This is a genomic window from Allobosea sp. UNC402CLCol (genome assembly GCF_000745475.1).
Taxonomy (GTDB): Bacteria; Pseudomonadota; Alphaproteobacteria; order Rhizobiales; family Beijerinckiaceae; genus Allobosea; species Allobosea spartocytisi.
In genome coordinates, this window is record NZ_JQJJ01000009.1 from 280,660 (window position 1) to 392,998 (window position 112,339).

A 112,339-nucleotide genomic window follows, 5' to 3' on the forward strand; every position below is an offset into this window, starting at 1 on the left:
AAGTTCCAGGAAGATTACATCGCTCATATCGCGGAGGGCCTGGACAAGGCTGGGTTCGCGGTGACCGATACTCGCATCGATCCTTGAAAGAGCCGGAAAGCCGCGAAGCTTTCCGCGCCCGACGCGCGGCTTAAAATACGCATCCCGTCAAGAGGCATCAGGAGCAGATACTGTCGCTGCTCTGGTCAGGTATCCAAAACCCGGTCAGTTCCGTCGAGGATCGCGGCTTGGCTGCTGCGACCAGTGGAGACGGAACATGCTCGATCACGGCATCAAGGGTAAGACGGTTCTCATTGCTGGGGGAGCGAAGAACCTCGGCGGGCTGCTTGCCCGCGATCTTGCTGCGCACGGTGCGAAGGCCGTGGCCATCCACTACAACACGAGTGCGACCAAACCCGCGGCGGATGAGACGGTTGCAGCCATCAAGGCCGCCGGTGCAAAGGCCGTCGCCCTTCAGTCCGACCTGACCACGGCCGGCGCGGTCGAGAAGCTGTTCGCCGACACCGTCGCCGCCATCGGTAAACCGGACATCGCCATCAATACGGTCGGCAAGGTTCTGAAGAAGCCCTTCGTCGAGATCACCGAGGCCGAGTACGACGAAATGACTGCGGTGAATTCGAAATCCGCCTTCTTCTTCCTCAAGGAGGCCGGCAAGCACGTCAACGACAACGGCAAGATCTGCACGCTCGTGACCTCGCTGCTCGGCGCCTACACACCGTTCTATGCCGCCTATGCCGGCACGAAGGCGCCGGTCGAGCACTTCACCCGCGCAGCTTCGAAAGAGTTTGGCGAGCGCGGCATCTCGGTGACCGCCATCGGCCCGGGCCCGATGGACACACCGTTCTTCTATCCGGCGGAAGCCGCCGACGCTCAAGCCTATCACAAGGCGGCGGCAGCTCTGTCGAAGTTTACCAAGACAGGCCTGACCGACATCGAGGACATCGTGCCCTTCATCCGCTTTCTGGTTTCGGATGGCTGGTGGATGACCGGGCAGACGATTCTCGTCAACGGTGGCTATACCACCAAGTGAGGTCGTTCGGTTGCTCTCTGGAACTGAAAACCGTCCCGGAGAGGCAGCGTCCTACCACTATGATTAACCATTGAATGCTAGCCTTTTGCAACCGGCGGTAGCGATTCGCTCTCGGCATGATTCTCCGCGTGAACACGTGCCTGTGCGGGGAATCTCGACGAATAGGGCGACATCATCGGGTGGGGGCTGAACATTGACGAGACGAGCGATGAAGAGCGTGGCTGCCGCTCGCGATTGTCGCCAGGCCCTGCTGCTGTCGACAGCGCTCGTCGCACTGGTCTGCGCCACCGGCCTTCCGGCACGCGCACAAATGGTCACGGGCAACAATGATCTGAATCCTAACCTTGGCCCGTCACCGAGCTGGACAATCACTGGCGACCTCGTCGTCGGCCAATCCAGTGTCGGCTCCCTGAGCATCATGAATGGCGGCGCCGTGACCAATGATTACGGCACCATCGGCGATGGCGCGGGCGGCGACGGCTCGGTGACTGTCTCGGGTGTCGGCAGCAACGGCACGGCCTCGACATGGACCAACGCCTTTGATCTCTATGTCGGATATGACGGCGCCGGAACGCTGAGCATCCTGAATGGTGGCATGGTCAGCAGCTCGGGCGGCTACATCGGTTACAGTTCCGGCAGCCAAGGCACGGTCACGGTTTCGGGCGTCGGCAGCAACGGCACGGCCTCGACATGGACCAATGCCAGCGATCTTTATGTCGGATACTTCGGTTCCGGAACGTTGAATATTCTGGCTGGCGGCCGGGTTTCAAACGCCGCCGGCAACGTCGGTGGCGGCAGCAGCGCCTTGATTAGCGGGCTTGGCTCGTCCTGGCAGAACACTGGCCGGCTGGCCGTCGGCCAGTACGGCACAGTAGGTTCGACAGGAACTTTGCGCGCCGAGGGCGGTGCGACCATTTCGAGCGCGGACGGCGTCATCGGCAGTGATACACGCGGCGACGCTGTATTGACCGGCGTGGGCACGACCTGGACCACCATCGGACAGTTCACCGTCGGCAGCTTCGGCCCAGGCACCTTGCGCATCGAAGACGGCGCGAGTGTCATCAGCAATCAGGGCTATATCGGCGCCAACGACACCGGCACGGTCACAGTGACAGGCGCGGGGTCGAAATGGGTGATGTCGCCATTCAACCTCACCATCGGCAATTTCGGAGCCGGTTCGCTGACGGTCGAGAACGGCGGGCTGGTTCGCGCCGAAGGCGGTGTTCTGCTCGGCGTTAACGCGGGAGTCAGCGGGACGCTGCTTGTGCAGGGCTTGGCGAGCAATCGCGGCGTTCTGGAAACCGGCGGCATTCGGGGCGGCTCAGGGATCGCGAGCGTCACCTTCGATGGCGGCCTCCTACGCGCGACGCGAAGCAATTCCACCTTCTTCAACAATTTCGACGCCCGCACCATCGCCATCGGCGCGAATGGCCTCGTCATCGACACGGATGGCCATGATATCGGCATCTCCCCGACCTTCACCGGCGCGGGCGCGCTGATCAAGGATGGCGCAGGCAAGCTGGAGCTGACCGGCAACAGCGGCGCGACCTACACCGGCGCCGGCAGCGTCTTGGCGGGCACGCTCGCCGTGAACGGCGTCCTCGGCGGGACGATGGAGGTCATCGGCGGCCGCCTGCAGGGCATCGGCACGGTCGGCTCCACGATCAACCAGCCGGGTGGCAGGATCGCGCCGGGCAATTCGATCGGCACGCTGACGATCAACGGCAATTACGTGGGCAATGGCGGCCGGCTCGAGATCGAAACCGTGCTCGGCGGCGACGCCTCGCCGTCCGACCGCCTCGTCATCACCGGCAGCACGGCAGGCTCGACCCTCGTCACGGTGCTGAACCAGGGTGGTGCCGGCGCACAGACCATCGAGGGCATCAAGGTCGTCGATGTCGGCGGGGCCTCGAACGGCGTCTTCACGCTCCAGGGCAACTATGTCTTCCAGGGGCAGCCGGCCGTCGTCGCCGGCGCCTACGCCTACACCCTGCAGAAGAACGGCATCAGCACGCCGAACGACGGCGATTGGTATTTGCGCTCCGCCTATATGACGCCACCTCCCACCTCACCGTCGACCGGCCCGACCGTCATCAGCCCGATCTACCAGCCCGGCGCGCCCGTCTACGAAGCCTATGGCCAGGTTCTGCAGAGCCTGAACGAGCTGCAGACGCTGCGCCAGCGCGTCGGCGAGCGCTTCGACGGCCGGCCTGACGACACGGCGAATGCGGCAGGCCGCGCGATCTGGGCCCGCATCGATGCAGCCCACAGCCGCGTCACGCCGGGCTTTTCGACCACCGGCACGAGCTACACGATCGATAGCTGGCGCCTGCAGGCCGGCGCCGACGGGCAGGTTTACGCTGGCGATGCCGGCACGCTCGTCGGAGGCGCGACGCTGCATCATGGCGAAGCGCTGGCCGATATCTCGTCGGTCTTCGGGCGCGGCAAGATCAAGGCCTCCGGCACCGGGTTCGGCGGGGCGCTGACCTGGTACGGCGCGTCAGGCTTCTATGCCGATGCGCAGACCAAGCTGAACTGGTTCGATAGCGACCTGTCCTCCACGACGGCCGGGCGTCAGCTCGCCAAGGGCAAGGGCGGCTTCGGCTATGCGCTGGGGCTGGAAATTGGGCAGCGCATCGCGCTGTCAGGTGCCTGGTCGCTGACGCCACAGGCGCAACTGACTTACTCACATGTCGATGCGGACAGCTTCGTCGATCCGTTCGGCGCCCGCGTCGCGCTCGGCGACGGCGACAGCCTGCGCGGGCGGCTCGGCATCTCCGCGGATTACCGGCAGAGCTGGCGCGACAGCGCTGGGCGGCAGGTCAATGCCTCGCTCTACGGCATCGCCAACCTGCATTACGAATTCCTCGACGGGACGACGGTAACGGTCGCCGGCACGCCGTTGACCAGCCGGGGGCAGCGGCTCTGGGGAGGGCTTGGCCTCGGCGCCAAATACGAAACGGGCCGCTATGCGCTCTATGGCGAGGTCGAGGCCCAGACCAGCCTGGCCCATTTCGCCGACAGCCACAGCATCACCGGGCGGGCCGGCCTGCGCGTCAGTTGGTAGGAAATCCATCAATGTCCCGTTCGGCCCAAAGTGGCCGTTCGAGACCGAGAACGTTCACAGGTCGCGAGGTGTCGAGAACGGAGGTTCGCAAGCCCTGGGGCGGACCCGCGTCTCCGTGGCCGTCCTTTATGCGACGAAGCCGAAGCCAACATTCCGCCTTCGCGATGATCACTGTTTGGCTGCGACGGCGTCGAAAGCGTCGCGGGCGCTCTGCACGACATTGAGAAACGCCTTGATGATCCGGCTGGATTCACGCTGTTTCAGCACGACCACATGCGCGTAAGTATAGACTTCGGCACCTTCGATCCGGATCAGTTTGAGGTTCTCGTCCGGCACGAATTCGGCTTCGGAAACATAGCTGATGCCGAGGCCATGGATCACCGCCTCGCGAATGGCTTCGCGGCTGCCGATCTCCATCATCAAGCGCGGCTTCGTGCCGGTTCTTGAAAGCGCGTCCTCGAAGGCGCGTCGCGTTGTCGAACCCTGTTCGCGCACGATCATCGGCTCTCCCTCCAGCTCCGTCAGCCGGATGGTGTCGCGTTCGGCGAAGCGATGGTCGCGGCGCACGAACACGGCGACGGGGTGACGCCTGTAGGGCATGGTCAGAAGGCGGTCGTCTTCGTCGATATAGGCGAGGACGGCGACGTCGCATCGGTAACTGGCGAGATCGTCGAGGACCTCGGCGGAGTTCCCCAGCTTCACGGCGAGCTCGATCTCCGGGTAGGCCTGGTTGAAGGCGGCCAGCATCTCCGTGACGTGGAACGGCCCGACGGCGCTGATCGACAGGCGCCCGGTCCGCAGCTCGCGCGTTTCCGTCAGGAAGGCGAGCACCTCGGCTTCCTCGGCGAAAAGCCGGGTGGTGATGGCCAGAAGCTGCCGGCCGGTATCGCTGAGCTCGCGCCGCCGGCCGCGCTTGACGAAGAGCTCGACGCCGAACTCCTCCTCCAGCGCACCGACCTGCGCCGTCAGGGTCGGCTGGCTGATATGGAAGGCGTCGGCGGCGGCGTTGAAGCCGCCCGAGCCTGCCACGAGATGGAATGATCTGAGCTGAGTGTAACGCATAGCAAAAATCTATCTAATCTGATCAAAAAATCAATTTGTCATAAGGTCTGGCTTCGGAGAGCATCCTCGCAACAAAGCCGGCAAGGCGCATCGCGAGGATGGAAACGCATGACCTGGGCGTATTGGAACCCCGTGAAGATCCGGTCCGGCAACGGCCTGCTCGATGAGGTCGCAAGCCTGATCGGTAACCGGCGCTGGGCCCTCGTCACCTATGATCAGCCCATCTTCCGCGAACTCTCCGCCCGCCTGACGGCGGTCGCCGGCGCACCTGTCGTGTCGATCACCAATATCGAGACCAACCCGGACTGCGCCGACCTCGCGCTGTCTTGCCAGCAGTTCGGCGCGGCCGAGCCGGCCGAGGTGATCGTTGCTCTCGGCGGCGGCTCGATGATCGACGCCGCGAAAGTGCTGGCGGCCAGCGGCGGCGATTTCGGGACGGTGCGCCGCCATCTCGTCGAGAAGAAGCCGCTCGACGAGAGCGCGATCCTTCCGATCATCGCCGTGCCGACGACGGCGGGCACCGGCAGCGAGGTCACGTCCTGGGCGACGGTCTGGGACGCCGCCAATGGCAGCAAGTACTCGCTCGCCCATCCCCGGCTTTATCCGGAGACGGCGGTTCTCGACCCCACCCTGACGGTCGGCGCGCCGCGCGGCCTCACGCTCGCGACCGGGCTCGATGCGCTCTCGCATGCTTTGGAAAGCATCTGGAACGTCAATGGCAATCCGGTCTCCGCCAATTATGCGGTCGAGGCTGCCAGAGAGATCATCGACACCTTGCCGCGCCTGCTGGAGCGCCTCGACGATGTCGAGCTCCGGACGCGGCAGATGCGGGCGAGCCTGCTGGCGGGGCTGGCCTTCTCGAACACCAAGACCGCGCTCGCTCACAATATCTCCTACGACATCACGCTGAAGAGCGGCACGATCCATGGCATCGCCTGCTCCTTCTCGCTGCCGATCGTGATGCGCTGGGCGATGGGCGCTGAGCCGCAATGCGACGCCGCGCTGCGCCGCGTCTTCGGCCCGGACCTCGAAGCGGGCGCCGAGCGGCTCGGCGCCTTCCTGCGCAATCTCGGCGTCTCGACCGACCCTACCGCCTACGGCGTCTCGCCGCCCGAGTGGAACCGCCTCGTCGGCAAGGCGCTCGAAGGCGAGCGTGGTCGCAACTTCATCGGAAGGCAGGCGGCCATGGCCGCCTGAGATCAAGCAAGGGGCAACGGCGCCCGCAACGGTTCACCGGCAGATCAAAAGATCGCCGGATCATCTTGGGAGGATGACATGACCATCACGCGTCGGACGATTTTGAAGAGCTCGCTGGCCGGGGGCACGCTGCTGGCGATGCCGGCTCTGGTTCGAGCAGAGACGAAACAGGTCCGCGTCGGGCTGATACCGTCCGAGGATTCGCGGGCGATGCTGGAATCCAGCCAGCAGCTCCTTGACGCCCTCCAGAAGAACCTCGGCATCCCCGTCCAGGGCTTCGTCGCCTCGGACTATAACGGCGTGATCGAAGCGATGCGCTCGAACCATGTCGACGTCGCCTATCTCGGCCCGTTCTCCTATGTGCTCGGCACCACGGTCGCCGCGATCGAGGCCTTCGCGACCGCCGAGACGGCCAAATCCAGCCGCAGCTACTATCGCAGCCTGATCATCACGCGGAAGGATAGCGGCATCAAGGAGGTCAAGGACCTCAAGGGCCGCACCTTCGCCTTCGTCGATCCCTCCTCGACCTCGGGGCATCTCTTCCCGAAGGCCGGATTGATGAAGCTCGGCTTCGATCCCGAGAAGGATTTCGGCCGTGTCCTCTTCACCGGTTCGCACGACGCCAACGCGCTCGCCGTCGCCAACAAGCGCGTGGATGCGGCGACGATCGCCGACCGCATCTTCGATACGGCCGTGCAGAAGAAGCTGGTCGATCCGGCCGACATCCAGGTCGTCTGGCAGTCCGACCCGATCCCGGAATCGCCGACCTGCTGGCGCAAGAACCTGCCCGAGGATCTGAAGGCGCAGATCAAATCCGCCTTCCTGAACATCCGAGACATCACCTGGGCCGACCAGGGCAAGCTCAACCGCTTCGTCGAGACCAACGATCAGGCCTACGACATCATTCGCGAGACGGCGAAGGTGCTGAAGCTCGATCTCACCAAGATGAAGTAGTCGCGGACGCGACCGGCGGAGAACGCGACATGATCAAGATCGAAGGCCTGAAGAAGTCCTATGCCGGCCGCCCGGTCCTGCAGGGCATCGACCTCAGCGTCAAAGCCGGCGAGTTCCTCGTCGTGCTCGGCCCCAGCGGTGCCGGCAAGTCGACCCTGCTGCGCTGCATCAACGGGCTGGCGCAGCCCGATGCCGGGCGGACCGTCATCGACGGCAAGGTGCTCGACCTGAAGCGCGGAGCAGCCGGCAAGCGCCGGGTGGCGATGATCTTCCAGCACCATAATCTGGTGAAGCGCCTGTCGGTGCTGAAGAACGTGCTGGTCGGCCGCATGGCCGGCCTGTCCTCCTTCCTGAGCATGCTGCAGCTCTTCCCACGGCAGGACGTCGCGATCGCGATGGAGTGCCTGGCGCGGGTCGAGCTCGCCCACAAGGCGAATGCGCGCGGCGACCAGCTCTCCGGCGGCGAGCAGCAGCGCGTCGGCATCGCCCGCGCGCTGGCGCAGCAGCCGGCGGTGATCCTCTGCGACGAACCGGTGGCGAGCCTCGATCCCAAGACCTCGCGCATCGTGCTCGGCTACCTCAAGGCGATCTGCAAGGCAGAGGGGATCGCCGTGATCTGCAACCTCCACCAGGTCGATTACGCCGTCGAGTTCGGCGAGCGCATCGTCGGCTTGAGTGGAGGTCGGGTGATCTTCGACGATACGCCCGACCACCTCACCTCCGAGATCGTCCACCAGATCTATCCCGGCCTCGAAGATCCCGGCATCAGCCGCGTGCTCAAGCCGCGTCCGGTGAGCCAGCCCGTGCTGGCGCCGATCATCGCCCCTGCTATCGCCTGACGGGAGGCTAGACCCATGTCCTTCGGAACGCTGCAACTCGTCATCCGCCCGCCGCAGGGTCGCTTCGGCTGGTGGGGCGTCGGCGCGATCGCGCTCGCCATCCTCGTCTTCCTGTGGTGGGCGGCGGTCGGCTCCCAGATCAACGCCAGCAACCTCTGGAACGGCATCCCCTATATGTGGGATTTCCTCGTCCGGATGGTGCCGCCCAACCCGGAATTCCTCGAACGCTTGTGGAAACCGGCGCTGGAGAGCCTGCAGGTCGCGGTCTGGGGCACGCTGCTCGGCGTGGTCATCTCCCTGCCGATCTGCTTCTTCGCCGCGCGAAACCTGAGCCCGAGCCCGGCGATCTTCCACGCGACGCGGCAACTGCTGAATTGCCTGCGTGGCATCAACGAGATCATCCTGGCGCTGATCTTCGTCGCCGCCATCGGTCTCGGCCCCTTCGCCGGCGTCCTGGCGCTCGCCATCCACGGCGCCGGCATGCTCGGCAAGTTCTTCGCCGAGGCGATGGAGGATATCGACGAGGGGCCGCTGGAGGCCTTCCGTTCGGCCGGCGTCGGCCCGTTCAAGACCTTCTTCTTCGGCGTGCTGCCGCAGGTCATGCCGACCTGGCTCGGGACGATCTTCTACCGGCTGGAGACCAATGTCCGGCAGTCGACGGTGCTCGGCATGGTCGGCGCGGGCGGCATCGGCTTCGAGCTCGTCTCCTCGATGAAGCTGTTCAAGTACCAGGACACCGCGACCTGCATCCTTGTCATCCTGGCGATGGTGCTGGTGGCGGACCTTGTTTCGTCCCGCGTCAGGGCGCTGATCCGCTGATCGGCGCCCGCACGAGGAAAGCATCATGACGCTTCACACGAAGATTGGTTCTGGCGTCATTGCGAACGGTCGCAATTATGCGCGCCCGCAGCGTCCGACGGTGGTGATCTGCATGGACGGTGCAGAACCGGCCCATATCGAGGCTGCCAGCGCCAAGGGCCTGATGCCGAACCTCGACCGGATCATGAAGATGTCCCCTTCGGCGGCATCAAGGATTCCGGCCTCGGCTACAAGGAGGGCGTCGTCGAGGCCATGAAGTCCCTCACCAACGTCAAGACATGGTCCATGCCCTGGTTCGCGTGACCTAAGCAGAACGGCGCTGAAACGCCCGGAGCCCTCATGAGGACTCCGGGCGTTTCAGCGTGAGGATTTTGCGACGGGCTGGACCTCGTTCAATCGGTCGAGGTCGAGTGCCAATCGGCGAGCCAAGCCGCCGACTCCGGATGTGATCTCCCACAAGAATGAGGGAGCCATTCACCGGAAATCCAAAGCCATTCAGGACGGCGGCCGGCAGGACCATTGATCCACCGAGCCCGCCAATAGTCGAAGCGGGGCCAGCAAGGCGCACGCTCGCAATACGTCGTCCATATGAATGAAGCGGCACCGGGCTGCGTCGGCCATTCTTGCCTGCGCGGCGCGGGGCGCCGGAATGACGCCGTTCCGTAAAATGGCTGCAACATTCTGAACGAAGGAGCTGCATATGCCGCATTTTGTCGGTATTCCGGCGACCGCGAACAGCCCCGGTTTAAGCAGCCTGGCCCTGAAAGATCCTTCAGGAAACGCCGCCATCGCAGTTTGGGCCGCCGGTATGGATTGGAGGATCCGGCTGTGTGCGCCAGGCAACGCTTTCGTGTCGATGTCCAGCAGCCGTTTTCAATCGCCGCCGCCGTACAAAAAAGACGCCAATCTGCACGTCTACTTCATGCTGCGCGGATTGAAGGCCGGAGACAATATTGCTGCATATGACGCGTCCGGCAGGCCGCAAACGGCAGCTCTGCCGATAACGTTTGCTTCCACCGACCGTCCATCGAACAACTTGCCGCCTCGGCCAAGCGTATCTTCTGCCAAGTTGATCCTAAATCCTGCAGGCGCAGAACAAGCGGATCTTAAAACCACGGGCCAAGATTGGGTCAACGGCATCGAAAAGGTAATAAAATATATCCTTGCCAATCAGATGGGTCGTCTGATTGTTAATTTCTTGCCGGGGAACGTTAATATATTCCCGTTCTTGTCTGGGGAGCAAAACGCCAATTCAACCGTTCAGTTTTCGCCGAAAAATTTTTCTGGCAGTTTGGCGCCCGGCGCTCAGCCGAACGAGATCCTCTTCCATGAATTCTGCCACATCGCGGATGGCGTATTACGAAGTTACGATCCTTTGACAGATCCTGAAACGGGAATAGTTTTCAACTATAGTGGAACTGATTTCTTCTCTGTCAATGCGACAAACGTGTACGCATCTATGAGAGGTCGGCCATTAAGAAAGGATCATGTCGGCTTCCAAGCCATGCCAGCGAAATTCAAAGACTTCGACAAATTTTGGGATTTGGCGAAGCCTAACCTGGACAAGCTCAGAGCGGCCAAACCCATTTTATACGGACAGGTGAGCGCCATCGACGCGCCTTGGAACCCGTTCTGATTGGAAGGCGGGTAGGGGCCGAAAGCCGAGCTGTTTGAGAGGCGCTGGCCCTGCCGGGGCGGTCGCCGTCGAAAACTTATCCCCGCCCTTGCAGGCCGCGCCTATCCTCGGCCCACCTCATCCCGAGGGGCAGCCATCCGGAGGTGTGCCGTTGGTGGGGATGGGGTCGGCGCCTGCGGGTGGAGTCACGATCCACTCCCGGGAGGCTTCGGGGCACCGCCCTGGGGGTACTACGGCCCCTGTGCGAGGAGCTCGCTGGAAGGCTCGGCGGCAACGGACGGCGCGAGCAACGACGCGACAACCCGATGAGGGGAACTGGCGTCCGAGTTCGCCTCTCCCGACCCGCAAAGCCATATAAGCGCGGCCCGGAGACTTAAGAACGCCGGAAGCGGAGCGCCACGGGGCGTGCGGAAGGTGGCTCAATCCTTCCGCGCCGCATCCTGGCTCAATGGAAGCGGCTTTATATCCACCGCGCCTCGCGGCGCTCCGCTGCCTCTCATCTGTCAACGCCCACGCGAGAGCGCGGGCGGTGAAGGTGCGTGCGCGGGGTGCCTGTGGCTTTTGCCTCAGCGCCAGCCGAGCGGCGGCGCGACATGCTTCAGGATCGCCTCGATCACATGGGCGTTGTAATCGACGCCGAGCTGGTTCGGCACGGTGAGCAGCAGCGTGTCGGCCTCGGCGATCGCCTCGTCCCGTGCCAGCTCCTTGACGAGCTTGTCCGGCTCCGCCGCATAGCTGCGGCCGAAGATGGCGCGGGTGGTGTCGTCGATGAAGCCGATGGAATCGTCGCCCTCATTGCCGCGGCCGAAATAGGCGCGGTCGCGGTCATCGACCAGGGCGAAGATACTGCGGCTCACCGAGACGCGCGGCGTGCGGCTGTGCCCGGCCTCCTTCCAGGCTTCGCGATAGGCGCGGATCTGCTTCGCCTGCTGGATGTGGAAGGGCTCGCCGGTCTCGTCGTTCTTCAGCGTCGAGCTCTGCAGGTTCATGCCGAGCTTGGCGGCCCAGATGGCGGTGGCGTTCGAGCCGGCGCCCCACCAGATGCGCCCGCGCAAGCCCTCGGAATGCGGCTCGAGCCTGAGCAGCCCCGGCGGGTTCGGGAACATCGGGCGCGGATTGGGCTTAGCGAAGCCTTCGCCGCGCAGCACGTCGAGGAAGACCTCGGCATGGCGGCGGCCCATATCGGCGTCGCTCTGGCCTTCCGCGGGCTGGTAGCCGAAATGGCGGAAGCCATCGATCACCTGCTCCGGCGAGCCGCGGCTGATGCCGAGCTGCAGCCGCCCGCCGGCGATGAGATCGGCGGCGCCTGCATCCTCGGCCATGTAGAGCGGGTTCTCGTAGCGCATGTCGATCACGGCGGTGCCGAGCTCTATGCGGCTCGTCTTCGCCCCGGCCGCCGCCAGCAGCGGGAAGGGCGAGGCGAGCTGCCGGGCGAAATGATGCACGCGGAAATAGGCACCGTCCGCGCCGAGTTCCTCCGCTGCGACGGCGAGATCGATCGATTGCAGCAGCGTGTCGCCGGCCGAGCGCGTCTGCGACTGGGGCGAGGGGGTCCAGTGGCCGAAGGACAGGAAGCCGATCTTCTTCATGACGTCACGCCTCTGAGGGAGCGCGGGCGATGCCGCGTTCGGGGAGCGGATTGACCGACGACACGCTACGCAACGCGCCGCAGGAAAGCATGCCCCTCATATAGGCGAGCGGTGGAAGATCGGGATTGCGCCGGCGCAAATATGGCTCTGCGTCGGCGCAGTCGAAATGCTCGCGCCTGCAAGCGGCGGCGTCGCTCAGCCGAGCGGCTGCCGGTAGACGATGAACCCCGATTTGTCGGCGACCTTGTTGTAGAGCTCCTGCGCCTGGAGATTGGTTTCATGCGTCTGCCAGTAGACGCGGAAGCAGTTCTTCTCGCGGGCCATCTGGTTCACGGCCTCGATCAGCTTGCGGCCGACGCCGGTTCCGCGCGCCTCGGGAACGGTGAACAGGTCCTGCAGATAGCAGATGTTCCGTTCGCTCCAGGTCGAGCGGTGGATGACCCAATGGGTGATGCCCAGCGCCTTGTCGCCCTGGAAGGCGATGAAGCCGCCCATCGGCTCCGTGCCGCCGGTCAATCGCCCGAAGGTGACGTCGTCGAGCTCGGCGGGAAGCGTCGATTTGTAGAAGGTCAGATAGCCATGCCAGAGCGGGGTCCAGGCGGCGCGGTCGGCGGCAGCAAGCGGGCGGATCGTGATCTCAGGCATCGGCATCTTCCTCCAAGGAGAAAGCTAGCGCCTGCCTGGTGCCTTGTCTCATGACAAGCCGAGATCGGAAGGATCAACGGAAGGGTGTGCGGCTGTGGGAAAGCGAGGCGCAGACTTGGCGGCACTGGATTCGGCACCATCTATCCCTGCGACCAAATTCGCGGCGATCGCTGCTATAGATGGCGCGAATGCCGAAGATGTCCCGGCAGAGCAGGAGCAGATTGTGACCGAGCGATTTGAACGGCATCGCCAACCCTGGACACATGAGGAACTTGAGAAGCTAAAGTTGCTCGCCAAGAAGGGCATGGCACTGAAGGCGATTTCGAAAGCGATGACCCGTAGCGAGGAATCCATCAAGGACCGCGCCAAACTCGATGGAATTGGGATCGCCAAGCTCCGTTAGCCGGGTTTACGGCAAGGCCTTGGGCCCAAAGCCGAGGTCCGTTTCTGGTGCGATGGCGATATCCCGAGCGGCGCTCCATGAAACCCGGCCATCCATCCCGCTCCAGGCATTCGCCTTGCCGAACGGCTTGACCTCCGACGCCCAACAAAAAGCCCGCACGATTGCATCGCGCGGGCTCGATAATTTTCGGTCGTAAAACCGCTCAGAGCTGGCCGAGCATCGTCTCGGCGCCGGAGGCCTCGGCCTTGCCGGCGGCTTCCTCGACATTGAGCGCCTTCACCACGCCGTCCTCGACGATCATCGAGTAGCGCTGCGAGCGGGTGCCGAGGCCGAAGCCCGAGCCGTCCATCGACAGGCCGATCTCCTTGGCGAAATCGGCGTTGCCGTCCGCGAGGAACTCGATCACGCCGGCGCCGCCGGTGGCCTTCGACCAGGCGTCCATCACGAAGACGTCGTTGGTCGAGGTCACCATGATGGCGTCGACGCCCTTCTCCTTGATTTCGGCCGCCTTGCCGACATAGCCGGGCAGATGGTTGCGATGGCAGGTCGGGGTGAAGGCGCCGGGCACGGCGAAGAGAACGACCTTCTTGCCCTTGAACAGCTCGTCCGTCGTCCTGGCCGCGGGGCCGTCTGCGGTCATGATCCGGAACGTCGCCTGCGGAAGCTTGTCACCCACCTTGATGGTCATGCGCCTGTTCTCCAGAAAGCCCGCGGCATCGACGCCGCCCGGTTCAGGGCTTACGGCTTGGCGGCGGGGATGTCGAGGTCGAGCCGCGTCTCCACCGGCTTGGGCGAGCCGCGCACGGTGAAGATCAGCGGGATCGGCCCGGCGACGCCCTTGGGCCGGTCGTTGATCCTGATCTTGGCCGTGACGGTGCCGTCGGCCTCCGGCGTCAGATGGGTTTTGCCGAAGGACCACATGCCGGGACCTTCGACGAAGATGTCCTCGACCTTGCCGCCGGGCGGCGTCTGCAGCACGAGCTTGAGGCCGGGATCGACGACGGTGTCGTCAAGCCCGACGTCGAGGAGGGCGAGCTTGCCGTTATGCGGCCCCGGCTTCACCGGAACGGGAACGCGCGCCTCGTAGCTCTCCAGGCGCGGCGAGGTCACGGTCGTCACGCCCGGTTCGAGCCACAGGCTGGCCTCGCCCCTGGCGGGGATGCAGATCTTCTCGCAGACCGCATAATCGAGCTTGAGCACGACCATGACCGGCCGCGACGGATCGACCGGCTGGACCGATATCGGGATCACCACCTCGCCGACATAGCCGATCGAATAGCCGGCCGAGTCCTGGAAGCGCTCCGGCACCGGCCAGCGCACGTCGAGCCCGCCGATATTGGTCGATCCGCTCCAGTCGAAGGCGGGCGGCACGCCGAACTCGCCGGGGGTGCGCCAATAGGTCTTGAACCCCGGCGACATCACGATCTCGACGCCGACGCGCTGCTTGCCAGTCGGCGTGGTCGGGCCGGCGATCAGACGCAACCTCGCATGCTCGCCGGTCGACCAGGGCGACGTGGCGGCTTCGGTCGTGGCGTCCTGCGCCTGGGCGACCGTGCCGAAGGCGAGAAGGGCGAGGGCCAGCAGGGGAAGGATCCGGATCACAGCTTTGCCTTAACCAGTGCCAAGCCGAAAAGCGAACAAAACCTCTGCCTCTCACATGATTGCGACGACACGCCGGGGCCGGATCTTCGTCGAAGAATGGGGCGCAATCGCGATGCCGGCTTTTTATGCCCGATCGGCGTTTCCCGTGCGCGGGAAGTGATCTAGCATGGCGGCATGAAGATCGGCCCACAAACGCGCCTCGGCAGCCGCAGCTATCTCGACGGGCAGTGCCTGATCGCGATGCCCGGCATGACGGACACGCGCTTCAGCCGCAGCGTCGTCTATGTCTGCGCCCATTCCGAGGACGGGGCGATGGGCATCATCGTCAACAAGCCGGCTGCGGACACGAAATTCCCGGACCTTCTCGTCCAGCTCGACGTGATTCCGTCGGAGGAAATCATCCGCCTGCCGAGCCGGGCGGAGAAGATGCAGGTGCTGCGCGGCGGCCCGGTCGAGACCAAGCGCGGCTTCGTCCTGCATACCGCCGATTTCTTCCTGGAATCGGCGACCTTGCCGATCGACGACGGCATCTGCCTCACCGCGACGCTCGACATCCTCAGAGCCATCGCCGTCGGCACCGGGCCGGAGAACGCGGTGCTCGCCCTGGGCTATGCCGGCTGGGCGGCCGGGCAGCTCGAGGCCGAGATCCAGTCGAATGGCTGGCTGCATTGCGAGGCCGATCCCGCGCTGCTCTTCGACGAGAGCGTCGAGACGAAATACCAGCGCGCGCTGGGCAAGATCGGTATCGATCCGGCTTTCCTGTCGCGCGAGGCCGGGCACGCGTGAAGGTCCGGCGTCATGCTAGCGCTTGACCGTCTCCTGGCAGTCCACGGAACCACGGAGTCATCCCGGGCTTGACCCGGGATCCCTGCCGGAGCTCTTCCGGTTGGTGCTCCGGCATGGGTCCCGGATCTCCGCTTCGCTGCGTCCGGGATGACCTGCTTCTTCGTCGTCTCTTCCGAAGGGCGTCAGCTTCAGCGTTACGCCGCCTCGGTCGCCGCGGCCGTCGCGCCCATCAGGCGGCGGGCTTCCGCCGCCGTCATCGGCTGGCCGAAGATGTAGCCCTGCGCATACTGGCAGCCGAGCTGGTAGAGCTCGATCGCGTCGGACTCGCTCTCGGCTCCTTCCGCGACGACATCCATGTTGAGGTCGGAGGCGAGCTGCACGATCGAGCGCAGGATCACGGGCGGGCGGCCATTGCCCATCTGCCGCACGAAGCTCTGGTCGATCTTGATCGTGTCGAAGGGGAAGCGCTGGAGATAGGACAGTGAGGAATAGCCCGTTCCGAAATCGTCGAGCGAGAGTCCGGCGCCGAGATCGCGGATGCGCTGCAGCATTTGCGCCGCATATTCCGGGTTCTCCATGACGAGGCTCTCGGTGATCTCGAGCTTGAGCGTGCCGGGCAGCACGCGCCGGCGCCCGAGCACGGTCTTCACGTCATGCAGCAGGTCGTGCCGCAGGAGCTGGCGGCTCGACACGTTGACGCTGGCGAAGATCGGCGGGTCGACCTCGAGCGCGGCCTGCCAGGCCTCGAGCTCGCGCGCGGTCTTGTCCATGACATAGATGCCGAGATCGACGATGAGCCCGGTCTCCTCGGCGATGGCGAGGAAGTCCTGCGGCATCAGCCGGCCTTCGCGCGGATGGTCCCAGCGCACCAGCGCCTCGAAGCCGGCGATGGTCCGGTCCTCCAGCCTGACGATCGGCTGGTACATCACCTGGATCTCATTGCGCTCGATCGCCTTGCGCAAATCGCTTTCGAGCGCGAGCCGGTCGTTGCGGTCTGTCCGCATCGCCGGGACGAAGATCTCGATCCGGTTGCCGCCCTGGCGCTTGGCGTGGGCCATGGCGAGCTCGGCGTTCTTCAGCGCGTCGTCCTTGCGCGCGGCGGACGGGGCGTCGAACAGGGCGAGCCCGATCGAGGGCGTCAGCACGATCTCGCGCTCGGCATAGGTGATCGGCGTCGAGACGGCGCGGCGCACGAGTTCGGCCAGCGCCAGGATGCGCTCGGGATCGCGCTCCGAGACGAGGATCATCGCGAAGGTGTCGCCGCCGATGCGGGCCAGCGTGTCCTGCGCCCGGAGCAGCCGGCCGAGCCGGCGCGCCAGCGTCAGCAGGATCGAGTCGCCGGCCGAGAAGCCGACCGATTCGTTGACCTGCTTGAAGCGATCGACATCGATGACCAGCACGGTCGGGCGGATATTGTCGTCGGCGCGGGTGAAGCCGAAGATCGCCCCGAGCCGGTCCTGGAACAGCTTGCGGTTGGGCAGGCCGGTCAGGTTGTCGTGCACGGCGTCGTGCAGCATCCGTTCCTGCGCCGTGCGCTGGTCCGTGACATCCGCCAGCGTGCCGATGACGCGGATGACCTCGCCATCCGAGCCGAGCACCGGACGGGCCTTGATGTTGACCCAGTGATAGGTGCCGTTCGCGGCGCGCAGGCGCACGTCGAGATTGAGCTTGCCGCGCCGCTGTTCCAGCACCGCGTCGAGCGTGACGCGGTAGCGGTCGCGGTCGGCGACATGCATGTGTTCCAGCCAGCGGGCGGCCGAGCCTTCGAGCGAGCCCTTGGCCAGGCCGAGCAGGGCCTCGATCTGCGGCGAGACGAAGATCTTGTCGCCGCTGACGTCCCAGTCGAAGACGAGATCGCCCGAGCCCGAGAGCGCCAGTGCCCGCCGCTCGGTGTCGGAGACCAGACCGTGCGAGATCGCGCCGCCGGCGAAGGCGTGCTGGATCACGGTGAAGCCGATCAGCAGCACGATCAGGACGAGGCCGCCGAGCAAGGCGGGCGCGACGAGATCGCGTTGAAACTGCCCGGTCACGGTGAAGCCGGCCGCCGTCACCCAGACGGCGAGCAGGAACCAGGTCGGGATCAGCATCACCGCCCGCTCATAGCCATGGGTCGCCAGATGCACCACGAGCACAAAGCCGACGGCAGCCACGGCCGCGATCGAGATGCGGGCGATGCCGGCCGCCATCGGCGCGTCGAAGACGGCAAGCCCGACGAGGCCGGCGAGGCCGAGGATCCAGACGATGGTGACGTGGCCGTAGCGCACATGCCAGCGCGACAGGTTGAGATAGGCGAAGAGGAAGACGAGCAGCGTCGCCGCCAGCACCACCTCGGCGCCGGCGCGATAGATTCGCTCGATGGCCGGTGTGAGTGGGAAGAGCCGCTGGAAGAAGCCGAAATCGAGCCCGGCATAAGCCAGCACCGCCCAGGCCAGCGCCGCCGCAGCCGGGAAGATCACCGCGCCCTTGACCACGAAGATGATGGTCAGGAACAGCGCCAGCAGGCCGGCGATGCCGATGATGATGCCCTTGTAGAGCGTCAGCCCGTTGGTCTTCTGGCGATAGGCGTCCGGCTCGTAGAGATAGAGCTGCGGCAGGTTGGGCGATTTCAGCTCGGCCACGAAGGTCACGGTCGTTCCCGGATCGAGCGTGATCAGGAAGACATCGGCATCGGGGCTGGCCTCGCGGTCAGGCGAGAGGCCCTGGCTCGCCGTCACCGCTTCGATGCGCCGGTCGCCGAGATCGGGCCAGACCACGCCCGATCCGATCAGCCGGTGGAAGGGCGCGACCAGCAGCCGGTCGATCTGCTCGTCGGAATCATTGGTCAGCGCGAAGACGATCCAGTCCGGCCTGGCGCCGGATTCGCGCGCCTTCACCGCGATGCGGCGCACGATGCCGTCCGGCCCCGGCGCGGTCGAGATCTGGATGACGTCGCCGTCGGATTTGTTGCGCTCGACGATGTGGGTGAGGTCGATGACCGGCGCGTCGACCGGCACGCGAACCGCGTCGACGGCGTTTGCCGGCCCGATGCCGGCGCAGCAGAACCACAAGGCCAGACCGGCGACGGCGAGGCCGATCCGGAGAATTCGCTCGGAGATGGACAAGCTGCGCTCGGCTACCAGGCGGGATATGATCGTTCGATATTGAAGCAAAAGTCCTATCGGCCGCTCGTGGCGAGGGCAAGGCAGGGCGCGCCTGCCGTCCACTGCCGCGGTCAACGGCTTGCCCCCGGCAGGCGGTCGTTGGAAAGGGCGGCATAGAGCAGGTGATCGGCCCAGACGCCGTTGATCTTGAGATAGGCCCGCGCCAGCCCTTCGGGCTGGAAGCCGACACGCTCCAGCAATCGTCGCGACGGCTCGTTATTGGGCAGGCAGGCCGCCTCGACGCGGTGGAGCGCCAGCTCCGAAAAGGCGAAGCGCAGCGCCCCGCGCACGGCCTCGGTCATGTGCCCTTTGCCGGCATGGCGCTGGCCCATCCAGTAGCCGAGCGTACAGGCCTGCGCGACGCCGCGCCGGATCAGCCCCAGCGTCAGCCCGCCGAGCAGGGTTTCGCTATGGCTCTCGAAGATGAAGAGCGAATAGGCCTCGTCCGTGGAGATCTCGCGCGCGGCGCGCTTGGCGCGCAGCCGGAAGGCGTTGCGGGTGAGGTCGTCCTCGTTCCAGGTCGGCTCCCAGGGCGCCAGGAATTCGCGGCTTTCCATGCGCAGCACCGCCCAGGTGGCGAAGTCGTCGATGGAGGGCGCGCGCAGGTAGAGATTCGGCGTCCGGATCAACGGGCGGCTCTGCGGCTCGCTCGGGAAACGGAAGAGTGCCATCGTCGCTCAGTCCGCCGCTCGCGCCGCCTGGCGCAGTCGCTTCGCCGGCGGCAATCCATGGAGGGGGCCGATCGCCGCGATGGTCGGCTGGTGGCCGAGCAGCGAGCGGCCGGCATTGCGCACATCCGCCAGCGTCACCGCATCGAGCCGCGCCGCGAGCTCCTCGCGCGGGATCGCCCGGCCGAACAGCAGCACCTGCCGCGCCATCTGCTCGAGCTTGCCGCCCGGGCTCTCGAGCGAAGCCAGCAGCCCGACCTTCATCTGGGCGCGGGCGCGGGCGACCTCGACCTCGGTCACGTCTTCCGCCGCTTGCCGCAGGCAGCCGAGCGCGACCTCGATCAGCTCGTTGGCATCCTCCGGCGCGGTGCCGGCGCCGATGCCGAAAACGCCGCAATCGGAGAAGGGCCAATGGAAGGCGTCGATGGCATAGGCGAGGCCGCGCTGTTCGCGCACCTCCTGGAACAGCCGCGAGGACAGCCCGCCGCCGAGCACGGAAGCGAAGATCTGCAGCGGATAATGCGCTCCTTGCGCGAAGGGCAGGCCGGGCAGGCCGAGCACGAGATGCACCTGCTCCTCGTCGCTGCCGATCCGCGCCTCGCCGCCGCGATACTCGCCGGGCTCGCGGATGAGCGGCACCGCCGGCCGCGCGGGCAGGGCGGAGAGATGCTTGCGGGCGAGTGCGACGAGCTCGTCATGGTCGACGGCGCCGGACGCCGCCAGCACCATGTTCCCGGCATGGTAGTTCCGGGCGAGATAGGCGCGGATGGCGTCGGGCGTGAAGCCCTTCACCGTCTTGGCCGTGCCGAGGATCGGCCGGCCGATCGGCTGGTCGGGGAAGGCGGCTTGCAGGAAGCGATCATAGACGAGGTCGTCCGGCGTATCCTGCACCGCCGAGATCTCCTGCAGGATCACGCCCTTCTCGCGCTTCAGCTCCTCCTCGGTGAGGGCCGGCGCGGTGACGATGTCGGCGAGGATGTCGACCGCGAGCGCAAGGTCGGCGCCGAGCACGCGGGCGGTGTAGCAGGTGTATTCCACGCTGGTCGCGGCGTTGAGGTCGCCGCCGACGCTCTCGATCTCCTCGGCGATCTGCAAGGCGCTGCGCCTTGCCGTGCCCTTGAAGGCCATATGCTCCAGAAGATGGGCGAGGCCATGCTCATGGGGCAGCTCGTCGCGCGAGCCGGCCCCGATCCAGATGCCCAGCGAGACGGTCGCCGCATGCTCCATGTGCTGCGAGACGATCCGCAGCCCCGAGGGCAGGGTGGTCAGGCCGACATCGGGATCATGCGCGCCGCGGCTTTCGTCGGGAGCCACGATCTCGGCCAGCTCGGCGGGCGCGGCCACGCTCACGCTGCGGCCCCCCGCACGGCGCGGGCATGCTCGCGCACGAAGGTCTCGATCGCCGCGAGGTCGTTCGGCAGCAACGTAACCCGCTCCTTGCGCTCCATCAGATCGGCGAGATGCGCCGGAAGCACGGGCTTAACGCCGCTGGCCGCTTTCACGGCGGCCGGGAACTTGGCCGGATGGGCGGTGCCGAGCACGATCGTTGGCGTTGCCGCGTCGCGGGCGAGCTTCTGGCGGGCGGCGCCGATGCCGATGGCGGTGTGCGGATCGGCGAGGTAGCCGCTCTCGGTCCAGGTCTGGCGGATCTCGGCGGCGATCTCGCTCTCGCTGAGCGCCGTCGCCTCGAACTCGCTGCGGATGCGGGCGAGCGGCTCGGGCCCGATCTCGAAGCGGCCGGACTGCTGCAACGATTGCATCAACCGCCGCACGGCGGCGCCGTCGCGCCCATGCGCCTCGAACAGCAGCCGCTCGAAATTGGAGGAGATCTGAATGTCCATCGAAGGCGAGGTCGTCGCCTGGACACCACGCATCTCGTAGACGCCGCTCGCCAGCGTGCGGGGCAGGATGTCGTTGCTGTTGGTCGCGATCGTCAGGCGCTCGACGGGCAAGCCCATCCGCTTGGCGACCCAGCCGGCGAGGATGTCGCCGAAATTGCCGGTCGGCACTGCGAAGGACACCTTGCGGGCGGGCGCGCCGAGCGAAACCGCCGCCGTGAAGTAATAGACTACCTGCGCCGCGATGCGCGCCCAGTTGATCGAATTGACGCCGGAGAGGCCGATCTCGTCGCGGAAGGCGTGATGGTTGAACATCGCCTTCACCAGGTTCTGGCAGTCGTCGAAGGTGCCTTCGACCGCGATGGCGTGGACGTTCTCCGCATCGACCGTGGTCATCTGCCGGCGTTGCACGTCCGAGACGCGGCCCTGCGGATAGAGGATGAAGACGTCGACGCTCTTCAGCCCCTTGAAGGCGTCGATGGCCGCGCTACCGGTGTCGCCGGAGGTCGCGCCGACGATGGTGGCGCGCTGGCCGCGCAGGCCGAGCGTGTGGTCCATCAGCCGGCCGAGAAGCTGCATCGCCACGTCCTTGAAGGCGAGCGTTGGGCCGTGGAAGAGTTCGAGCACGAAGAGGTTGTCGCCGATCTGCGTCAGCGGGCAGACGGCCGGATGCCGGAAGCCGGCATAGGCGTCGTGGATCATCCGGCCGAGCGCCTTCGGCTCGACATCGCCGTCGCTCAGCGCGCCGATGACGCGCTCTGCCACGGCCGCATAGGACTTGCCGGAAAAGCCGGCGATCTCGGCGGCGTCGAGCGTGGGCCAGCTCTGCGGCAGATAGAGCCCGCCGTCGCGGGCAAGCCCGGTCAGGAGCGCGTCGGAAAAGCTGAGCGCCGGGGCTTCGCCCCGGGTGGAGACATGCAGCACGGTCTTGGGCCTCTTTGATCTATATCTGATGCTATAGGCCGGTCTGCTGCTTTGGGCAAAACCGTTTGATGTCGATCCTGCGGCCTTAGGCCGAGCTCGCGCCTTTCCGACCCTGCCAGGCATAAGCTCCGAACACCCCGATCAGGGTCAGCGCGAGCGCGAACCAGGTCAGCGCATATTGCAGGTGATTGTCGGGAATGCGCCCGATGAGCTCGCGCACATCGACGCCGGCCGGCGGCGTCAGCCCGTCGCCCTCGCGCTCGGCCTCCAGATAGAAGGGCGCCGGCGGCAGGTTGAGGGCGGCGGCGATGGCCGCGGGGTCGCGGGTGTAGAACTCGCGGATCGCCGGCAGGTCCGCCGGCGTGAAGGCGTTGCGCGTCTCCGGCGCGCGCAGGAAGCCGCGGATCGTGTCCGGGCCGGAAGCGGGGCGGATCTGCCCGAATTTGCTTTCGGGCACGAAGCCGCGATTGACGAGGATGACGCCGCCATCCTCCAGCCTGAAGCCCTGGAAGATCCAGCGCCCGAAGCCGGAGAGCTGGCGCGTGCCCGGCGGTCCCGCCGCGATCGTGGTGCGCACGCCCGCGACATGCTCGTCGGTATAGCTGCCCTTGGCGACCACATGGGTCAGGTCGAGCGCGCCGGCGTCGAGCTTCGCCCAGTCGGCGCTCGGCGGCATCGGCGCCGGGGCGCCCGCGGACTGGGTCTCGAGCCGGTCGATATAGGCGCGCTTCTCCTGCATCCGCTCGAGCTGCCAGGTGCCGAGCCCGCAAAGCACTACGGCGCCCAGAACGGTCAGGAGCCCCGGTAGCAGCAGGCCGGGTCTCTTCGCCTTGGCTGACGGGGAGGTCACTTCTCGCGCCTGCCTTCCTCGGCCTTGTTGACGTATTGCAGCGCCACCGCGAGCCCCTTCATCGGCCGCAGCAGCGCGAGGCAGATGGCGATCGCGAGCGGCAGCCAGATGGCGAGATGCAGCCAGATCGGCGGCTCATAGGCGATCTCGACATAGAGCGCCGCCCCCAGCACCACGAAGCCTGCGATCAGCATGATGAACACGGCCGGCCCGTCGGCGGAATCGGCGAATTTGTAGTCGAGCCCGCAGGCGCTGCAGCGCGGCTTAAGCTTGAGGAAGCCGTCGAAAAGCGCGCCCTCGCCGCAGCGCGGGCAGCGCCCGGCGAGCCCCGTCGCATAGGGGGAGGGAAGGGAGGGTTGAGGTTCGGCCATTGATGCCTCCTGAACGAAAAAGGCGGCCTCGCGGCCGCCTTCTGTCAGCGCGACCGCCGGGCGCGCGGCAGCCGGTCAGTGCCCGGCAGCGGTCTGTGCGCCAGCGCCCCAGACATAGATCGAGACGAACAGGAACAGCCAGACCACGTCGACGAAGTGCCAGTACCAGGCGGCGAACTCGAAGCCGAGATGCTGCTCCGGCTTGAAGTGGCCAAGATAGGCCCGGTAGAGGCACACCGCCAGGAAGATCGTGCCGATGATGACATGCGCGCCGTGGAAGCCGGTCGCCATGAAGAAGGTGGCGCCGTAGATGTTGCCGCTGAAGGCGAAGGCGGCGTGCGAGTACTCATAGGCCTGGCACAGCGTGAACAGCAGGCCGAGGATCACGGTCAGCCACAGGCCCTGCTTCAGGCCGGCCCGGTCATTGTTGATCAGGGCGTAGTGCGCCCAGGTCACGGTGGTGCCGGAGGTCAGCAGGATCAGCGTGTTGAGCAGTGGCAGATGCCAGGGATCGAAGGTCTCGATGCCCTTCGGCGGCCAGACGCCGCCGGTGAAGTCGTGGCGCAGGAAATTGATCTGCTCGTAGGAGAACAGGCTCGCGTCGAAATAGGCCCAGAACCAGGCGACGAAGAACATCACCTCGGAGGCGATGAACATGATCATGCCGTAGCGGTGATGGAGCTGCACCACGCGGGTATGATGGCCTTCCTTCTCCGCCTCGCGGATCACGTCCATCCACCAGGACAGCATGGTGTAGAGCACGCCGAGCATGCCGACGCCGAAAACCAGCGGGCCGATATGCAGGCCGCCGATCGGCAGGGCCTTCATCCACATCACGGCGCCGATCGCCATGATGGTCGCGCTGGTCGCGCCGATGAGCGGCCACGGGCTCGGATCGACGAGGTGGTAATCGTGGTGCTTCGTATGGGCCCCGGCCATCGTATTCGGTCTCCGCGTGCGACTTCTTGTCCGCGCTCTCTGTGAGCGCGCTTTTACAGTTTCGGATTCTTCGCGTCACCCTTGGCGGTGCCGGCCTGGTCCTCGGCGACCGGCTGCCCTGCCTTGGAGGCGAAGTAGGTGTAGGAAAGGGTGATGGCCTTGATGCCGTCGAGATCGCGATTCTGCGCGATTTCCGGGTCGATGTAGAACACCACCGGCGCCTCGAAGCTCTCGCCCGGCTTCAGCGTATGCTCGGTGAAGCAGAAGCACTGAATCTTCACGAAATAAGCCGCGCTCTGCTCGGGCGTGACATTGTAGGTCGCGATGCCCGTCACCGTGCGGTCGGAGCGATTCGTGACCTTGTAGAACACCGTCTGGGTGATGCCGACCTGCGCGCTGATCTCGGGGCTCTCGGCCTCGAACTTCCAGCCGAGGCCGGGCGCGACATTCGCGTCGAAACGCACGGAGATGAAACGGTCCAGCACCTTGCCGGTCGCGGCGGTGCCGATCTGCGGCGTGCCGCCGAAGCCGGTGACCTTGCAGAACAGGTCGTAGAGCGGCACGGCCGCGAAGGACAGGCCGAGCATGCTGAAGGCGACGCCGACGCAGATCAGCGCCGTGCGGGTCGATTTCGCGGAATGCGTCGCCACGCGGCTGTCGGAGGGCTTCGTCATCACAGCGGCCGGTTCATGATGGCCGGGCCGGTCTTCACCAGCGTCACCACGAAGAAGAAGACCACCAGCCCGGCCAGAACCAGCGCGAGCGCCAGGTTCCGGCGCCGACGGCGCGCCATGTCCTCCGGAGAGAAGGGCGCCGGCGCGACCTTTCGGTTGTGATTCTCGCTCATCCGATCACCTTCGGCAGCGTCCACATCAGGCCGAAGCCGTTCTCGACGAGCAGCACCGCGAAGAGCAGGAACAGATAGAGGATCGAGAAGCCGAACAGCGACCAGCAGGCCTTGATCGCGGCTTGCCCCTCGGTGCGGCGCCAGACCTGGATCGAAAGCCAGATCATGGCGAGCCCGGTCGTGACCGAAACCACGAGATAGATCAGTCCGCCGAAGCCCATTAGCGCCGGCAGCACCGCGACCGGCGCCATGACCAGCGAATAGAGCACGATCTGCCGGCGCGTCGCGGCCGGGCCGGCGACATTCGGCATCATCGGGATGCCGGCGCGGGCGTAATCGGCGGATTTGACCAGCGCCAGCGCCCAGAAATGCGGCGGCGTCCACAGGAAGATGATCGCGAACAGCACCAGCGAGTGCCAGCCGAACTGGCCGGTCACGACCGCCTCGCCGATCATCGGCGGGAAGGCGCCGGCGGCACCGCCGATGACGATGTTCTGTGGCGTCCAGCGCTTCAGCCACATCGAATAGACGACGGCATAGAAGAAGATGGTGAAGGCCAGCATCGCCGCCGCGAGCAGGTTGGCGACGAGCCCGAGCACCAGCACGGAGCCGACCGAGAGGGTCAGCCCGAAGGCGAGCGCCTCGGAGGGCAGGATCCGGCCTGACGGAATCGGGCGCTTGGCCGTGCGGCTCATCAGCGTGTCGATATCGGCGTCGTACCACATGTTGAGGCAGCCCGAGGCGCCGGCCCCGACCGCGATCGCCAGCAGCGCCGCCAGCGCCAGCACCGGGTGCACCGTGCCGGGCGCCGTCGCCATGCCGGTCAGCGCCGTCACCACGACGAGCGACATCACCCGCGGCTTCAGCAGCGCGAAGAAATCGCGCGCCTCGCCGGTGGAGGCGATGGTGCCTTCGGTGTGGGTTTCAAACGCGGCGGACATCGATCTGATCGTCTTCGTACTCTTTGGATCGGCACCGTTCAGGGGGCCGGGGCATTGCGAGCGGTTTGCGGTCGCCCGTCTCCGGAACGCCTCTCGAGAGGCGCTCGGGGGAAGGGCGGCGGCGGACCCTGAGGTCCGCCGCCGGTCGTCTCAATGGTCCGAGCCGGTGATGCGCGGCAGCGTCTCGAACTGGTGGAAGGGCGGCGGCGAGGACAGCGTCCACTCCAGCGTCGTCGCGCCTTCGCCCCACGGATTGTTGCCGGCGAGTTCCTTGCGGCTGAACGCGACCACGATGCCGTAGAGCCAGACGAGGAGGCCCGCCGCGAAGATGTAGGAGCCGATCGACGACCAGAAATGCCAGCCGGCGAAGGCGTCCGGATAGTCCACATAATGACGCGGCATGCCGGCGAGCCCGAGGAAGTGCTGCGGGAAGAACAGCAGGTTCGCGCCGATGAAGGCGATCCAGAAGTGCAGGCGGCCGATCCAGTCCGGCATGATGTAGCCGCTCATCTTCGGGAACCAGTAGTAGAAGCCCGCGAAGATGCCGAACACGGCGCCGAGCGACAGCACGTAGTGGAAGTGGGCCACGACGTAATAGGTCGCATGCAGCGAGCGATCGACGCCGGCGTTGGCCAGCACCACGCCGGTGACGCCGCCGACGGTGAACAGGAAGATGAAGCCGATCGCCCAGACCATCGGCGCGGTGAAGCGGATCGAACCGCCCCACATCGTCGCGATCCAGGAGAAGATCTTGATGCCGGTCGGCACCGCGATGACCATCGTCGCGAACACGAAATAGCGCTGCGTGTTGAGCGAAAGGCCAGCGGTGTACATGTGGTGCGCCCACACGATGAAGCCGACGACGCCGATCGCGACCATCGCGTAGGCCATGCCGAGATAGCCGAAGATCGGCTTCTTCGAGAAGGTCGAGATGATGTGGCTGACGATGCCGAAGGCCGGCAGGATCATGATGTAGACTTCGGGGTGACCGAAGAACCAGAACAGGTGCTGGTACAGGATCGGGTCGCCGCCGCCGGCCGGGTCATAGAAGGTGGTGCCGAAGTTGCGGTCGGTCAGCAGCATGGTGATCGCGCCGGCGAGCACCGGCAGCGCCAGCAGCAGCAGGAAGGCGGTGACCAGCACGCCCCAGGCGAACAGCGGCATCTTGTGCATGGTCATGCCAGGCGCGCGCATGTTCAGGATCGTGGTGATGAAGTTGATCGCGCCCAGGATCGAGGCCGCGCCCGCCAGGTGCAGCGACAGGATGCCGAAATCGACCGACGGCCCGGGATGGCCCGCCGTCGAGAACGGCGGATAGATCGTCCAGCCCGTGCCGACGCCGTTGGCGCCGGGCGCGCCGGGCACGAAGAGCGAGATGACGAGCAGCACGAAACCGGCGACCGTCAGCCAGAACGAGATGTTGTTCATGCGCGGGAAGGCCATGTCCGGCGCGCCGATCATCAGCGGCACGAACCAGTTGCCGAAGCCGCCGATGACGGCGGGCATGACCATGAAGAAGATCATGATCAGGCCGTGGCCGGTGACGAAGACGTTGTAGGTCTGGCCGCTCGAGAAGATCTGCAGGCCCGGATACATGAGCTCGATGCGCATCATGATCGACAGGAAGCCGCCGACCAGGCCCGCAATGATCGAGAAGATCAGGTAGAGGGTCCCGATGTCCTTGTGGTTGGTGGACAGAAGCCAGCGCCGCCACCCGGTCGGGTGGTCATGGGCTGCGTCGTGTCCGTGGTCGTGAGCGTGCGGTGCCGCGGTTGCCATGGTCTAGTCTCCTCGGCGAATTACTTCGAGGCCGCGGCGAGCTTGCGGCCCGCATCTTCGGCATTGGCGAATTTCTGCTTCGCCTCCGTCAGCCAGGCGGCATAGCGCTCCTGGCTGACGACGCGGAAGGCGATCGGCATGTAGGAGTGGTTCTGGCCGCAGATGAACGAGCACTGGCCGTAATAGATGCCCTCGCGCTCGGCCATGAACCAGGTCTCGTTCAGGCGGCCGGGGATGGCGTCGATCTTGATGCCGAAGGACGGCACCGTGAATTTGTGGATGACGTCGGCGCCGGTGACCTGGACGCGGACGATCTTGCCGACCGGGACGACCGCCTCGTTGTCGACGGCGAGCAGGCGGGGCGCCTCGTCGGCGGCGATCTTCTTGGAGGCGATCGCCTCGGCACGCTGCTTCTCGTCGAGCATCAGCGAATCGAAGCCGAAGGCGGCGGCGTTGTCCTGCGCGTATTCATAGGACCAGTACCACTGCTTGCCGGTGACCTTGATGGTCATGTCGGCCTTCGGCACCTCGAGCTGCAGCTTGAGCAGGCGGAAGGAGGGGATGGCGATCACGACCAGGATCAGGACCGGGATCACCGTCCAGGCCACTTCGAGCAAGGCGTTATGCGTGGTCTTGGAGGGGACCGGGTTGGCCTTCTCGTTGAAGCGGAAGATCACATAGACCAGCAGCGCGAGCACGAAGAGCGTGACCACGAAGATGATGATGTTCAGCCAGTCGTGGAACCAGTGGATGTAATCCGAGACGGGGGTCGCCGCGCCCTGCAGATTCATCTGCCAGGGAGTGGGCATGCCGGTGCCGGCGAAAGCCGGGACGGTCGCCAGCGCGATGGCTGCAAGGGCCGCGAGCGCGGCGGTTGCAAGGGTCCTGCTCAGAAATCGCATCGGTCCGACATAGCTCCTCAATCGACCTGCATGGGAGCCGGAGCTCGGGTCCATGCACGAAGGGGCGACCGTGAGGTCGCCCTGCTCTTCGGGATTGCGATAAATCAAAGATCACGCTTGCGCCAGAGGGACAATGCCGGCTGCGCCTCATGTCGTGCGGCATAAGCACGCGAGGTGGGGTTTGAAGTGCGGCATCGGGGCGCGGTCCGCCTTGACAGGACCGGGCCTGCATGGTCCGAACGCGTTTTATGTTGATGGCGGTGGGATTTCGTGGCGCGGCCGGGCTTTCGCCCGAATCCTGCGTTCCTGCTGTGGTTTGTGTCGCAAGATGCGATTTGGAAGGATGGCAGGGATGAAGAGGATCCTGGGGGCGCTTGGTGCGCTGGTGCTGGCGCTCATGGCGGCCGGCCTCGCCGCCGGTCCCGCTTATGCGCAGGGTACGGTGCGCTCGACACATGGCGACTGGCAGATGCGCTGCGAGGTGCCGCCCGGCGCCAAGGCCGAGCAATGCGCGCTCGTCCAGAACGTCGCCGCCGAGGATCGCCCGAATCTCACGCTCCTCGTCATCGTGCTGAAGACGGCCGACCAGAAGAGCCGGCTCCTGCGCGTCGTCGCTCCGCTCGGCGTGCTGCTGCCCTCGGGGCTCGGCCTCAAGATCGACGACAAGGACATCGGCCGCGCCGGCTTCGTGCGCTGCCTGACCACCGGCTGCGTCGCCGAGGTCGTCATGGACGATACGCTGCTCGGCCAGCTCAAGAGCGGCAAGAGCGCGACATTCATCGTATTCCAGACGCCGGAGGAGGGGGTGGGCGTGCCCGTTTCGCTCAACGGCTTCGGCCCTGGCGTGGAGGCTTTGCCGTGATCGATCGAACCCTTGACCGGAGCCGCTGGCTCGCTCTGCCGCTGCTCTGCCTGGGCCTTGCCGGCTGCGGCTCGCCCTCATCATCCTCCGCCGGCAGCACGGCGCTCAACATGCTGATGTTCCAGTCCGCCACCCCGCCGCCGGCGGACCAGCTGCCGAAGGACGAGGACGACATGACGGTCGTCTGTCCGGAGGTCATCGTCGCCGATGGCGGCGCCGCGATCCGGGCCCAGGCCGGGCAGGATTCGAGCGGCCTGCGCTACCAGATCTCGATCACCAACGTCGCGCGCGAATGCACGCCGACCGGCAATGGCGGCTTCCGCCTCAAGGTCGGCGTCGAGGGCCGCATCCTGCTCGGCCCGGCCGGCGGCGCCGGCAACTACGGCGCCACGCTGACCACGACGGTGACGCGCGGCACCGATGTCGTCGCACGTCGCGGTGCGCGCGTCGGCGGGACGATCCCGTCCGGGCAGGGCGGCGTCGACTTCACCCATGTCGAGGAGGGCATCACCGTGCCGCCCGGCAAGAGCGACGTCGAGATCATCGTCGGCCTGGGGCAGGGCGGCGCGGCGACACCGGCCCGCCATCGCCGTCGATAACGGCAGGCATTGCCGTGAAAGAAGGCGCCGCCCGGATTGACTGGGCCGGCGCCTTCTGTATCTGTGCCCGAAGCCGCATATCCCCGCGGGAGAGACCGGGCCTGATCCGTCAGGGCCGGCGCCGAAGGCGCAACCGCCCCGGAAACGCTCAGGCAAAAGGACCGCTGGGGAGTTGGCGCTCTGGAAAGTGGCGGAAGCGATTCCGCCCACCGACGGGTGTAACCTGTCCGGCTGAGTTGGCCGGGGCGGGGAAATCTCTCAGGTTCCGAGACAGAGGGGGCGCGTTCCGGACAGTTCCGTCCGGGGCTTGCGCTCGACTCTGGAAGGGGCCGCCATGGCTGCCGAAGCCGCCGATGCCACGGATGCCGTGGTGCTCAAGACCCCGCTTCATGCGCGCCATGTCGCGCTCGGCGCCCGCATGGTGCCCTTCGCCGGCTATGACATGCCGGTGCAGTATCCGACGGGCATCCTGACCGAGCACAACTGGACGCGCGACAAGGCCGGGCTCTTCGACGTCTCGCATATGGGCCAGTGCTTCCTGATCGGCCCCGATCACGAGACCACGGCCAAGGCGCTGGAAGCGCTGATTCCCGCCGATATCGTCAATCTCGCCCCCGGCAAGCAGCGCTACTCGCAGCTTCTGAACGAGGAGGGCGGCATCCTCGACGACCTGATGATCACGCGCTCGATCGACCCCGATGAGGACGGCGCGCTCTATCTCGTCGTCAACGCCGCCTGCAAGGATGCCGACTACGCCCATATCGAGGCGCGCCTGCCGGCCAACGTAAAGCTCATCAAGGCCGAGCATCGCGGCCTGATCGCGCTGCAGGGGCCGGGCGCCGAAGCCGCGCTCGCGGCCATCGCGCCGGAAGCCGCCGAGATGGGCTTCATGACCTCGCGCACCATGAAGGTCGCCGGCATCAAGGCCAATGTCAGCCGCTCCGGCTATACCGGCGAGGACGGCTACGAGATTTCTGCCGCAGCGGCGAAGATCGGCGAGATCTGGGACACGCTGCTGCTCGATGCCAACGTCAAGCCGATCGGCCTCGGTGCCCGCGATTCGCTCAGGCTTGAGGCCGGGCTTTGCCTTTACGGCCACGACATCGACACCACGACCTCGCCGATCGAGGCCGCGCTCAACTGGTCGATCCAGAAGCGCCGCCGCGAGGAGGGCGGCTTCCCCGGCGCCGCGCGCATCCAGCGCGAACTGGCCGAGGGCACGTCCCGCATCCGCGTCGGCTTGCTGCCGGAAGGCCGCGCCCCGGCCCGCGAAGGCACGGAGATCGCGACGCCGGAAGGCGAGGTGATCGGCACCGTGACCTCGGGCGGCTTCGGCCCGACGCTGAACGGCCCGCTCGCCATGGGCTATGTCGCCAAGGCCCATTCCGCGCCGGGCACCAAGCTCAACCTCATCGTGCGTGGCAAGCCGCTGCCGGCTGTCGTGGCGCCGATGCCCTTCGTCCCCAACGGTTACAAGCGCTGATCCGATTTCCCGATTTTCGCCAGGAGGAAACCATGGCCGAGACCCGCTACACCAAGGACCATGAATATATCCGCATCGAGGGTGACACCGGCACGGTCGGCATCTCCGATTACGCCCAGTCCCAGCTCGGCGACGTCGTCTTCGTCGAGCTGCCGACGGTCGGCAAGGCGCTGAGCAAGGGCGGCGAGGCCGCGGTGGTCGAGAGCGTCAAGGCCGCTTCGGAAGTCTACGCCCCGGTCTCGGGCGAGGTCGTCGAGGTGAATGGCGAGCTCGAAGCCGCGCCGGGCACCGTCAACGAGGACCCGGCCGGCAAGGGCTGGTTCCTCAAGATCAAGCTCACGGACGCAGCCGAGCTCGACGCGCTGATGAGCGAGGACGAGTACCAGAATTACGTGAAGACGCTCTGATGTCGCTCCACCGTCATTCCGGGCAAGACGCGTAGCGGCGCAGACCCGGAATCCATCGTGGGGTACAGCGCTCTACGGTGGATTCCGGCTCTCCGCTTCGCTCTGGCCGGAATGACGGAGCGCTTTGAATCGAAAAGATACGGACGCACCCCATGCGCTATCTCCCCCTTACCGATACCGACCGCGAGGACATGCTCGCACGGATCGGCGTCTCCGACATCGACGCGCTGTTCAGCGACGTGCCGGCCGGCAAGCTGCTGAAGGCCCCGGTCGACCTGCCCCGCGCCAAGGGCGAGCTCGAGGTCGAGCGCATCCTCGGCAAGATGGCCGGCAAGAACACCGCCGCCTCGGCCGTTCCCTTCTTCGTCGGCGCCGGCGCCTACAAGCACCATGTCCCGGCGACGGTGGATCACCTGATCCAGCGCTCGGAATTCCTGACCAGCTACACGCCCTATCAGCCCGAGATCGCGCAGGGCACGCTGCAATATCTCTTCGAGTTCCAGACCCAGGTCGCCGCGCTGACCGGCATGGAGGTCGCCAACGCCTCGATGTATGATGGCTCGACCGGCACCGGCGAGGCCGTGCTGATGGCGCATCGCGTCACCAAGCGCCGCAAGGCGGTGCTCTCCGGCGGCCTGCATCCGCATTACACCGCGGTCGTCGAGACCCTCTCCGAGATGGCCAATGACGAGGTCGTGGTGCTGAAGCCCGACGTCTCGGCCAGCGAGGACATCCTCTCCCAGATCGACGACAGCACCTCCTGCGTCGTCGTCCAGTCGCCCGACGTCTTCGGCAACCTGCGCGACCTCAAGCCGATCGCCGAGAAGGCTCATGCCCATGGCGCCCTGCTGATCGCGGTCTTCACCGAGGTCGTCTCGCTCGGCGCGGTCGTGCCTCCGGGCGCGCAGGATGCCGATATCGTCGTCGGCGAGGGCCAGTCGATCGGCAACGCGCTGAATTTCGGCGGCCCCTATGTCGGCCTCTTCGCCGCCAAGTCGAAATATATCCGCCAGATGCCGGGCCGGCTCTGCGGCGAGACGGTCGATTCGACCGGTCAGCGCGGTTTCGTGCTGACGCTCTCGACCCGCGAGCAGCACATTCGTCGCGACAAGGCGACCTCGAACATCTGCACCAACTCCGGCCTCTGCGTGCTGGCCTTCACCATCCACATGACGCTGCTCGGCCAGACCGGCCTCGCGCGCCTTGCCGAGGTGAACCACGCCAACGCCGTGAAGCTCGCCGACGCGCTCGCGGGCGTCGAAGGCGTGAAGGTGCTCAACGACAGCTTCTTCAACGAGTTCACCGTGAAGCTGAAGAAGCCGGCCGCCGAGGTCGTCGAGGTGCTCGCCGCCAGGGGCATCCTGGCCGGCGTCCCCGTCTCGCGGCTCCTGCCCAAGGCTGGGCTCGACGACCTGCTGATCATCGCCTCGACCGAGGTGAATACCGATGAAGACCGGGCGGCCCTCGTGGCGGCGCTCGTGGAGGTGCTGTGATGTTGAACCGTCAGGGACGTCCCACCCAGGCCGGCGAGGCCTCGCATGAAGAGCACCTCACCTTCACCGGCAACAAGGCTCTCCAGCAGATCGAGCCGCTGATCTTCGAGATCGGCCATCACGAGGCGACCGGCGTCGACATCGACAAGCCGGCGCCGTTCAAGTCGCGGCTGGGCAAGCATGCCCGCCAGGGCGAGATCGGCCTGCCCGGCCTCTCCGAGCCCGAGACGATGCGTCACTATGTGCGCCTCAGCCAGAAAAACTACGGCATCGACACCGGGCTCTTCCCGCTCGGCTCCTGCACGATGAAGCACAATGCCCGTCTCAACGAGAAGGTGGCGCGGCTTCCGGGCTTCTCCGACGTGCACCCGCTGCAGCCGATCTCGACGGTGCCCGGCGCGCTCGACCTGATGCTGGAGCTCGCCCGCTACCTGATGACGCTGACCGGCATGCCGGCGGTGGCGCTGAGCCCCAAGGCCGGCGCCCATGGCGAGGCTTGCGGCATGATGGCGATCAAGGCTGCGATCGCGGCAAAGGGCGAGGGCGCGACCCGCAATGTCGTGCTCGTGCCCGAATCGGCCCATGGCACCAACCCGGCGACGGCGGCCCTGATCGGCTTCTCGGTGAAGGCGGTTCCGGCTCGTCCGGACGGCACCGTCGCGGTCGAGGACGTCAAGGCCCTGCTCGGGCCGGACATCGCCGCGATCATGCTGACCAACCCGAACACCTGCGGCATCTTCGAGCCCCAGATCGTCGAGATCGCCGCGGCAATGCATGAGGCCGGCGCCTATTTCTACTGCGACGGCGCCAATTTCAACGCGATCGTCGGCAAGGCCCGTCCGGGCGATCTCGGCGTCGACGCCATGCACATCAACCTGCACAAGACCTTCTCGACGCCCCATGGCGGCGGCGGTCCCGGTGCCGGCCCCGTCGTGCTCTCGCAGCGTCTGGCGCCCTTCGCGCCGGTGCCCTTCATCCATGTCGAGAACGGCAAGCCGCATCTGATCGAGTCGCGCGATGAAGCCCCAGTGGGCAACCAGCCCTTCGGCCGCATGACCGCCTTCCACGGCCAGATGGGCATGTATGTCCGCGCGCTGGCTTACATGCTCAGCCACGGCTCGGACGGCATGCGCCAGGCTTCCGAGGATGCGGTGCTGAACGCGAACTACATCCGTGCGGGCTTGAGCGACCTGATGTCGCTGCCCTTCCCGGACCACCCCTCGATGCACGAGGTGCTGTTCGACGACGAATGGCTCAAGGGCACCGGCGTCTCGACGCTCGATTTCGCCAAGGCGATGATCGACGAGGGCTACCATCCGATGACGGTGTATTTCCCGCTCGTCGTCCATGGCGCCATGCTGATCGAGCCGACCGAGTCGGAATCGAAGGCCGCGCTCGACCTCTTCATCGCGACGCTGCGCGACCTCGCCATCGCGGCCAAGGGCAACGACAAGGAGCGTTTCACCAGCGCCCCGCATCACGCCCCGATCCGCCGGCTCGACGAGACCCGCGCCGCCCGCTCGCCAGTGCTGAAATGGACGGAGCCTGCCCCGGTCAAGGCCGCGGCGGAGTAAGGGGCGGCCCGCCCTGACGATATCCGTCAGCATGGTGAAGGGCGCCCGCCGATTCTTAAGCATTCCTTGACCATGTCGGGGAATGATCGCCTCCGTGCCGCCTTGTGTGGCTCGGGGGTAGTTCGATGTTCCTGCGTAACGCCATCCTCGCTACGGCGGCTGTTGCCGCCCTCGCGGCGCTACCCGCGCGCGCCAACGAGGCGAGCTATGGCCCCAACACCTATGACCGCACGCTGGAAGCGCTGATCGCGCATGAGGACGTCGCCGCGCGCGGCGGCTGGCCGAAGGTGCCGGCAGGCGCTGCATCCCTCAAGCCCGATTCGCGCGGGCCGGACGTCGTCGCGCTGAAGCAGCGTCTCGTCGCGGGCGGCGACCTTTCGGCCGAGGCCTTGCCGGGCGACGTCTACGATGCGGCCGTCGTCGAGGCGGTGAAGCGCTTTCAGCGCCGCCACGGTCTCTCGGATCTCGGCACGGTCGGCCGCCTCACCCTCAAGGCGATGAACACGCCGGTCGAGATGCGCCTCAACCAGCTCACCGCCACGCTCGAGCGGCTCAAGGGCAACGGCTTCAACTTCGCCAGCCGCTATGTCGTGGTGAACATCCCAGGCGCCAGCGTCGAGGCGGTGGAGAACGGCGAGGTGAAGGAGCGCCATCTCGCCATCGTCGGGCGGCCGGACCGGCCCTCGCCGGTGATCCAGGCCAACATCACCTCGGTCAATCTGAACCCCTATTGGACCGTGCCGATGTCGATCGTGAAGGCCGACATCATCCCCCATATGCGCAAGGATCCGACGTTCATCGCCAAGTCGAACATGAAATTGCTCGGAGCCGAGAACAAGGAGATCGATCCGGCGAGCGTCAAATGGGCGACCCTGACCAATCCGTATTTCTACGTCCGGCAGGAGCCCGGCCCGACCAATTCGCTGGGCCAGCTCAAGATCGACATGCCCAACAGCGATGCGGTCTACATGCACGACACGCCGAAGAAGACGCTGTTCCGCAACGATGTGCGCTTCAACTCCTCGGGCTGCGCCCGCATCGAGGGTGTCCGCGACCTTGCCGCCTGGCTGCTCGAAGGCTCCGAATGGAGTCGACAGGCGATCGAGGACGAGATCGCCAAGGGCGAGCGCAAGAACATCCCGCTGAAGAAGGCGGTGCCGGTGGCCTGGGTCTATCTCACGGGGTGGCAGGGCGCCGACGGGCAGGTCCAGTTCCGCGACGACATCTACGGCCTCGACACGCCGCAAGGCATCGTCACCTCGACGATCCAGCCACGCAAGCCCAAGCCGAAAGCCACCGCCGCGGTTTCCCCAGCGAGGCCGGCTGCTGCGCCGAAGACCGCCTCGGGCAATCCGCCGGCGGCGCAGGCGACTGCCAGCAACTGAGGCGTTCTCGATCTCAAGCCCTCATCCTGAGGAGCCGCGTCAGCGGCGTCTCGAAGGATGATCCAGCCATCTCCAGAGCCTCCTGGAGCATCCTTCGGGACGCAGCCTATGGCTGCTCCTCAGGATGAGGGCTCGAATATTGGAAGAATCTAGGGCGTCTTCAGGATCGTCATCACCGCGTCGATCGCCTCAGTGCGCGCTTTCGGGTCGCTGCCGATCGTGACCATGCCGTCGGGCCGCTGGGAATACGCCGCCTTGCGCTCGCGCAAGGGCAGGCCCGGATGGTCGAAATCGTGATAGGCGCCGGGAAAGCCGACGAAGCGCGCTCCGCCGCGCTGCGCGAGCTCCTCGCAAGGTGCAGCCGGCGTCCAGTCATCGGCCAGTCCCTGGAAGATCGCCGTGTCCGTCCGGGCGCGCCAGTCACGCTTCAGCATCACGCGGCAGCCGGGATAGAAGGCGATGACGTGGCGCAGGTGTTTGGCCTCGGGGCTGTCTGCAACGCGTAGCGCCGTGGAGCCGCCATTCGACCAGCCGATCAGGCTGATGCGCTGGCTTGCGGCGAAGCTCTGCCTGTTCAGCCAGTCGACCGCGGCGAAGGCGTCGCGGGCGCGGCCAGCAGGTGTCAGCGAGCGTTCACGCTCGGTGCAGAGCGCCTTGATGCCGCGCGGACCGAAGCTGTCAACCAGCAGCACGGCGTAGCCTGCCTGCGTCAGCCGCTGCGACCAGTCCGTCTCGCGTGCACCGATCTCGCCCGAGCGCGTGTAGAGCCCCGCGCAGCCATGCAGGCCGATCACGACAGGGAAGGGGCCGGCCCCCTCCGGACGCGCCAGCCAGCCGATGAGATCCAGCGCGTCACGTGACGGAAAGCTCACCTTTTCGAAGGCGCTGGCTCCACCGAGCGTGGCGGCGAGAAGGAGCGGTGCGAGCCGGAGCGAGCGAAGAAGGTTGCCGATCACCGCGTCTGTCCTCCGATCCGGGGCACCGCCATCGCCAAGCTATCCCAGAGCATGATCTCGGCGGAAGCCGGGCAAAGAAAAACGCCGCGCTCCGAAGAGCGCGGCGTCGAATGTTCGAACGATCCGGCCAGGGCTCAGTTGAGCTTGGCCTTGACCTCGGTGAGCCCTGCGGCGAAGGCGGCCTCGCCAGCCTTGCCGGCCATCTGGCCGCGCAGGATGGTCTCGGCGGCCTTGCTGGCGGCTTCGGCAGCCGCGGCGCGAACCTCGGCCTCGGCCTGGCTCTCGGCCTGGGCGATCTTCTCCTCGGCCGTCTTGGTCCGGCGGGCGACGAAGTCCGCGAGCTTGGCCTCGGCCTCGGCCGCGAGGCGCTTGGCCTCCTCGGTGGCGGAGGAGATGATCTCGGCGGCCTCGGCCTCGGCGGCCTTGCGCTTGGCGTCGTATTCGCCAAGCAGCTTCTCGGCCTCCACGCGCAGGCGGCGAGCCTCCGCCAGCTCATGGGCGACCTTTTCGCCGCGGGCGTCGAGGCCCTTCACGATCATCTTCGGCACGCCGAACTTGACCAGGATCGCAAGGAAGATGACGAGCGCGACGCCAACCCAGAAAGTATCCATCAAAACTCTCCTCAGCCGCGCGACAGCGCCTGGTCGACCGCTTCCGAAGCCTCGGAGGCGGTCGGGGCCTGGCCCGTCAGCTTGGTGACGATCGCGATCGCGACGTCGCCGCCGAGGCCGCGCACATTGCCCATCGCTTCGGTCTTGGTCTTGGCGATGGTCGCCTCGGCCTGGGCCAGCTTGGCGGCAAGCTCGGCCTCGGTCGCATGACGCTGGGCGTCGCTCGCCTTGGCACCGGTGTCGCGCGCCGTCTGGGCGATGCCCTGGGCGTTCTTGCGCGCCTCGGCGAGGGCCTTCTCATAGGCCTGCGCCATGTCCTCGGCCTTGGCCTGCATCTCGGCCGCCTGGTCGAGGTCGCGGCCGATCGTGTTGGCGCGCTCCTCGAGAATCTCGCCGATGCGCGGCAGCGCGACCTTCGACATCAGCCAGTAGAGCGCGGCGAAGGTGATGGCGAGCCAGAACAGGTTGCTGGCGAAATGGGCCGGGTCGAAAGGCGGAAAGGATGCTCCCTCGCCGCTCTCGCCGTGTTTTTGCTCGGCAGCCTGCGCCGCGCCAGCCAGCAGAGTGGCGAACGAGGCGACAGCCAGCGGCCATCCTTGTCGCACGAACCCTGAAGATCGAACCGGCATGGGGTGCCTTTCAGCGCAAAGGATAGGAAAAAGGTCGCGCCCGCGGCCGAAAGCGGCCAGCGCGCGCGACTTGTGTCGTGCGGTCGACGAAAACGTCAGACCACGAAGAGCAGAACGAGCGCGACGACGAACGCGAAGATGCCCAGACCTTCGGCGAGCGCCGCACCGATGAAGGCGCGCGGGAACTGGCCGTCGGCGGCCGACGGGTTGCGCAGCGCGCCGGACAGGAAGTTGCCGAAGATGGTGCCGACGCCGATGGCGGCGAGGCCCATGCCGAGCGAGGCGAGGCCGGCGCCGATGAACTTGGCTGCAACAGGATCCATGATGTTTCTCCAGTGGGAAGGCTAAAGGGCTGGTTGAACTCTTAACGGCGCTTGCAGGGCCTCAGTGGCCGGGATGCAGCGCGTCGTTGAGATAGACGCAGGTCAGGATCGCGAAGACATAGGCCTGCAGAACCGCGACGAGGACTTCGAGCGCCGTCAGCGCGACCGCCAGCAGCAGCGGCAGCGGCGCGATGGCGTATGTGAACAAGCCGGCGGCGGCACCGGTGGTCAGCGCGACGACGAAGCCGCCGAAGACCTTGAGCGCGATGTGGCCGGCGAGCATGTTGCCGAACAGGCGAAGCGAGAGCGAAACCGGGCGCGACACGAAGGAGACGACCTCGATCAGCACCACGAAGGGCAGGAGCCAGCCGGGCACGCCCGACGGCACGAACAGGCCGAAGAAATGGGTGCCATGCTTGGCGATGCCGTAGATCAGCACGACGCTCATCACGAGCACGGCCAGGGCCGCGGTGACGATGATCTGGCTGGTGACGGTGAAGGAGCCGGGAAGCAGGCCGAGCAGGTTGGACGCCAGCACGAACATGAACAGCGAGAACACGAAGGGGAAGAACTTCATGCCGTCCTTGTTCATCACCCCGGTGAGGGTGGAGGCGACGAATTCGTACATCATCTCGGCGAGCGACTGCAGCCGGCCGGGAACGACCGAACGCTGGCTCGAGCCATAGATCATGATTGCCGAGACGACCGCGGTCACGATCACCATCCACAGCGAGGTGTTGGTGAAGGACAGATTGAGGCCGAACGGCTTCAGCTCCACGATCGGGTTGATGTGGAATTGGTGGATCGGATCGATTCCGCCGCCAGCCGCCATGATCTCGTCCCTCGTCGTGCGGCTTTATGGGCCGCCCCTTCGGTCAATCTCTCTTCGGATCGCTCTTCGACACGGAGGTCGGGCGCGAACCGAGCCGATAGACGGATCTGAAGCCCGCGATGGTTCCGATCACCAGGAAGGCGATCAGCAGGAACGGAGACGTTCCAAGCCACCGGTCGCCGAGGTACCCGATCAGGGCGCCTGCGATGATGCCGCCTGCGAGATCCGTCGCGGCGCGAAAGCCGGAGGACATCGCGCCCGCAAGGGCCTTGTCCTCTCCAGCCGGACCCGCGCCCGGCTTTTCGTTCTCCTCCGCCCGCTTGATCGCGGACTTCAGGGAACCCAGTCTTGCGCGCAACTCCGAGTCTGAGGCGTTGGGGTCAGGTTCGGTCATGGTCCCGGGTCTCCCGTCTTGATCGTGAAATCGCCACGATCCGGCGAAAAACCAGTATAACCCTGTCCAAACCCGCGCATCGAGCCGTCGTCAGCACGGCCTCCTTTATTGGCAGCCCCCCGCGCTGTCAAGGCAGGTGGATAATAGCTAACGCATTGGAATATCTATAAATTCGGGCTAAGTGCGACATTCTCGCCGCATTGCGGCGGCGATTGTGGCATTTTTTCAGCGGCTCCAGGCGCGCTTCAGCCGGCCTCGCGGATGTGCTCGGCCGTCGCCAGATCGACCGAAACCATCTGGCTCACGCCGCGCTCGGCCATGGTGACGCCGAAGAGCCGTTCCATCCGCGCCATGGTGATCGGATTATGGGTGATCAGGATGAAGCGCGTCTGCGTGTTCCGCGCCATTTCGGTGAGCAGGTCGCAGTAGCGCTCGACATTGGCGTCGTCGAGCGGGGCGTCGACCTCGTCGAGCACGCAGATCGGCGAGGGGTTGGTCAGGAAGACGGCGAAGATCAGCGCCGTCGCCGTCAGCGCCTGCTCGCCGCCCGAGAGCAGCGTCATCACCTGCGGCTTCTTGCCGGGCGGCCGGGCGAAGATCTCGAGCCCGGCTTCGAGCGGATCATCCGAATCCACCAGCTTGAGCTCCGCCTCGCCGCCGCCGAACAGCACGCCGAAAAGCTGCTGGAAATGGCCGTTGACGATCTCGAAGGCGGCGGTCAGGCGCTCGCGGCCTTCGCGGTTGAGCGCGCCGATCGCCTGCCTGAGACGCCGGATCGCCTCGGTCAGGTCGTCGCGCTCGGATGAAAGCCCCTCGCGCTTGCCCTTGACCTCGGTGAGCTCGTCCTCGGCCCGCAGGTTGACGGCGCCGAGCCGCTCGCGCTCCGCCTTGAGATTCGTCAGACGCCGTTCGACCGCCTCCGTCTCGGGCAGCGGATCGCCGGCCTTGTGCCCCGCGATGGCCTGCAGCCCGTCGAGCCCGGTTTCCAGCCCGTCCTCGATCTGGCGCGCGATATCGGCGACGCGCTGGCGCGCGGCGTCGCGCCGGGCCTCGGCCGAGGCTCTCCGCTCGCGGGCGCCGGACAATCCCTCCAGCGCGATGCGCGCCTGCCGGTCGGCATCCGCCAGCGCCGCCTCGCCATTGGCCAGCCTGTCGGCGCTCTCGCGCCGCGCCGCCTCCGCCTGCTCGATCTCGGCGACGAGGCGCCTGCGCTCGGTCAGGAAGGTGTCGGGAGCTTCGAGCAGCGCCTGCCGCTCGGCGGTGGTCGTCGCGATGCGCTGCCGGCTCTCCCCGGCGCTCTGGCTGCTGGCGCCGGCGCGCTTGCGCCAGGCCTCGATATCGGCGGCGATGGCGGCGCGGCGGCGTGTCCGCAGCTCCGCCTCGCGCGCCAGGGTCTGCAGCCGCGCGCGGGCGTCGGAGGCGGTGGCCCGTCTTTCGCCCAGCGTGGCGCGCGCCTTGAGCAGGCTGTTTTCGAGCTCCACCGAAACGGGCAGCGCGGCCAGGGCCTTCTCCTGCTCGCTCGCCTGCGCGCCGGCCTCCGCCGCGCTCTGGCCGAGCCGGCTGATCGCCTCCGTCAGGCCCGAGAGCCGTGCCGCCATCTCCGCCGCCTTGCGTTCGGCGCCGGCGAGTTGCTCGCGGCTCTCGTCGAGCTGGCGCCGCGCCTGCCGTGTCGCCTCGATCGCTGCGGTCTCGGCCTGCGCAGCGGCGCGCGTTTCCGCGATGACCGTTTCCAGCGCCCCGCGCGCGACTTCGGCCGCCTCGCGGGCGGCGATGGCCTCGCGCTGGAGGTCGTCGAGCCGGTTCTTTTCGGCCAGCCGCCGCGCGGCGGGGGAGGGCGCCTCGGCGGCGCTGGTGAAGCCGTCCCAGCGCCAGACATCGCCTTCGCGCGAGACGAGGATCTGTCCAGGCGCGAGCAGCGCGCGCAGACGCTCGCCATCCGCCCGCGCGACCACGCCGATCTGGGCGAGGCGACGGCCGAGCGCGGCCGGCCCCTTCACATGGCGTGCCAGCGCCTCCGCGCCATCGGGCAGCGCCGGGTCGCCTGCGCCGGGGCCGGTCTCGCGCCAATGCGCTGGCGCGGCCGTGTCGGAGGCGGCGTCGAGATCGTCGCCGAGCGCCGCGCCCAGCGCGACCTCGAAACCCTTGGCGACCCTGATCGCCTCGACGATGGCGGGCCAGCGGCCGTCCGTGGCGGGGGCCAGCAGCTTGCGCAGCGTCCCGATCTCGGTTTCGAGCCGTTGCGCCTTGCGGTCGGCTTCGGCCAGCGGCCCGCGCGACTGATTCTCCCGCTCGCGTGCCGCGGCGAGCGCCGTGCGCGCGGCGACGGCCTGCGCATCCGCCGCCCGCATCGCCGCCTCGCCGGCAGCGAGAGCCTCGCGCAAGCCGTCGAGCGGCGCGCCGGTGCTGGCGGCTTCGATCGAGGCCTGGTCGCGCTGGAGCCTGTCGCGTTCCGCCGAGGCCCGCGCCTCGCGCTCGCGGGCTTCGCGCAGCGCGCGTTCCAGGGCGCCGCGACGGGCGGCGAGCTCGGAGAGCGCGGCCTGAGCCGCGGTCTGCTCGGCCTCGGCGGCGGCCAGCGCCGCTTCGGCCTCTTCCTGCGCGGCCGTGGCGGCTTCGGTGCTGCCGCCGGAGCCTTCGCTTTCCCGAACGAGCGCGGCGTCCTCCTCGGCGAGCCGGGCGAGGCTCTCGGTAGCGTCGCGGCCGATGCTCTCCTGCCGCGCCAGATCGGTCTGCAATTCGGCCAGCCGCTTGCCGAGTTCTTCCGCTCGTTGCTTCGCCCGGCGGTTCTCGGCCTCGAGCTCGTCGAGCCCGCGCTTCAGCCGGACGAGAGCCGCGGCGGCCGCTGCCTCGCCTTCGCGCAGCGCCGGCATCTCATGGGCGGCGACGGCCTGCCTTTTCGCGGCCTCGGCCTGGATGCCGGTCTGCTCCGCGACGGCGCGCACCGCCTCCTCCAGAACGTGCTCGGCTTGCGCCTCCTGCACGCGGCCATCATGCAGGGCGATCAGCGCCAGCATGGCCTCGGCCCGGCGGATATCGGCGGCGAGGCTGCGATAGCGCCCGGCCTGCCGCGCCTGCCGTTGCAACGCCTCGATCTGCCCGTCGATCTCGCCGAGCACGTCCTCGAGCCGGGTCAGATTCTCTTCGGCGCCCTTCAGCCTGAGCTCCGCCTCGTGGCGTCGGCTGTGCAGGCCGGCGATGCCGGCGGCGTCCTCCAGGATGCGCCGGCGCGATTGCGGCTTGGCCGAGATGATCTCGCTGATCTGCCCCTGGCGGACGAGCGCCGGCGAACGGGCGCCGGTCGCGGCATCGGCGAAGAGGAGCTGCACGTCCTTCGCCCGCACCTCCTTGCCGTTGATGCGATAGGTCGAGCCTTCCTCGCGCTCGATCCGGCGCGTGATCTCGAGGACGTCGGCCTCGTTGAAGGCGGCGGGCGCCTTGCGGTCGCTATTGTCGAGGGTGAGCGCGACCTCGGCCATGTTGCGGGCCGGGCGCTCGTTCGAGCCGCCGAAGATGACGTCGTCCATCCCCGAGCCGCGCATGTTCTTGAACGAGCTTTCGCCCATCACCCAGCGCAGGGCTTCGACGAGATTGGATTTGCCGCAGCCATTCGGCCCGACAATGCCGGTCAGTCCCGGCTCGATCTGGAATTCCGTCGGCTCGACGAAGGTCTTGAAGCCGGTGAGCTTGAGGCGCGTCAGATGCATCGGCGCGCCTCTTCCTTCTCCCACCAATCCCGGGCTTGCCCGAGATTGGAGCTTTTAAGCGCATGTCGGAAACATCCGACATGCGCGGGGAGATGGTGTCTGCGAAGCAGACGGATGAGGGTTGTCAGCGCTGGGCTACCGTCGTCCGTCAGCGCTTCGCGCTGCCACCTTCTCCCCCGAGGGAAGAAGGATACGCGGCCGCCCCGCTCACTTCGCGAGCAGCGGCTCCAGCACCTTGTCGAACTCGGCGATCGAGACTGCACCGGAGAGTTTCTGCCCGTTGACGAAGAAGGTCGGGGTGGCGTCCACGCCCGCCTTGGCGCCGCCATCCTTCACCGTGGTAATGGCGTCATAGATGTCCTGCCTTTTCAAGCAGGCTTCAAAGGATTCCTGCGAGAATCCGGCCTGTTTCACCAGCGCCGAAAGCGCATCGACCGGTTTGTCGACGAAGGCCCAGTTCTTCTGCTGCGAGAACAGCAGGTCGGTCATCGGGTAGAATTTGTCGTTGCCGTTGCAGCGGGCGAGCATGAAGCCGGCCGTCGCGAGCGGGTCGAGCGGGAATTCGCGCAGTGTGAAGCGGATCTTGCCGGTGTCGATGTACTTCTTCTTCAGCTCCGGCCAGGTCGTCTCGTGGAAATGGGCGCAGTGCGAGCAGGTCATCGAGGCATATTCGATGACGGTGACCTTGGCGTCCGCCGGGCCGAGCCAGACATCGCCGAGCGGGCCGGCATCCGGCAGCTTGGTCTGGGCACGGGCGGCGGTGATGCCCGTGAATTCGGCGCCCGCGAGCGCGGCGGCGGCGATCCCGGCTGCGCCGGTCAGGAGCTGTCGCCTGTTGGTCATTGTGAGGGGTCCTCGAAGGGTCAAAGATCGAAATCGGGAGCTATAGAGGCCGGTGCATTGTGGCAAGAGCCCATCGGCGCCTGCGGCCTCATGCTCACGAAGCCGTGTCATTTGTGATCGGGATCGCCCTGCCGTGCTTTCTGCGACACCGCGCGGCCGAGCCGGGCCAGCGCATCGCGCAAGCCCTCATCCGCGACCGAAGCGACCTGATCGTCGATCCGCGCGGCGGCTGCGGGGTCGAGTGGCGGCGCCGGCCGGGCGGGGACGTGCAACGGCGCCACCGGGCCCTGCTTCAGCACGAGCTTGCCGACCGCGCGCCAGCCGAGATGGGTGTTGACGCGCTCGACCACCAGCGGGCCGAGCTGCTGCATCTCCAGCGCGAAGGCGCTCTCGACGCGCACGACCATCGTCGCCGGCTCCGTCGCCTCGCCCGGCGCCGGGCGCCGCTTGGGCCAGTCGATCTTGAGCGGCCGCGTGCGCTGGCTGAGCCGCTCGCCGACGATCTCCGGCCAGAGCGAGACGATGGCCCGCCCCGCGAAACCCTGCGCGGCGAGCGCGGGCGCGATGCAATCGTCGATCAGCTCTGCGAGGGATTTGGCGGCCATGGCTTATTCTGCGCGTGGGGTTGGGGGCGTGGCAAGGCGGTGGGGAGGGATCGCGAGCGGATTGCTGCTTTCAACCTGTTGCAGAAGGAGCGAGATGCTCCACTCTAGGCTTCGGGCTCGTATCATGGGCCAAAGGATGCCGAGAGCAGTGATGGGACAGTTCTACGTCGTCACCGATTGCGAGTTCGACGGGCCAACGCCCGGTGAAAATTCGATGCTCTCATTCGGCTCCGTCGCCGTATCGGCCGGCGGCAGCATCCTTGGCGAGTTTGAGGCCGTTCTCGAAACTCTCGACGGGGCAGCGAGCGATCCCAGCACCATGTCCTTCTGGGAGAAGCACCCGGAAGCATGGGCGGCTGCGACCGGCAATCCAGAACCTGCCGCCACTGTCATCGGCCGATTTGTCGACTGGGTGAAATCATTCCAGGGCAAGCCGATCTTTGCGGCGCATCCCGTTAGCCTCGATGGGGCATGGTTCGATTATTATCTGCGGCGATACATGAAACGCCCGCTGTTCGAAGGGCCATGGGTTTCCGATCGGCTTTTCCATCATGCGCCCCTTTGTCTGATGTCCATGGTGGCTGGAAGCACAGGGCGAGATCATTGGGAATGCGATGTTGAGAACTATCCAACCAGATGGCTCGGCGAGGTCGAGCACACGCATCGCGCGATTGATGACGCTCGCGGTTATGCAAACCTCTTGAGCTTCTTCATTCAGAATGGGCGCGCTGTGCGCGAGTTTTAGATCTGCTCCCCAGGCTAGGCGCACAATTCAGAAAAGCTCCCTGACCCCGCCCGGCGTCTCGATGAGGGCGCCATAGCGCAATTCGGGCCCCGGAACCGCGATGGGTGGACGGTCGACAGCAAGCTCGCGGAACAGCGTCCCCATCGTTCCGGCTTCAGGATGTTCGAACCAGAAGCAAAGCAGCCGCGCGTCGAGATCGGCCATGCTCGCCATCGAACGCGGCTTGCCCCGCCTGTCGATGATGGATGGGGCACCGTCCGGGGGCAGCGCCCCATCGTCCGGGATGGCGAAATCGAAGCTCGGCGCATCCATCGGCAGCGCGATCTTCCTCCCGAAAATCTGCTCGCGTCCCTTGAGGACTCCGTCGATGTCATCGGTTCTGGCCACCCAGCCGCGGAGCCGGCGGCCGGTATCCCAATCCCGCCTGACCTGCTTCTGGTCGTCGAGGCCGAACCAGCGCGCGCGGTCGGGCCGGCGCCCATCCGGATCGAGCGCGACGATCTCCAGATAGACCATGTTCCCGAGCTGCAGCAGGTGGTTGTGCGTGCCCATATAGGCATGCCGCTGACCGAAGGGGACGTCGATGTCGAGACAGGCGCGGACATGGTCGACGCCCTCAGCCAGGGTCGGGGCGATGACGGTGAGGTGGTCGAGCTTGAGCATGCTTCATCACTGCGGGTGATCATGCCCGCTGTCCACAGCAGGCAATTGTTGATGTGACAGTGCCGTCGCACGCCTCTTCGCAGCCTCGCCGCCACGCGCTAAACCGGCTGGATGGACGCCTCCGTTCCGATGCCCCGCGCCGCCGATCTGCTCGCCTGGTACGACCGGCATCGCCGCGCCTTGCCCTGGCGCGCGGAGGCGGGCGAGCGGCCCGATCCCTACCGCGTCTGGGCCTCCGAGATCATGCTGCAGCAGACGACGGTTACGGCGGTGAAGCCCTATTACGAGCGCTTCATGGCGCGGTTTCCGACCGTGCAGGCTCTGGCTCGGGCGCCCTCGGAAGAGGTCATGCAGGCCTGGGCGGGGCTCGGCTATTATTCCCGCGCCCGCAATCTCCATGCCTGCGCGAAGGCGGTGATGGAGAATCACGCCGGCCGTTTCCCGGACACGGAGGAGGGCTTGCGCGCGCTGCCCGGCATCGGCGCCTATACGGCCGGCGCCGTCGCGGCGATCGCCTTCGACCGGCCGGCGGCGGCCGTGGACGGCAATGTCGAGCGGGTGATGACCCGGCTTTTCGCCATCGCGGACGAATTGCCGGGCGCGCGGCCATTGATCCGCGAAAAGGTGCTGGCGCTGTTGCCGGCCGGCCGGCCCGGCGATTTCGCGCAGGCCCTGATGGATCTCGGCGCCACCATCTGCCCCCCGCGCAATCCGGCCTGCGGCCTCTGCCCCTGGCGTGAGCCCTGCCGGGCGCGGATCGAAGGCACGCAGGAGAGCTTCCCGCGCAAGGCGAAGAAGAAGGCGGGGCAGACGCGCTATGGCGCTGCCTTCGTGCTGACCCGCGCCGATGGTGCGATCCTTTTGCGCACGCGCCCGGCCAAGGGCCTGCTCGGCGGCATGGCCGAAGTGCCGACGAGCGAATGGCGTGCCGATTATGAGCTCGACGGGGCCGCGCAGGACGCCCCGCTGCCGCTGCGCTGGACGGAAGTGCCGCAGCCCGTCCGGCACGTCTTCACGCATTTTCCGCTGGAGCTGACGGTCTTCACCGGGGCCGTGCCGGCGAAGACCCCGGCGCCTGCGGGCATGCGCTTCACGCCGCTGGGCCGGCTCGCCGAAGAGCCTCTGTCGGGCGTGATGGTGAAGGTGCTGGCTGCGGCCGGCGTGAGGCCCGCCGGCCTCAGCGCGTGACGGCCACCACGGCGCCGGTGCCGATCATCACGCCGCCTGCGGCGCGGTTCATCCTTTTCACGGCGGCCGGCGTGCGCAGCCAGCGCCGCGCCCGGCCGGCGAGCAGGACATGTCCACCGATCACCACCGCCTCGACCAGCAGGATAACGCCGGCCAGCACCGCCACCTGCGAGAGCGTCAGCTGCGGGCCGACCACATGCGGCAACAGTGCCAGATAGAACAGTGGCATCTTGGGGTTTCCGAGATTGAGCGCGACCCCCGTCAGGAAGACCGGCACGAGCCCGCGCCGCTCCGTCTCCCCGCCGGAATCCGGCAGGACCGGATCGGCGCGCCAGAGCATGATTCCCATCACCACGAGATAGGCCGCTCCGACATAGCGAAGGACCGTCATCGCGGTGCCCATCTCGGCAGCCAGCAGCGACAGGCCGAAGGCGGCGAGGATCAGGAAGATCAGGATTCCGGCCACGGTGCCCAGACCATAGGCGAGGCCCGAAGCCGCTCCATGCGAGAGCGTGCGTGCCACGATCGTCATGTTGTCGGGGCCCGGGCTTGCCGCGAAGACGAAGAACGCGGCGCCAAAGGCCGCGAGGGTGGCGAGATCGAGTGTGACGGGGTCCATGAGCGGTCTCCTGCCGGTAGGGCAGGGATAAGCATGAACCGTGCCGGCGATCGGCTCAGGCCGCCGCCATCTGCGCCCTGATCTCGCCGCGCAGCATGTCGAGCAGCATCAGCTTACCCTCGCGCTCGACATGCCAGAAGGTCCAGCCATTGCAGCTCGGCAGGCCCTGCACCAGCGCGCCGACCTTGTGGATCGAGCCGATGGCGGGGCCGACCGACAGCGTGCCGTCGGCGCGGATGACGGCGCTGTGGCGGCGTTTGTCGTCGATGACGGTCTCGCCCGCCTTGACCAGCCCGGCCTCGACCAGGCTGAGGAAGGGCACGCGCGGCTCGCTGCGCTTCGACGGCGCGGTGGCGAAGGCTTCAGGCGGCAGCGGCTTCACCGCCGCGATCCGCTCGCGCGCAGCCTTCGCATAGACGGCTTCGCGCTCGAGCCCGATGAAATGGCGGCCCAGCGCCTTGGCGACGGCACCCGTCGTGCCCGTTCCGAAGAAGGGGTCGAGGATCACGTCGCCGGGATTGGAGGCCGAGAGCAGCACGCGGGCAAGCAGCGCCTCGGGCTTCTGCGTCGGATGCACCTTGGCGCCGTCGGCGCCCTTCAGGCGCTCATCGCCGGTGCAGAGCGGCAGATACCAGTCCGAGCGCATCTGAAGGTCGTCATTGCCGCCCTTCAGCGCCTCATAGTGGAAGGTGTATTTCGATTGCTCGCCGCGAGCCGCCCAGATCAGCGTCTCATGCGCGTTGGTGAAGCGCCGGCCGCGGAAATTCGGCATCGGGTTGGCCTTGCGCCAGACGATGTCGTTCAGCATCCAGAAGCCGAGATCCTGCAGGATCGCGCCAACGCGGAAGATGTTGTGGTAGCTCCCGATGACCCAGAGCGCGCCGTCGGGCTTCAGCACCCGCCGCGCCGCTGCGAGCCATGCTTTCGTGAAGGCGTCGTATTCGGCGAAGGAGGCGAACTTGTCCCAGTCGTCGTCGACGGCGTCGACGAGGCTGTCGTCGGGCCGGCGCAGATCGCCGCCGAGCTGGAGATTATAGGGCGGATCGGCGAAGACGAGATCGACGCTCCCCGGCGGCAGGGCATTCATCGCCGCGACGCAGTCGCCGACGATGACCTGATCCAGCGGCAATGCCGCAGGAATGCCGCCCTGTTCGAGGAGGTTATGATCGTGAAGGCCCTTGGCCTTCATCCGAGCCCCCAGCGCTGGCCGTCCGGTACGCGAAACCTGAATCCGGACGGGAGCGCTGGCGGTCCCGGTACGCGAGATACCCATGACGCCAAGACCGTTACGCAACTTCAACGAGGGCGATACTGGCGAGTCAGGGTAAAGGCCGGGTTTCCGGTTTGAAAAAAATGCGTCCCATTCTGGGGCTGCAGTTTTTGCCTAGGCCATTGGCAAGAAAGAGAAATTCGTAAACGCACGTTAACCTGCGGACCTCCCGTTGGGGCAGGGGGTGGCGGCTTCGATGGGCTTGCGGCCTGCGGCCAACGTCATGCCCGGGCCTGAACCGGGCATCTCCTGCCGAAGGAGGTTCTGGCGCCTTTTTTGCCTGAGATTCTCGGGTCTGCGCTTCGCCTGAGGATGACGCCTGGCGATCCCTACCGGAACCAGACGCCCTTCACGGGCGCGAAGGAATAGCGGTGCTCGGGGCAGGGGCCGTGTTCGGCGATCGCCTTGCGGTGCTGCGGCGTCGCGTAGCCGACATGTCCGGAGAAGCCGTAGGCCGGATAGCGCCGGCACAGCCGCGCCATCATCCGGTCCCGCGTCACCTTGGCGACGATCGAGGCGGCCGCGATGGAAGCCACCGCCCCGTCGCCCTGAATGATCGCCTCGCAGGAACAGGCCAGCACCGGCGGATCGTTGCCGTCGACCAGGACATGCAGCGGCGCCAGCGGCAGCGCCGCCACGGCCCGGCGCATCGCGAGCAGCGTCGCCTGCCGGATGTTGACGGCGTCGATCTCGACCGCGGTGGCGCTGGCGACGGAAACCGCGAGCGCCCGCTCCATGATCTCCGCGAAGAGTTCCTCGCGCAGCGGCGCCGGCAGCTTCTTGGAATCATCGAGCCCGGCCGGCACGCGCTCGGGATCGAGAATCACCGCAGCCGCCACCACCGGCCCGGCGAGCGGCCCGCGCCCGACCTCGTCGATGCCGGCCAGCGGCCAGCGTCCGTCGGCGATGGCAAGCGTTTCGCGGGTGAAGTCTGCGGGCATGGCGGGCTTATGCAACAGAGTCCGATTCGGAGCCAGAGCGACGTGAGCGCACGCCGTCCGTCATGCTCGGGCGCACCCCGAGCATGACGGAGGGGGCTCTGGAATCCTCTCGGGCGAGAGATTCTCGGGTCGGCGCTTCGCTTCGCCCGAGAAGGAGGGCTTCATTCAGTAGGCCGGCACTGCTCGCGCGTCAGAACAAGCTCAACTGCGCCTTCTCCTTCTCCGGCTTGACGAACAAATCCGTACGCAGCCGCCTGCGCGCCGTGTTGAAGCCGATGCGCTCGGCCGCCATCTCGAAGCGCCGGCCGATCATCCAGGCATAGGGGCCGGAGCCGACCATGCGCTGGCCCCATTGCGAATCGTAATCCTTGCCGCCGCGCGTCGAGCGGATCAGCGACATCACATGGCGTAGCTTGTCCGGGTGATGGGTGAGCAGCCACTCCTGTACGATGTCGCGCACCTCCAGCGGCAGCCTGAGCAGCACGTAGCCCGCCTCCTGCGCGCCTGCGGCCTTGGCGGCATCGAGGATGCGCTCGATCTCGTGCTCGTTGATCGCCGGGACGATCGGCGCCACCAGCACCGTGACCGGAATGCCGGCCTCCGAGAGCTTGCGGATCGTCTCCAGCCGCTTCGGCGGCGATGCTGCGCGCGGCTCCATCCCGCGCGCGACCTTCGGATCGAGCGTCGTCACCGAAAGCGCGACCTTGACGAGCCCCTTTGCCGCCATCGGCGCGAGGATGTCGATGTCGCGCTGAACCAGCGCCGATTTGGTGACGATCCCGACGGGATGGTTGAACTTGGCCAGCACCTCCAGCACCTGGCGCATGATGCGCAGCTTCTTCTCGATCGGCTGGTAAGGGTCGGTGTTGGTGCCGATGGCGATGGTGCGCGGCTGGTAGGAGGGAGCGGAGAGCTCCTTCTCCAGCAATTGCGCCGCATCGAGCTTGGCCGTCAGCTTGCTCTCGAAGTCGAGCCCTGGCGAAAGGCCGAGATAGGCATGGGTCGGCCGGGCGAAGCAGTAGACGCAGCCATGCTCGCAGCCGCGATAGGGATTGATCGAACGGTCGAAGGAGATGTCCGGCGAGTCGTTGCGCGTGATGATGCTGCGCGCCTTCTCATAGGCGATCTCGGTCTTGAACGCCGGCAAGTCGCCGAGCGAGCCCCAGCCGTCATCCTCCGCGACGCGCTGTTCGGCCTCGTAGCGTCCGCCCGGATTGATCGTGGCGCCGCGCCCGCGCCGCCGCTCGGGGTCGATGCTGCTGCCGACATGGGCGAGCGGATCGACAGGCGCGATTCGCACGGAGGCGGAGACCGGCTCGCTATCCTGCCGCCGCAGCGGCAGGGCCGTCGGCATCGGCCGGGAAGTCGGTCTGGCCTGGGGCATGGCTGTTCCATCCTGCCGAACGCCGGGAATCGGCGTCCATCATTGGTCGCGAATGTGAACATAACGGGAACAAAAGGCAAGTGACAGGATTGCGACGTGTTGCGCTGCGCCATACACATTGCAGATGCTCACAGCCGTGATCCGTGCGCCCGGCTCGGCGCAAGCCATCGCCGCGACCTTCGCCGTGCTGATCCCGGCGGTGGCTGAGGGATTCCTTGGCCATGCCGTCGTCGTTGACACCGTCGGCGCGGACGGTCTCGCGCGCATCGCCGATGCGACGGGTGCGAGCTATCTGCGCGCGGGCAACGCCGAAGGCTGGCATCTTGGCGCCAAGGAAGCGCGCGGCGACTGGCTCCTGCTGCTCGATGCCGGCGACGTGCCGCAGCTCAATTGGGCGCAGGCGGTCGAGCGGCATCTCCTGCTCGCGCCCGATGCGCCGGCGCTGCTGCCGCTGCGCGGCTTCGCCGCCTCCTTGCGCGAGCGCGCCGCGATCTCCTTCGGCGGCCGGCGGCTGCGTGCGGGCCTGATCGCGCCCAAGGGCGCGGTGCTCGCCGGCCGGCTCGGCCATGCGCCGCGGCGGCTGCCGACGGGGCGGGAGCGCGTGAGCGGATAGCTGGCCGTCGGGGCGAATGGCGCGGCAAGGCGGCTGCGCAGGAGCGCGAACGCATCAGCGATGTTCGAGATAGTCGCCCGTATAGTTCAGCAAGGCGCGCATGGCCTGGCGCGCGGCATCGGCGTCTTCACGCTGGATGGCGGCGGCGACGGCGCCGTGATTGTCGAGGTTCCCCTCGAACACGGTCACGGTGAAATCGAAGATCGCGCTGAGCAGCGCGTCGATTGCGCCGTGAAGGCTTTGCAGGACGGGATTATGCGTGGCGTCCAGAACCGCCAGGTGAAAGGCCTTGTCGGCTGAGATCGCGCGGGCGGGATCGTGGCGGTCGCGGACCATGGCCGCATAGGCTGCGCTGATCGCGTCGCGCTGCACGTTGGTCGCGCGCGTGGCTGCGAGCGCGGCCGCTTCCGGCTCGATGATGCGGCGCGCCTCGGCGAAGGCGAGGAGATCGGCGCGGCTGATCCCGCTGGCGGCGATCCAGCCGATCAGGTCGCGGTCGAGCCAGCTCCATTCATGGCGCGGGCGCACATGCGTGCCGTGGCGCTGGCGCACGCTGACCAGCCCCTTTGCCGCCAGGATCCGGACGGCTTCCCGCACGACGCCCCGGCTGACCTGGAAGCGCGCTTCGAGGGCAGGTTCGGCGGCCAGCGCACCGCCCGGCGGCGGATTGCCGCCGACGATCTCGATGCCGAGGCTTTCGACCACGCTGCTGGTCCGGGCGGGCTTGCGGTTGGTCATGAGCCTCGAGCGATGCGGTTCGGAGGCTTCTTAGCCGCCGCCGTCCTGCGTCACAAGCAAGCGGGCTTCGTGTCCCGCATGCTTGCGGTCAAACATCATATGTTTTACATCGGATGTTTGAAGGGCCGCGGCGAGAAGATCGCGGTCACCAACACTCGGGAGGAGTTGGGCCATGGCCACCGTCGAAGGGACTGTGAATCGAGCGGAAACGATGCGGCGGGTCGGCTGGCGCCTGCTGCCGTTCCTGATGCTGCTTTATCTGATCGCCTATATCGACCGTTCGAACATTTCGGTGGCGGCGCTTCAGATGAATGCCGAGCTCGGCCTCACCGCCGAGATGTACGGCCGGGCGGCCGGCATCTTCTTCGCGACCTACATCCTGTTCGAAATTCCCAGCAACATGGTGCTGGCCCGCGTCGGTGCGCGCCGCTGGATCGCCCGGATCATGCTGAGCTGGGGCGTCATTGCCGCCGGCATGGCTTTCGTCACCAGCGCCAACCAGCTCTACGGCATGCGCCTGCTGCTCGGTGCAGCGGAAGCCGGCTTCACCCCCGGCGTGATCTATTACCTGGCGCGCTGGTTCCCGTCGCGCGAGCGCGCCAATGCCATGTCGTTCTTCTATATCGGTGCGGCGCTCGCCTCGGTGATCGGCCTGCCATTGTCGGGGTTGCTGCTCGGCCTCGACGGCTGGCACGGCATGGGGGGCTGGCGCTGGCTTTTCCTGATCGAAGGCATTCCGGCGGTGTTGCTGGCCTTCGTCACGCTCAAAGTCCTGACCGACCGGCCCGCGGATGCGGCCTGGCTCGCGCCGGCCGAGCGGGACTGGCTCGAAAAGACGCTGGCGCAGGAGCAGTCCGCCACCCCGGTGTCGCATACGGCCGGGTGGCGTCAGGCCTTCACCAGCGGCAGGGTCTGGCTGCTGGCGCTGTTCTGGCTGCTGCAGGCTTTCGGCACCATCGGCATCACGCTGTTCCTGCCGCTGATCGTGAAGTCGGTATCGGGCCAGAGCAACATGACGGTCGGCCTGCTCTCGGCGGTGCCGTTTCTCGTTGCCTGCATCTTCATGTTCTTCAACGGGCGCCATTCGGATGCGAGCGGCGAGCGGGCGCTCCATCTTGGCCTGCCGCTGGTCCTGGCCGGTCTGGTTCTGGCGGTCGCCGTCCAGCTCGCGGGCCAGCCGACAGTGGCCTTTCTGCTGCTGGCCCTGTCGATCGGTCTCAACTGGGCCGCCATCCCGGTCTTCTGGGCGGTCACGACCGAGTACGTCTCCGGCATCGCTGCCGCCGTCTCGATCGCGCTGATCAATGCGGTGGCGAACCTGGCCGGGCTGGGCCTCCCGCCGGTCATCGGCTGGATCAAGGACGCAACCGGCAACTTCAACATCGCGCTCCTGGTCGTCGCCATCGCTCTGGTGATCGGCGGATTGCTGGGCATCGTCCTGGCTCCGCGCCGTCGGATGATCGATGCCGTGCAGGACGATGGGCTCGCCCGGGCGGGACGGGGCACCCCATGATCCCGGCCGGCAAGACCGCAGCGCTGCATGGCATCCATGCCATCGCCTATGCGCTGTTCAACGAGAACGAGGCGCTGGATCGCGCCGCCATGAGGCGGCAGACGGAGCTGTGCCTCGCAGCCGGGGTCCATGGGATGGCGGCGCTCGGTCTGGCGACGGAGGTCGCCAAGCTCTCCGAGGGCGAGCGTCGCACCGTCATGGACTGGGTGGCGGAGGATACCGGCGGGCAGGTTCCCCTGGCCTTCACGATCTCAGGCAATTCGGTCGCCGAGCAGGTCGCCCAATTGCGCCATGCGGAAAATGTGGGAGCCGACTGGGTCATCCTGCAGCCGCCGGCGGTCGGGAGCTTCCCGGCCGGCGAATACATCCGCTTCTTCGGCCGCGTGGCCGAGAAAAGCACGATCCCCGTGGCGATCCAGAACGCGCCCGCCTTCCTCGGGCGCGGCCTGACGGCCGAGGATATCCGCGTGCTGACCCGCGAATATCCGAACATCAGCCTGCTCAAGGGCGAGGGATCGGCCGTCGAGATCGAGCGCGTCATTCAGCTCACGGAAGGGCGGGTGCCCGTTTTCAACGGCCGCGCCGGCCTGGAACTGATCGAGAGCCTGCGGGCCGGGTGCGCCGGCTTCATCCTGGCACCCGACTGCATCGATCATGCCGTGCGCATCTATGAGCGCTTCCGCGCCGGAGAGGAGGCGCAGGCCGAGGAGATGTACGCCCAGGTGCTGCCGGCCATCACCTTCGTGATGCAGGGCCTCGAGCACCTGATCTGCTATGGCAAGCGCCTCTTCGCGGCCCGCACAGGCCTTCCGGTCTTCGACCGCGCACCGGCGCTGCGGCCGACGGACTTCGGTCTCTCGCTGGTCGAGGCCCACGCGAAGCGGCTGGGCGCCTTCGCGGCCCCGAATCACGCGGGGAAGAAGCCGGTCTAGCCGGAGCGCTCATATCCGGCGCCCCGGATCGGGGGCCCTTCAGGAGCACAAGCCGGCCATCGGGCTTGCGCTCCTGTCTCTGTCAGATTTGATTCCTGAACGTATCGCAGCTCTGCAACGAGCCCGACTGGAAGCCGGTGTTGAACCATTTGGTCCGCTGCGCCGAGGAGCCATGCGTGAAGGAATCCGGCACGACCACGCCTTGCGCCGCCTTCTGCAGCTTGTCGTCGCCGATGGCCGAGGCCGTGCGGATCGCTTCCTCGATATCGCCCTGGTCGAGCCGGCCCATCGCCTGGATGTTGTGGGCCCAGACGCCGGCGAAGCAGTCCGCCTGCAATTCGATCCTGACCGAGATCGCATTGGCATCGCGCTCGGAGGAACGCTCGCGGAGCTGATTCGCTTTCGGCAGAATGCCGATCAGGTTCTGGACATGGTGCCCGACCTCGTGGGCGATGACATAGGCATAGGCGAAGTCGCCGCCACCGCCGAGCTTGCGCTGCATTTCCTGGAAGAAGGAGGTGTCGAGATAGACCTTGCGGTCGTTGGGGCAATAGAACGGCCCCATCGCCGACTGCGCCACGCCGCAGCCGGAGCGGTTGACGCCGGAGAACAGCACGAGCTGCGGCGCCTGGTAGCGGGTGTTGGCCTGCTGCGGCAGCAGCTTGGTCCAGACATCCTCGTTCTGCGCCAGCACGGCCGAGACGAAGCGGCCCATCTGGTCCTGCGGCGGGCCAGAGGACTGGCGCGTCTGCGGCGTCTGCTCGCGCCCGCCGATGCCGCCGATCATCTCGGCCCCGCCGATCAGCAGGCGCGGGTCGATGCCCAGCGCCCAGCCGAGCAGGCCGAGCACCACCATCGTGCCGATGCCGATGCCGCCGCGACCGCCGGGCATGCCGGCGAAGCCGCCACCGCCACCTCCCCGCCTGTCCTCGAGATTGTCGGACTGGCGGTAATCTTCCCACTGCATGGTCAGGTCCCCGACGAAACTCTTCGCAATCTCGCCAAGAGAGACGGCGAACTCAAGCTGTCTTTGCGGGCGATGGCTGAACGCGAGGTGACTGCGGCGGTTTACAACCGCTCAGGTCTCCGCCTCCAGCGCCGTCTTGAGTGCGCGCAGGTCGCGCCAGACCAGGCGCTTCTGCAGAGGCTGGCGCAGGAGATAGGCCGGGTGCAGCGTCGCCATGGCGCGGATGCGGCGCGAGCCGGTGTCGTACTCGACCCATTTGCCGCGCGAGGCCAGGATGCCCTTGAAGCCGAGCAGGCCCTGCGCCGAGGGGCCGCCGATGCAGACCAGGATCTCGGGGTTGGCGAGCTCGATCTGACGCTGGATGAAGGGCAGGCAGATCGCGACCTCCTGCGGCGTCGGCGTGCGGTTGCCGGGCGGGCGCCAGGGCAGCAGGTTGGCGATATAGACGTCGTCCTTCCGCGTGAGGCCGATCGCCGCCAGCATGCGGTCGAGGAGCTGGCCGGACCGGCCGACGAAGGGCAGGCCGAGCCTGTCCTCATCGGCCCCCGGCGCCTCGCCGACCATCATCACGCGGCCTTCCGGATTGCCGTCTGCGAAGACGAGGTTCTTGGCCGTGGCCTTGAGCGCGCAGCCCTCGAACGTCGCCAGCGCCGCTCTCAGCTCGTCGAGCGTATGCGCCTCGCGCGCCAGGGCGCGGGCCGTCAGCGTCGCATCGTCGGGAGCGGTGGCGGCAGCCGCGATCGGCCGGCTCGCCGGCGGCGGAGCACCTCCCGGAACGCGCCCGGCCAAGGTAGCGAACGGACGCTGCGCCGGCAGCGGCGCGGGCGCGGAGAAATGGTCGTGCGGTTCCTCGTCGAGCGCCTCGGTCACGCCCATCTCGGCGTACCAGCTCAGGAGCTCGTAGGGACCCGGCTCGTCGGGAGAGACTGCGTCGGAGAAGCTCATGGCTCATCCTATACCCTGTCGAGCCGCTTCGCGAGCGTTCGCGGTTGCAAAATGGAGCATAGGCTTGGATAGAGGGTTTCCAGACTGATCAGCGCCCGTCGTTGAACGAACGGGCAAAACAGTTTACATATAAACTATCTGGGCAGCGCGTTTTCGCGTGCGGAGGACGGGATGGATCTGAAGGAAGCGCAGAGCGAACCGCGCGAGAGCATGGACTATGACGTCGTCATCGTCGGCGCTGGCCCTGCGGGCCTGGCCGCTGCGATCCGGCTGAAGCAGCTCGACGAATCCGTCTCCGTCGTCGTCGTCGAGAAGGGCGCCGAGGTCGGCGCCCATATCCTCTCCGGCGCCGTCATCGACCCGATCGGCCTCGACCGGCTGGTGCCGGACTGGCGCGACGATCCGGAGCGTCCGCTGACCACCGAGGTCAAGGAAGACGTCTTCTATTTCCTGACCGAGCCCAGCGGCATCCGCCTGCCGAATTTCGCCATGCCGTCGCTGATGAACAATCACGGCAATTTCGTCGGCTCGCTCGGGCTGGTGACGAAGTTCCTGGCCGCCCGTGCCGAGGCGTTGGGCGTCGAGATCTATCCCGGTTTCGCCGCCGCCGAGCTGCTCTATAACGAGGACGGCTCGGTTGCGGGCATCGCCACCGGCGACATGGGCATCGCCAAGGACGGCACGGTTTCCGAGCGCTTCACCCGCGGCATGGAACTGCGCGGCCGCTACACGCTCTTGGGCGAGGGCGCGCGCGGCTCGCTCTCCAAGATCGCGATCAGGAAATTCGCGCTGGACGAGGGGCGCGAGCCCCAGAAATACGGCATCGGCCTGAAGGAGCTCTGGCAGGTCAAGCCGGAGAAGTTCCACAAGGGCCGCGTCCAGCATTCCTTCGGCTGGCCGCTCGACAACGGCACCGGCGGCGGCTCCTTCCTCTATCATTTCGACGACAATCTCGTCACCGTCGGCTTCGTCGTGCATCTGAACTACCAGAACCCGACGCTCTCGCCCTTCGACGAGTTCCAGCGCTTCAAGACCCATCCGATGATCCGCGACGTCTTCGAGGGCGCCAAGCGCCTCTCCTATGGCTCGCGCGCCATCACCGAGGGCGGCTACCAGTCGGTGCCGAAGCTGACCTTCCCGGGCGGAGCGCTGATCGGCTGCGCTGCCGGCTTCGTCAACGTTCCCCGCATCAAGGGCAGCCACAACGCCATCCTGTCGGGCATGCTCGCGGCGGACAAGCTGGTGCCGGCGCTGCAGGCGGGCCGCAAGCATGACGAGGTCGTCGAGATCGAGACGAGCTGGCGCGACAGCGCCATCGGCAAGGATCTGAAGCCGGTCCGCAACGTCAAGCCGCTCTGGTCGAAGTTCGGCACGCTCATCGGCATCGGGCTCGGCGGCGTCGACATGTGGCTGAACCAGCTTTTCGGCTGGTCGCCCTTCGGCACGCTGAAGCACGGCAAGCCGGACTTCGCCACGCTGAAGCCGCTCGCCGAGGTCAAGCCGATCAGCTATCCGAAGCCGGACGGCAAGATCTCCTTCGACAAGCTCTCCTCGGTCTTCCTCTCCTCGACCAATCACGAGGAGGACCAGCCGGCCCATCTGAAGCTCACCGATCCGTCGGTGCCGATCACGCAGAATCTTCCGCTCTATGGCGAACCGGCGCGGCTCTATTGCCCGGCCGGCGTCTACGAGGTCGTCTATGAGAACGCGGAGACGAAAAGCAATCCGCGCTTCGTGATCAACGCGCAGAACTGCGTCCACTGCAAGACCTGCGACATCAAGGACCCCGCCCAGAACATCACCTGGACGGTGCCCGAGGGCGGTGGCGGGCCGGGCTACGCGAATATGTGATCGCTCGGCGAGGCTGCTTGTCGGCCTTCCCCAAATGAAAAGGGCGCGCCTCGCGGCGCGCCCTTTGTTTTACGCGAGGGGCGATCAGCCCTTGCGCACGACCTTCGGGGCTTCCTTCACCTCGGTGGTGGCGCAGCCGGCGACGAAGCCGGCGAGAAGAGCGACGGCGGCAAAGCTCAGAACAATCTTTTTCATTGGAATGACCCCCAATAGAGCGCCCGCCGGAACTGCGGGTCGCAGGAATATAGCCCGGATATCCCGCGCCGAAGACTGGCGATTGCTTCATGGCTCCTTTTGGGGAGCGGGTTTTCGGCAACTGTTGCGCGGTCGCTACGAAAGTGCCGCATTCGCGCCGGGCCCGGCTTGCCCGCTCGCCCGGAAACCGCCATCTTGCCCCCCTACGCGAGCGATCACGGTCCGCTGGAAGAGCGCCCCGGAACAGCGGGGCGGCGGACCGAGGGAGAATGGCAGTCGTGACATTTTTGAAGAAGGTGCGTGCCTCCGGCACGGCTGCTGCATTGTCTTTGGTCCTGGCCTTGCCGGTGGCCGCCGCTGCGCAGGGCGCGACGCCACGGTCCGCCGAATCGCTTGAGCCCGCCGACAGCCTCGAAGGCAATTACCTCGCGGCGATCGTGGCCGGCGCCTCGCGTGATCTGGGTGCGGCTTCCGTCTATCTGCGCGAGGCGGTCAAGGAAGATCCGCAGAACAACGATCTCTTGGAACGCGCCTTCGTCGCCTTCCTGGCCGACGGCTCGATGCCGGACGCCTTCCGCGCCGCCGACCGCCTGATCCAGGTCGATCCGAGCAATGGCCTCGCCCAGCTCGTCGTCGGCATCCGCGCGATCAAGCAGAAGAGCTACCAGACCGCGCGCAACCATCTGCAGCGCGGCGGGCGCGGTCGCGCCGCGGACATCACCGCGACGCTGCTGTCCGCCTGGTCCTATCTCGGCTCGGGCAATTCGAAGCGCGCCGTCGAGACGCTGGAGCGCCTGAAGGGCGAGCCCTCCTACAATCTCTTCCGCGACTATCACGCCGGCCTGATCCTCGATGCGGCCGGCCGCCGGAAGGAGGCCGAGAGGCGCCTGAAGAGCGCCTACGACGCCGAGAAGACGACCTTGCGTCTCGTCGATCTCTGGGCCCGTTTCCAGGCCCGCAACGGCGATTTCGACGATGCCACCGCAACCTATGCCGATTTCGACCGGCTGCTGCCGAACCACCCGATCATCCGCGAGGGCATGGCCCTCGTCGCGAAGAAGGAAGCTCCGCCGCGCCAGATCGCGACGCCGCAGCAGGGCGCGGCCGAGGTGCTCTACGGCCTCGCCAGCGCCGGCAACCGCCAGGGCGACGAGGCGGCGGCGCTGCTCTATCTGCGCATGGCAATCTTTCTCGATCCGAGCCACGACCTCGCCATCCTGACGCTTGGCGACATCCTCGAGCGCTCGCGCCAGCCGGAAGATGCGGTCGCGGTCTACGACAAGATGCCGATGACCTCGCCGCTGCGGCCCAATGCCGAGATCCAGGCCGGGCTCGCGCTGGAGAATCTCGGCAAGCACGACGATGCCGTGAAGCATCTCGACAGGGTCATCAGCGAGCGGCCCGACGACGTCGATGCGCTCGCCGCGCTCGGCAACATCTATCGCTCGCGCAAGCAGTTCGCCGAGGCCGCCGACACCTATGACAAGGCGATCGCCAAGCTCGCCGTGCCCGGCCGCGCCAACTGGGATCTGTTCTATTTCCGCGGCATCGCGCGCGAGCGCATCAACCGCTGGCCCGATGCCGAGGCCGATCTGCGCAAGGCGCTGGAACTGCTGCCCGATCCGCTCGGCCGCGAGCGGGCGCTGGTGCTGAACTATCTCGGCTACTCGCTGGTCGACAAGCATCTGAAGCTCGACGAGGGGCTCGACATGCTGCGCCGGGCCGTCGAGTTGCGCCCGCGCGACGGCTACATCATCGATTCGCTCGGCTGGGCCTATTATCGCCTCGGCCGCTACGAGGACGCCTCGCGGGAGATCGAGCGCGCCGCCGAATTGCGCCCCTCCGACCCGGTCATCAACGACCATCTCGGCGACGTCTACTGGAAGACCGGCCGCAAGCTCGAGGCGAAGTTCCAGTGGAACCACGCCCGCGACCTCAAGCCCGAGCCGGAAGATCTGCCGAACATCCTGCGCAAGATCGAGCGCGGGATGGAGGATACGCCATCGGCGAATGCGGGCGAGCAGGCTAGCCCCGCCGAGCAGAAGAAGGACGGCGGCTGACGCCTGCCCCGCGCGATGGAGCCGGGAGCGGAGAGCAGGGGCCTCGCCATGGCCGCCTCTGCCGGTGATGCGCTGCCCTTGCGGACGCGCGCCCGCGCCAAGGTCAATCTCGACCTGCGCGTGCTTGGCCGGCGTCCGGACGGCTATCACGAGCTTGAAAGCCTCGTCGCTTTCGCCGGCATCGGCGACGAGCTTGCGCTCGACCCCGGCCCGTCGCTCTCGCTGACGATCGTCGGTCCGCGCGCCGCCGGGCTGGAAGCCGATGATCGCAACCTCGTGCTGCGGGCAGCACGCGCTTTCGGTCAGGCCTTTCCGGGCATGCATGCGGGCGCATTTCATCTCACCAAGCGATTGCCGGTGGCTTCGGGCATCGGTGGCGGCTCGGCCGATGCGGCCGCGGCGCTGCGCCTGCTCGCACGGCTGAACGGCATTGCCCTGTCGGACCCGACTCTGCGTGAGGTTGCGGCGGGCGTGGGGGCCGACGTTCCCGTCTGCCTGGAATCGCGGGCGCGGCTGATGGCCGGCATCGGAGACAGGCTGGGGCCGGCGCTGCGGCTGCCTTCCTTGTTTGCCGTGCTGGTCAATCCGGGCGTGCCGGTCGAGACCGTCGGGGTTTTTCGCGCGCTGGGGCTGGCGGCCGGCGATCGACTTTTGGCCGCTGGCGGGGGCTTGCCCGCGCTGCCCACCTCTGCGGCTGAGTTGCGCGCCGTGCTGGCACGCTCCGGCAACGACCTTGCCGTCCCGGCGCAACGCATCGCCCCCGAAATCGGCGAGGTTCTGGAGCGGCTGGCGGCGCTGCCCGGAAGCCGCCTTGCCCGCATGTCCGGCTCCGGCGCGACCTGCTTCGCCCTGTTCGACGATTGCGTTGCCAGTGCGGCAGCCGCGAAGGCGCTGGCGAAGCAGCGCCCCGAATGGTGGGTCAGGGCGACGCTGCTGCGCTGACCACGGATGTCGGCACGCTGCGCCGGCGATAGGCGATGAGCGTGGCGACGAAACCGCAGGCCGCCGCGAACATCAGCCAGAGGCCCGCCACGGCCCGGTTGCCGGTCGCCTCGATCAGATAGGTGCTGACCGCCGGGGTGAAGCCGCCGAACAACGCGGTCGCGAGGCTGTAGGCGACCGAGAAGCCGGTCGTGCGCAATTCGACCGGAATGATCTCGGTCAGCGCCACCACCATCGCGCCGTTATAGCTGGCATAGATGAAGGAGAGCCACAGCTCGACCATCAGCAGCCGCGCGAAGGAGGGCTGCGAAACCAGCCAGGACAGGGCCGGATAGGCGCTGACGAAGAGCAGGGCGGTGAAGGCGATGAGAAGCGGCTTGCGGCCGACCCGGTCGGACAACGCCCCCATCACCGGCAGCCAGAACAGGTTGGAGACGCCGACGCAAAGCGTCACCAGCAGGCTGTCGATGCTGGAGAGCTTCAGCACCTCCTTGCCGAAGGTCGGGGTGTAGGCGGTGATGAAGTAGAAGGACACCGTCGTCATCGTCACCAGCAGCATGCCGACCAGCACGGTCTGCCAATGCGTCGCCAGCATCCGGATGATCTGGCCGGGCGTCGGATGGCTTGCGCTGCGCTTGCGCTCGGCGAATTCCTCGGTCTCCTGCATCGAGCGGCGCAGCAGGAAGATCAACGGCACGATCAGGCAGCCGACCAGGAACGGAATGCGCCAGCCCCATTCCGTCATGGTCTCGGGCGGCAGGATGGTGGCGAGCCAGACGCCGAGCAGCGCCACGAAGATCACCGCGACCTGCTGGCTGCCCGACTGCCAGCTCACATAGAAGCCCTTGTTGCCGGGCGTCGCGATCTCCGAGAGATAGACCGAGACGCCGCCGAGCTCGACGCCGGCCGAGAAGCCCTGCACCAGCCGCCCGATCACGACGATGATCGGCGCCAGGATGCCGATGGAGGCGTAGGTCGGCGCGAGCGCGATGGTGAGAGTGCCGAAGGCCATCAGCATCAGGGTGAGGAGCAGCCCGGCGCGGCGGCCGTGATGGTCGATATAGCTGCCGAGCACGATGGCGCCGAGCGGACGCATCAGGAAGCCCGCGCCGAAGGTCATGAACGCCGCCATGAGCTGTGCGAACTCGCTGCCGGACGGGAAGAACGCCTTGCCGATCGCCGCGGCGTAATAGCCGAAGACGAAGAAGTCGTACATTTCGAGGAAGTTGCCGCTCGAGACGCGGACGACGGACCAGATCTGCGACTGGCGCTGCGACGATGCCGACATGGCCATTCTCCGGCCTAAGCGTTTCCCACAGCCATCACGCTATGCCTGCGCATGGCCAGAGGGAAGCCCCGGATTAGAGAAACAGGCGCCCCTTTTTGGCTTCGGTTCAGTCGGTACCGCCGCTGCCTTGCGGGAACAAACCTTTCATCATCATGAGGCCGATCGCGGCGACGGTCGTCGCATCCCTGATCCGACCGCTCTCGATCATCGCGACGACTTCGCTGGCCGTGAAGCGGCGGCAAACGAGGCCCTGCTCTTCGAGATCGAGATCGCTGCCTTCGTAGCGGAGCCGGCGGGCGAGAAAGAGATGACAGCCCTGATTGGAATAGCCATAGCATTCGAACAGATAGCCGAGCTTGACCATGTCTTCGGCGTGGAGGCCGGTTTCCTCGCGCAGTTCGCCGCGAGCGACACTCACGGGATCTGCCTGCGGACTCAGCTCCCAGGAGCCTTGCGGTAGCTCCCAAAAGCGCGCGCCGACGGGGTAGCGATACTGCTCGACCAGGTGAATGCTGCCATCCGGTTCGACCGGGATGATGGCGACAAAATCAACTTTCTCGACGACGCCATAGATGCCGTGCGACCCATCCTGCCGCTGGATGGCATCCTCGCGAACCGTCATCCAACGGTTTGCGTAGACGACTCTCGACGATAGGGTCGCGATTTCCGGTTTCGCGTCGGACGCCGGATCTGCCATCGATGGCTCAACCCGCGGCTTCAATGCGCCCGTGCGATGCAGAAATCGACGGCGTCATTGAGCGCCTGCTTCATCGGCGAGGCCGGGAAGAGACCGAGCGCATCCTTCGCCATCTTGGCGTAGTGGCGCGCGCGCTCGATCGTGTCCTCCAGCGCCTTGTGCTTGCGCATCAGCGTCTGCGCCTGCTCGAGATCGCCGTCCTCGATCGCGCCGTCCTGCAGGGTGCGCTTCCAGAAGGCGCGCTCCTCGCTGCTGCCGCGGCGGAAGGAGAGCACCACCGGCAGCGTGATCTTGCCCTCGCGGAAATCGTCGCCGGTGTTCTTGCCGAGCTTGGCGGCGACCCCGCCATAGTCCAGCGCGTCGTCGATGAGCTGGAAGGCGATGCCGAGATTGAGCCCGTAGCTGCGGCAGGCCGCCTCGTTCGCCTTGGAGGAGCCCGCGATCACCGGCCCGACCTCGCAGGCAGCGGCGAAGAGCTCGGCGGTCTTGCCGCGAATCACGGAGAGATATTCGTCCTCCGTCGTCTCGGTGTTCTTGGCGACGGAAAGCTGCAGCACCTCGCCCTCGGCGATCACGGCGGCCGCCGTCGAGAGAATGTCGAGCGCGCGCAACGAGCCGACCTCGACCATCATCTTGAAGGCCTGGCCGAGCAGGAAGTCGCCGACCAGCACGCTCGCCTCGTTGCCCCAGAGCATGCGGGCGGCGAGCTTGCCGCGGCGCATGTCGCTCTCGTCGACGACGTCGTCATGCAGCAGCGTGGCCGTGTGCATGAACTCGACGGAGGCCGCGAGCTTGACCTGGCCTTCGCCCTGGTAGCCGCAGAGATCGGCCATCGCCAGCGTCAGCATCGGCCGCAGGCGCTTGCCGCCGGAGGAGATCAGATGGTTGGCGACCTCCGGGATCATCGTCACGTCCGAGCCGGTGCGCGACAGGATCATCGCATTGACGCGCTCCATGTCCTCACGCGTCAACGCCACCAGCGGCTCGATGCCGCGCTGGCCCGATTCCCGTTCCTCGAAGGATACGACGACACCCAATGGACTGAACTCCAGCCAAACCACTCGCGCCGGGCGGCGCGCCCGGAGCCATGCCACAACCGTTGCATGGGACGCCAGCCCCCGCAATTGCACCGCGTCGCCGCAGTGGGACCACAGGATGCTTGCGCCGGACCCGGCGCTTCGGCTCCATGGCGGCATGCATGAACTCGTCCGCACCAATGATCTGATCCTGCTCGGCGCCCTCGAAGCGCTCCTGAGCGCGGCCAATCTCGATTGCCTGATCGCCGACCAGCACATCAGCGCGCTGGAAGGCATGATCGGCGCCTTCCCGCGCCGGCTGCTGGTGCGCGACCAGGATCGCAGGCGCGCTCGCGCATTGTTGATCGATGCGGGCTATGGCGCCGAGCTGCGCGATGAGTGAGGCGAAAGCGCCCGCCGGCCTCGGCGAGATCGTCGAGGATCGCCTGCTCGACGGGCGGCTCCTTCTGCGCCAGCCGCGCAAGGGGCATCGCGCCGGCAGCGACGCGGTGCTGCTCGCGGCCGCCCTGCCGGAGCTTGGGGCGGGCCGGCTCCTCGACATCGGAGCAGGCGTCGGGACGGTGGGGCTCGCTGCGGCGCTGGCGCAGCCGGAGCTTGGCGTCACGCTGCTGGAGCGCGACCCGGAACTGGCGGGGCTGGCGGCCGGCAACGCGGCGCTGAACGGCATGGAGGGCAGGATCTCTGTCGTCGCGGCCGATGTCGGCGCTCCGGCGGGGAAACTCACCGGGCTCGGCCTCGCGTCAGGGTCATACGGTGCTGTCGCGATGAACCCGCCCTTCTATCCACCCGGCGGTACGCGGGCGTCGCCGGTGCCGAATCGCAAGGCCGCCCATGTCGCCGAGGGCGATCTGGCAATCTGGCTGCGCACCGCCAGGCGCCTGCTGAAGCCGGGCGGGCTGATCGCGATCATCCATCGCGCCGAGGCCTTGCCGGAATTGCTCGCCGGCCTCGAAATCGGCTTCGGCGCGCTCGCCATCCGGCCGGTCCATGCCTTCGCCGAGCGCCCGGCGATTCGCGTCATCGTCACGGCTGTCCTGAACAGCAGAAAGCCGGCAGAGTTGCTGCCGGCTTTCGTCATCAATGGTCCGGATGGGCGGCTAACCGCGCTGAGCGACGCCGTCCATCGCGGGCGGGCTAAGCTGGGCTGACGCTACCAGTAACGTGGGCCGTAGAAATAGCGCGGCCCGTAGACCGGCGGCGCGAAGAGCGGCGGCGCATAGTAGCGCGGGCCATAATACCGGCGCGGCCCGTAATAGCGCGGTCCATAGTAGCGGCGCGGGCCGTAATAGCGGCGCGGTCCGTAATAGTACTGCGCCTGCTGGACCATCCCGCCGGTCGCATCGACCAGCGGCGCGGCGGCGACGGGCGCGGCGGAGGCCGGGGCGGCGCTCAGAGCGGCCAGGCCCAGCGTGCCTGCCGCCATCGCGGAAAGAAGCATGGTTCTGAACATGAAATCCTCCGTGAGACGGTGTCGGCCGGGTGAACTTGCGAAAGCTGGCACCGATCTTGGACTGAAACTTAACCCTTGAAACCTGAACGGCGCGAAACCGCGCCGTTCATCCTGCCTTCATTCAGCGGCCGATTATGGCCGCATTGCGTCGGTCTCAGCGGCAGACGCGCACCGGCCGGATGACCCAGCGCCAGCCGTTCCAAACGCGCCGGTTCGCCCAGAAGCAGCGCGGGCGATAATAGGGGCGGCCGTAATAGCGGCGCGGACCATAATACTGCGCCTGCTGCAGCAGATCGCCTGCCGGTGCGGCCTGGAGCGGCGCGGCGGCGACGGGGGAGGCAACCGGCGCGGCCGAGGCCGGAACAGCGGCGAAAGCGGAAGCGGCGAGGGTGAGAGCGCCGAAGGTGGCGGCAACGATACGATGGGTCAGCATTGTAGAACTCCTGCTGTCTATAGCCCGCCGGCCCGGCTCAAACGCTCACCCCGAACGCCGCGGACCGTGCGGATGGCCCAAGTCATAATCCTCCGCATATGAACGAAAGCTGTCCGGCGCCGGTTCCGGTCCCGTTTGGTCGCTTTGGCTTGACCGCGCCGGGCGCGAACCCCTAATCACGCCGCACTCATCCGCGTTTTCGGAAGGCTTTTCGCCCTTGTCCGCCCTCGCCCAGCATTCGCCCGCCGCGCCGTCCCCGGCGCTGGACCCGACCCGCTCCTTCCAGGGGCTGCTGCTGACGCTGCAGCGCTTCTGGGCCGAGCGAGGTTGCGTGGTGCTGCAGCCCTACGACATGGAGGTCGGCGCCGGCACCTTCCATCCGGCGACGACCCTGCGCGCGCTCGGGCCGAAGCCGTGGAAGGCGGCTTACGTCCAGCCTTCGCGCCGCCCCAAGGATGGCCGCTATGGCGAGAACCCCAACCGCTTGCAGCATTACTACCAGTTCCAGGTCATCCTGAAGCCGTCGCCGCCGGATCTGCAGCAGCTCTATCTCGACTCGCTGCGCGCCATCGGCGTCGATCTCGGCCTGCACGACGTGCGCTTCGTCGAGGACGATTGGGAGAGCCCGACCTTGGGCGCCTGGGGCCTCGGCTGGGAATGCTGGTGCGACGGCATGGAAGTCAGCCAGTTCACCTATTTCCAGCAGGTCGCGGGCGTTGAATGCGCCCCGGTCGCGGGTGAATTGACCTACGGGCTCGAACGGCTGGCGATGTATGTCCAGGGCGTCGAAAACGTCTACGATCTCAACTTCAACGGCCTCGATGGCGAGGATCGCATCTCCTATGGCGACGTCTTCCTGCAAGCCGAGCAGGAATACTCCCGGCACAATTTCGAGCATGCCAATACCGAGATGCTGTTCCGGCATTTCTCGGATGCGGAGGCCGAATGCAAGGCCCTGCTCGCCGCCGGTGAGCCGGCTGCCGGCGCCAACCTGCCCCGCCATGAACTCGCCCTGCCGGCCTATGACCAGTGCATCAAGGCCAGCCATATCTTCAACCTGCTCGATGCGCGCGGCGTGATCTCGGTCACCGAGCGGCAGAGCTACATCCTGCGCGTGCGCGAGCTCGCCAAGGCCTGCGGCGCGGCCTGGCTGAAGACCGCCGGCGGGGGAGCGAACTGATGCCCGATCTTCTGCTCGAACTGTTCTCGGAAGAAATTCCGGCGCGCATGCAGCGCAAGGCGGCTGACGACCTGAAGAAGCTCGTCACCGATGCGCTCGTCGAGCGCGGCCTGCTCTATGAGGGCGCGAAGGCCTTCGTCACGCCGAGGCGTCTCACGCTGCATGTCGCCGGCCTGCCGGTGCGCGGCCGCGATGTGCGCGAGGAGCGGAAAGGCCCGCGCGTCGGCGCGCCCGACGCTGCCGTGCAGGGCTTCCTCAAGGCTGCGGGTCTCGCCTCGCTCGATCAGGCCACCATCGTCAGCGATCCGAAGAAGGGCGATTCCTACGTCGCCATCATCGAGAAGCCCGGCCAGGAAACGCTTGCGGCCATCGCCGAGATCGTCCCGGCCGTGATCCGCGCCTTCCCCTGGCCGAAATCGATGCGCTGGGGCAAGGCCTCGGCCGCCGGCGCCAGCCTGCGCTGGGTACGCCCGCTGCATTCGATCCTCTGCACCTTCGGCGCCGAGACCGAGGACACCGAGATCGTGCCCTTCGAAGTCGACGGCATCGTCTCGGGCAACGTCACCCATGGCCATCGCTTCCTCGCGCCCGGTCCGATCACGGTGCGGCGCCTGGACGACTACGTCTCTTCGCTTGAGAAAGCCAAGGTCGTGCTCGATGCCGACCGCCGCAAGGAGATCATCCTCGCCGATGCCAAGAACCTCGCCTTCGCGCAGGGCTTGGAGCTGATCGAGGATGAGGGACTGCTGGAGGAGGTCGCCGGCCTCGTCGAATGGCCGGTGGTGCTGATGGGCTCCTTCGAGGAGCGCTTCCTCGACATCCCCGGCGAGGCGATCCGCGCCACCATCCGTGCCAACCAGAAATGCTTCGTGCTGCGCGATCCCGCGACGGGCAACCTCGCCAACCGTTTCATCCTGGTCTCGAACCTCGCCGCCAGCGATGGCGGCGTGGCGATCACCGCCGGCAACGGCCGCGTCGTGCGCGCCCGCCTCTCCGACGCCGCCTATTTCTGGCAGACCGACCGCGGTTCGCTGCCCGATCTCGATACCTTCGCGGAGAGCGCCGAGAAGCTCGGCCTCGATCTCGCAAAACCGCTCGACCAGCGCATGGCCAAGCTCGACAAGCTCGGCGTCGTCTTCCACGCCAAGCTCGGCACGCAAGGCGAACGCGTCCAGCGCATTGCCGCGCTGGCCAGGGAACTGGCGCCGATCGTCGGCGCCGATCCCGAAAAGGCCGAGCGCGCCGCCAAGCTCGCCAAGGCCGACCTCCCGACCGAGATGGTCGGCGAGTTCCCGGAATTGCAGGGCCTGATGGGCCGGAAATATGCCGAGCTGCAGGGCGAGGATACTTCGGTCGCTGCGGCGGTCGAGGAGCACTACAAGCCGCTCGGGCCCTCCGATCGCGTGCCGAGCGATCCGGTTTCGGTTGCGGTGGCGCTGGCCGACAAGCTCGACACCCTCGTCGGCTTCTGGGCCATCGACGAGAAGCCGACCGGGAGCAAGGACCCCTATGCGCTGCGGAGAGCGGCGCTGGGTGTGATCCGGTTGGTGGTTGAGAATGGGGTGCGGTTGCCGATTAATAAGCTTCCAGAATATCGGATCGTCACGCCGGATGCAGGGCCTTCCGCGACTTCGTTCCGCCGCGACGTCACAGTTTCCGATATCGACCACATCGATTTTGGCTCAATGATTGAAAACGTCTCAAATGATTATTTTGAGAACATTGAGAAGGAAGACTTGGAACTGGCGCTGAATTTTGTTCAACGCCAGATCGAAGTTGATGATTTTCAGCGGGAAGTTGATGAAAGCGTTCGATCACGATATCGGATCGAGCGTATTGAGGCTTCCCTTGGCCTGATTAATTCGCACGAAGACCTCCTTTCCTTCTTCCACGACCGCCTGAAGGTCATGCTTCGCGATCAGGGCGCGCGGCATGATCTTGTCGACGCCGTGCTGGGCGAGGGCGCTTCGGCCAATGACGACCTCCTCCTCATCACCTTGCGTGTCGCCGCGCTCGGCCGCTTCCTCGACACCGAGGACGGCAGGAACCTGCTCGCGGGCTACAAGCGCGCCGCCAACATCCTCAAGGCCGAGGAGAAGAAGGATGGGGAGGGCGCTTTCGCCGGCGCCGCCGATCTTCAGCTCATCGCCGATGCCGGCCTGATCGAGGAGAAGGCGTTGGCCGTCGCGCTGGCGCAGGCGACGCCGAAGGCCGAAGCCGCCGTCGCCGCCGAGGATTACGAGGGCGCCATGGCCGCGCTCGCCGAATTGCGTCCGGCGGTCGATGCCTTCTTCGACAAGGTCACGGTGAACGATCCCGATCCGGCCCAGCGTGCCAACCGCCTGAAGCTGCTCAACCAGCTCCGCCAGGCGACGCGCGCGGTCGCGGATTTCGACCGCATCGCGGGATAAAGGAGGGGCGCGGGGAACCCCTCTCCCGGATGGGAGAGGGGCAGGGGTGAGGGCCTGCCGGCGATCACCCTTACTCTGCGCTCTCCGCTGCTGCGGTTACTGTTGCGAGGAGCGGGTTTTCCGTCCTTCCCTCACCCCTACCCCTCTCCCATCCGGGAGAGGGGTTTCTGTTTGCGGTTCCCGCGTTCATTTGGAACCCACCGCCCCTTTTCGCCCCCAAAATCCCCCCTCCGGAACCTATTCCCACCCTGCGACGTTCTGTCATCGGGGCTGACTTGCCGCGAAGACGTCGCGGTGGGGCTCGGGGGGCCGGCGACCGGCCGAGATAAAGGGCTTCGATATGTCCATTCTGATTTCGCTTCTGATCACCGTTCTCGTCATCGGTCTCGTGCTCTATCTCGTGCGCATGCTGCCGCTCGACGGGCAGATCAAGAACGTCGTGCAGATCATCGTCATCGTGATCGGCATCATCTCGCTTCTGCGCTATCTCGCTGTTTTCTAAGCTGATTGACGGCGCGCTTGCGCTGGTTCAGACTCGTTGAAATCCAGAGGGCCCCGGACATGCCGTCACGGGGCCTTTCCTGTTTAAGGGCAAGACCTTCGGGGTACGACCGCGATGAACGCGCCGAACCGCACCGGCCATATCAGGCTGACCTCCCATCCCGAGCCTGGCAGCGCCGCCCTGCGCTTCCCGATCCGATGGGGCGGACCGACGGCGGCCGAGCGCGGCCCGGTCATCGCCTCGACCACCAACCCGGCCGACCGCAACGTCATCGGCGCCCATGGCGGCTCCTATTCGGTCTACCGCGCGCTCGCCATCTCGGCCCGCGCGATGAATCCCTCGCAGCGCCCGGACCTGACCAACACCCATCCGACGGCGGAGATCGCGCCGCAGCCGCAATGGGCCGATCCCAGGAAGATCGTCTCGCTCGACCCCTTCGGCCACACGGTGGCGCAGGATTTCGGCAAGTTGATCGGCGAGGGCATCGACATCCGCCCCTCGATCGCGATCACCAAGGCGCGGCTCAACCTGCCCGAGATCCTGGCGGCGATGGGCGCGCATCGCCTCGCGGCGGACGGGCACATCCTGCACCCGACCGGCGACATCTCCGTCACCAAGATCGCGGTCGATCCGGTCTGGTACCTGCCGGGCATCGCCGAGCGCTTCGGAACGACGGAAAACGAACTGCGCCGCACGCTCTTCGAGCAGACCGGCGGCATGTATCCCGAACTGGTGACACGGCCCGACCTCAAGGTCTTCCTGCCGCCGATCGGCTCGATCACGGCCTATGTCATGGGCGAGGTTTCCGCGCTCGCCGATCCGAAGAGCCGCATCGCCTGCCGCGTCCATGACGAATGCAACGGCTCGGACGTCTTCGGCTCCGACATCTGCACCTGCCGGCCCTATCTCACCCATGGCATCGAGGAATGCGTGAAGGAGGCGCAGAGCGGCGGCGTCGGCCTCATCGTCTACAACCGCAAGGAGGGCCGGGCGCTCGGCGAGGTCACGAAATTCCTCGTCTACAACGCCCGCAAGCGTCAGGAAGGCGGCGATTCCGCCGCGACCTATTTCGAGCGCACCGAATGCGTCGCGGGCGTGCAGGATGCCCGCTTCCAGCAGCTCATGCCGGATGTGCTGCACTGGCTCGGCGTCACGCATATCGACCGGCTGATGTCGATGTCGAACATGAAATACGACGCCATGGTCGAGAGCGGCATCGCGATCGGCGAGCGCGTCGCGATTCCCCCGGAGCTGATTCCGCTCGACGCCTCGGTCGAGATCGAGGCCAAGAAGGCGGCGGGCTATTACTCGCCCGAGGGCGCGCCGGGCGACAACGCGCTCAAGGCCACGGTCGGCCGCGATCTCGACAAGTTCTGAGCGAGCCGATTCCAAGCGACGCAAATTCTCAGCGACGAAAGCCGCAGCTCCATGCCGAGTTCCAATCCCGAGGCGTTCCGCGCCCTGTTGAAGCCTGCGGCTGTCCGCGCCCGCGCGCAGGAGATGCTGGAGCTCGGCCTTGCCGGGCGGCTCCTGCATTTCAGCGTGCATCCCGAGCGGCTGGAGGCCTGCGCCGATTATGTCCTCGACACCATCCGCGCGAATTACCCGACGCTGGACATCCCCTTCCATGCGCGCTGGCGCCATTTCGTCCTGGCGGGGGACGACCGCTGGCAGCGGCTCGACGCCGCCGCGCACTTTCCGGACCCTGCCGCGCGTGGCCGCGCTGCTTATGACCTCGCCGTGGTCAGCGTGCTGCTCGACGCCGGCGCCGGGCCGGACTGGCGCTATCGCGACGCTGCGACGGGCCGCGAGATCGGTCGCTCCGAAGGGCTGGCGCTCGCCTCGCTCGACATGTTCGCGGCGGGCCTGTTCTCCAGCAACCCGGTCGATCCCCTGCGCGCCGATGCGGAGGCGTTGAGACATCTCGACGAGGCCTCTTTGGCACAGGGTTTCCAGGCGGGGCCGGCCAACCCGCTGATGGCGCTGGAGGGGCGTGCCGCCCTGCTTAATCGCCTCGGCGAGGAGCTGGAGCGGCAGGGCCTGTCGCGCCCCGGTGAGCTGTTCGACCGCTTCTCGACGGCCGCCGATACGGGAACCGTCCGGGCCGGCCACATGCTGGGCGAGGTGCTGGCGACCTTCGGCGGAATCTGGCCGTCGCGCCTGACGCTCGCCGGCGTGGCGCTCGGCGACACCTGGCGCCATCCGCTGATCGCCATGGGTGAGGTCACGGAAGGGCTCGTTCCCTTCCACAAGCTCTCGCAATGGCTGACCTATTCGCTGATCGAGCCGTTGGAGTGGGCCGGCATCGCCGTCGTCGACATCGACGATCTCACCGGCCTGCCGGAATACCGCAATGGCGGGCTCTTCCTCGATCTCGGCGTGATCGCGCTCAAGGACGAGGCCGACCGGGCAAAGCCCCATGAGGTCTCCTCGGCCCTGGTGGTGGAATGGCGTGCGCTGACCGTCGCGCTGCTGGATGAGGTCGGCTCGGTCGTCCGCAAGCGCCTCGGCCGCTCGCGCGAGGACTTGCCGCTCGCCAAGGTGCTGGAAGGCGGCAGCTGGGCCGCCGGCCGGCGCATCGCGCGCGAAAAGCGTGTGGATGGCGGCCCGCCCCTCGCCATCATCAGCGACGGCACGGTATTCTGAGCGGATCTATGCTATCCGCCTCGTCATTCCGGACAAGCCGCGATAGCGGCGCCGATCCGGAATCCATCACCGGGCTCGGTGCTCTGCGATGGATTCCGGGTCTGCGCTTCGCTTCGCCCGGAATGACGGCGTGACGAAGATGCTCGGGGCACCGAGAACAGGGAAGGGGAATCGATGACCTTGAGCCAGGACGGTGTCACCGTCGTCGACCATCCGCTGGTCCAGCACAAGCTGACGCTGATGCGCGAGAAGGACCGCTCGACCAAGAGCTTCCGCCAGCTCCTCAACGAGATCGGCATGCTGCTCTGCTATGAGGTGACGCGCGACCTGCCGACCGAGCTGATCGAGATCGAGACGCCGCTGCAGACATCGATGCAGCCGGTCATCGCCGGCAAGAAGCTGGTCTTCGCCCCGATCCTGCGCGCCGGCGTCGGCTTTCTCGACGGCATGCTCGAGCTGGTGCCGGCTGCCCGCGTCGCTCATATCGGCCTCTATCGCGACCCGGATACGCTGCAGGCGGTGGAGTATTACTTCAAGGCGCCGTCCGACATCGCCGACCGCATGATCGTGGTGATGGACCCGATGCTGGCGACGGCCAACTCCGCCGTGGCGGCGATGGAGCGCCTGAAGGAGCGCGGCGCGAAGGATCTGCGCTTCGTCTGCCTGCTCGCCGCGCCGGAAGGCATCGCCCATCTGCGTGGCGCCCATCCGGATGTCCGCATCTGGACCGCCGCCATCGACGAGAAGCTCAACGATCACGGCTATATCGTCCCCGGCCTGGGCGATGCCGGCGACCGGATGTTCGGCACGCGCTGAACCAGGCCGAAAAATGGGCCCGCGCCGTTTTGCCGGCACGAGCCCCTCCGAGCAGCCGAAAGGGCTATTCGATCACTTCGACGACGCGCCTCGTGCGCGGCTCGACGATGACGGCCTGGTCGTTCACCACCGTGTAGCGATAGCCATGCGCGCCATATTCCGTCGGCACGGCGTGGAAGGTCACGCCTCGCGCCGGCAACATCGTGCCGACCTCGACCGGCTGGCGATAGTGATAGGACCGCACGTGCTGCGCCATCACGTAGTTCCGGAAGGCCGCCTCATCGCTGATCATCGTCCCGCCGGCGGCCTCGTGCATCGGAGCCGGGGCGAAGGTGCCGAACATGGGTTCTGCCAGGGCAGGGTCGCGCGTCGAACCGCCCGTGGGATCGCGGATGATCGGGCCGGTTGTTTGCGCGAACGCCACGACAGGGACGGCCGCGAAAGCAGCCGCAATCAGGATACGCTTGATCATAATCGTCCTCCGACGTCGATTGCGCCCCCTTGCCCCGGGGAAACTGCGCTGCCGCCTTCCTGTTCCCGATGGATCCGGCGTCTTGCGAAAAATAAAAAAGCCCGCCCCGGTTTCGGGGCGGGCCGTGGCCGAAGGCCGGCGGGTTTCGCTGGCAGTGCCTTCGGCGCGATAGCGGTCGTTACTGGATGATCTGTACCACGCGGCGGGTTTGCGGCTCGACGATGACCGCGCGGTCGTTCACCACGGTGTACGCGTAGCCCGACGCCTGCGGGCCGTATTCCGCCGGCAGGGGGCGATAGACCACGCCCTGCTCCGGCAGGACGGTGCCGACCGCGACCGGCTCGGCATAGGTGTAGGACGGCACGCGCTGCTCGACGACATAGGTGCGGAAGCGCGGGGTCGCCGCATCGCCGACGATGGCGCCGACCACGGCGCCGCCGACACCGCCGACCACGGCACCGACCGGGCCGCCGACCACCGCGCCGCCCACGGCACCGGCCGCCGCGCCGCTGGTCGCGCCGCCGACGGCACCGCCGGAGGGTTGCTGGGTTTGGGCGAAGGCGGTCGCCGGAACGAGGGCGAGCGCCGCAACGAAAGCAAGCTTCTTGATCATGGTTCTTCTCCTTATCGAAGTGAACTTCGCGTCGAAGCGAACTTCGTGGGGGAAGAACCGGCAGGGGGAGCGCCAGTTCCGCTCAGGCCCGGTCACGAGATGTTAACGGTCTGAAACAAGCTCCGGAAAGCCGTTTTAGCTCAGTGTCTTGCCGGGGTAACGCGGCGGCCGGGGGAGGGCGAAAGGGCACGCTCGAACGAAAACGGCGGGCCCGAAGGCCCGCCGTCACGCAACCCGAAAGAGTGGGGATTACTGCTTGGGGGCAGCCGAAAGCGCCGGGGTCAGCTTGTCGGCGTCGCGCTTGATCAGGGCGGCGAAGCCGGCCGGCGTGCGCTCCTCGGCGGTCGGCAGGACGGTGCCGAGATCGAGCAGGCGCTTCTTGGTGCCTTCGTCGTTGAGCGCCTTGTTCAGCGCGTCGACCAGCTTGTCGACGGCCTCCTTCGGCAGGCCCTTCGGCCCGGCGATGCCGTTCCAGGCCTCGATCTGGTACTCGGGCAGGCCGGCTTCCTTGGTGGTCGGGACGTCCGGCAGCGCCGGCGAGCGCTGCGCCGAGGCGACGGCATAGGCCTTGATCGAGTTGGCGCGCACCTGCTCGGCGACCGAGACGATCTGGTCGCACATGAAGTCGACCTGGCCGGAGACGAGGTCGTTGAGCGCCGGGCCGGTGCCGCGATAGGCGACGGCATTGATCTTCGGCGTGCCGAGAACGCCCTTGAGCAGGGTGCAGGTCGTCCAGGAGACCGAGCCGAGGCCGGCATGGGCCTCGTTCACCTTGTCGGCGTTGGCCTTCACATAGCTGACGAACCCGTTGAGGTCCTTCGGCTCGAAATTCTTGCGCGCCACGATCAGGATCGGCGTGCCGCCGGCGAGCCCGATCGTCTGCATGCCGTTGATCGGGTCGTATTTCAGGCCGGGATAGGTGGCGGGCGCCGCCGAGAAGGTGCCCAGATGCCCCATCGCGATGGTGTAGCCGTCCGGCGCCGCCGTGAGGGCGCGGGCGATGCCGGTCGTGCCGCCGGCGCCGGCGACGTTCTCGATGACGATCTGCTGGCCGAGCGTCTTCGACATGTTGTCGGCGACGATGCGCGCGATGATGTCGGTGGGGCCGCCGGCCGCGAAGGGCACGATCATCGTGACGGGCTTCGTCGGATAGCCCTGCGCCTGCGCGCCGCCGGCGAAGGCCAGCGCCGCGGTGGCGGCAAGGCCGAGAACGAGCTTCTTCATTGGCATTCCTCCCTGAGATTATTGACGATGAGAGTGGAGGGGTGCCGCCGGGGCGGCAACCCCGTCATTCGGTGAAGACTTCGTCGCGCTTCTTCGAGATCGAGGGCAGCAACGCGACGACGAGCACGAGCACGGCGACGACGAGCAGCCCGGCGGAGATCGGGCGCTCCACGAAGGTCACGAACGAGCCGCGCGAGATGATCAGCGCCTGCCTGAGCTTTTCTTCCATCAGCTTGCCCAGCACGAAGCCGAGCAGCATTGGCGCCGGCTCGAAGCCGAGCTTGATCAGCAGATAGCCGAACAGGCCGAACATCGCGGTGAAGGCGACGTCCATCGGCTGGTTGTTCACCGAATAGATGCCGATGCAGCAGAAGATCAGGATCGCCGGGAACATCAGCCGGTAGGGCACCTGCAGCAGCTTCACCCACATGCCGACCAGCGGCAGGTTGATGACGAGCAGCATCAGGTTGCCGATCCACATCGAGGCGATCATGCCCCAGAACAGCTCCGGGTTGCGGGTCATCACCTGCGGGCCGGGGATGATGCCGTGGATCGTCATCGCGCCGACCATCAGCGCCATCACCGCATTCGGCGGGATGCCGAGCGTCAGCAGCGGGATGAAGGCGGTCTGCGCGCCGGCATTGTTGGCCGATTCCGGCCCCGCCACACCCTCGATCGCCCCCTTGCCGAAACGCGAGGGATCCTTGGCGAGCTTCTTCTCCATCGTATAGCTGGCGAAGGGGCCCAGCACCGCGCCGTTGCCGGGCAGAATGCCGAGAATGCCGCCGATCGCGGTGCCGCGCAGCACCGGCGCCACCGACTGCTTGATGTCGCTCCAGCCGGGCAGGAGCCGGCCGATCTTGGCCTTGACGACGTCGCGCGCCTCGGGGTTCTCGAGGTTGCGCAGCACCTCGGCGAAACCGAACACGCCCATCGCCAGCACCGAGAAGTCGATGCCGTCGGACAGGGCCGGGATGCCGAAGCTCAGCCGTTCCTGGCCGGTCTCGAGATCCGTCCCGACCGTCGAGAGCAGAAGCCCGAGCATGATCATGCAGAAGGCCTTGAGGATGGAGCCGCGCGCCAGCACGACCGCGAAGCACAGGCCCATCACCATCAGCGAGAAATATTCGGCCGGGCCGAACAGCAGCGCCATCTTGGTCAGCGGCGCGCCGAGCGCAGCGATGGCGACCGTGGCGACGCAGCCGGCGACGAAGGAGCCGATGGCGGCGGTGCCGAGCGCGATGCCGGCGCGGCCCTGCTTGGCCATCTGGTGGCCGTCGAGCGTGGTCACCACGGCGGTGGCCTCACCCGGGATGTTGACCAGGATCGCGGTGGTCGAGCCGCCATATTGGGCGCCGTAATAGATGCCCGCGAGCATGATCAACGCGCCGGTCGGATCGAGGCCGAAGGTGATGGGGAGCAGGATCGAGATCGTCGCGATCGGGCCGACACCGGGCAGCACGCCGATCAGGGTGCCGACAAGGCAGCCCACGAAGCACAGCGCGATGTTCTGCATCGTCAGCGCGACGCCGAAGCCGAGCGAGAGGTGGGAAAATGTCTCCATCATCGCTCAAACACCCAGAAGCCAGGGCGCGAGCGGGATCGGCAGGCTCAGCGCGTATTTGAACATCAGGATGCAGGCTGCCGACATCGCCACGGCGAAGATCAGCAATTCCTTGAGCCTGCGGTCATCCGCGGCGAGGCCTGCGAAGAAGACGAGGAGCGGTCCCGAGACGAGCAGCCCCAGCGCCGGGATCTGGATCGGCCCGATCTCGAAGCCGCGGATCGTCAGCGCGAACAGGCAGGCCCCGCCGAGGGCGTAGAAAATGCCCTTCCAGGACCAGCCGCTCAGCTGCTCGCCATTGTAGCGCAGCGACGACAGCACGAGCATAAGCCCAAGGGCGCCGCAGATCACCGCGAAGGCTTTCGGCAGCATGCCGGGGCCGAGCTGGCGCAGCGTTCCGGCCGGCAGCTCCCAGGCGAAGACGAAGGCGATCAGCGCGAGCAGGATCATGAACAGGCCGCCGGCGAGATCCTGCGTCGAGCGCACGCGCAATCCTTGCGCCCGTTCTATCTGGTTCAAACTCATGAGGCTCCTCCGGCTGGCTTATTGGATCCGGGCCGGCCGCTTTTGCGGCTTCGGCGGGGTTGCGTGAGGCAGGACGTGGCGCTCCTCGATCAGCGTCACGCTCTCGCGCAGGATCGCGAGAAAATCGTCCCGGGACGGCAGCTTCTGCTGCGGCCGCCAGGCGACGCCGACCAGCGCGCCGGGCGGCGGCGGGTCGAGCATCGCGCCGCGCAGCCGCCGCAGCGTCACGCCGGGAAAGGTCAGTCGCGAAACCCAGTCGGGCGCGAGCGCCATGCCGAGCCCGGCTGCGACGGCCGACATCATCGCCGGCTTCTCGGTCGCCTCGATGGTGACGTTGGGAACGGCGCCGACGCTCTCGAAATAGGCCATCACGAGATCGTAGGCATAAGGCCGGATGCGCTTCGAGGGCACGACGAAGGGCTCGCCCACGAGGTCGTGCATGGTCAGGTGATCACGCGCCGCGAGCGGATGGTCTTCGCCGAGCACCACGATCGGGCGCTCGACCCGCAGGATCTCGAAGGCGCAGTCGGTCGGCTTGCGCGGCGGGCGCACCAGGGCGAGGTCGAGCTTGCCGGCTTCCAGCATCTGTACCAGCGCGGCGGTCATCGCCTCGACGAATTTGATCTCGGTGCCGGGGAAACGCTTGCGGAAGGTCATCAGCGCCTCCGGCAGGAAGCTCGACGACGCCGCGTCGATCGCGCCTACGCGCAGCACCTTGCCCGACGCCAGCGAGGCTTCCCGCACCGCGCGCGAGGCCTGCTCCATCTTGACGAGGATGCCCTTGGCCTCCTCGAGCATGATCAGCCCGGCGCGGGTGAGCGCGACCTGCCGTGTGGTGCGGGTCAGGAGGTTGACGCCGAGCTCGTCCTCGAGCGCGCTGATCTGGCGGGAAAGGGCCGGGGGGGCCACGCCGAGACGCTCGGCCGCGCGACCGAAATGCAACTCTTCCGCCACCGCGATGAAGCACCGCAGTTGCCGTACATCCATGGTCGTCCCCTGTTCCCCGTATCGCTTGTCGCGATATCTCAGTCAGTAGGGCGGGCCAATATAGTCTCCAGCCGACAAGTCGACTCTAGAACAATTCATAATTTTTTGGCAATAAAGCCTTTGGTCTCAGGCCGGGCGCGTGCGCCTCGCCCGGAACAGCCTGCCGTCGATCAGCGCGAGCCCGGCGGCGATGGCCGCCATTCCCAGGAAATGCCGCGGCAGCAGGGCTTCGCCGAGAAAGGTCGCGCCGAGCAGAATGGCGCTGACCGGGACGAGGAACGTCACCAGCATGACATTGGTGCCGCCGGCGCGGCGCATGACCCGGAAGAAGATGACATAGGCGAGCGCCGTCGAGAGGGTCGCGAGCCCGACGAGCGAGAATACAACGGGGGTGCTGGGAGCGGGCAGCAGCCAGGGCGGGTCGAAGGCGATCACCAGCGGAATGGTCATCACGGTGGTGGCGCTGACCTGTCCGGTTGCCGTGACCAGCGGGGGCAGCTCGCGAAAGCGCCGGCCGTACAAGCCGGCGAAGCCATAGGAGAGCGCGGCGGCAAGGCAGGCAAGCTGGGGCAGCAGCGCTCCCGAGACGCCGCCAACCGCGTCGGGGCCCATCAGGATCGCGACGCCGACGATGCCGGCGGCGACCCCGGCGATCTTCAGGCCGCTCGCCTTCTCGTCCTGCCCGAAGACATGGGCGACGACGACGCCGAAGAGCGGGGTCGTGGCGTTGAGGATCGAGGCCAGCCCGCTGGCGATCTGGGTCTGGCCCCAGAAGATCAGCCCGAACGGAATCAGATTGTTGAGCAGCCCCATGCCGAAGAAGGCGAGCCACATCCGCCCGCCGACGCGCATCGACAGTCCCGATAGCCTGACGACCAGCAGCAATGTGGCCGCCGCCAGCCCGACCCGCGCGAGCACCACCGCCAGCGGTGGCCATTCCGAGACGGCGATCTTCCCGAAGAAGAACGACCCGCCCCAGAGCAGCGAGAGCAGGATCAGCAGCAGCCAGTCGCCGAGATCCATGACGGGCTGCTTGGATAGGGCGGACATGGGAGGCCTGTGGTTAGGAGGAACTGGGCACGGCGCCTGGCCTCGCCGGAAATCCGCCGTCATTCCGGACAGGCCGCATAGCGGCGCCGATCCGGAATCCATCGTAGAACGCAGCGCTCGACGATGGATTCCGGGTCAAGCCCGGAATGACGGTGCGCTTCCGTCAAAGGTGGCTTGGTCTAGGCGGATGCCGCCGTCCGCTCCACCCGTTTCCTGTGTTCGGGCCTTTGTTCAGGCGGCTTCGGCGTCGCGCGCCTGCCACATCGCCTGGAAAGCCGGCCGCGCCTGGCAGGCCTCGAGCCAGGCCTTCACGTTCGGATGGGCGTCGAAGAGCTGCGTGGCGGGCCTCGCATAGCGGATGACCTCGGCGACGTTGATGTCGGCGACGGTGAACCGCTCGCCCATGACATGGCCCTTGCCCTCGACCAGCGTGCGGTCGAGCACGGCGAAGGGGGCGGCCAGCGTCGCGAGCGCCGCTTCGACCACCTCAGGTTTGCGCTTCTCGGGCGGGAAAGCGGCGAGGTGCTGCTGCAGGCTGAGCGCATGCGTCTCGCATTCGGTCGCCGCCCAGAGCGCCCACATGACGGCGAGCCCTTCCTCCTGCGCGTCCTTCGGCGCCAGCGGCCCGCCATGCTTGCGGGCGAGGTAGAGGTTGATCGCCAGCGATTCGTGCAGCTTGAAGCCGTCATCGTCGATGCTGGGGATATGGCCGTTCGGATTGACCTTCAGGAAGTCGGGGCTGCGTGTGTGCAGCGGCACGCCGGGTGCCTGCGGGTCGGCGAGGCGATAGGCCTGGATGACCGGCACGTGCCGGAACGGCAGTCCGAGCTCGTTGGCGAGCCAGATGACGCGCGTCGCGCGCGAGCGGTAGCAGCCATAGATCGTCAGGGTCATCGCATGGGGTCCGGCGTCGGAGAAGAGTGCGGCGGCAGCGGCGGCTGGCCGCCGATTCCGTCCCGGCCACCATAGTCGCCGCCCCCCTCCCGACCAAGGCCCGAGATCGATGCTGCATCGCCAAAAAAACGTTTGACGACGAGGCGTTGCGGGTGCATGTGGCCAGCCGTCGCCGGCTCCCGCAGCCGGCACTCACAGGACAACCAGACCCGATGCCCGACGACAGTCCCAGTCGACAGTCGAAGCCGTCTGCTGCCGCCTCGCGCGGCTGATCCGGGTCCCCGGCTCAGCCTTGCGATCGGTGCCGACGGCCGATCGCCAGGAATAAGAGCCATGAACGAGATCGAACTCGCCCCCGACCTGCTGTCGGTCGTCGTCGCCAGGACTCTGGCGGAAGAGCATGTCGCCGACATCGTCGAGACGCTCAACGAGCAGGACAGCGCGACCATCGCGCATATCCTGCAGGAATTGCCGTTCGAGCGCGCCGTGGAGGTGCTCGACCAGCCGGAGCTGGCCGACGCCGCCGAGGCGCTGGCATTGCTGCCGGAGGACCGTGCCGGGGCCTTCCTCACGGCCATGTCGGCCGACCGCGCCGCCGACGTCTTCCAGGACTTCGACGACGAGACCCGGCAGCGCCTGAGCGCGCGCCTCGACCGCCAGACCCGCACCGATCTCGGCAAGCTGCTGGCCTATCCCGAGCACAGCGCCGGCTCGATCATGACGACCGAGTTCGTCAGCGTGCCGTCGACCTGGACGGTGCAGCAGACGCTCGACTACATCCGCCGCGTCGAGCGCTCGCGCGAGACGGTCTATGCGATCTACGTGCTCGATCCGGCGACGAAGAAGCTCGTCCGCGCCGTCTCGCTGCGGCGGCTGATCAGCGGCGACCCTGCCGCGCCCGTCGAGTCGGTCGTGCCGGCGCACAAGCCCATCACGGTGACGCCTGAGGTCGATCGCGAGGATGTCGCGCGGCTGATCACGAAATACGACCTGCTCTCGGTCCCCGTCGTCGATGCCGAAGACCGCATCATCGGCATCGTCACCTTCGACGACGTCATCGACGCGATGATCGCGGAGACGACGGAAGACGTGCAGAAGCTCGGCGGCATGGAGGCGCTCGACGAGCCCTATAACGAGATCGGCTTCCTCGCGATGATCCGCAAGCGCGCCGGCTGGCTCTCGATCCTGCTGCTCGGCGAGATGCTGACCGCCTCGGCCATGCAGTTCTTCCAGACGGAGCTGGAGAAGGCGATCGTGCTGACGCTGTTCATCCCGCTGATCATGAGCTCGGGCGGCAATTCCGGCTCGCAGGCGACCTCGCTGATCATCCGGGCGCTGGCGCTGCGCGAGATCACGCTGAAGGACTGGTGGCGGGTCATCCTGCGGGAGTTGCCCTCGGGCCTCGTGCTGGGCTCGATCCTCGGCGCGATCGGCATCGTCCGCATCGCGCTCTGGCAATGGCTCGGCTTCTACGATTACGGGCCGCATTGGATGCTGATCGCGGCGACGGTCGGCGGCGCGCTGATCGGCATCGTCACCTTCGGCTCGATGATGGGCTCGATGCTGCCCTTCCTGCTGAAGCGGGCCGGCTTCGACCCGGCCAGCGCCTCGGCGCCGCTGGTGGCGACGCTGGTCGACGTCACCGGCCTCGTCATCTATTTCGGCGTGGCGGCGCTGATCCTGAGCGGGACCTTGCTCTGACCGGGCCGTTTCGTCAGGCGTCGTCGCCGCTGGCGACGACGCGGTTCCGCCCCCGCTGCTTGGCCGCATAGAGCGCCATGTCCGCGGCCCGCAGGAGGTCGAGCCAGATGGCCGGGCGGGCCGCCGTCATCGCGGTGCCGAGGCTGGCGGTCAGGGCGATCAGGCCCCCGTCCGGCAAGACGAACGGCTCGCTGGCCACGATCTGTCGCAGCCGCTCGGCGACAGAGGCGATCGTTTCGGGCGATTGTCCGGTGACGATGATCGCGAATTCCTCGCCGCCGAAGCGGGCCAGCACGTCCTCCTCGCGCAGCGCGCCACGCAGGCGTTGCGCCGTGCTGCGCAGCACGGCGTCGCCGGCCGCGTGCCCGTAGCGGTCGTTGACGCCCTTGAAATGGTCGAGATCGAGCAGGATCAGCGCGACCGGAGCCGCCGCGCTCGCCAGTTGCGGGACCAGCCTTTCGAGCGCGCCGCGGTTGAGGACGTCGGTCAGCCCGTCGGTATCGGCCTGTCGCCTGAGCTGCTGTTCGAGCCGCGCGCGCTCCTCGTCCAGCCGGTCGCGCTCGATCAGCTTGGCGCGAAGGGTGACGAGGGCATCGAACAGTCCGCGCATCTCGCCGCGCAGCCCGGGGCCGGCGACGGCCGGCTCCAGCCGTCCTTCGGCGAGACGGATGACCTCTTGGCGAGCCAGCAGCAGGGGGCGGAAGAACAGGTGCTGTCCGGCGAGCAGGAGCAGCAGCTCGACCGTCAGGGCCAGCCCGGTCGCGGCCGAGGCGTAGACAAGAGCTTCTTCGGCAACGTCGCGGCGCGTCTCCAGCTCGCGGATCGTCATCGCGAGATAGGCTTCGCGCAGCTCTTCGATCGGCTTGAAGCTGGGCACGACCATGCGCGTGAAGCTTGCCGTGGTGAGGTCCGCTTGGCCGGTATCGAGCTGCGCCCGCGTCGAATCGATCAGCAGCAAACCGTCCCGGATGAAGGCATGGGCGGTGTCCTGGCTGGCCCGCACCACCTGCTCCGTGCCGCTGGTGACGATCTGCTGCTGGATGTTCTCCCAGAGCTGCCAGACGCGCCCCCGGGTCGCCTCGAAGGCGGCGCGTTGTTCGGGCGTCATCGGGCGGCCCTGGGCGATCACGATCACGATGTAGGAGCCGAGCCGGCCGGCATAGTCGCGCAGCTCGCCGATCATGCGCGCCGTCATGGCCCTGCCGACCAGATTCGAATCGTCCTTCAGCAGCGCGGTCATCGCCGTGTCCAGGAGGGGCTGCGTCAGGTCGTAGGTGGCGAACATGCCCAGGATCGCCCGTTCGACGGCCGCAGGCGCGCGTTCCGGCTGAGGCCGGTCGAGAAGCGCATCGACCTCGGCACGGGTTCGACGAAGCTGGTCCTGCAAGTCCGCGACCGAAGCTGAGAACGCCGGAGAGGAGGCGAGCCCGGCAAGGGCCGCGTCAGTCGCCTGACGAGCGAGCGCGAAGCCGCCCGCCCGCGCGCCGTCGCCGACGGTGATCCGGCCGAGCGCGGCATTGGTCGGCCGGCGTTCGACCGACACGCGGTTTGCCGCATCGAGCACCGCGCGGAAGGCGATCAGCCGGGCGAGGCCGAGTTCGCTGTTGTGGAAGGTCCGGTAATAGCCGGACAGGACATTGGTCCCCAGCCCCGCCGAGCAGAGCAGGATGATCGCCACGGCACCCAGGAAATACGGGTTGAGCGCCGTGCCACGCAGGCCGGAGAAACGCATCGGTCGTGACTCGGGGAAAGCTGCTCGCGACGTGGCAAGACTGCCGCTGCGGCAGTTCGCGCTAAAGCCCGGTCGAATGCGGTAAAAATGTGGCGAGCAGGCGATTTTCGGCCTGCCGGGCCGCTCAGCTCGCCAGCACGCGCTGCGGCGGGAAGGTGATCTCGACGAGCGTGCCTTCCTTCTTGACGCTGGTGATCGACATCGCGGCGCGGTTGGCCTCGACCAGCGCCTTGGTCAGCGGCAGGCCGAGCCCCGTGCCGCCGGCGCGGCGCGTCGTCGGCACCTGACGGAAGGGCTCGAGCGCGAGCTTCAACTCGTCGTCGTCCATGCCGATGCCGGTGTCGCGCACCCGCAGGATCGCTTCGCCCTGGTCGCCGAGCGCCGTCGAGATGATGACCTGCCCGCCGGCATCGGTGAACTTCACCGCGTTGGAGAGCAGGTTGATCGCGATCTGGCGGATCGAGCGCTCGTCGGCGACGACAGGTGGCAGCTTCGGCGAGAGGCCCGAGCGCAGCACTACGCGCCCGCGCTGTGCCTCCGGCTGGAGCAGGGCTACGGTCGAGAGCGCGATCTCGTTCAGGTTGACGCTGACGAAGTCGAGATCGAGCTTACCGGCCTCGATCTTGGCGAGGTCGAGCAGGTCGTTGACCAGGCTGATGACGTAGCCGCCCGACTGGTGGATGTCGCGCAGATATTCCTTGTAGCGCTCATTGGCGATCGGCCCGAAGCGCTCCTCGGCCATCACTTCGGCGAAGCCGATGATGGCGTTGAGCGGCGTCCTGATCTCATGGCTGATCTTGGCGAGCACGTCCGATTTCTGCGCGCTCGCCATCTCCGCCGCCTTGCGCGCATCGACGAGCTCGCCCTCGGTCTTCTTCCAGGCGGTGATGTCGCGCAGCACGGCGCAGAAGCGCGGCTCGGCGCCATGCGCGATCTGGCCCATGGTCATGAAGAGCGGGATCTTGCCGCCCTGCCGCACCCGGCCGACCACCTCGCGCCCATCGTTGAGCACCGAGGCGACGCCGCCGCCTTTCAGCCCTTCGAGATAGTCGAGCGCCGGCGCATGGCTCTCGGCCGAAAACAGCAGCGTGAACAGCTCGCCCGTCACCTCGCGCTGGTCGTAGCCGAACAGCGCCTCGGCCGCCTTGTTGAGCGAGAGGATGCGGCCGCGATCGTCGACGGTGACCACGCCGTCGGTCGCGGTGTCGAGCATGGCGGTGAGCTCGGCGATGCGGCCGTCGCGCGCCTCGGCATCGAGCCTGAGCGCCTCGACGCGCGCGGCCGATTCGGCTTCCTCGGCGGCGAATTCGGCCGCGAGCTCGGCTTCCTCGGCCTCCTCCGGCGTCATCACCGGCGCTTCGCCGCCGCCGCTGTCGGGGTGGCGGAAGGCCATCAACGTCGCCGGCGCGTCGAGCCAGTTCACGCTGGAGAGCACGGCATCGACGCCGACGAGATGGCCGGTCCGGTCGATCAGGGTCATCGCCCCGCCGCCGCTGCGCGAGGCCTCCTTGATCAGACGGCTGACGCCGCCGGCCTTCAGGTCGGCGAGATCGGCGTAGTCCAGCAGGTCGAGCAAGGTGCGGTTGGCATAGAGCGCGTCTTCGCCGCGATTGACCAGCACGGCCACCGGCAGCCGGTCGAGCACCTCGGCGTGGGAGTTGCGCTGGCGCGCGGGGGTGATCGCCGGCTCGGACGCCAGGGGGGCGGCAGGAGCGGGCGCTTCCGCTTCGGCCTCCTTCACCCGCAGCGGCGCGACCGGCGGCAGGCGCGGGACATCGTTGGTCTCATCGTCGGCGAGCCGAGCGCCGAGCGCCTTGGCGATCTCGCGGAAGGCATTGCGCTCGGCCGAGCTGAGATGGGCCTTGGACGGCTCGAGGACCGGCCGGATCGCCGCGTGCTGTCCGTTGCGCAACGGCACGATGTTGGCGGCCGGCGCGACGACGGGCGATGCCGGCTCCTCGGGCGCGTCGCGGCGGTCGGCGGGTTGGACCTTCGGCTCTTCCGCGGCGATATCCGGCTGGGCGGGCTCCGGCTGCTGCGAGACGGGCGGCGGGGCGTCGGTGGAACCGGCCTCGTGATGTCGTGCCGATGCGGGCTCTTCCCGTGCCGGCTTGTCATCGGAGGCGGGCTCCGGATGAGAATCCGTTTCACCGGTCGCGATTGCGTCCGTGTCGGCGGCAGGCAATGGCTCTTCGGGGAAGGAGGCATCCCGCGCCGTGGGCGCCCCGATCGTGGCTGCTCCGTCCGTGGGAGTCGGATCAGCCTCGACGGCATGGTCCTGCGCTACCGGCTCTTCGCTCACCGGGAACGGCTCCGGCGCGTTCAATCGGGCGATGCCGAAGCCGCGGAACCCGGCGAACTGCCTGTTGGCGCCGAGCACGGACACGCCGGACAGTTCGACCGGCACGGCCTCGCCCGGCGTCTCGCTCCGCCACAGGACGGTATGGCCGCTCCAGGTCGCCGGTGTGGCGAGGCGTTCCCGCAGCCCGCCGCTGCGGTCGATGAAATGGCTGCCGACCAGATCGTCCCAGCGCTGGCCGACCAGCTGCGCGGCTGCGGCTGCGCCGGTCAGGGCCGCAATGTCCCCGGACAGCTTGGTCAGCCGTCCATCCGCATCGCTCTGCCAGAGGAAGCGAACCGTGGCCGGACGCGCAGGAGCGGGCTCGGGGGAGAGTGCAATGGCCGCAGGTGCAGAAACCAGGGAAGGAGAGGAAGCGGGAGGCGCATGTGCCGGAGGCGGCACGGCCACGCCGAGCCGGCGCAGTTCGGAGGCCGGAATGGCGATGGCGAGCACGGTGCCGGCATCGGCCAGCGTCAGCAGCTTGCAGCCGCAGGTGACGGGAAACGCCGCGAAGCTGGCGGTCAATCGCAGCCGCTCCAGCCGGATGCCGGCGGTCGAGGCGAGCCCGCCTGCGAGCAGGAAAAGACGCTGGCGCGTCGGTGCCGGCAGCGACACCGCCGAAGGCGCGGCACCGAGCAGGGCTTGTCCCGCCGGATTGATGAAGCCCGGCCGTTCGGCCGCGGCATCCCACAGGATCAGCGCGCCGCCGGCGGCAAAGGCCGTGAGCGCGGGGTCTTCACCCGCCGCCACGCCCCATCGCGCCCAGTCCTGTCCGGCTTCGCTCATCCTGGTCCGCTCGTTCGATCCGACTCTTTATGGCTAACAAATCTTTAATAGCTTCCAAACGTCGGCGAATCCATGGAACCAAAGATTGCTCTCCCGCTTCTCTTCCAAACAGCGTTAACGTAGCCGGGCGCAGCTGCTGTCGCGTCGTTGTCATCGCGCGGCAACAATGATATTGCAGTGCACAATGAATTAGAGGTTCGGTTGTAACAGGAGGATCCCCATGGACGGCAAGCTTCCCTACGAGATACCGGCAGAGATGCGCGACTTCGCGGAACGCAGCGTAGAGCAGGCGCGCAAGGCTTTCGACGGCTTCATCGGCGCCGCGCAGAAGGCTGTGGATAGCGCGCATGGCTCGGCCGAAAACGCTCGCGTCAACACCCAGGAAGCGACGCGCAAGGCGATCTCCTACGCCGAGAACAACGTCGCGGCGGCTTTCGAACTCGCCCAGAAGCTGGTGAAGTCGAAGGATCTGACCGAGGTGATGCAGCATCAGTCCGATTTCCTGAAGGCGCAGATGGCGACGCTCCAGAGCCAGCTCAAGGAAATGGGCGCTGCCGCCCAGGACGTCGCCACCAAGGCGGCCGAAAGCGTCAGCAAGGCCACCAAGGGCCGCTGAGCCCTTTTGAAGGCTGCCGTTTCGGCGGCGGCTCCGACGAGCGACCGGCCGGGCAGGGTGCCCGGCTTCTGCCTGCCAGCCGTTGAAGGAGAGCCGTGATGGCCAAGCCGCCTCCGACCCGGACCACCGCCAGAGCTCCGGTCAGCCTGCCTTCCGTCAAAGCCTTGTCCTCGGCACCGGCCGAGGCGAAAGCCGCGCCGCCCGCACCCGCTGCCCCGCAGCCCGTGCCGGTAGCCGTGGCTGCAAAGCCGGTTCCTCCGGTCGCCGTAACGCCCTCTCCGGTACCGCCGGCCAAGCCTGTTCCTCCGGTCGCCTCGAAGCCCGCGCCGGCAGCCCTGGCGGCCAAGCCCGTTTCTCCGGTTGCGGCGGCGCCTGCGCCGATACAGCCGGCGCCAGTGGCCGTGAAGGCTGTTCCTTCCGCCCCGGCGGCAAAAGCTGTGATCGCCACTCCGGCAACCGCCGCCAAGCCGGCGCCGGCGAAGTCGCCCAGGAAGGTGGCTTCGGCCAAGCTGCGGATCGAGAAGCCCGTGACGAAGGTCGTCGCGCCGAAGAAGCCGATGGCTGCCGCGCCGGTACCGAAAGCTGTCGAGGCCAAGCCTGCCCCGTTCAAGCCGGCCCAGCTCAAGCCCGTCGCCGCCAAGCCTGTCGAGCAGCCGAAGCCGGCTGCGAAGGTGGAGGTGCCGCTCAAGCCTGTGCCGGCCGCCGCCGCGCCGCAGGCACCCTCTGCCTCTGCCAAGGCGCCTGTGAAGCCCGTCTCGCTCGATTCGCTGCCGCTGCCGCGCCCGCCGGAATTCGCCGCGGTCACGGCCGAGACCGTGATGAGCCAGGCCCTTACCATGGCCCGTGCCTTCGGCGCGCTGCAGGCGAAGGTGCTCGACCACGCCTGCGCCGAGCTGAAGGCGACGCTGGGCGACGCCGAGAAGATGGCGCGCACCGAAAGCGCTTCCGAGGCGATCACGCTTCAGGCGAAGGCGGTCCGCCGCAGCTACGAATCCTATGCCGAGCACCTGAAGGAGCTTGCGCGCATCGCCAACGCGGCTTTGCGCAAGGACTGAAGGCGCGGATCGCGGCTCTGACCGGCCTGCCGCGCCGGCGGCCGGCTGCAGCGTCGGTTTTTCGTTGGCGAAGTTGAATTACGCGGTTGCAAAAGCGCGGCGTCGGCACTAGGTTCCGCGCCGCTGGAGACCCCGCTGCGGCGCCGGGTCGAACAGTCATGGGCAGCCATAGCTCAGTTGGTTAGAGCGCTAGATTGTGGATCTAGAGGTCCCCCGTTCAAGCCGGGGTGGCTGTACCATCTTCTTCAGGACAATCGATAGGTTGCGCCGTCGGTGACGAGACGTCCCGGACGGCTCACGGCGAATCGGCCGTGAGCGCCGGATTCGGAGCGGCTCGTCCCGAACGATGAGGCCTTTCTGGCCGGCCCTGTCCCATGCCGGCAGCAGCGTTCGCGCGCCAGCTCGATCGTCCGTTCCGGGTCTTGGAACGGAACGGCTCAGCGGATGGCGCAGGGCTTCCCGCCGGGGCCTCCTCCGGGAGTGGGGAGGCCTATGCGGTGCGTGACACCGCCTGGCCGCGCATGCGCCGGATGGTGGCGCCGATCAGCGGCATGAACAGCAGCATGAGGCCGATCCCCATCAGCGTCGAGACCAGCGCGTTCGACCAGAAGATCGAGAGCGAGCCCTGGCTGAAGATCATCGACTGGCGGAAGGCATCCTCGGCCTTGTCTCCGATCACCATGGCCAGGATCATCGGCGCGATCGGGTAGTCGAGCTTCTTGAAGGCGTATCCGACGATGCCGAAGGCAAGCGCGATCCACAGGTCGAAGGGCTTGCCGGCGACCGTATAGGCGCCGATGAAGCACACCACGATGATCAGCGGCCCGATGATCGAGAACGGGATGCGCAGGATCGAGGCGAAGAGCGGCACCGTCGCCAGCACGGTGATGACCGCGACGATGTTGCCGAGATACATCGAGGCGATCAGCCCCCAGACGAAGTCCGGCCGGTCGGTGAAGAGCGTCGGGCCGGGGTTGAGGCCCCAGATCATCAGCCCGCCCATCATCACCGCCGCCGTGGCCGAGCCGGGAATGCCGAGCGCCAGCATCGGCAGCATCGCGGCCGAGCCGGCCGCGTGGTCGGCTGTCTCGGGCGAGATCACGCCCTCCGGCTCGCCCTTGCCGAACTTCTCCGGGTTGCGCGAGGAGCGCTTGGCCATCGCATAGCTCAGGAACGAGGCGGCGGTCGGTCCGCCCGGCGTGATGCCCATCCAGATGCCGATGGCGGCCGAGCGCAGCAAGGCGAGCCAGTAGCGCGGCAGCTTCGCCGCCGTGCGCAGCACGTCGCCGAGCCGCACCTTCGCGGCGATGCCGCGGAAGCTCAGCCCGTCCTCCATCGTCAGCAGCAATTCGCCGACGCCGAACAGCCCGATCACCGCGATGAGGAAGCTCACCCCGGCCAGCAGCACGTCGAAGCCAAAGGTCAGGCGCACGCTGCCCGAGACGGTGTCCATGCCGATCGAGGCCAGCGAGAAGCCGACGCACATCGCCACGATCGTCTTGAAGGGGGAGGCGCCACCGAGGCCGATGAAGCTGGCGAAGGTGATGAAATAGACCGCGAAGAATTCCGGCGAGGAAAAGCGCAGCGCGAAACCGGCGACCCAGCTCGACAGCACCGTGATCAGGATCACGCCGGCCAGCGCGCCGAAGCCGGCGGAGAGAAAGGCGAGGGAAAGTGCCTCGGTCGCCTTGCCCTGCTTGGCCATCGGATGGCCGTCGAAGGTCGTGGCCACGGAAGAGGGCTCGCCCGGGATGTTGAACAGGATCGAGGTGGTCGAGCCGCCGAACAGCGCTCCCCAGTAGAGCGATGTCAGCAGGATGATCGCCGAGACCGGGTCCATCGAGAAGGTCAGGGGCAGCATCAGGGAGACGCCGTTGGGCGCGCCCAGCCCGGGCAGCACGCCGACCAGGATGCCGAGCAGCACGCCGGCGATCATCAGGGCGATGTGGTGGAAGCTGATCGCGACGGAGAAGCCGTGCATCAGCGAGGCGACGTTATCCATGAGCCGGAGCTCCCTTCCGGGTTTCGGTCCGGGTCAAAGCCCGAGCGCGGCCTCTAGCGGGCCCTTCATCAGCGGAATGTGGAAGAAGCGTTCGAGCGCCAGGTAGAAGAACACGGCCGAGCCGATGGCGACGGTCAGCGTGCGCAGCCAGCCGAAGCCGCCCTGGAAGCGCATCGTGAAGACGAGATAGACGACGGTCGCGACATACATGCCGAGCGTCGCGCACAGGATCACGAAGCCGAGGATGGGCAGGAAGAAGCTCGCGACGCGGTGGATGCGCTCGCCGTCGAGCACGACCTCGGCCAGCATGTCTCGTCCCGAGAGCCGCTTGCTCCAGGTCAGGGCGAGGGTGGCGAGGCTGCCGAGCGCAACCAGCATGCCGGTATAGAACGGAAAGGCGCCGGCCTCGGGGCCGGAAGTGTCCCAGCCGATGCCGAATTCGAGCGCGCCCCAGACGATCGTCAGCCCATAGGCGAGCGTGAACAGCGCGACGACGGTCTCGGCCCAGAGGCGGGTGACCATGGGATTTCCCTTCTCGGATCAGGCAGGTTTCGATCAGGCGTCATCCCGGGCTTGCCCCGGGATCCATCGAAGGGCGTCGAACGCCACGATGGATCCCGGCACGACGCTTCGCTGCGGCCGGGATGAGGGGGGCTGCCGCGGCAGCCTTATTTCACCACCCAGCCCTCGGCCTCGAACACCTTCTTGTTCGCGGCCTCGTCCTTGGCGACGAAATCGGCGAGCTCCTGGCCCTTCATGAAGCGCGCCGTCTGCGCGGTGCGGGTCACGAATTCCTGCCATTCCGGGGTCTGGCTGACCTTCTCCAGCACGCCCTCGTAGAATTTCACGGCGTCCGCGGGCACGTCGGCCGGCAGCCAGACGGTGCGCGGCATCTGGAAGCTCTCGATCGGAATGCCGGATTCCTTGCAGGTCGGGATGTCGCCCCAGCCCTTGCCGCCAAAGACCGGCTCGCTCTTGGCGAGGCGCACCGGCGAGAACACGCAGAGCGGCTTGACCTGCCCGGCCTTCCACTGGCCGACATTCTCATTGGGGTTGTTGGTGTTGGAATCGACATGGCCGCCGGCGAGCTGCGTGGCCGCCGCGCTGCCGCCCTGGAACGGCACGTAGATCCATTTGGCGCCGGTCGCCTCCTGGATCATGACGGTCAGCGTCTGGTCGGTATCCTTCGACTGGCTGCCCGCCATCTTGAAGCCGGGCTTGGCCTTGACCGCGTCGATATAGCTCTTGGCATCGTTATAGGGCGCGCTGCCGTTGACCCAGAGCAGGAACTCGTCGAGCGCCAGCGCCGCGACCGGGGTCAGGTCCGACTTGCTGAAGGCGAGCTTGGCGACATAGGGCAGCAGATAGGCGTTGTTGGTGCCGAAGATCACCTTGTGGGCGTCGCCCTTGCCGGCCTTGCCCTGGAGATAGCCTTCGGCGCCGGAGCCGCCGCCCTTGTTGACCACCACGATCGACTGCTCGACCAGCTTGTGCTTGCTGATGATCGATTGGATGACCCGCGCGAAATTGTCGGTTCCGCCACCGGGGCCGGAGGTCACGACGAACTCGATCGGACCGGTCGGCTGCCAGGCCTGCGCCGTGGCGCCCCCGCCGAGCGCGAAGGCGGCGGTGAGCGCCGCGGTGAGTGCGAATTGCTTCATCTGTTTCGTCTCCCTGGGATGTCTGGTTATGCGCGGCTCTTGCGGCCGCTTGGGTATTGAGAAACCGGTTCAGGCCGCTGCGCGGCCGGGCTCCTTTCCGTCCTTGGCCATCTTGATGGCCAGCGACAGGGCGGCGCGCGAGGCGCCGAGATTGGCGATGCCCTTGCCGGCGATCTCATAGGCCGTGCCATGGGCCGGGGTACAGATCGGGAAGGGGAAGCCGCCGATCAGCGTGACGCCGCGGTCGAAGCCCATCAGCTTCATCGCGATCTGGCCCTGGTCGTGATACATGGTCAGCACCGCGTCGAAATCGCCGTTCTTCGCGCGCAGGAAGACGGTGTCCGACGGGAACGGCCCTTCGACCGTGAAGCCCCTGGCCTTGGCCGCCTTGACCGCCGGCTCGATCGTCTCGATCTCGTCGCGGCCGAAATTGCCGCCGTCGCCGGCATGGGGGTTGATGCCGGCCACCGCGATGCGCGGCGGGTCGAAGCCGGCTGCCCGCAGATTGGCATCCGCCAGCGCCAGCGCCCGCAGGATGCGCTCCTGCGTGATGTTCTCGGCCACCGCCGAGAGCGGAATATGCGAGGTGACGCGCGCATTCCACAGTGTGTCGAGGACGTTGAACTCGCTCGCGGGCCCCTCGAAGCCGATGGCGTCGCGCACGAAGCGGATCTCGTCGTCATAGCCGGGATAGGCGAAGCGCATGGCTGCCTTGTTGAACGGCGTGAAGAACACGGCGTCGGCCTTGCCGGAGGCGGCGAAGCGTAGCGCCCGGCGGAAATTCTCGGTCGCCGCCTTGCCGCCCGCAAGCGTCGCCTTGCCGCGCTGGAGATCGGCGGGGTCGTGATTGGCGAGGTCGATGAAGACCGGCTTGTCGGCCTTCGCGGGCAGGGCGTCTTCCGAGGCGGCAATCTGCACATCGGGGTCGAGCCCGGCATCGGCGGCGCCGAGATCGAGCAGGCGCTTGTCACCGAAGATGACGTAACGGGCCGCGTCGCGCAGATCGGGCTCGCGCAGCAGGCGCGCCAGCAATTCGGGGCTGATGCCCGAAGGATCGCCCATCGCCACCGCGATGACCGGCTTCTTGCCGTTCTCGGAGCTGTCCACCGCTGATCCTCCTGCGGGGCGCGCGTCGATTCGCAAGGGCAATTCGCCCTGATCCGGCCGCGCGTTCCCTCTTGATGTCGTTCGTTGCCGAATTCGCTAACACAGCTCGCCCGACTCCTCAAGTATGCTGTATGCAGTATAATAGCAGCACATGAGAATGAGCGAAGCGGCGCCTGAAAACCAAGAGCGCGCCGCCGACAGGGAGAGCGAGACGATGAATTTCCACGCCCATTACGCCGGCATCCGGCAGCCGGTCGCGACCTGCCTGGTCGGCAGCGGCGGCTTCGGGCGCAGCTATCTGGCGCAGGCGCGGCGCACGCGCCTGATCGAGGCCCGCATCGCAGTGGATATGACGGCCGAGGCGGCTGGCCGGGCCTTTGTGGCGGCAGGCTATGCCGCCTCCGAGGTCGCCCTGTGTGAAACGGCGGCCGAGGCGCGCGCAGCCTGGGAGGCTGGGCGCTGTGTCGCGGCGGGACGGCTCGAGACGGTGATCGATCTGCCTTTCGCCCTGCTGGTGGAGGCGACCGGCTCGCCCGAGGGCGCGACGCGCCATGCGCTGATGGCGATCGAAGCTCGCCGCCACGTCGCTCTCGTCTCGAAGGAGGCCGACAGCGTGGTCGGCCCCGGCCTCGCGCGGCTGGCGCAGGACAAGGGCGTGCTGGTCACGCCGGTCGATGGCGACCAGCCGAGCCTGCTGATCGCCCTCGTCACCTGGGCGGAGGTCCTCGGTCTTGAGATCGTCGCTGCCGGCAAGTCGAGCGAGTACGACTTCGTTTTCGATCCGGCGTCCGGCAACGTTACCTGCAACGGCGTGACAAAATCCCTGCCGGAGTTGTCCGCGCATTGGCTGCCGGGTTCACGCTCGGTCACGGCCGTTGCGGCCGAGCGTGCGCGCATCCTCGGCGGCGCCTTTCCGCTGCGTGCCGTGCCCGATCTCTGCGAGATGACGCTCGTCGCCAACGCGACCGAGCTCGTGGCCGACCGCGCCGGCTTCCACGCGCCGCCGGCGCGCATTCCCGAGATCGCCGACCTGTTCACGGCACGGGCCCAAGGCGGCCTGCTCACGGGCACACGCCGCGTCGACGTGTTCCATCATCTGCGTCTGGCGGAGGAGGCGAGCTTCGCCGGCGGCGTCTTCGTCGTCGTGCGCTGCGAGAACGCCGAAACCTGGGAGATGCTGGCCGGCAAGGGCCATGTCCTCTCCCGCGATGGCAGGACGGCGATGCTGTACCTGCCGCGCCATCTGCTGGGCGTCGAGGTTGCGACCAGCATTCTCGATACCGCCGGGCTCGGCCGCTCGGGCTATGGCGACGACTACCGGCCCCGGCAGGACCTCGTCGCCGTCGCCGAGCGGGATCTGGCGGCCGGCACGGTCCTGGCCATGGGCGGCCATCATCACAGCATTGCCGGCATCGGTGCGGAAGTCCGTCCGGCCGCGGCGCTGGCCGAGGATCGTCCCGCCCCGTTCTACCTCGTCGCCGACCGCAGGCTGCTGCGCGATGTGAAGGCCGGCGAGGCGATCCGTCTTGGCGATATCGAGATCGCGCCGGATTCGACCTTGCTCGCGACGCGCCGTCGCCAGGACGCGCTCTTCGCCGATGATCTGGCCGGGAGCGGTTTGACAGGGCAGGGCGCCCATGGCGTAAACGCCGATAGTTTGGAAACGATGGCGACACGATGAGCGATGCAGCGAGCGATTATCCCCGCATCACCCGCCGCACGCTGCACGACGAGGTGCTGGAGCGCCTCCGCGACATGATCATCGAGGGCCGGCTCGAGCCGGGCCAGCGCATCAATGAGGGGCAGGTCGGCGCGCAGCTCGGCGTCTCGCGCACCCCCTTGCGCGAGGCGATCAAGACGCTCGCCAGCGAGGGGCTCGTCGAGATCCTGCCGGCCAAGGGCGCCGTGGTCCGCAAATTCTCGGCGCAGGATCTCTATCAGGTGCTCGAGGTGCTGAAGGCGCTGGAGCAGCTCGGTGGCCGCATCGCCTGCGAACAGGCCCCGGATGCGACCATCGAGGCGATCCACGCCTTGCACAGGCGCATGCTGGAGCTCTACGCGACGCGCGAGCGGCTCGAATATTTCAAGCTCAACCAGGCGATCCATACGGCCATGGTCGCGGCCTCCGGCAATCAGGTGCTGGTCGAGATGCACGGCACGCTGCAGTCGCGGATCAAGCGGCTGCGCTTTATCGGCAATGAGGGGCCGGAGAAATGGGCCGGCGCCGTCGCCGAGCACGAGGAGATGATGGCGGCCTTGCTGAAGCGCGACGCGGACGCGCTCTCGGAGGCGATCGGCAAGCATATGGAATCGACGCTCAGGCGCGTCCGGGACGTGCTCTGAGATCGGCTTGAATTCCCGCGCCCGCTGTCGAACGGCCGGCGCGGGAACGGAGCCGCTTAAGCGAGCTCAGCTCTGCACGAAGGCGAGCAGATCGGCATTCAGCACCTCGGCATGGGTGGTGAGCATGCCGTGCGGATAGCCCGGATAGACCTTGAGCGTGCCGTTCTTCAAAAGCTTGATCGATTCATGCGCCGAGGCGCCGATCGGCACGATCTGGTCATCGTCGCCATGCAGCACGAGAGTCGGCACGGCGATCGCCTTCAGATCCCCGCTCTGGTCGGTCTCCGAGAAGGCCTTGATGCCGTCGTAATGGGCCTTGGCGCTGCCCATCATGCCCTGGCGCCACCAATTCCTGATCACGCCCTCGTCGACCTTCGCGCCCGGCCGGTTGTAGCCGTAGAACGGCCCGGTCGGGACATCGAGGAAGAACTGCGCGCGGTTGTCGGCGAGCGCCTTGCGGAAGCCGTCGAAGACCTCGATCGGCAGGCCGCCCGGGTTCTTCTCGGTCTTGACCATGAGAGGCGGCACGGCGCTGACCAGCACCGCCTTGGCGACCCGGCCCTGCGGCTCGCCGAACTTCGCGACATAGCGGGCGACCTGCCCGCCGCCGGTCGAGTGGCCGATATGGACGGAGTTTCTCAGGTCGAGATGCTCGACGACGGCCGAGGCGTCGGCGGCGTAATGATCCATGTCATGGCCGTCCCAGATTTGGGCCGAGCGGCCATGGCCGCGCCGGTCGCTGGCGACGACGCGATAGCCCTTCGCCAGGAAGAACAGCATCTGCGCGTCCCAGTCGTCGCTGCTCAGCGGCCAGCCATGGTGGAACATGATCGGCTGGGCGTCCTTCGGCCCCCAGTCCTTGTAGAAGATCTCGACATTGTCCTTGGTCGTTACGAATGGCATGTCGGTCGTCCTCTTTTGCCTGACAAAGTCCCTGCAGAATTGATGCCGATGTCGCGGCTCGCTGCATTTCACCCTGAGTTTGTGTCAGGTTGTCATTCGCGATGCGAAGCCGCGCGCTGCGGTGGCGCTCGCCGATAAAAGCGCATGCGCCGGGTAAGGCAAGAGGCGTATTGGCCGCTGCCTTGTGCTTCGCCGGCTCCCCTTGAAGCCGCGGCGGCTCTTCGCCATATCTAGCGCAAGCGGAAGGGTTCGCCTTTCGCCCGCGGGATGCTGCCAGTGGCGGGTTCCGATGATTGATGAGGCGCCTTTCGAGGGCTTCTGTATGACGCGTACGCCTAGTCTGTCCCATCCGTTCCTGCTCGGTTTCGATGATATCGAGCGCGCGCTGGATCGCGTCGCCAAAGGCGCCAGCGAGGGATATCCGCCCTACAATATCGAGCGGTTGCCCCGGACGGAGGAGGAGCCGGATCGCCTGCGCATCACGCTGGCGGTCGCCGGCTTCGCGCGCGAGCAGCTTGAGATCACGCTGGAGGAAAACCAGCTCACGATCCGCGGCCGCCAGGGCGACGACAAGAACCGGCAGTTCCTGCACCGTGGCATCGCGGCGCGCCAGTTCCAGCGCAGCTTCCTGCTGGCTGATGGCATGCATGTGCTCGGCGCGGATTTGTCGAACGGTCTGCTCGCGATTGATCTGGCCAGACCGGAACCAGAGAGGCTCGTCAGGCGTATCGATATCGTGAGCCGCGAGTAGAGGACGAGGGTTCGTCCGATTTTGAAGGGTGCGTCAGCGGTTTACGCATCTGTTCATAATTGAAGGCGCAGTATCGAAACCGCATTCGCACTGCTCTGAAGGAGGGCGCGATGAAACAGGACAGGATTTTGATCCAGAGCAACCCGCTGACCCCCGCTGAATTCGCGGCACTCGGAACAGGTGAGGTCGCCTACGTCAAGCCGATGACTTCGGACGAGCTGATGCGGATCTTCCCGCAGGCCCCGAAGATCGAGTCCGGCCTCAAGCTCTATACGCTGCTGTCGGCCGACGGGGCACCGATCCTCGTGACCGATACGCGCGAGGCCGCCACGGCCAATGCCTGGGAGCATGACCTCAAGATGGTCAGCGTCCACTGACGCCGGCTGGCTGAATTCAGGAGGCGGTCGCCACCCCGGCGACCGCTGCCTGCAACCGGGCGATGTCGGCGGGTGACGAGAGGCGGTGATCGCCGTCTTTGACCAGCGTCAGCACCACCGGGTCGCCGCTCAGATGTTCCACCAGCTTGAGCGCCTGCCGCCAGGGCACGTCCGGGTCGCGCATTCCCTGCAGGATATGGACCGGGCAACCGGCCTTGATCTCGCCGCCGAACATGAGATGCCGGCGGCCATCCTCGATCAGGGCCCGGGTGATCGGCGTCGGTTCGGGTGAATACTCGGACGGACGGAGCCAGACGCCCTCGTCGAGGATCGTCCGGCGGATCGAATCGGGCATCTGCGCCCACATCAGTTCCTCGGAGAAATCGACAGCCGGCGCGATCAGCACCAGACCTGCGGGCTGGAGCGCCGTGCCGAGCAACCGGCGGGCCGCGAGCAGCGCGATCCAGCCACCCATCGAGGAGCCGACGAGGATCGGCCGCTGCCGACACTGGCTTTCGATCATGGCGAGGGCGTCGCCGAGCCAGTCCGACAGGGTGAAGTCGCCGAAATCGCCGTCGCTTTCGCCATGCCCGCCATAGTCGAAGCGCAGGCAGGCCCGGCCGTTTGTGCGAGCCCAGTCGGCGAGCGCCTCAGCCTTGGTCGCGCGCATGTCGGAGCGGAAGCCGCCGAGCCAGACGACCGGTGCCCCTTCGCCCTCTTGCAGGAGGAAGGCGAGGCGACGGCTTGAGCTTTTACCGACCTCGAGCCATTGCGGGGGCTGGCGCTCCAAGGCAAATCTCCTGTGACGAATCGCGGTGCCGCGGCGATTATGGGTGCGGCGACCGTCCGATAGGGGCATATTCGCCCGCACGAATGAAAGTCCAGATCAAGAGCGCATGTCCTTCAAGCCGGGTGCCCATCTTTCGCTGCCTTCGACCGAGACCCATCCGCTCGCCGGGCGCACGATCCTGCAGATCATTCCGGAACTCGAAGCTGGCGGGGCCGAGCGTACCGCCGTCGACATCGCCAAGGGTCTGACCGATGTCGGTGCCCGCGCGCTGGTCGCGACCGAGGGCGGGCGCCTCGTCGCCGAGCTTCAGGCCAAGGGCGGCGTCTGGCTGCCTTTCCCGGCGGCGTCGAAGAACCCGGTCGCGATGGCGCTCAATGTGCGCAAGCTGGTCGAGCTTTGCCGTGAGGAGGAGGTCGAGCTCATCCATGCCCGCTCGCGGGCGCCGGCCTGGGTCGCGCTCGCCGCCGCGAAGATCCTGAAGCTGCCCTTCGTCACCACCTATCACGGCTCCTATAACAGCCGTTCCACGGTGAAGACGCTCTACAATTCGGTGATGGCGCGCGGCGATGTCGTCATCGCGAACTCCGCCTATACGGCCGGGCTGATCCTGGACAAGCACCCGGTTGCGCGCGACAAGGTGCGGGTCGTCAACCGCGGCACGAATTTCTCGGCCTTCGCGCCCGCCGCCGTCAGCGCCGACAGGGTGCAGGCCCTGCGCAAGGCCTGGGGGGTCGAGCCGCATCAGCGCATCGTGCTGCTGCCCGGCCGCTTGACCGGCTGGAAGGGCCAGCGCGTTTTGATCGAAGCCGCCCGTATCATGCGCGACGGCGGCGATACCGACACCGCCTTCATCCTCGCCGGCGATGCCCAGGGGCGCGACAGCTACGTCAAGGAGCTTGACGGCCTGATCGCCAAGGCCGGGCTGGAAGGCCGCGTGAAACGTGTCGGCCATTGCAGCGACATGCCGGCGGCGATGCTTTCGGCGGCGGTGGTGGCGGTGCCCTCGACGAGCGCGGAGGCGTTCGGCCGCGTCGCGGTCGAGGCGCAGGCGATGGGCACGCCCGTCGTCGTCTCCGATCTCGGTGCCGTGCCCGAGACGGTGCTCGCCCCGCCGCAGGTCACGCCGGCCGAGCGCACCGGCTGGCATGTTCCGCCGGACGATGCCGCCGCTCTGGCGGCTGGCTTGCGCGAGGCGCTCGATCTGCGCCCGTCGGCCCGGGAGGCTCTGGCGCGTCGCGCCCGCGTCCATGTCGAGCGGCATTTCTCGCTGGAGGCGATGGTCGCGGAAACCCTCGACGTCTATTGCGCGTTGCTGGGGCGCTGACCGACTTCTGCGGCAGGAGATGCCTGACGCAGCTTCGTCATGCATTGACAACGCGCGTCTTTATGCAATGTGTCTGAATCAACGGCGCGAGCCGCGCCAAATACAGGAGAATACCCCATTCGTCGTCCGTACCGCGCTGCCCCGACCCCGACCAAGGAAGGTCCCCGCTCGAACCGCGACATCCGCGGAGTTCGCGAAGTCCAACTCATCGACGATACCGGCGCCAATCGCGGCGTGGTCTCGTTTTTCGATGCGCTGAAGCTCGCCGAGGATGCCGGTCTCGACCTGGTCGAGATCGCCCCGAACTCCGTTCCGCCCGTCTGCAAGATCCTCGACTACGGTCGCTTCCGCTTCCTGGAGCAGAAGAAGGCCGCGGAGGCGCGCAAGAAGCAGCGCACCATCGAGATCAAGGAGATCAAGCTCCGGCCCGGCATCGACAAGCACGATTACGACGTGAAGATGAAGGCCATGCACGGCTTCTTCGAGGAAGGCGACAAGGTGAAGGTCACCCTGCGCTTCCGCGGCCGTGAGATGGCGCATCAGGACCTCGGCGTGAAGGTGCTGGAGCGCGTCAAGGCCGATCTCGTCGAAATCGCCAAGGTCGAGAGCGACTGGCAGCTCGAAGGCCGCCAGATGGTCATGGTGCTCGCGCCGCGATAAGCGCGAGCCCAACCGGTTTCCGGAAAGAGCGCGCCTTCGGGCGCGCTTTTTCGTTCTGGGGCGCCCCCAGGGTTTTTGCGTCAGCTCACCGAGCGGATGATCTCGCGATAGGCTCCTTCCGGAAACGCCTTGAGCGTCTCGGTTCGGATATTGCCCAGCATGGCGAGCTGCAGGCAGAAGCGAGCCTGCACGGCGTCATCCGGCGCCTCGCAGACGATGACCATGTCGTATCGACCCATGGTCATGAAGAATGCCTTGAACGCGCCGCCCATCTCGGCGAGCGCCTGTTTGGCCGCATCGAGCCGGCTCGGCGACGCTGTGAGGTTGCGCGCGCCCTGGTCGGTCCAATTCGCCAGCATGATGTAGGTTGTCATCGGGCTACTCCCTGAAGCGGCCCGGCCTGTCCTTCGGAAGCATGGGCGGCGGCTCGATACCGCGGCCGTGTCGATCATGGGCTGTCGCCGGACCTCGGCCGCCATCTTACCGCATCAGCCGGGGGGAGCGGAACCGGCTTCGCCGCGCCCGGGCATTTTCGGACGAAGCGGACACCGGCCCGCGTGAAGAAAACGCGATCGAAGCAAGAGCCGGATCACCCTTCCGCGTCCGACAGGACCCGTGGAGGCGATCCGGCCGCCGCTTTCGCGCGCTCGCTGCTCAGCGGATCGGCGGGCCGTATTGCAGGCCGCCCTGCGTCCACAGCTTGTTGACGCCGCGCGGCAGCGGGTTGCTGCTCTTGGGGCCGAAATGCCGGTCGAAGCTCTCGCCGTAATTGCCGACCGCCTTGACGATGCGCACGACCCAATCATTGGTCAGGCCGAGACTTTCGCCGAACTTGCCCTCGGCGCCGAGCATGCGGCGCACTTCCGGGTTCTGCGAGGTCTTGGCCAGTTCCTCGACATTGGCCTGCGTCACGCCCAGCTCCTCGGCATTGATCGTGGCGATCACGGTCCAGCGCACGAGATCGAACCAGGCCGGGTCGTTCTTGCGCACCCAGGGACCGAGCGGCTCCTTGGAGATGACCTCCTGCAGCAGCACATGCTCGTCGGGGTCCTTCAGCCTGCCGCGCGTGCCGGCAAGCGCCGAGAGATCGGTGGTGTAGGCGTCGCAGCGGCCGGCCTCATAGGCCTGGACCGTGTCTTCCAGCGTGCCGAACGCCACGGTCTCGAACTTGATGCCGTGGGTGCGACCGTAATCGGCGAGGTTCAGCTCCGTGGTCGTGCCCTGCGCGACGCAGACCGAGGCGCCGTTGAGATCCTTGACGGTGCTCACGCCGAGCTTCTTTCTGACGATGAAGCCCTGGCCGTCGTAATAGTTAACCGTGGTGAAGATGACTCCCTGGCCGATGTCGCGGCCGAGCGACCATGTCGTGGTGCGGGCGAGCACGTCGATCTCGCCGGCCTGCAGCGCGACGAGGCGGTTCTTGCTCGACAGCGAGAGATAGCTCGCCTTGTTCGGGTCGTTGAAGATCGCCGCCGCGAGCGCGCGGCAGACATCGGTGTCGAAGCCGACCCAGATTCCGTTCTTGTCCTGCAGCGAGAAGCCCGGCACGCCCTCGCTGGTGCCGCAGATGATGTTGCCGCGCGCCTTGATCTTCTCGAGCGTCGACTGGGCGAGGGAAGGGGCGGCGGCCGTGGCCGTCAGGGCCAGGCCTGCGGCCAGGCTGAGCAGGAAGCGTTTCACGGTGGATCTCCGGGTTGGGCGAGGGCAGCGGGCCAATCTGCCAGTTTTGCGACGGAGGTGTGAAGCCGATTTCCGTAAGGTTCTCCCGCCAAATCGCGGCGCGCCGCTCCGGGTGTGTCACGCGCTGTTTCGGCGGGGCTTTGCCCGCGGTTTTCCCCAGAAGCCGGCTTTTCGCTTGCCAGCCGGCTTCTTTTCTGCGATACGCGCGGCCTTCGATCGCCCGGCTGATAAGGGCTGCCGTGGCGATCGTGCTTTGCTTCCTGAAAGCAAGACATTGGCTTGAGCCGCCGCAAGGCGCGCTGGCCTTATGACCGATAGGAGCTGAAATGCCCAAGATGAAGACCAAATCGGCCGCCAAAAAGCGGTTCAAGATCACCGGTACCGGCAAGGTGCTCTACGCCCAGGCCGGCAAGCGTCACGGGATGATCAAGCGGACCAACAAGCAGATCCGCAATCACCGCGGCACCACCACCCTGTTCGAGGGTGATGCGGCCAACGTGAAGAAGTACTTCCTCCCCAACGGCTGACGCCACCTGATACTCCGGAGATCATGACATGGCTCGCGTGAAACGGGGCGTAACGTCCCACGCCAAGCACAAGAAGACATTCAAGGCCGCCAAGGGCTTCTATGGCCGCCGCAAGAACACGATCCGCGCCGCCAAGGCGGCCGTCGATCGCTCGATGCAGTTCGCCTATCGCGACCGCAAGAACAAGAAGCGTTCTTTCCGCGCCCTCTGGATCCAGCGCCTCAACGCTGCGGTGCGTGAGCACGGCCTGACCTATTCGGTCTTCATCGGCGGCCTGATCAAGGCCGGCATCGAGCTCGACCGCAAGACCCTTTCCGCCATGGCGATCGACGACGCGGCCTCCTTCACCGCCGTGGTCGAGACCGTCAAGGGCGCGCTGGGCGCGCAGGCCCAGGCCGCCTGAGCGGTTCGGACCGATCTGATTTGGAGAAGGCCGGCGGAAACGCCGGCCTTTTTCTTTGGTGATGGCGATGAGGCCCGAGAATCTCCGATGGGAGGAGGCGCGGCATCGGAGCGGCCTCTCCGGCGAGAGATGCCCGGGTCAAGCCCGAGCATGACGGCTCCCGTTACGTCTGTACGCTGCCATTCCCCGGCGAGGTCCAACCGTCGCCCGCGCCGTCGACGATGCACTGATAGGCCGCTTCCGGCGTGTCGGCATAAGCGAACAGCTTCAGGTCCTCCGGGCGGATGAAGCCGGCCTGCGCCATCGTGTCGAGGTTGAGCAGCCCCTTCCAGTACGCCGAGTCGAACAGCACGATCGGCACGCGGCCCATCTTTCCCGTCTGCACCAGCGTCATGATCTCGAACAATTCGTCGAGCGTGCCGAATCCGCCGGGAAACACCACCAGCGCGGCGGCCCGCATCGCCAGATGCATCTTGCGCATCGCGAAATAGTGGAAGCGGAAGGTCAAATCCGGCGTCGACCAGGCGTTGGGCTCCTGCTCATGCGGCAGGGTAATGTTGAAGCCGATCGAGAGGGCGCCGGCTTCGGTCGCGCCGCGATTGGCCGCTTCCATGATGCCGGGGCCGCCGCCGGTGGCGATGACGTGGTTGCGGCCGGCATCCTTGGGCGCCAGCGCCCCGCCGCGCTCGGAGGCGATGCAGGCGAACTCGCGTGCCGCCTCGTACCAGCGATTGCCCTCCCGCACCCGCGCCGAGCCGAAGACGACGATGGTCGAGACGATGCCGCGCGCCCGCAGCAGATCTTCCGCTTTCTGGTATTCCAGCATGAAGCGGGCGCCGCGCATCGAATCGCCGAGGAGAAAATCGGGATCGAGGGCCGCGAGCCGGTAGGAGGGGGATTCCTTCTGGGCGGTGCTGTCGGGCATGAAAGCGTGTCCTGCTTCGGCATGGCGTGCATCGCCCTGTGGCGATGCACCGCTTCGCTCTGGCATATGCTGGCCGTTCCCGCTAGAACGCGCCGTCCCCACGCCTTCAACACGTTGCGACCCGTTCATGACCGATATCGCCACTCTGGAACGCGACCTCCTCGGCGCGATCGATTCTGCCGCCGACGAGGCGGCTATCGAGGAGCTGCGTATCGCGGCGCTCGGCAAGTCGGGCTCGATCTCGGCGCTGCTCAAGACGCTGGGCGCGATGACGCCGGAGGAGCGCAAGGAGAAGGGCCCGCTGATCAACGGCCTGCGCGATCGTGTCCAGGGCGCGATCGCGACGCGCAAGGAAGCACTCGGCGAGGCGGCGCTGGATGCGCGGCTCAGCTCAGAGCGGGTCGACGTCTCGCTGCCGGTCCAGGACGGCCCGGAGGCGCGCGGACGCATCCATCCGATCAGCCAGGTCATCGACGAGATCACCGCGATCTTCGGCGATATGGGCTTCGCCATCGCCGAGGGGCCGGATGTCGAGACCGACGATCTCAACTTCACCAAGCTGAACTTTCCGGTCGGCCATCCCGCCCGCGAGATGCACGACACCTTCTTCTTCGCGCCGGATGCGAATGGCGAGCGCAAACTTTTGCGCACCCACACCTCGCCGGTGCAGGTGCGCACCATGCTGGCGCAGGAGCCGCCGATCCGCGTGATCTGCCCGGGCCGCACCTATCGCAACGATTCCGACCAGACCCACACCCCGATGTTCCATCAGGTCGAGGGGCTCGTCATCGACAAGAAGGCCAATCTCGGCCACCTCAAGTGGGTGCTCGAGGAGTTCTGCAAGGCGTTCTTCGAGATCGACGACGTCAAGATGCGCTTCCGCCCATCCTTCTTCCCCTTCACCGAGCCTTCGATGGAGGTCGACATCCAGTGCTCGCGCAAGGGCGGCGAGATCCGCTTCGGCGAGGGCGACGACTGGCTGGAGATCCTCGGCTGCGGCATGGTCCATCCGAACGTGCTGAAGAATTGCGGGCTCGATCCGGACATCTATCAGGGCTTCGCCTGGGGCATGGGCATCGACCGCATCGCCATGCTGAAATACGGCATGCCCGATCTGCGCCCCTTCTTCGAGGCGGATGTGCGCTGGCTCGCGCATTATGGCTTCCGCCCGCTCGACCTGCCGACGCTGACGGGCGGCCTCTCCTCATGACGATGCGGGCCGGGCAGGGGAGGGCGCGATGACGGCTGCGGGCTGGGCGGCTGGACTGGCCGTGCTGCTGGTCGCGGTGAACCTGGCAGGCCAGGCCATCGCGCTCTGGCGGCTGCGCCGGCCTCTGCAGCGCTCGGCCGTGCTCGCGGACCTGCCGCCGGTCACCATCGTCAGGCCGGTGCGCGGCATCGAGGCCTTCAGCCGCGAGACGGCCGTCTCCGGGCTCGAGCTCGACTACCCCAGCTACAGCACCATCTTCTGCGTTGCCGATGGCGACGACCCGATCGTTCCGCTGATCGAGGAGATGATCGCACGCTACGGCGCCGACAAGGTCAAGCTGATCGTCGGCGACGTCGTCGTCAGCGCCAATCCCAAGCTCAACAACTGCGTGCGCGGCTGGGAGGCGGCGACGACCGACTGGGTCATCCTCGCCGATTCCAACGTGCTGATGCCGAAGGACTACATCCAGCGCATGCTGGCCGCCTGGCGGCCCGAAACCGGCCTCGTCTGCTCGACGCCGGCAGGCTCGCGGCCGCAGAGCTTCGGGGCCGAGGTCGAATGTGCCTTCCTCAACGCCTTCCAGGCGCGCTGGCAATATGTCGGCGAGGCGCTGGGGCTGGGCTTCGCGCAGGGCAAGTCGATGCTCTGGAACAAGCCCTTCCTCGACGCGCGCGGCGGCATCGCCGCGCTGGGCGCCGAGATCGCCGAGGATGCCGCCGCCACCAAGCTCGTGCGCAGCGCCGGCAAGCATGTCCATCTCGTCGGCCAGCCCTTCGAGCAGCCGCTGGGCCCGCGCCGCATCGCCGATGCGGTGCAGCGCCAGTTCCGCTGGGCCCGTCTGCGCCGCGTCACTTTCCTGCCGTTCTTCGCGATCGAGATTCTCTCGGCTCCGCTGCTGCCGGTCCTGCTGGCTGCCTTCGCCTGCCTCGGCTACGGCCTGCCGGTCTGGCTCGGGCCGCTCGCCGTGCTGGTGCTCTGGTATCTCGGCGATATCGTTCTGTCGGCCGGTGTCGGCTGGTTCCTGAACTGGCGCTCGCCCTTCGCCATGCTGGTGCGCGACATCGCCTTTCCCGGCATCTGGGCCTATGCCTTCGTCGGCGGCGAGGTGAGCTGGCGTGGCAACGCCATGAAGATCCGCACCGACGGCACCAACGAGCTCAACGACACCGCGCCGGCGCTCTCGGCGGCGCGCGCGAAGATTTCCGACTGATCCGGCAAAGCTGATCCGATAAGACGATGAAGTTCACGATCTCCTGGCTCAAAGAGCATCTCGACACCGACGCCTCCGTTGCGGAGATCACTGATGCCCTGACCCGCATCGGCCTGGAGGTCGAGGCGATCGAGGATCGCGCCGCCGCGCTCTCGGCCTTCACCATCGCCTATGTCATCGAGGCGAAGCAGCACCCGAATGCCGACCGCTTGCGCGTCTGCATGGTCGACACCGGCACGGGCGAGCCCGTGCAGGTCGTCTGCGGCGCGCCGAACGCCCGCACCGGCATGAAGGGCGTGTTCTCGCCGCCGGGCAGTTACATTCCCGGCAAGAAGATCACGCTCGGCAAGGGCGTCATCCGCGGCGTCGAGTCGAACGGCATGCTGGTTTCGGAAGCCGAGCTGGAACTCTCCGAGGACCATGACGGCATCATCGAACTGCCGGCCGATGCACCGGTCGGCCAGCCCTACGCCGTCTATGCCGGGCTCGACGACGCCGTGATCGAGATCGCGGTGACGCCGAACCGGGCGGATGCGCTGGGTGTCGCCGGCATCGCCCGCGACCTCGCCGCCGCCGGCCTCGGCAAGCTGAAGACGCAAGCCATCCCGCCGGTGCGCGGCTCCTTCCCGTGCCCGGTCAAGGTCACGCTCGACTTCGCCGAGGAAGACAAAAAGCTCTGCCCGGCCTTCGCGCTACGCCTCGTGCGGGGCGTGAAGAACGGCCCGTCGCCGGACTGGCTGCAGGCGCGTCTGCGCGCCGTAGGCCTGCGCCCCATCAACGCGCTGGTCGACATCACCAATTTCATGACGCTCGACCGCAACCGGCCGCTGCATGTCTTCGACGCCGCCAAGGTGAAGGGCAACCTCACCGTCCGCCGCGCCAAGGCCGGTGAGACCATTCTCGCGCTCGACGGCAAGACCTATACGCTGACCGACGAGCAGGTCGTGATCGCCGACGAGCACGGCGTCGAGTCGCTCGCCGGCATCATGGGCGGCGAGGCCTCGGGCAGCAGCGAGGCGACCACCGACGTGCTGATCGAGAGCGCGCTCTGGGACCCGCTCAACATCGCCCGCTCCGGTCGCGCGCTCGGCATCAATTCGGATGCGCGCTATCGCTTCGAGCGCGGCGTCGATCCCGACTTCACCCGGCCCGGCCTCGACCTCGCGACGGCGCTGGTGATCGAGCTCTGCGGTGGCGAGGCCTCCGAGATGGAATTCGTCGGCGAACTGCCGGAAAGCCCGGCCGCGATCGACTTCCCCTGGTCGGAGGTGAAGCGCCTGACCGGGCTCGAATTGCCGCAGGTCGAGATGAAGCTGGCGCTCACCTCGCTCGGCTTCCACGTCTCGGGGGCGGGCGAGCGGGTCAAGGTCGCAGCCCCCTCCTGGCGCGCCGATGTCGGCGGCAAGGCCGATCTCGTCGAGGAGATCGTCCGCATCGCCGGCCTGGACCGCGTCATCTCGACGCCGCTGCCGCGCATCAAGGGCGAGGTCGTCAAGCCCGTCCTGACCGTGCTGCAGAAGCGCACCCGCACCGCCAAGCGCACGCTGGCCGCGCGCGGCCTCGTCGAGGCCGTGACCTGGTCCTTCATCTCGCATGATCAGGCGAAGCTCTTCGGCGGCGGCTCGCGCAAGCTCGCGCTCGCCAACCCGATCGCGGCCGATCTCTCTGACATGCGCCCCTCGCTGCTGCCGGGTCTGATCCGCGCCGCGCAGAACAATGCCGATCGCGGCTTCCCGGATGTCGCTCTGTTCGAGGTCGGCCAGATCTTCCTCAGCGACGAACCGGAAGGCCAGCTCATCGCCGCCACCGGCCTGCGCCGCGGCACGGCCAAGCTTGACGGTGTCGGCCGCCACTGGGACGGCGGCGCCAAAGCCGTCGACGCTTTCGACGTCAAGGCCGATGCGCTCGGCCTGCTCTCCGCTCTCGGCGTGCCGACCGGCGGCTTGCAGATCGTCGCGGGCGGTCCCGGCTGGGCCCATCCCGGCCGCTCGGCGACCCTCCAGTTCGGCCCCAAGGGCGTGATCGGCGCCTTCGGCGAGGTTCACCCCAAGATCCTCAAGGCGCTCGACGCCAAGGGACCGCTCGTCGCCTTCGAGATCCATCTCGATGCGCTGCCGTTGCCGAAATACAAGCCGACCAAGGTCAAGCCGAAGCTCGCGCTGTCGGATTTCCAGCCGGTGACGCGCGATTTCGCCTTCATCGTCGACAAGGCGGTGGCGGCCGGCGACATGATGAAGACGGCGCAGGGCGCCGACCGCGCGCTGATCGCCAATGTCGGCGTCTTCGATCTCTATGAGGGGCAAGGCGTCGAGGCCGGCAAGAAGTCGGTCGCGCTGGCGGTGACGCTCCAGCCGGTCGAGAAGACGCTGACCGAGGCGGAAATCGAGGCCGTCGGCAGCAAGATCGTCGCCGAGATGGCCAAGCGCTACGGGGCGACGCTCAGGGGCTGATGCCCGCCATCCAACGCACGTCATGCTCGGGCTTGACCCGAGCATCTCGCGCAGGATGAGGCTCACCTGCTCTCTTCGGCAGGAGATTCTCGGGTCCCCGCTCCGAGGCGCCCGAGAATGACGTCGGGGCCAACAGTCTCTGACCATTGACCATGATTATGTAATAATCAGCGGCAGAAAACCCTGCGCATTCGGAGTATCGGCACCGGATTGTTGCAATTTCGCTGACTGATGACTCTGACCGAACGCCCCGTCACGGACAATCTGTTCCCCGGCTTCCGCCTGCTCGACGTCGCGACATCGGGCGCGCGAATCCGTGTGCGCACCGGCGGCGAGGGGCCGCCACTCCTGCTGCTGCATGGCTACCCGCAGACCCATGTGCTCTGGCACAAGGTGGTCGAACGGTTGAGGGGCAACTTCACCCTCGTCTGCGCCGACCTGCGTGGCTATGGCGACAGCGAGAAGCCGCCGACCGACGCCGGGCACGCGCCCTATTCCAAGCGCGCCATGGCGCAGGATATGGCCGATGTGATGACGGCGCTGGGTCATGAGCGCTTCTTCGTCGGTGCGCATGATCGCGGCGCCCGCGTCACCCATCGCCTGGCGCTCGATCATGCCGAGCGCGTCATCCGCCTCGCCACGCTCGACATCGCCCCGACGCGGGAGATGTATGCCAATACCACCGACGCTTTCGCCCGTGCCTACTGGCACTGGTTCTTCCTGATCCAGCCCGCGCCCTTCCCGGAACGGATGATCGGCGCGGATCCGGAAGCCTATTGGCGCAAGAAATGCGGTTCCGGCTCGGCCGGGATGACGCCCTTCGCGCCGGAAGCGCTCGCCCATTACCTGCGTTGCTTCGCCGATCCCGCGACGATCCACGGCTCCTGCGAGGATTATCGCGCCGC

Annotated in this window: 107 protein-coding genes, 1 tRNA gene and 1 riboswitch (2 of these 109 running past the window's edge); of the genes, 50 read left to right on the forward strand and 58 right to left on the reverse strand. The window is 67.0% G+C overall.

The features are described 5' to 3' along the window. The 3 genes from GY40_RS08605 to GY40_RS08615 form a co-directional block, all read left to right on the forward strand. Window positions 1–87, forward strand: the 3' end of a protein-coding gene (locus GY40_RS08605) for a tetratricopeptide repeat protein (protein ID WP_038360889.1). Its footprint begins 1,563 nt before the window's first position; 87 of the gene's 1,650 nt are visible here — the last part of the coding sequence; its start codon lies off the left edge, out of view; the stop codon is at window positions 85–87. A gap of 169 nt (window positions 88–256) precedes the next feature. After that, entirely contained in the window at window positions 257–1,030 is a 774-nt protein-coding gene (locus GY40_RS08610) for an SDR family oxidoreductase (protein ID WP_038360892.1), read from the forward strand. A gap of 208 nt (window positions 1,031–1,238) precedes the next feature. Continuing rightward, window positions 1,239–4,097, forward strand: a complete 2,859-nt coding sequence (locus GY40_RS08615; protein WP_051987682.1) for an autotransporter family protein — start codon at window positions 1,239–1,241, stop codon at window positions 4,095–4,097. A 168-nt stretch (window positions 4,098–4,265) separates the two neighbouring features. On the opposite strand, the gene GY40_RS08620 is transcribed toward GY40_RS08615, so the two are convergent. Beyond that, window positions 4,266–5,159 (reverse strand): LysR substrate-binding domain-containing protein, encoded by an 894-nt coding sequence (locus GY40_RS08620; protein WP_038360894.1) that lies wholly within the window; start codon window positions 5,157–5,159, stop codon window positions 4,266–4,268. 108 nt (window positions 5,160–5,267) lie between these two features. Between GY40_RS08620 and psrA the strand changes: the two genes are divergently transcribed. The 6 genes from psrA (at window position 5,268) to GY40_RS27510 (ending at window position 10,604) form a co-directional block, all read left to right on the forward strand. Then, window positions 5,268–6,356, forward strand: a complete 1,089-nt coding sequence (gene psrA, locus GY40_RS08625; RefSeq protein WP_038360897.1) for an iron-containing alcohol dehydrogenase PsrA — start codon at window positions 5,268–5,270, stop codon at window positions 6,354–6,356. A 78-nt stretch (window positions 6,357–6,434) separates the two neighbouring features. After that, window positions 6,435–7,310: a phosphonate ABC transporter substrate-binding protein gene (phnD, locus tag GY40_RS08630; RefSeq protein WP_038360899.1), complete on the forward strand. Its 876-nt coding sequence runs from the start codon at window positions 6,435–6,437 to the stop codon at window positions 7,308–7,310. Window positions 7,311–7,339: 29 nt separating this feature from the next. Next, complete coding sequence (gene phnC, locus GY40_RS08635; protein WP_038360902.1) at window positions 7,340–8,149, forward strand: phosphonate ABC transporter ATP-binding protein; 810 nt, start codon at window positions 7,340–7,342, stop codon at window positions 8,147–8,149. Between the two features lie 15 nt (window positions 8,150–8,164). Beyond that, window positions 8,165–8,968, forward strand: a complete 804-nt coding sequence (gene phnE, locus GY40_RS08640; protein WP_051987683.1) for a phosphonate ABC transporter, permease protein PhnE — start codon at window positions 8,165–8,167, stop codon at window positions 8,966–8,968. A gap of 25 nt (window positions 8,969–8,993) precedes the next feature. Continuing rightward, entirely contained in the window at window positions 8,994–9,224 is a 231-nt protein-coding gene (locus GY40_RS27505) for a hypothetical protein (protein WP_156115905.1), read from the forward strand. 444 nt (window positions 9,225–9,668) lie between these two features. Continuing rightward, window positions 9,669–10,604, forward strand: coding sequence for a hypothetical protein (locus GY40_RS27510; RefSeq protein ID WP_156115906.1), 936 nt, complete (start codon window positions 9,669–9,671; stop codon window positions 10,602–10,604). A gap of 566 nt (window positions 10,605–11,170) precedes the next feature. On the opposite strand, the gene GY40_RS08645 is transcribed toward GY40_RS27510, so the two are convergent. Then, window positions 11,171–12,193: an LLM class flavin-dependent oxidoreductase gene (locus GY40_RS08645; RefSeq protein WP_038360904.1), complete on the reverse strand. Its 1,023-nt coding sequence runs from the start codon at window positions 12,191–12,193 to the stop codon at window positions 11,171–11,173. Window positions 12,194–12,388: 195 nt separating this feature from the next. Further along, window positions 12,389–12,838, reverse strand: a complete 450-nt coding sequence (locus GY40_RS08650) for a GNAT family N-acetyltransferase (RefSeq protein ID WP_038360907.1) — start codon at window positions 12,836–12,838, stop codon at window positions 12,389–12,391. 115 nt (window positions 12,839–12,953) lie between these two features. Between GY40_RS08650 and GY40_RS28220 the strand changes: the two genes are divergently transcribed. After that, entirely contained in the window at window positions 12,954–13,241 is a 288-nt protein-coding gene (locus GY40_RS28220) for a hypothetical protein (protein WP_248311127.1), read from the forward strand. Window positions 13,242–13,443: 202 nt separating this feature from the next. Here the strand turns inward: GY40_RS28220 and GY40_RS08660 are convergent, their stop codons facing one another. Together GY40_RS08660 and GY40_RS08665 are read right to left on the reverse strand one after the other, a co-directional pair. After that, a complete protein-coding gene (locus GY40_RS08660) occupies window positions 13,444–13,929 on the reverse strand; it encodes a peroxiredoxin (RefSeq protein ID WP_038360910.1) in 486 nt (161 codons plus the stop codon). Between the two features lie 50 nt (window positions 13,930–13,979). Beyond that, a complete protein-coding gene (locus GY40_RS08665; RefSeq protein WP_051987684.1) occupies window positions 13,980–14,843 on the reverse strand; it encodes a protein-disulfide reductase DsbD domain-containing protein in 864 nt (287 codons plus the stop codon). A 174-nt stretch (window positions 14,844–15,017) separates the two neighbouring features. Here GY40_RS08665 and GY40_RS08670 point away from each other — a divergent pair, with 174 nt between their 5' ends. After that, window positions 15,018–15,629 (forward strand): YqgE/AlgH family protein, encoded by a 612-nt coding sequence (locus GY40_RS08670; protein ID WP_051987685.1) that lies wholly within the window; start codon window positions 15,018–15,020, stop codon window positions 15,627–15,629. A 194-nt stretch (window positions 15,630–15,823) separates the two neighbouring features. Here GY40_RS08670 and GY40_RS08675 read toward each other — a convergent pair whose 3' ends face one another. From GY40_RS08675 to coxB, 12 genes are all read right to left on the reverse strand, one after another. Continuing rightward, window positions 15,824–18,682: an EAL domain-containing protein gene (locus tag GY40_RS08675; RefSeq protein ID WP_248311148.1), complete on the reverse strand. Its 2,859-nt coding sequence runs from the start codon at window positions 18,680–18,682 to the stop codon at window positions 15,824–15,826. A 158-nt stretch (window positions 18,683–18,840) separates the two neighbouring features. Beyond that, window positions 18,841–19,440 (reverse strand): GNAT family N-acetyltransferase, encoded by a 600-nt coding sequence (locus GY40_RS08680; protein WP_038360913.1) that lies wholly within the window; start codon window positions 19,438–19,440, stop codon window positions 18,841–18,843. A gap of 6 nt (window positions 19,441–19,446) precedes the next feature. Then, window positions 19,447–20,751: a M16 family metallopeptidase gene (locus tag GY40_RS08685; RefSeq protein ID WP_038362286.1), complete on the reverse strand. Its 1,305-nt coding sequence runs from the start codon at window positions 20,749–20,751 to the stop codon at window positions 19,447–19,449. Window positions 20,752–20,783: 32 nt separating this feature from the next. Then, window positions 20,784–22,199 (reverse strand): threonine synthase, encoded by a 1,416-nt coding sequence (gene thrC / locus GY40_RS08690; protein WP_038360916.1) that lies wholly within the window; start codon window positions 22,197–22,199, stop codon window positions 20,784–20,786. Window positions 22,200–22,284: 85 nt separating this feature from the next. Beyond that, window positions 22,285–23,049, reverse strand: a complete 765-nt coding sequence (locus GY40_RS08695; RefSeq protein WP_051987686.1) for an SURF1 family protein — start codon at window positions 23,047–23,049, stop codon at window positions 22,285–22,287. Continuing rightward, window positions 23,046–23,420: a DUF983 domain-containing protein gene (locus tag GY40_RS08700; RefSeq protein ID WP_038360917.1), complete on the reverse strand. Its 375-nt coding sequence runs from the start codon at window positions 23,418–23,420 to the stop codon at window positions 23,046–23,048. The genes GY40_RS08695 and GY40_RS08700 overlap by 4 nt, the downstream gene beginning before the upstream one ends. 75 nt (window positions 23,421–23,495) lie before the next feature. Beyond that, a complete protein-coding gene (locus tag GY40_RS08705) occupies window positions 23,496–24,359 on the reverse strand; it encodes a cytochrome c oxidase subunit 3 (RefSeq protein WP_038360920.1) in 864 nt (287 codons plus the stop codon). A 53-nt stretch (window positions 24,360–24,412) separates the two neighbouring features. Beyond that, on the reverse strand, window positions 24,413–25,033 hold the full coding sequence (locus tag GY40_RS08710; RefSeq protein WP_038360923.1) for a cytochrome c oxidase assembly protein: 621 nt from the start codon (window positions 25,031–25,033) through the stop codon (window positions 24,413–24,415). Continuing rightward, window positions 25,033–25,206, reverse strand: a complete 174-nt coding sequence (locus tag GY40_RS27915; protein WP_166652956.1) for a hypothetical protein — start codon at window positions 25,204–25,206, stop codon at window positions 25,033–25,035. The genes GY40_RS08710 and GY40_RS27915 overlap by 1 nt, the downstream gene beginning before the upstream one ends. Beyond that, window positions 25,203–26,147: a heme o synthase gene (locus tag GY40_RS08715; protein WP_038360925.1), complete on the reverse strand. Its 945-nt coding sequence runs from the start codon at window positions 26,145–26,147 to the stop codon at window positions 25,203–25,205. Before GY40_RS08715 ends, GY40_RS27915 begins: the two co-directional genes overlap by 4 nt. A gap of 150 nt (window positions 26,148–26,297) precedes the next feature. Then, window positions 26,298–27,926 (reverse strand): cytochrome c oxidase subunit I, encoded by a 1,629-nt coding sequence (gene ctaD / locus GY40_RS08720; protein WP_038360928.1) that lies wholly within the window; start codon window positions 27,924–27,926, stop codon window positions 26,298–26,300. 20 nt (window positions 27,927–27,946) lie between these two features. Then, window positions 27,947–28,735, reverse strand: coding sequence for a cytochrome c oxidase subunit II (gene coxB / locus GY40_RS08725; protein ID WP_248311149.1), 789 nt, complete (start codon window positions 28,733–28,735; stop codon window positions 27,947–27,949). A 445-nt stretch (window positions 28,736–29,180) separates the two neighbouring features. Here coxB and GY40_RS08730 point away from each other — a divergent pair, with 445 nt between their 5' ends. The 7 genes from GY40_RS08730 (at window position 29,181) to GY40_RS08760 (ending at window position 36,631) form a co-directional block, all read left to right on the forward strand. Further along, window positions 29,181–29,690: an invasion associated locus B family protein gene (locus tag GY40_RS08730; RefSeq protein WP_038360932.1), complete on the forward strand. Its 510-nt coding sequence runs from the start codon at window positions 29,181–29,183 to the stop codon at window positions 29,688–29,690. Continuing rightward, window positions 29,687–30,289 carry a hypothetical protein gene (locus GY40_RS08735; RefSeq protein ID WP_051987687.1) on the forward strand — a complete coding sequence of 201 codons (603 nt, stop codon included), beginning with the start codon at window positions 29,687–29,689 and terminating at the stop codon, window positions 30,287–30,289. The genes GY40_RS08730 and GY40_RS08735 overlap by 4 nt, the downstream gene beginning before the upstream one ends. 76 nt (window positions 30,290–30,365) lie before the next feature. Further along, window positions 30,366–30,463, forward strand: a riboswitch (glycine riboswitch). A gap of 160 nt (window positions 30,464–30,623) precedes the next feature. Beyond that, window positions 30,624–31,772 (forward strand): glycine cleavage system aminomethyltransferase GcvT, encoded by a 1,149-nt coding sequence (gene gcvT, locus GY40_RS08740; protein ID WP_038360935.1) that lies wholly within the window; start codon window positions 30,624–30,626, stop codon window positions 31,770–31,772. Window positions 31,773–31,804: 32 nt separating this feature from the next. Next, window positions 31,805–32,179: a glycine cleavage system protein GcvH gene (gcvH, locus tag GY40_RS08745; protein ID WP_038360938.1), complete on the forward strand. Its 375-nt coding sequence runs from the start codon at window positions 31,805–31,807 to the stop codon at window positions 32,177–32,179. 152 nt (window positions 32,180–32,331) lie between these two features. Then, window positions 32,332–33,672 (forward strand): aminomethyl-transferring glycine dehydrogenase subunit GcvPA, encoded by a 1,341-nt coding sequence (gene gcvPA, locus GY40_RS08750; RefSeq protein WP_038360942.1) that lies wholly within the window; start codon window positions 32,332–32,334, stop codon window positions 33,670–33,672. Next, window positions 33,672–35,246, forward strand: a complete 1,575-nt coding sequence (gene gcvPB, locus GY40_RS08755) for an aminomethyl-transferring glycine dehydrogenase subunit GcvPB (RefSeq protein WP_038360945.1) — start codon at window positions 33,672–33,674, stop codon at window positions 35,244–35,246. Before gcvPA ends, gcvPB begins: the two co-directional genes overlap by 1 nt. A gap of 125 nt (window positions 35,247–35,371) precedes the next feature. Then, the gene (locus tag GY40_RS08760) at window positions 35,372–36,631 is read left to right on the forward strand and encodes a L,D-transpeptidase family protein (RefSeq protein WP_051987688.1); all 1,260 of its coding nucleotides are present in this window, start codon (window positions 35,372–35,374) and stop codon (window positions 36,629–36,631) included. Between the two features lie 149 nt (window positions 36,632–36,780). Here the strand turns inward: GY40_RS08760 and GY40_RS08765 are convergent, their stop codons facing one another. The 9 genes from GY40_RS08765 to GY40_RS08805 all read right to left on the reverse strand — a co-directional run bounded on the left by GY40_RS08765 (window position 36,781) and on the right by GY40_RS08805 (window position 45,525). Further along, window positions 36,781–37,587, reverse strand: a complete 807-nt coding sequence (locus tag GY40_RS08765; RefSeq protein WP_051987689.1) for a dienelactone hydrolase family protein — start codon at window positions 37,585–37,587, stop codon at window positions 36,781–36,783. Window positions 37,588–37,721: 134 nt separating this feature from the next. Next, window positions 37,722–38,198: a F0F1 ATP synthase subunit B family protein gene (locus GY40_RS08770; RefSeq protein ID WP_038360948.1), complete on the reverse strand. Its 477-nt coding sequence runs from the start codon at window positions 38,196–38,198 to the stop codon at window positions 37,722–37,724. An 11-nt stretch (window positions 38,199–38,209) separates the two neighbouring features. Next, window positions 38,210–38,827: a F0F1 ATP synthase subunit B family protein gene (locus tag GY40_RS08775; RefSeq protein ID WP_038360951.1), complete on the reverse strand. Its 618-nt coding sequence runs from the start codon at window positions 38,825–38,827 to the stop codon at window positions 38,210–38,212. Window positions 38,828–38,922: 95 nt separating this feature from the next. Next, complete coding sequence (locus GY40_RS08780; RefSeq protein WP_038360954.1) at window positions 38,923–39,150, reverse strand: F0F1 ATP synthase subunit C; 228 nt, start codon at window positions 39,148–39,150, stop codon at window positions 38,923–38,925. A gap of 61 nt (window positions 39,151–39,211) precedes the next feature. Beyond that, window positions 39,212–39,982, reverse strand: a complete 771-nt coding sequence (locus tag GY40_RS08785) for a F0F1 ATP synthase subunit A (RefSeq protein WP_038360957.1) — start codon at window positions 39,980–39,982, stop codon at window positions 39,212–39,214. A 43-nt stretch (window positions 39,983–40,025) separates the two neighbouring features. Continuing rightward, complete coding sequence (locus GY40_RS08790) at window positions 40,026–40,376, reverse strand: AtpZ/AtpI family protein (RefSeq protein WP_051987690.1); 351 nt, start codon at window positions 40,374–40,376, stop codon at window positions 40,026–40,028. A 245-nt stretch (window positions 40,377–40,621) separates the two neighbouring features. Then, entirely contained in the window at window positions 40,622–44,077 is a 3,456-nt protein-coding gene (locus tag GY40_RS08795; protein ID WP_038360960.1) for a chromosome segregation SMC family protein, read from the reverse strand. A 207-nt stretch (window positions 44,078–44,284) separates the two neighbouring features. Next, complete coding sequence (locus tag GY40_RS08800) at window positions 44,285–44,920, reverse strand: DsbA family protein (RefSeq protein WP_038360963.1); 636 nt, start codon at window positions 44,918–44,920, stop codon at window positions 44,285–44,287. A 107-nt stretch (window positions 44,921–45,027) separates the two neighbouring features. Beyond that, window positions 45,028–45,525: a DUF721 domain-containing protein gene (locus GY40_RS08805; RefSeq protein ID WP_038360966.1), complete on the reverse strand. Its 498-nt coding sequence runs from the start codon at window positions 45,523–45,525 to the stop codon at window positions 45,028–45,030. Between the two features lie 151 nt (window positions 45,526–45,676). On the opposite strand from GY40_RS08805, the gene GY40_RS26520 reads away from it, so the two are divergent. Beyond that, window positions 45,677–46,270 carry a 3'-5' exonuclease family protein gene (locus GY40_RS26520; protein ID WP_051987691.1) on the forward strand — a complete coding sequence of 198 codons (594 nt, stop codon included), beginning with the start codon at window positions 45,677–45,679 and terminating at the stop codon, window positions 46,268–46,270. 27 nt (window positions 46,271–46,297) lie between these two features. Here GY40_RS26520 and GY40_RS08815 read toward each other — a convergent pair whose 3' ends face one another. Next, the gene (locus tag GY40_RS08815; protein WP_038360969.1) at window positions 46,298–46,933 is read right to left on the reverse strand and encodes a VOC family protein; all 636 of its coding nucleotides are present in this window, start codon (window positions 46,931–46,933) and stop codon (window positions 46,298–46,300) included. A gap of 129 nt (window positions 46,934–47,062) precedes the next feature. On the opposite strand from GY40_RS08815, the gene mutY reads away from it, so the two are divergent. Next, window positions 47,063–48,121 carry an A/G-specific adenine glycosylase gene (gene mutY / locus GY40_RS08820; protein WP_248311128.1) on the forward strand — a complete coding sequence of 353 codons (1,059 nt, stop codon included), beginning with the start codon at window positions 47,063–47,065 and terminating at the stop codon, window positions 48,119–48,121. On the opposite strand, the gene GY40_RS08825 is transcribed toward mutY, so the two are convergent. From GY40_RS08825 to GY40_RS08840, 4 genes are all read right to left on the reverse strand, one after another. Beyond that, window positions 48,111–48,740, reverse strand: a complete 630-nt coding sequence (locus GY40_RS08825; protein WP_038360973.1) for a LysE family translocator — start codon at window positions 48,738–48,740, stop codon at window positions 48,111–48,113. The two genes, mutY and GY40_RS08825, sit on opposite strands and share 11 nt — an antisense overlap. Window positions 48,741–48,795: 55 nt before the next feature. Further along, entirely contained in the window at window positions 48,796–49,929 is a 1,134-nt protein-coding gene (locus GY40_RS08830) for a site-specific DNA-methyltransferase (protein WP_051987692.1), read from the reverse strand. 410 nt (window positions 49,930–50,339) lie between these two features. Further along, complete coding sequence (locus tag GY40_RS08835; protein ID WP_038360974.1) at window positions 50,340–50,951, reverse strand: ribonuclease HII; 612 nt, start codon at window positions 50,949–50,951, stop codon at window positions 50,340–50,342. A 190-nt stretch (window positions 50,952–51,141) separates the two neighbouring features. Then, a complete protein-coding gene (locus GY40_RS08840; protein ID WP_248311129.1) occupies window positions 51,142–52,335 on the reverse strand; it encodes a PA0069 family radical SAM protein in 1,194 nt (397 codons plus the stop codon). Window positions 52,336–52,471: 136 nt separating this feature from the next. On the opposite strand from GY40_RS08840, the gene GY40_RS26525 reads away from it, so the two are divergent. Further along, window positions 52,472–52,948, forward strand: coding sequence for a glycosyltransferase family A protein (locus GY40_RS26525; protein WP_156115907.1), 477 nt, complete (start codon window positions 52,472–52,474; stop codon window positions 52,946–52,948). Window positions 52,949–53,002: 54 nt separating this feature from the next. On the opposite strand, the gene GY40_RS08850 is transcribed toward GY40_RS26525, so the two are convergent. After that, complete coding sequence (locus GY40_RS08850; RefSeq protein WP_038360976.1) at window positions 53,003–53,686, reverse strand: FadR/GntR family transcriptional regulator; 684 nt, start codon at window positions 53,684–53,686, stop codon at window positions 53,003–53,005. Window positions 53,687–53,858: 172 nt separating this feature from the next. Here GY40_RS08850 and GY40_RS08855 point away from each other — a divergent pair, with 172 nt between their 5' ends. Together GY40_RS08855 and GY40_RS08860 are read left to right on the forward strand one after the other, a co-directional pair. Continuing rightward, window positions 53,859–55,199 carry an MFS transporter gene (locus GY40_RS08855; RefSeq protein ID WP_051987694.1) on the forward strand — a complete coding sequence of 447 codons (1,341 nt, stop codon included), beginning with the start codon at window positions 53,859–53,861 and terminating at the stop codon, window positions 55,197–55,199. Then, window positions 55,196–56,131 (forward strand): dihydrodipicolinate synthase family protein, encoded by a 936-nt coding sequence (locus GY40_RS08860; RefSeq protein WP_051987695.1) that lies wholly within the window; start codon window positions 55,196–55,198, stop codon window positions 56,129–56,131. The genes GY40_RS08855 and GY40_RS08860 overlap by 4 nt, the downstream gene beginning before the upstream one ends. Before the next feature lie 82 nt (window positions 56,132–56,213). On the opposite strand, the gene GY40_RS08865 is transcribed toward GY40_RS08860, so the two are convergent. Continuing rightward, complete coding sequence (locus tag GY40_RS08865) at window positions 56,214–57,098, reverse strand: KPN_02809 family neutral zinc metallopeptidase (RefSeq protein ID WP_038360978.1); 885 nt, start codon at window positions 57,096–57,098, stop codon at window positions 56,214–56,216. 111 nt (window positions 57,099–57,209) lie between these two features. Beyond that, a complete protein-coding gene (locus GY40_RS08870; protein WP_038360981.1) occupies window positions 57,210–58,043 on the reverse strand; it encodes a uracil-DNA glycosylase in 834 nt (277 codons plus the stop codon). A 171-nt stretch (window positions 58,044–58,214) separates the two neighbouring features. Here GY40_RS08870 and GY40_RS08875 point away from each other — a divergent pair, with 171 nt between their 5' ends. The 3 genes from GY40_RS08875 (at window position 58,215) to GY40_RS08885 (ending at window position 63,091) form a co-directional block, all read left to right on the forward strand. Next, window positions 58,215–59,894, forward strand: coding sequence for an electron transfer flavoprotein-ubiquinone oxidoreductase (locus GY40_RS08875; protein WP_038360984.1), 1,680 nt, complete (start codon window positions 58,215–58,217; stop codon window positions 59,892–59,894). A 473-nt stretch (window positions 59,895–60,367) separates the two neighbouring features. Next, window positions 60,368–62,149 (forward strand): tetratricopeptide repeat protein, encoded by a 1,782-nt coding sequence (locus tag GY40_RS08880; RefSeq protein ID WP_248311130.1) that lies wholly within the window; start codon window positions 60,368–60,370, stop codon window positions 62,147–62,149. 48 nt (window positions 62,150–62,197) lie between these two features. Further along, window positions 62,198–63,091 carry a 4-(cytidine 5'-diphospho)-2-C-methyl-D-erythritol kinase gene (locus tag GY40_RS08885; protein ID WP_051987697.1) on the forward strand — a complete coding sequence of 298 codons (894 nt, stop codon included), beginning with the start codon at window positions 62,198–62,200 and terminating at the stop codon, window positions 63,089–63,091. On the opposite strand, the gene GY40_RS08890 is transcribed toward GY40_RS08885, so the two are convergent. The 3 genes from GY40_RS08890 to GY40_RS08900 all read right to left on the reverse strand — a co-directional run bounded on the left by GY40_RS08890 (window position 63,069) and on the right by GY40_RS08900 (window position 66,113). Beyond that, a complete protein-coding gene (locus GY40_RS08890) occupies window positions 63,069–64,379 on the reverse strand; it encodes an MFS transporter (RefSeq protein ID WP_038362323.1) in 1,311 nt (436 codons plus the stop codon). The two genes, GY40_RS08885 and GY40_RS08890, sit on opposite strands and share 23 nt — an antisense overlap. A gap of 106 nt (window positions 64,380–64,485) precedes the next feature. Then, window positions 64,486–65,001 carry an NUDIX domain-containing protein gene (locus GY40_RS08895; protein WP_038360987.1) on the reverse strand — a complete coding sequence of 172 codons (516 nt, stop codon included), beginning with the start codon at window positions 64,999–65,001 and terminating at the stop codon, window positions 64,486–64,488. A 95-nt stretch (window positions 65,002–65,096) separates the two neighbouring features. Further along, complete coding sequence (locus GY40_RS08900) at window positions 65,097–66,113, reverse strand: polyprenyl synthetase family protein (protein WP_038360990.1); 1,017 nt, start codon at window positions 66,111–66,113, stop codon at window positions 65,097–65,099. A gap of 157 nt (window positions 66,114–66,270) precedes the next feature. Between GY40_RS08900 and GY40_RS08905 the strand changes: the two genes are divergently transcribed. After that, complete coding sequence (locus GY40_RS08905) at window positions 66,271–66,495, forward strand: putative signal transducing protein (protein WP_038362326.1); 225 nt, start codon at window positions 66,271–66,273, stop codon at window positions 66,493–66,495. Further along, on the forward strand, window positions 66,488–67,261 hold the full coding sequence (locus GY40_RS08910) for a tRNA1(Val) (adenine(37)-N6)-methyltransferase (protein ID WP_051987698.1): 774 nt from the start codon (window positions 66,488–66,490) through the stop codon (window positions 67,259–67,261). Before GY40_RS08905 ends, GY40_RS08910 begins: the two co-directional genes overlap by 8 nt. 2 nt (window positions 67,262–67,263) lie before the next feature. Here the strand turns inward: GY40_RS08910 and GY40_RS08915 are convergent, their stop codons facing one another. Then, a complete protein-coding gene (locus tag GY40_RS08915; protein WP_038360993.1) occupies window positions 67,264–67,563 on the reverse strand; it encodes a hypothetical protein in 300 nt (99 codons plus the stop codon). Between the two features lie 154 nt (window positions 67,564–67,717). After that, entirely contained in the window at window positions 67,718–67,996 is a 279-nt protein-coding gene (locus GY40_RS08920; protein WP_038360996.1) for a hypothetical protein, read from the reverse strand. 262 nt (window positions 67,997–68,258) lie between these two features. Between GY40_RS08920 and GY40_RS08925 the strand changes: the two genes are divergently transcribed. From GY40_RS08925 to upp, 6 genes are all read left to right on the forward strand, one after another. Next, on the forward strand, window positions 68,259–69,176 hold the full coding sequence (locus GY40_RS08925; RefSeq protein ID WP_038362331.1) for a glycine--tRNA ligase subunit alpha: 918 nt from the start codon (window positions 68,259–68,261) through the stop codon (window positions 69,174–69,176). Further along, window positions 69,176–71,587 (forward strand): glycine--tRNA ligase subunit beta, encoded by a 2,412-nt coding sequence (glyS, locus tag GY40_RS08930; RefSeq protein ID WP_038360999.1) that lies wholly within the window; start codon window positions 69,176–69,178, stop codon window positions 71,585–71,587. Before GY40_RS08925 ends, glyS begins: the two co-directional genes overlap by 1 nt. A gap of 340 nt (window positions 71,588–71,927) precedes the next feature. Beyond that, window positions 71,928–72,089: a Thivi_2564 family membrane protein gene (locus GY40_RS27920; protein WP_091855869.1), complete on the forward strand. Its 162-nt coding sequence runs from the start codon at window positions 71,928–71,930 to the stop codon at window positions 72,087–72,089. Between the two features lie 114 nt (window positions 72,090–72,203). Further along, a complete protein-coding gene (locus tag GY40_RS08935; protein ID WP_038361002.1) occupies window positions 72,204–73,466 on the forward strand; it encodes a GTP cyclohydrolase II in 1,263 nt (420 codons plus the stop codon). Between the two features lie 51 nt (window positions 73,467–73,517). Further along, on the forward strand, window positions 73,518–74,735 hold the full coding sequence (locus tag GY40_RS08940) for a URC4/urg3 family protein (protein ID WP_038361005.1): 1,218 nt from the start codon (window positions 73,518–73,520) through the stop codon (window positions 74,733–74,735). Between the two features lie 174 nt (window positions 74,736–74,909). Next, window positions 74,910–75,551 carry a uracil phosphoribosyltransferase gene (gene upp / locus GY40_RS08945; RefSeq protein ID WP_038361008.1) on the forward strand — a complete coding sequence of 214 codons (642 nt, stop codon included), beginning with the start codon at window positions 74,910–74,912 and terminating at the stop codon, window positions 75,549–75,551. Window positions 75,552–75,615: 64 nt separating this feature from the next. Here the strand turns inward: upp and GY40_RS08950 are convergent, their stop codons facing one another. The 8 genes from GY40_RS08950 to GY40_RS08985 form a co-directional block, all read right to left on the reverse strand. After that, complete coding sequence (locus GY40_RS08950; RefSeq protein ID WP_038361010.1) at window positions 75,616–76,023, reverse strand: DUF1236 domain-containing protein; 408 nt, start codon at window positions 76,021–76,023, stop codon at window positions 75,616–75,618. Window positions 76,024–76,201: 178 nt separating this feature from the next. After that, window positions 76,202–76,636 (reverse strand): DUF1236 domain-containing protein, encoded by a 435-nt coding sequence (locus tag GY40_RS08955; protein WP_038361013.1) that lies wholly within the window; start codon window positions 76,634–76,636, stop codon window positions 76,202–76,204. A gap of 249 nt (window positions 76,637–76,885) precedes the next feature. Further along, window positions 76,886–77,866 (reverse strand): tripartite tricarboxylate transporter substrate-binding protein, encoded by a 981-nt coding sequence (locus tag GY40_RS08960; protein ID WP_038361015.1) that lies wholly within the window; start codon window positions 77,864–77,866, stop codon window positions 76,886–76,888. Between the two features lie 58 nt (window positions 77,867–77,924). Beyond that, on the reverse strand, window positions 77,925–79,427 hold the full coding sequence (locus tag GY40_RS08965; protein WP_038361018.1) for a tripartite tricarboxylate transporter permease: 1,503 nt from the start codon (window positions 79,425–79,427) through the stop codon (window positions 77,925–77,927). A gap of 3 nt (window positions 79,428–79,430) precedes the next feature. After that, window positions 79,431–79,949, reverse strand: a complete 519-nt coding sequence (locus GY40_RS08970; RefSeq protein WP_038361020.1) for a tripartite tricarboxylate transporter TctB family protein — start codon at window positions 79,947–79,949, stop codon at window positions 79,431–79,433. Between the two features lie 18 nt (window positions 79,950–79,967). After that, window positions 79,968–80,936: a LysR family transcriptional regulator gene (locus tag GY40_RS08975; protein ID WP_051987702.1), complete on the reverse strand. Its 969-nt coding sequence runs from the start codon at window positions 80,934–80,936 to the stop codon at window positions 79,968–79,970. Between the two features lie 126 nt (window positions 80,937–81,062). Next, entirely contained in the window at window positions 81,063–81,986 is a 924-nt protein-coding gene (locus tag GY40_RS08980) for a DMT family transporter (RefSeq protein WP_051987703.1), read from the reverse strand. A 231-nt stretch (window positions 81,987–82,217) separates the two neighbouring features. After that, window positions 82,218–82,880: a glutathione S-transferase family protein gene (locus tag GY40_RS08985; RefSeq protein WP_038361025.1), complete on the reverse strand. Its 663-nt coding sequence runs from the start codon at window positions 82,878–82,880 to the stop codon at window positions 82,218–82,220. A 333-nt stretch (window positions 82,881–83,213) separates the two neighbouring features. Between GY40_RS08985 and mgtE the strand changes: the two genes are divergently transcribed. Beyond that, a complete protein-coding gene (gene mgtE / locus GY40_RS08990; RefSeq protein WP_038361028.1) occupies window positions 83,214–84,581 on the forward strand; it encodes a magnesium transporter in 1,368 nt (455 codons plus the stop codon). 13 nt (window positions 84,582–84,594) lie between these two features. Here the strand turns inward: mgtE and GY40_RS08995 are convergent, their stop codons facing one another. Both GY40_RS08995 and GY40_RS09000 read right to left on the reverse strand, forming a co-directional pair. Further along, on the reverse strand, window positions 84,595–86,313 hold the full coding sequence (locus GY40_RS08995; protein ID WP_038361031.1) for a GGDEF domain-containing protein: 1,719 nt from the start codon (window positions 86,311–86,313) through the stop codon (window positions 84,595–84,597). Between the two features lie 124 nt (window positions 86,314–86,437). Then, window positions 86,438–89,440 carry an ATP-binding protein gene (locus tag GY40_RS09000; RefSeq protein ID WP_051987704.1) on the reverse strand — a complete coding sequence of 1,001 codons (3,003 nt, stop codon included), beginning with the start codon at window positions 89,438–89,440 and terminating at the stop codon, window positions 86,438–86,440. Between the two features lie 220 nt (window positions 89,441–89,660). Between GY40_RS09000 and GY40_RS09005 the strand changes: the two genes are divergently transcribed. The 3 genes from GY40_RS09005 (at window position 89,661) to GY40_RS09015 (ending at window position 91,350) form a co-directional block, all read left to right on the forward strand. After that, window positions 89,661–90,056, forward strand: coding sequence for a phasin (locus tag GY40_RS09005; RefSeq protein WP_038361033.1), 396 nt, complete (start codon window positions 89,661–89,663; stop codon window positions 90,054–90,056). 98 nt (window positions 90,057–90,154) lie between these two features. Next, window positions 90,155–91,111 (forward strand): phasin family protein, encoded by a 957-nt coding sequence (locus GY40_RS27515; protein ID WP_156115908.1) that lies wholly within the window; start codon window positions 90,155–90,157, stop codon window positions 91,109–91,111. 162 nt (window positions 91,112–91,273) lie between these two features. After that, window positions 91,274–91,350, forward strand: a tRNA-His gene (locus GY40_RS09015). A gap of 251 nt (window positions 91,351–91,601) precedes the next feature. Here the strand turns inward: GY40_RS09015 and GY40_RS09020 are convergent. From GY40_RS09020 to GY40_RS09035, 4 genes are all read right to left on the reverse strand, one after another. Beyond that, a complete protein-coding gene (locus GY40_RS09020; RefSeq protein ID WP_038361036.1) occupies window positions 91,602–93,113 on the reverse strand; it encodes a tripartite tricarboxylate transporter permease in 1,512 nt (503 codons plus the stop codon). A gap of 33 nt (window positions 93,114–93,146) precedes the next feature. Continuing rightward, window positions 93,147–93,635 carry a tripartite tricarboxylate transporter TctB family protein gene (locus GY40_RS09025; RefSeq protein ID WP_038361039.1) on the reverse strand — a complete coding sequence of 163 codons (489 nt, stop codon included), beginning with the start codon at window positions 93,633–93,635 and terminating at the stop codon, window positions 93,147–93,149. Between the two features lie 146 nt (window positions 93,636–93,781). Next, a complete protein-coding gene (locus tag GY40_RS09030) occupies window positions 93,782–94,774 on the reverse strand; it encodes a Bug family tripartite tricarboxylate transporter substrate binding protein (protein WP_038361042.1) in 993 nt (330 codons plus the stop codon). Between the two features lie 69 nt (window positions 94,775–94,843). Next, the gene (locus GY40_RS09035; RefSeq protein WP_051987842.1) at window positions 94,844–95,836 is read right to left on the reverse strand and encodes a 4-hydroxythreonine-4-phosphate dehydrogenase PdxA; all 993 of its coding nucleotides are present in this window, start codon (window positions 95,834–95,836) and stop codon (window positions 94,844–94,846) included. A gap of 202 nt (window positions 95,837–96,038) precedes the next feature. On the opposite strand from GY40_RS09035, the gene GY40_RS09040 reads away from it, so the two are divergent. Next, the gene (locus GY40_RS09040) at window positions 96,039–97,562 is read left to right on the forward strand and encodes an SAF domain-containing protein (RefSeq protein WP_349236402.1); all 1,524 of its coding nucleotides are present in this window, start codon (window positions 96,039–96,041) and stop codon (window positions 97,560–97,562) included. Further along, the gene (locus GY40_RS09045; RefSeq protein ID WP_038361048.1) at window positions 97,559–98,224 is read left to right on the forward strand and encodes a GntR family transcriptional regulator; all 666 of its coding nucleotides are present in this window, start codon (window positions 97,559–97,561) and stop codon (window positions 98,222–98,224) included. The genes GY40_RS09040 and GY40_RS09045 overlap by 4 nt, the downstream gene beginning before the upstream one ends. 66 nt (window positions 98,225–98,290) lie before the next feature. Here the strand turns inward: GY40_RS09045 and GY40_RS09050 are convergent, their stop codons facing one another. After that, window positions 98,291–99,127, reverse strand: a complete 837-nt coding sequence (locus GY40_RS09050) for an alpha/beta fold hydrolase (protein ID WP_038361051.1) — start codon at window positions 99,125–99,127, stop codon at window positions 98,291–98,293. A gap of 289 nt (window positions 99,128–99,416) precedes the next feature. Between GY40_RS09050 and GY40_RS09055 the strand changes: the two genes are divergently transcribed. Next, window positions 99,417–99,878 (forward strand): Hsp20 family protein, encoded by a 462-nt coding sequence (locus GY40_RS09055; protein WP_248311131.1) that lies wholly within the window; start codon window positions 99,417–99,419, stop codon window positions 99,876–99,878. A gap of 110 nt (window positions 99,879–99,988) precedes the next feature. Beyond that, on the forward strand, window positions 99,989–100,255 hold the full coding sequence (locus GY40_RS09060; RefSeq protein WP_038361053.1) for a BQ00720 family protein: 267 nt from the start codon (window positions 99,989–99,991) through the stop codon (window positions 100,253–100,255). A gap of 16 nt (window positions 100,256–100,271) precedes the next feature. Here the strand turns inward: GY40_RS09060 and GY40_RS09065 are convergent, their stop codons facing one another. Continuing rightward, window positions 100,272–101,045, reverse strand: a complete 774-nt coding sequence (locus tag GY40_RS09065; RefSeq protein WP_038361056.1) for an alpha/beta hydrolase — start codon at window positions 101,043–101,045, stop codon at window positions 100,272–100,274. Window positions 101,046–101,151: 106 nt separating this feature from the next. Here GY40_RS09065 and GY40_RS09070 point away from each other — a divergent pair, with 106 nt between their 5' ends. Next, on the forward strand, window positions 101,152–102,369 hold the full coding sequence (locus tag GY40_RS09070) for a glycosyltransferase family 4 protein (RefSeq protein ID WP_051987706.1): 1,218 nt from the start codon (window positions 101,152–101,154) through the stop codon (window positions 102,367–102,369). A gap of 117 nt (window positions 102,370–102,486) precedes the next feature. After that, a complete protein-coding gene (infC, locus tag GY40_RS09075) occupies window positions 102,487–103,029 on the forward strand; it encodes a translation initiation factor IF-3 (protein WP_038362350.1) in 543 nt (180 codons plus the stop codon). Between the two features lie 80 nt (window positions 103,030–103,109). Here infC and GY40_RS09080 read toward each other — a convergent pair whose 3' ends face one another. After that, window positions 103,110–103,403 carry a GYD domain-containing protein gene (locus tag GY40_RS09080; protein WP_038361058.1) on the reverse strand — a complete coding sequence of 98 codons (294 nt, stop codon included), beginning with the start codon at window positions 103,401–103,403 and terminating at the stop codon, window positions 103,110–103,112. Window positions 103,404–103,683: 280 nt separating this feature from the next. Next, window positions 103,684–104,709 (reverse strand): amino acid ABC transporter substrate-binding protein, encoded by a 1,026-nt coding sequence (locus GY40_RS09085; protein ID WP_038361060.1) that lies wholly within the window; start codon window positions 104,707–104,709, stop codon window positions 103,684–103,686. A 326-nt stretch (window positions 104,710–105,035) separates the two neighbouring features. Between GY40_RS09085 and rpmI the strand changes: the two genes are divergently transcribed. After that, window positions 105,036–105,236, forward strand: a complete 201-nt coding sequence (rpmI, locus tag GY40_RS09090) for a 50S ribosomal protein L35 (RefSeq protein ID WP_038361062.1) — start codon at window positions 105,036–105,038, stop codon at window positions 105,234–105,236. Between the two features lie 28 nt (window positions 105,237–105,264). Next, window positions 105,265–105,639: a 50S ribosomal protein L20 gene (gene rplT / locus GY40_RS09095; protein ID WP_038361064.1), complete on the forward strand. Its 375-nt coding sequence runs from the start codon at window positions 105,265–105,267 to the stop codon at window positions 105,637–105,639. A 163-nt stretch (window positions 105,640–105,802) separates the two neighbouring features. Here the strand turns inward: rplT and GY40_RS09100 are convergent, their stop codons facing one another. Then, window positions 105,803–106,564 carry an LOG family protein gene (locus GY40_RS09100; protein ID WP_051987707.1) on the reverse strand — a complete coding sequence of 254 codons (762 nt, stop codon included), beginning with the start codon at window positions 106,562–106,564 and terminating at the stop codon, window positions 105,803–105,805. A 127-nt stretch (window positions 106,565–106,691) separates the two neighbouring features. Here GY40_RS09100 and pheS point away from each other — a divergent pair, with 127 nt between their 5' ends. From pheS to GY40_RS09120, 4 genes are all read left to right on the forward strand, one after another. After that, window positions 106,692–107,774 (forward strand): phenylalanine--tRNA ligase subunit alpha, encoded by a 1,083-nt coding sequence (gene pheS / locus GY40_RS09105; protein ID WP_038361067.1) that lies wholly within the window; start codon window positions 106,692–106,694, stop codon window positions 107,772–107,774. A gap of 28 nt (window positions 107,775–107,802) precedes the next feature. Then, the gene (locus tag GY40_RS09110) at window positions 107,803–108,984 is read left to right on the forward strand and encodes a ceramide glucosyltransferase (protein WP_038361070.1); all 1,182 of its coding nucleotides are present in this window, start codon (window positions 107,803–107,805) and stop codon (window positions 108,982–108,984) included. Window positions 108,985–109,010: 26 nt separating this feature from the next. Next, complete coding sequence (gene pheT / locus GY40_RS09115; RefSeq protein ID WP_038361073.1) at window positions 109,011–111,434, forward strand: phenylalanine--tRNA ligase subunit beta; 2,424 nt, start codon at window positions 109,011–109,013, stop codon at window positions 111,432–111,434. 231 nt (window positions 111,435–111,665) lie between these two features. Next, window positions 111,666–112,339, forward strand: the 5' portion of a protein-coding gene (locus tag GY40_RS09120) for an alpha/beta fold hydrolase (protein ID WP_081925279.1). Its footprint extends 238 nt past the window's final position; only the first 674 of its 912 coding nucleotides appear in the window; the start codon lies at window positions 111,666–111,668; the stop codon falls past the right edge of the window.

Bases quoted from the DNA above. Each gene is read 5' to 3' on its own strand.
- GY40_RS09005 (WP_038361033.1), top strand. From the start codon at position 89,661: ATGGACGGCAAGCTTCCCTACGAGATACCGGCAGAGATGCGCGACTTC.
- GY40_RS09030 (WP_038361042.1), bottom strand. From the start codon at position 94,774: ATGAAGCAATTCGCACTCACCGCGGCGCTCACCGCCGCCTTCGCGCTC.
- GY40_RS08730 (WP_038360932.1), top strand. From the start codon at position 29,181: ATGAAGAGGATCCTGGGGGCGCTTGGTGCGCTGGTGCTGGCGCTCATG.
- GY40_RS08860 (WP_051987695.1), top strand. From the start codon at position 55,196: ATGATCCCGGCCGGCAAGACCGCAGCGCTGCATGGCATCCATGCCATC.
- GY40_RS08905 (WP_038362326.1), top strand. From the start codon at position 66,271: ATGCATGAACTCGTCCGCACCAATGATCTGATCCTGCTCGGCGCCCTC.
- GY40_RS08970 (WP_038361020.1), bottom strand. From the start codon at position 79,949: ATGAGTTTGAACCAGATAGAACGGGCGCAAGGATTGCGCGTGCGCTCG.
- rpmI (WP_038361062.1), top strand. From the start codon at position 105,036: ATGCCCAAGATGAAGACCAAATCGGCCGCCAAAAAGCGGTTCAAGATC.
- GY40_RS08830 (WP_051987692.1), bottom strand. From the start codon at position 49,929: ATGAAGGCCAAGGGCCTTCACGATCATAACCTCCTCGAACAGGGCGGC.
- GY40_RS08790 (WP_051987690.1), bottom strand. From the start codon at position 40,376: ATGACCGAACCTGACCCCAACGCCTCAGACTCGGAGTTGCGCGCAAGA.
- gcvPB (WP_038360945.1), top strand. From the start codon at position 33,672: ATGTTGAACCGTCAGGGACGTCCCACCCAGGCCGGCGAGGCCTCGCAT.
- GY40_RS08840 (WP_248311129.1), bottom strand. From the start codon at position 52,335: ATGCCCCAGGCCAGACCGACTTCCCGGCCGATGCCGACGGCCCTGCCG.
- GY40_RS08960 (WP_038361015.1), bottom strand. From the start codon at position 77,866: ATGCCAATGAAGAAGCTCGTTCTCGGCCTTGCCGCCACCGCGGCGCTG.
- phnE (WP_051987683.1), top strand. From the start codon at position 8,165: ATGTCCTTCGGAACGCTGCAACTCGTCATCCGCCCGCCGCAGGGTCGC.
- GY40_RS08710 (WP_038360923.1), bottom strand. From the start codon at position 25,033: ATGACGAAGCCCTCCGACAGCCGCGTGGCGACGCATTCCGCGAAATCG.
- psrA (WP_038360897.1), top strand. From the start codon at position 5,268: ATGACCTGGGCGTATTGGAACCCCGTGAAGATCCGGTCCGGCAACGGC.
- upp (WP_038361008.1), top strand. From the start codon at position 74,910: ATGACCTTGAGCCAGGACGGTGTCACCGTCGTCGACCATCCGCTGGTC.
- GY40_RS08760 (WP_051987688.1), top strand. From the start codon at position 35,372: ATGTTCCTGCGTAACGCCATCCTCGCTACGGCGGCTGTTGCCGCCCTC.
- GY40_RS08955 (WP_038361013.1), bottom strand. From the start codon at position 76,636: ATGATCAAGAAGCTTGCTTTCGTTGCGGCGCTCGCCCTCGTTCCGGCG.
- gcvT (WP_038360935.1), top strand. From the start codon at position 30,624: ATGGCTGCCGAAGCCGCCGATGCCACGGATGCCGTGGTGCTCAAGACC.
- phnC (WP_038360902.1), top strand. From the start codon at position 7,340: ATGATCAAGATCGAAGGCCTGAAGAAGTCCTATGCCGGCCGCCCGGTC.
- GY40_RS09040 (WP_349236402.1), top strand. From the start codon at position 96,039: ATGAGCGAAGCGGCGCCTGAAAACCAAGAGCGCGCCGCCGACAGGGAG.
- GY40_RS09035 (WP_051987842.1), bottom strand. From the start codon at position 95,836: ATGGGCGATCCTTCGGGCATCAGCCCCGAATTGCTGGCGCGCCTGCTG.
- GY40_RS09000 (WP_051987704.1), bottom strand. From the start codon at position 89,440: ATGAGCGAAGCCGGACAGGACTGGGCGCGATGGGGCGTGGCGGCGGGT.
- coxB (WP_248311149.1), bottom strand. From the start codon at position 28,735: ATGCCCACTCCCTGGCAGATGAATCTGCAGGGCGCGGCGACCCCCGTC.
- GY40_RS09045 (WP_038361048.1), top strand. From the start codon at position 97,559: ATGAGCGATGCAGCGAGCGATTATCCCCGCATCACCCGCCGCACGCTG.
- GY40_RS09060 (WP_038361053.1), top strand. From the start codon at position 99,989: ATGAAACAGGACAGGATTTTGATCCAGAGCAACCCGCTGACCCCCGCT.
- GY40_RS27915 (WP_166652956.1), bottom strand. From the start codon at position 25,206: ATGAGCGAGAATCACAACCGAAAGGTCGCGCCGGCGCCCTTCTCTCCG.
- GY40_RS08965 (WP_038361018.1), bottom strand. From the start codon at position 79,427: ATGATGGAGACATTTTCCCACCTCTCGCTCGGCTTCGGCGTCGCGCTG.
- GY40_RS08650 (WP_038360907.1), bottom strand. From the start codon at position 12,838: ATGCCTGAGATCACGATCCGCCCGCTTGCTGCCGCCGACCGCGCCGCC.
- GY40_RS09055 (WP_248311131.1), top strand. From the start codon at position 99,417: ATGATTGATGAGGCGCCTTTCGAGGGCTTCTGTATGACGCGTACGCCT.
- GY40_RS08835 (WP_038360974.1), bottom strand. From the start codon at position 50,951: ATGCCCGCAGACTTCACCCGCGAAACGCTTGCCATCGCCGACGGACGC.
- GY40_RS08920 (WP_038360996.1), bottom strand. From the start codon at position 67,996: ATGCTGACCCATCGTATCGTTGCCGCCACCTTCGGCGCTCTCACCCTC.
- GY40_RS08825 (WP_038360973.1), bottom strand. From the start codon at position 48,740: ATGGACCCCGTCACACTCGATCTCGCCACCCTCGCGGCCTTTGGCGCC.
- glyS (WP_038360999.1), top strand. From the start codon at position 69,176: ATGCCCGATCTTCTGCTCGAACTGTTCTCGGAAGAAATTCCGGCGCGC.
- mgtE (WP_038361028.1), top strand. From the start codon at position 83,214: ATGAACGAGATCGAACTCGCCCCCGACCTGCTGTCGGTCGTCGTCGCC.
- GY40_RS27515 (WP_156115908.1), top strand. From the start codon at position 90,155: ATGGCCAAGCCGCCTCCGACCCGGACCACCGCCAGAGCTCCGGTCAGC.
- GY40_RS08775 (WP_038360951.1), bottom strand. From the start codon at position 38,827: ATGCCGGTTCGATCTTCAGGGTTCGTGCGACAAGGATGGCCGCTGGCT.
- GY40_RS08785 (WP_038360957.1), bottom strand. From the start codon at position 39,982: ATGGCGGCTGGCGGCGGAATCGATCCGATCCACCAATTCCACATCAAC.
- GY40_RS08780 (WP_038360954.1), bottom strand. From the start codon at position 39,150: ATGGATCCTGTTGCAGCCAAGTTCATCGGCGCCGGCCTCGCCTCGCTC.
- GY40_RS08950 (WP_038361010.1), bottom strand. From the start codon at position 76,023: ATGATCAAGCGTATCCTGATTGCGGCTGCTTTCGCGGCCGTCCCTGTC.
- GY40_RS08770 (WP_038360948.1), bottom strand. From the start codon at position 38,198: ATGGATACTTTCTGGGTTGGCGTCGCGCTCGTCATCTTCCTTGCGATC.
- GY40_RS27510 (WP_156115906.1), top strand. From the start codon at position 9,669: ATGCCGCATTTTGTCGGTATTCCGGCGACCGCGAACAGCCCCGGTTTA.
- GY40_RS09070 (WP_051987706.1), top strand. From the start codon at position 101,152: ATGTCCTTCAAGCCGGGTGCCCATCTTTCGCTGCCTTCGACCGAGACC.
- rplT (WP_038361064.1), top strand. From the start codon at position 105,265: ATGGCTCGCGTGAAACGGGGCGTAACGTCCCACGCCAAGCACAAGAAG.
- GY40_RS08940 (WP_038361005.1), top strand. From the start codon at position 73,518: ATGCCGAGTTCCAATCCCGAGGCGTTCCGCGCCCTGTTGAAGCCTGCG.
- GY40_RS26520 (WP_051987691.1), top strand. From the start codon at position 45,677: ATGGGACAGTTCTACGTCGTCACCGATTGCGAGTTCGACGGGCCAACG.
- GY40_RS08615 (WP_051987682.1), top strand. From the start codon at position 1,239: ATGAAGAGCGTGGCTGCCGCTCGCGATTGTCGCCAGGCCCTGCTGCTG.
- GY40_RS08875 (WP_038360984.1), top strand. From the start codon at position 58,215: ATGGATCTGAAGGAAGCGCAGAGCGAACCGCGCGAGAGCATGGACTAT.
- GY40_RS09080 (WP_038361058.1), bottom strand. From the start codon at position 103,403: ATGACAACCTACATCATGCTGGCGAATTGGACCGACCAGGGCGCGCGC.
- GY40_RS08805 (WP_038360966.1), bottom strand. From the start codon at position 45,525: ATGGCCGCCAAATCCCTCGCAGAGCTGATCGACGATTGCATCGCGCCC.
- GY40_RS08890 (WP_038362323.1), bottom strand. From the start codon at position 64,379: ATGTCGGCATCGTCGCAGCGCCAGTCGCAGATCTGGTCCGTCGTCCGC.
- GY40_RS08885 (WP_051987697.1), top strand. From the start codon at position 62,198: ATGGCCGCCTCTGCCGGTGATGCGCTGCCCTTGCGGACGCGCGCCCGC.
- GY40_RS09110 (WP_038361070.1), top strand. From the start codon at position 107,803: ATGACGGCTGCGGGCTGGGCGGCTGGACTGGCCGTGCTGCTGGTCGCG.
- GY40_RS08980 (WP_051987703.1), bottom strand. From the start codon at position 81,986: ATGTCCGCCCTATCCAAGCAGCCCGTCATGGATCTCGGCGACTGGCTG.
- GY40_RS08645 (WP_038360904.1), bottom strand. From the start codon at position 12,193: ATGAAGAAGATCGGCTTCCTGTCCTTCGGCCACTGGACCCCCTCGCCC.
- GY40_RS09025 (WP_038361039.1), bottom strand. From the start codon at position 93,635: ATGGTCACCCGCCTCTGGGCCGAGACCGTCGTCGCGCTGTTCACGCTC.
- phnD (WP_038360899.1), top strand. From the start codon at position 6,435: ATGACCATCACGCGTCGGACGATTTTGAAGAGCTCGCTGGCCGGGGGC.
- GY40_RS08795 (WP_038360960.1), bottom strand. From the start codon at position 44,077: ATGCATCTGACGCGCCTCAAGCTCACCGGCTTCAAGACCTTCGTCGAG.
- GY40_RS08915 (WP_038360993.1), bottom strand. From the start codon at position 67,563: ATGTTCAGAACCATGCTTCTTTCCGCGATGGCGGCAGGCACGCTGGGC.
- GY40_RS08985 (WP_038361025.1), bottom strand. From the start codon at position 82,880: ATGACCCTGACGATCTATGGCTGCTACCGCTCGCGCGCGACGCGCGTC.
- GY40_RS08620 (WP_038360894.1), bottom strand. From the start codon at position 5,159: ATGCGTTACACTCAGCTCAGATCATTCCATCTCGTGGCAGGCTCGGGC.
- gcvPA (WP_038360942.1), top strand. From the start codon at position 32,332: ATGCGCTATCTCCCCCTTACCGATACCGACCGCGAGGACATGCTCGCA.
- mutY (WP_248311128.1), top strand. From the start codon at position 47,063: ATGCCCCGCGCCGCCGATCTGCTCGCCTGGTACGACCGGCATCGCCGC.
- GY40_RS08895 (WP_038360987.1), bottom strand. From the start codon at position 65,001: ATGACGGTTCGCGAGGATGCCATCCAGCGGCAGGATGGGTCGCACGGC.
- GY40_RS08715 (WP_038360925.1), bottom strand. From the start codon at position 26,147: ATGTCCGCCGCGTTTGAAACCCACACCGAAGGCACCATCGCCTCCACC.
- pheS (WP_038361067.1), top strand. From the start codon at position 106,692: ATGACCGATATCGCCACTCTGGAACGCGACCTCCTCGGCGCGATCGAT.
- GY40_RS08800 (WP_038360963.1), bottom strand. From the start codon at position 44,920: ATGACCAACAGGCGACAGCTCCTGACCGGCGCAGCCGGGATCGCCGCC.
- GY40_RS08850 (WP_038360976.1), bottom strand. From the start codon at position 53,686: ATGACCAACCGCAAGCCCGCCCGGACCAGCAGCGTGGTCGAAAGCCTC.
- GY40_RS27920 (WP_091855869.1), top strand. From the start codon at position 71,928: ATGTCCATTCTGATTTCGCTTCTGATCACCGTTCTCGTCATCGGTCTC.
- GY40_RS08700 (WP_038360917.1), bottom strand. From the start codon at position 23,420: ATGGCCGAACCTCAACCCTCCCTTCCCTCCCCCTATGCGACGGGGCTC.
- GY40_RS08660 (WP_038360910.1), bottom strand. From the start codon at position 13,929: ATGACCATCAAGGTGGGTGACAAGCTTCCGCAGGCGACGTTCCGGATC.
- GY40_RS08865 (WP_038360978.1), bottom strand. From the start codon at position 57,098: ATGCAGTGGGAAGATTACCGCCAGTCCGACAATCTCGAGGACAGGCGG.
- GY40_RS09100 (WP_051987707.1), bottom strand. From the start codon at position 106,564: ATGCCCGACAGCACCGCCCAGAAGGAATCCCCCTCCTACCGGCTCGCG.
- GY40_RS08855 (WP_051987694.1), top strand. From the start codon at position 53,859: ATGGCCACCGTCGAAGGGACTGTGAATCGAGCGGAAACGATGCGGCGG.
- GY40_RS08815 (WP_038360969.1), bottom strand. From the start codon at position 46,933: ATGCTCAAGCTCGACCACCTCACCGTCATCGCCCCGACCCTGGCTGAG.
- GY40_RS09020 (WP_038361036.1), bottom strand. From the start codon at position 93,113: ATGGATAACGTCGCCTCGCTGATGCACGGCTTCTCCGTCGCGATCAGC.
- GY40_RS08995 (WP_038361031.1), bottom strand. From the start codon at position 86,313: ATGCGTTTCTCCGGCCTGCGTGGCACGGCGCTCAACCCGTATTTCCTG.
- ctaD (WP_038360928.1), bottom strand. From the start codon at position 27,926: ATGGCAACCGCGGCACCGCACGCTCACGACCACGGACACGACGCAGCC.
- gcvH (WP_038360938.1), top strand. From the start codon at position 31,805: ATGGCCGAGACCCGCTACACCAAGGACCATGAATATATCCGCATCGAG.
- GY40_RS27505 (WP_156115905.1), top strand. From the start codon at position 8,994: ATGACGCTTCACACGAAGATTGGTTCTGGCGTCATTGCGAACGGTCGC.
- GY40_RS08975 (WP_051987702.1), bottom strand. From the start codon at position 80,936: ATGGATGTACGGCAACTGCGGTGCTTCATCGCGGTGGCGGAAGAGTTG.
- GY40_RS08680 (WP_038360913.1), bottom strand. From the start codon at position 19,440: ATGGCACTCTTCCGTTTCCCGAGCGAGCCGCAGAGCCGCCCGTTGATC.
- GY40_RS08935 (WP_038361002.1), top strand. From the start codon at position 72,204: ATGAACGCGCCGAACCGCACCGGCCATATCAGGCTGACCTCCCATCCC.
- GY40_RS08670 (WP_051987685.1), top strand. From the start codon at position 15,018: ATGAAGATCGGCCCACAAACGCGCCTCGGCAGCCGCAGCTATCTCGAC.
- pheT (WP_038361073.1), top strand. From the start codon at position 109,011: ATGAAGTTCACGATCTCCTGGCTCAAAGAGCATCTCGACACCGACGCC.
- GY40_RS08910 (WP_051987698.1), top strand. From the start codon at position 66,488: ATGAGTGAGGCGAAAGCGCCCGCCGGCCTCGGCGAGATCGTCGAGGAT.
- GY40_RS08610 (WP_038360892.1), top strand. From the start codon at position 257: ATGCTCGATCACGGCATCAAGGGTAAGACGGTTCTCATTGCTGGGGGA.
- GY40_RS08705 (WP_038360920.1), bottom strand. From the start codon at position 24,359: ATGGCCGGGGCCCATACGAAGCACCACGATTACCACCTCGTCGATCCG.
- GY40_RS08870 (WP_038360981.1), bottom strand. From the start codon at position 58,043: ATGAGCTTCTCCGACGCAGTCTCTCCCGACGAGCCGGGTCCCTACGAG.
- GY40_RS09050 (WP_038361051.1), bottom strand. From the start codon at position 99,127: ATGCCATTCGTAACGACCAAGGACAATGTCGAGATCTTCTACAAGGAC.